Origin of the sequence: Nonomuraea sp. NPDC023979 (genome assembly GCF_040639085.1) — a bacterium.
Lineage (GTDB): Bacteria > Actinomycetota > Actinomycetes > Streptosporangiales > Streptosporangiaceae > Nonomuraea > Nonomuraea ceibae.
Genome location: NZ_JBEZZG010000037.1, coordinates 1 through 90,237, shown reverse-complemented (window position 1 = coordinate 90,237; position 90,237 = coordinate 1). Strand labels below are relative to the sequence as shown.

The window sequence follows — 90,237 nt, the reverse complement described above, 5'->3', positions numbered from 1 at the left end:
GCGGCCCCGGCGGGGGCGCCCCCCCGCGCCGCGCGCCGGGCGCCCCCCCCGCCCCCCCCCGCCCGCCCGGTCCCGGCCCGCGAGCCCTCGGGCCGGGACCGCACCAGGGCGGTGGCGTGATGCCGATCCGCCCCGAAAACAAGATCCGCTACCCGTCCGACTGGCCGCAGATCAGCGGGCGCATCAGGTTCGAGCGCGCCGCCGGCCGGTGCGAGTGCGTCGGCGAGTGCGGCCACGAGCACGGCGTCCGGTGCGAGGCCCGCCACGGCGAGCCGCACCCGGTCACCGGATCGAAGGTCGTGCTCACCACCGCGCACCGCAACCACGCCCCGGAGGACTGCCGCGAGGAGAACCTCTTCGCGGCCTGCCAGCGCTGCCACCTGGCGTACGACGCCGACGAGCACCGCCAGGCCGCCGCGCGCACCCGCGAGGCGCGGAGACGGGCTGCGGCGAAATGACGATCTTGCTCGCGAGAAGGAGGAGGCACTACGCACATGGACTCGCCAGACCCGTTCGCAGGGTCACGAGACACAGGCCGCGCCTGGTGACGTGGTTCAAGGTAGACGACTCGTTTCATTCCCATCCCAAGCAGACAGCGGCGTCGCTCGCTGCGATCGGGCTGTGGGCCGTGGCTGGCTCGTGGTCGGCGAAGCATCTCACCGATGGCTACGTGCCAGACCACCAGATCCCGTCACTGTCCCGAGGCCAGATCGAGCTGGCGAAAGAGCTTGTGGGCGCCGGGCTGTGGAGGCGAACGAAGGGCGGCTACCAGTTCCACCAGTGGGACTCCGACGCCGACGGCACGGTCCGGAACCTGAAGAAGACCGAGGTGGTGACGGAGCGACGGAAGAAGTCATCGGGCGGGAAGATCGGCAACCATCGCCGATGGCATGAGGCGCGAGGAATCAGTGACCCTGACTGCCCGTACTGCCAGGGCGAACATCGGTCATCCGATCGGTACTCCGATCGGTCTGCTGACTCGACTCCGAATCCCCCCGTCCCGTCCCGTCCCGATCCGAAGGATCGGACCCCTACGGGGTCCGATCCAAGGGAGGTAACTCTTTCGTCGTCTGTCTCCGTAGGTGACGCGCACGCGACCCTGACCGACGACGACTTGAAGATCGATCAGACGGTCATCGGGCTGCTCGCCGAGCTCACCGGCCGCACCGTCTCGCCGAACCACGCCGCCAGCGTGCGACGGCAGATCCTCGGCGGCCGGGCCGTCGACAAGCCGCTGCCCTACGTCGCCCGCGCCATCCGGGAGCGGCCGAAGGACTTCCTGCCCGCAGCTCCCGCCGCCGAGAAATGCGTGATCCATCTCCTTGACCAGCCATGCCGCGGCTGCGCGGCCGACCGCCTGGCAGGTGGCACATGACGACCGACCCCTACGCGAGCGACGCCGGCCGCCTGAAGGCGGCGCTGGCCCGCTGGCTCACCGACCACGGTTTCGCTGACCCGGCCACGGGCGCCACCGAGCTGCTGCACATGGTGCGCGGCCACGGCTGGCGGGTGGTGGAGGCGCTGCAGCCGCCGCCCGAGCCCCGCCCGACGCAGGACCTGCCAGCCGAGTACCTGGCCGTGAAGGCGGCCCTGACGAACCGAGAGAGGACCCCCGAATGACCAAGCTGGTGTTCCTGGACACGGAGACGACCAGCCTCGACGACGAGCGCGGCGAGGTGTGGGAGATCGGTGCCATCGTCCGCCGCCCGGACCACGACAACGTGGTGGGCGACGTGGAGTACCTCTGGCAGACGTGGCCCGGCCTGTCCATCGCCGACCCGAACTCGCTGCGGATCGGCCGCTTCTACGAGCGGAACTGGCTCGCCCGGGGGTCTGCAGACAGCGACGCCGCCATCGAGATCCCCATCAGCGAGGGTGAAATCCAGCAGCCCGACCTGCCCATGGACTACCGCACCAAGCAGCAGGTGGCCCGAGACCTGGCGGTGCTGCTGGACGGCGCGCACGTCGTCGGGGCGGTGCCCGACTTCGACTACCGCTTCCTGCGCCGGTTCCTGGCCACGCATGGTCACCGCTGGACGGCGCACTATCACCTGATCGACATCGAGGCCATGGCGGTCGGCTGGCTGCACGGCAAGGCCGCCCAGCTCGCCGTGCGGGAGCCGGACATCGACTGGCGTGGGATGGCCGCCGAGACGGCCGGGCTGCCCTGGAAGAGCACCGACCTGTACCGCGCCCTCAAGGTTGATCCCGACCGGTTCGAGGCGCACACCGCGCTCGGCGACGCCCGGCTCGTCAAGGCCGTCTACGACGCGATCACCGGCGGTGCGTGATGGCTCCCCGTGTCTCCGTCCTGGTCAAGCCCGTCGAGGGCGGCCACCAGGCCGTGTGTCAGACCCACGGCTGCGCCGAAGGCCCCGCCAGCGGCGTGTGGAAGTCCGACGTGCACACGGTCAAGGCCGGCGCCGAGGACGACGCCCGCACGCACCGGCAGTGGCACCGCCGCCAGCAGGCCGTCCCCGTCGAGAAGATCACGCTCTTGTGGGTTGGCGACCACGGCCTGGCCACGACGGAGCGGAGCGTCACCCCCGAGCAGGCCGACCGGATCGCCGGCGAGCTGCTCGACGCTCGCACCAGCGATGGTGTGGAGCTGCTGGTGGTGCGCGCCCGGCGCGGAAAGCTCTCGCTGGTCGACGTGGTCGTTCCCCTCCAGGTTGCGGCGCGGACCATGGCCGACCTTGCGGAGGTGCAGTGATGGCACCTTCAGACGGTCGGAGCCACCGCATGACCGCCGACATGCCGCTGATGGCGAGCCTCGCCGAGCACCGCCTTCACCTCGGCGTGCACATGTACGAGGTGGCCGAGGCACTCGGCATCACAGTGCCCACGCTCAGCGCGTGGGAGCACGGCCGCCGCTCACCGCGCTGGCCGCACGTGATCGCCTACGGCCGCCGCGTCGACCGCCGCATCGTCGTCCGCGACGGAGACACCGTGCTCGCCGAAGGGCTCTACCTGCCCGCCCAGCTGCCCATCCTGCGCGGCGAGCTCGGGCTGTCCCAGAGCGACGTCGCCCGCCGCCTGGGCGGAAGCCGCGGCCAGGTCGGCAACCACGAGCGGCGGGCCGGCCACCAGCTGGTGACGGTCGAGCGGTACGTGACCGTCGGCCTGCGCCTCCAGCTCACCCACCTGGCGGCGGCATGACGCGGCCGCTCTTCCAGTTCCCCGTCTTCGGCACACCGGCCGGGCAGGGCAACCTCAAGGGCTCGAAGCACGGCAAGCTCCGGCACGCCAACGGCGACGAGCTGAAGGAGTGGCGCGGCAAGGTCCGCCAGGCCGCCATCGACCACACCGGGGCGCACGATCGGCAGCCGTTCGGCGCGCGGCCATGCGTCCTGTGTGACCGCCCAGCCAAGGCGCACGGAGAGCTGCTCGGCCCCGTCCGGTTGGAAGCGGTCGTCACCGTGGCCAGACCGAAGTCGGTGAGGGCCGACTGGCCAACCACGCGCAGCACCAGCGACTGGGACCACTACGCCCGCGCGATCGGCGACGCCCTTACCGGCGTGGCCTACGCCGACGACAGCCAGGTCGTCGACGGCCGGGCCGTCGTCACCTACCCGCTCATCCACCCCGACGCCCTGCACCAGCCGGGCGCCGTCATCAAGATCTGGAACCTGGAGACCGCGTGACCAAGTTCAAGTTCGACTCGCAGATGCATATGGCCGCCGCCGACGCGCTCGCCCCGCACATCCGCGGCATCTACGACCGGCCCGGCTCCAGCATCCTGTTCATCGGCGAGGCCAAGCACGTCGAGCGCACCCAGCCTGCGCCCGACAGCGACGCCGAGGCCTCCGTCAAGGTGCGCATCATCCAGCTGGAGATCCCCAACCGCGACCAGGAGGACGCCATCCGGGAGGCGGCCCGCGCCCTCCACCTTCAGCGCACCGCGCAGGGCACCCTCGACGAAGAGGGCCAGCTCATCCTGTCGCAGGGCACGCTGAAGCGGATCGCCGGCCGCCTGCACGAGGTCGAGGTGTCCCGCCTGCGGGCGGGCCTGGGCCACTGGGTGGCGTACGCCCAGCGGGTGAAGTCGAACGGCAAGCTGACCGCGACGGAGCTGCGCCAGGAGATGGACCAGCTCGCCGACGGCCTGGCCGCGCTGCTCGCCAACACCGGCGAGGAGGCGTGATGCACATCGGGGAGCTGTTCGACCTCGCCCACCTCGACGAGCGGATCGCGTCCGGGTACGTCCGCGTCCAGGCGCACCCCACCGACCCGCTGCGGATCTACAACTACACGGAGAAGACCCAGTACGAGCGGGCCTGGGACTTCGTCACCATGACCTGCCGAGGCCTGATCGTGGACGAGCGTGATCGGGTCGTGGCGCGCGGGTTCCCGAAGTTCTTCAACCACTCCGAGCCGTCCGCCGGCGAGCTCGACTTGTCGGCGCCGGTGCAGGTGACGGACAAGCTCGACGGCAGCTTGGGCCTGATCTATCCGGCGGCCGACGGCTGGGCTGTGGCCACGCGAGGCTCGTTCGCCAGCGTGCAGGCGGTGCACGCCACCGAGGTGCTGCGCCGCCGCTACCCGGCATTCGTGCCGCCCGCCGGGGTGACGGTGCTGGTCGAGATTGTCTACCCGGAGAACCGGATCGTGTGCGACTACGGCGGCGCTGACGACTTGTTCCTGCTGGGTGGCGTCGTCACCGCGACGGGCTGGGTTCTGGGACCGCGTGACGTCCAGTCGTGGCCCGGCCCGTCCGCGGCGGTGTTCTCGCTCGGGACGCTCGCGGACGCGCTGGCGATGCCGCCCCGCGAGGGCGCTGAGGGGCTGGTGGTGCGGTACCTGGACACCGGCCGCATGGTGAAGATCAAACAGGATGACTATGTCGCGTTGCACAAGGTGATCACCGGGTTGAACGCGCGCGGCGTGTGGGAGCTGCTCGGCGAAGGCAAGACCGTCGCCGAGATTTGCGAGCCGCTGCCGGATGAATTTCATGCCTTTGTCCGGACGGTTGCGGATGAACTCGCGTCGGAGCAGGTGCGCGTTCTCACGGAAGCGCAGAAGGAGTTCCGGCTCCTGCTCGCCCAGTCGATGGCTGGTTACCCCATCGAGTCAGGTTTGTGCCACTGCGGATGCGGTGGGGAAACACCGCTCGCCACCAGCACGGCCAAGGGCTATCGGCTCGGGGAGCCGACGCGGTTCATCCCCCGCCACACGCTTCGGCCGATCCCCATGGAGATCGACTTCGGATCCGGCTGCTGGATATGGACGGGCGCGAAGAGCAACAACGGCTACGGAAAGACCCGAACCACCACGGCGCACCGTCACCTCTACACCCACCTCAAGGGTGTCGTGAGAGATGGGTACGACCTCGACCACCTGTGCCGAGTGCGTGTCTGCGTCAACCCCCACCACCTCCAAGAGACCACGCGCAGCGAGAACGCGCTTCGAGGAGCAAAGACCAGGTTGACCCGCGAGCAGGTGGCAATGATCAGGTCTTCCACGGTTGGGAACACGTCCGAGTTGGCGCGCAGCATGGGCCTTCCCGTCAGCACGGTCGATGCGGTTCGGCGCGGCGATACGTGGGCGAACGACGACACAGAGGTCATCGAGAAGCCGATCAGCCGCGAGTTCCGAGCGGCATTCGCGCGCCTTGCCTCTACCTCGACGCTGCGTCCGTGGCTGTTCAACCTGCTCGACGGCCGCGACCCGCGCCCCGCCATCTGGAAGACGCTCCGCCCCTCCGGCGACCTGCGCCCGATCACGTTCTCGGAGGACGCCGCGTGAGCACGCTCATCATCGCCCGCGGCCTGCCCGGCAGCGGCAAGACCACCAAGGCCGTCGCCTGGGTGGCCGAGAAGCCCGACACCCGCGCCCGCGTCAACCGCGACGACCTGCGCAGCATGGCCCACGACGGCGCCCACATCAAGGGCGTCACCGAGGCGCGCATCATCGCCGTCCGCGACTCGGCCATCTCCGCGCTGCTGCGCAAGGGCGTCGACGTGGTGAGCGACGACACCAACCTGCCGTCGCGGACCGTGCGAGACCTGACCCAGCTGGCGAAGCGGGCGGGCGCCGACGTCGAGGTGTGGGACCTGACCGACGTGCCGGTGGAGGCGTGCATCGCCCGCGACGCGGAACGACCGCGGCCCGTGGGGGAGCCGGTCATCCGCGACATGCACACGAAGTACCTGCGAGGCCGCCCCCACCCGCTGCCCATCCCGGAGGAGGCCGGCGACATCGTCGGCGACCTCCGGCCGTACGTGCCCGTGCCGGGCGCGCCTCGGGCGGTGCTCGTGGACATCGACGGGACGACCGCGCTGATGAACGGCCGGTCGCCGTTCGACGAGACGCGCGTCGGCGACGACCTGCCGAACCTGCCCGTCATCAAGGTCGTCCGCGCCCTCGCGGCCGCGGGGAACCGGGTCGTGTTCATGTCGGGCCGCTCGACCGCCTGCCGGTCTGCCACCGAGGCGTGGCTGGCCGAGCACGTGGCCATCCCGTACGACGCCCTCCACATGCGGTCGGCCGGCGACATTCGCCGCGACTCGATCGTGAAGCGCGAGCTGTTCGACGCGCACGTCCGCGACGCCTACGACGTGGCGTGCGTCCTGGACGACCGCCGCCAGGTGGTCGTCATGTGGCGGTCGATCGGCCTCACTGTCCTCCAAGTCGCCGACGGCGACTTCTGACCTGAAGGAGGTGTCACCGTGCTCCTCATCATCAAGGCCTTCGCGAAGAAGCTGCTGATCGGGTTCGGCGTCGTCTGCCTGGTCGTGTTCGCGGTCAAGCGGCCGGACATGCTCGGCACCCTCATCGACAAGATCGCAGACGGTGTCATCGTCGCGATCAACGCGGGCGTCACGCTGCTGGAGAAGATCGCCAGTGAGTGAGCCGATCGTCATCCACGTCGCAGCAGAGCCCACCTTCGGCGGCCTCTACCAGGAGTGCTCCCGCTGCGGCTACGTGCTGCAGGACTACACCGGCAGCCACCCGATGGTGCCGGAGGACGACGCCGGGATGGGCATCCCGTTCTGGTCGGTCGGCCGGCCGGTCGCCGTCCAAGGCACCGCCACCTGGGTCATGCCCGACGGCGCCGAGCTGGCGCCGGGCGAGATCGAGTGCAGGGCCACCTCATGACCGAGCAGCCCACCTACATCGACTGCGACGGCGACGAGCTGTACGTGCGGCCGGCGGACTACGGCGGCGTGCCGCACGCGACGATCGGCGTCCTCGCCGCCGACGGGCGCCTGGCCGCCGTCCACATCCCGCCCGACCGGGCCTGGGACATCTGCGAAGCGATCCTCGTGGCCGCCGGAGCCAACACCGGCCCCACCACCCCAACCCCCGAGGAGTCCTGATGCGACTCGAACTCGACCTGAGCCCAGACGACTGGGCCGACTACAAGGGCGCGCCGCTCGCCGAGATGAAGCGCGTCGGCGTGCTCACGCCCGCAGAGCCGGTCGGCGTCCGGCACTTCGTCCGCCAGGGCGTGCTCGTCGACGGCCAGCTCGTCACAGTGGTGACGCCGTGGGTGATGTGGCAGGCCGCCCACCGCGCCCTGGCGGAACGGCTCGGCGAGGACCCGGTGCCCACCGCCGTGCCGGAGCCTGCCGAGCCGGCGGAGCTGCCGCCAGTGCTCGCCGCCGTGCAGGAGGCGATGGCCGCGCACGACAAGCAGTGGGGCCTCGGGCCCGAGCACCTCGACGGCACCGATCCCGACGAGTGGCGGGACAGCGCGAACTGGAGCCGTCTGGCCGCCACCGAGGCCGCCATGACCGGCGAGCTCACGTGGGCGCACACCCTGCTGGAGGCCGTGCACGCCGCTCTGGTCATGGAGGACCCTGTCGAGCTGCGCCAGGCGCTCGCTGCCGTAGCCGGCACCGCGTCGGCGTGGATCAAGGCGATCGACGGGAGGACGTCATGAGCTGGAGGAAGGCCCGCGCTTCGCAGGGCTGCTCGAACTGCGTTGAGGTGTCGCCGCTCGCCGATGGCGGGGTGGCGGTGCGTGACAGCAAGGCCCCGGACGGGCTGACGCTGGCATTCACCGCTCCCGAGTGGGCCGCGTTCCTGGCCGGGGTGCGCGACGGCGAGTTCGACCAGGAGGCGCTCCGTGGCTGAGATCACGTACCACGAGGCGCACGAGCCGTACATGGAGGCCGTCGCCGACGCGTTCGACGCTGCGGGCCTCGCCGTCGAGGACTGGCACGCCGACGCCAATGACCCGCGCGACGGCTGCATCAGTCTCGCCGAGCGGGATGCCGACGGAGACCAGCGTCATGTTGCGTGGCACGAGGAGCAGGGCTGGTTCTACGGCACCAGCGCCGAGGACGGCCACGGCGAGATCCGGAACATCTGGTGGATCTGTGACGACGTGCTGCCCGAGCCGGCCGACGTCGTGGCCGCCGCCCGTAGGTGCATCGCGGGCGACCACTCGCAGGCGACCATCTTCCACGGCTACTACAGGCACTTCGACGACGAGTCCGACGACGGGTTCGAGGAGCGGCTGCTCGCCTACGCGGGAGGCGACGATGGCTGAGCGTTGCGAGCGCACGGAGCTGTTCGTCGACCAGCGCGCTCACTGCCGGGGCATGACCGAGCCCGCGCCCGAGCGCCCCAGGTCCCGCCCGTGGTTCCCTGCGGCGTTCCCCGGCTGCTGCGCGGAGTGTCTGGACACCTTCGACGAAGGTGACCTGATCCGCTCGGACGGTGCGGGCGGCTGGATCGCCGACTGCTGTGAGGGTGACGATGACTGACCGCACCGCCGATGAGCTGCGCGAGCTGATTCGCGAGGGTCACGGTCTGCTCAAGGACATGCGCGCCGAACGCCGGGCGATCGAGCAGCTGCTCGACGACATCCCGGCGAAGGTGGACGCCCGCATCGAGGAGCGGGTGAAGGCCGGGCTGGAGGTGCTCGGAGAGCAGACCAAGGAGGCGATGGACCGCGCCGTCGCCAAGGTCGGCCGCGAATTCGACCGGCTGGAGGCCATCCTGACCGGCACCGATCCGGCGTCCCGCCGCCAGGGCAAACGCCCGCTGGAGGAGCTGTTCCGCGAGCACCGCGAGGGACGGCCATCATGACGATCAGCCAGGTCGTCTTCAACTGCGACACACCGAGGTGCCTCACACACGTCAAAGTCGCCGCGCCGGACGTAGAGAGCGCCGTCCGCCTGGCTGGTGAGCAGTTCGGCTGGTCGCAACGCGACGGCAAGGACCTCTGCGATCTGTGCACCCGCGTGCCCGCCTGCTGCCGCTGCAGCCCCGTCATCTGCCGGAGCGACGACACCGGCGACCACTGCGCTACGGCCGGCTGCGCCTACTGCATGAACGGCTGCCCTGCCGCCGACGACGTGCCCTGCTGCAAGGAGGCTCCGGCCGTGGGCAACCCCGCCGAGCAGAACGGCGCTGACCTGCTACTCGACCACATCCAGCAATGCCACCCCCAAGTCGAAGCTCTGGTCGCCTCACAGAGCGGACCCGTGGACGTGGCCGAGCTGGAGCGGGCGGGGTGGACGGTTGAGCGCACCGAGTACGTCGCCGGGAAGCGCGTCCGGATCATGCGAGCGCCCGACACCCGGGCCACCCGAGAGGAGAACCCCGATGATTGACCTTCCGCAGGCGGCCGTTCATGCCGCCGCCGAGTACCTGCGTGCCGATGAGGTGGACAGGGGTGGCGCCGACGACGTCGAGCCCGTGCAGGAGTTCTACGCGGACGCCCGCGAGATGCTCAAGCCTGTCGCGCCGGTCCTGATGGCGGAGGGCATGCGTGCGTTCGCCGCCTACCTGGAGGCGCACACCATGCTGGCGCCGGTGCCGTCGAGCGTGTACGCCCAGCTCGCCCGCGAGCACGCCGAGCGGATGGAGGCGGGCGAGGGCGAGGAGGGCGATGACTGCTTCACCGCCGCCGAGCTGGCCGCGCTCGACCTTGTGGCCCGGCTCTCGGAGAAGCTCGGGCAGGTGATAGGCAACGGCCCGGACCACGACGCCAATGAGCTCCTGGCCCACCTGCATGCGGTCCAGCACGCGCTTATGGCCCAGGCCACCGCCCGCCTCTATCCCGAGCGGTTTCGCCTCCTGGGAGGGGTCGTCGATGCCTGAGATCCGCCTGCGTTGCATCAACGCCGAGTCCGCAGCCGCCGCCAGCGAGGCTGATCCCCGCCTGGCCGGCGACACCGTGCATACCGCGCGGGCGGACGGCTCTGACGTGGTGATCGGCTACCACGACATCCGGTGGCCGATGGACGTCGCCGAGTGGGCTTTCCAGAACGGTCACGCCCACGACCATGATGCCGCCCTGGTCATCGCCGGAGTGCAGGGCGGCCGCCATGTCTGAGCAGGTGCACGAGACGATCGAGCCGATCCGGCCTGAGGACGTGCCCGCCGGCCTGATCGACGCCGTCTACCCGACCGTCCTCGCCCACAGCATGCCCTGGCACCCGGACGCGGTGCGCATCCTCGCCGCCGCGCTGCTCACCGAGGCGTGCGAGCAGATCGCCCAGGCGGTCGAGACGGCGTGCACCGACGAGCACACGGGCGTCGTCGAGCCGTACGGCGACCTGGCGGCCGCCGTCGTCCGATCATGGCCGGAGGAGCTCGATGCCTGAGCTGATCCCCCTGGCTGTCGGAGTGCTGCTGCTGGCCGCCGTCCAGGCGGTCGGCGTCACGCTCATGCTCCTCCTCAACCGGCGGGAGGGGGAGCAGGCGCTCGTCTGGTGGTACGGCCTCACCGGCTGGATCATCTGGCTGCCCCTGTACGGCGTGGCCGCTCTGCACGAGCGCCTCGCCCAGCGCCGCCGACCCATCCGCCGCCGGACCGAGAACAAGCCACACCAGGAGGGAAAGCACCATGGCTGATAAGCCTCGGGTCCGCATTGACCCGGTCAGTCACGCCGCCTGGATCGACGGCCAGCCCGTTCACCTCCCGCCCCTGCAGTTCCGGCTGCTCGCCTTCCTCGCGGCCCGCCCAGGACAACTCGTCACCCGCGACGAGATCATGCGCCAGGTGTGGCGGACCGAGTGGTTCCCGAGCACGAAGACGGTCGACATGCACGTGTCGATGCTGCGCAGGCAGGTCGGCGACGACGGTAAGGACCCCACCATCATCCTCACGGTGCGCGGAGTCGGCCTGCGCCTCACCCCCGGCACCGTCGAAGTCGCCGGCCGCGCCAGGCATCTGACCGCCGAGGCGCGCCACCTGTGCGAGCAGGCGCTCGCCGGCGTCGCGTCCGGCTGGGTGCCCGCTGAGGTGGGCGCGTTCGCCACCACGGTGCTCGCCGCGCTGGAGGCCGCCGATGATTAGCCCGTCCGGCGTCGACACCGAGTACCTGCGCACGCTGCTGCCCGTCGTTGAGATGCACTTCCGCACGCTGATGCAGGCCGACCTCGACCGGCTCAGGAAGGTGGCCGCGATGTCCGGCGACGACGGCACCGCGCTCTGGCTCGACGGGCTGCTCGCAGCGTGGGAGCGGTACATGCAGCACGAGCGGCACCAGGCCCTTCAGGAGCGGGCGGCCGCGCTCGCGAGGCCGTCGACGGCCGTGATCGGCCCAGCCGCGCCGGGAGACGCCGATGTCTGAGCCGCCCGCCGCCGTCGACCACGACCGGCGCACCCAAGCGATCATCTTCAACACCCTCACCACGCAGTCCCGGGCGCTCCGCCTTGACCTGTCGCTGACCGACCGGGACACGATCGCCGACGCGGTCATCGCCGCCCTCGCCGCGCGCGGCTACACCATCACCTACACCGGGAGCGACTCATGAGCACCGACCTGACACCCGAGCAGCGCCGCCAGGTCGAACGGCTCATCACCCGCGCCGCCCGGGCAGCGCGCGCCGCCGGCGTGCTCGTGTTCGCGCTGCTGCTGGCGGCGATCTGGCTCGGCGACTGGCGGTACGCCGCGACCGCCGTGCTCGTGCTCCCGGTCGGAGTGGCCGCCGCCGCGCTCGCTGGTCGGCTCCGGCGGAGCGTCGCCGGGACGGAGGCACAGCCGTGAAGCCTGCGCCCGCCAACAGCGTGACCCCCGACGACCCGGACTTGTACGAGGCGTGGGTGATCGACCATGCCAGCCCCGACTATCACGGATAGGAGCACCGTGACCGACTACCGCGAGATCACGACCAGGCTCACCGCCCGCTCCACGCAGGCCCTCGGCGAGCTCACCGCCCGCACCGGCCTGAACGAGACGGACATTGTTAATCGGGCGCTCCAGATGTACGCCAGCATCGCCGCCAAGCAGGCCAGCGGCGCGCAGATCCTGGAGGTCAAGGGAGGCGCGGCGCATGCCCTCACCTGGGAGTGACTACCGGCGGCGGATCGCCGAAGCGATTCGCGCTGCCGCCGACTGCCCGATCGTCGCCGAATGGATTTGCTGCGACCCGGTCAACCCCGACCACGACCTGTGCGTGAAGGGCGACATCGCGCGGCAGATGCTGCGGGCCGTCCTCGCGGACGATGAGGAGAAGCTCTACCTCCCGTCCGGCATCGTCGACGCGGTGCTCGCGGTCCGCGACGAGGAGCTGGAGCGGGCGGTCGCTCACGACCGTCAGCCCTATCCGACCCAGTGGGCCTACAACCAGGCGTGCGCCGCACTTGAGAAGCACCGCGCCCGCGCCGACCAGGCCGAGGCCGAGCGAGACACCTGGCGGGACCTGGTCCGGGAGCTCGTCGACGACGGCCCGTGCGAGTACGACCACCACGACCAGTGCCAGGGCCACAGCCTGGACTCCCGGCCATGCCCGCACGGCAGAGCCAAGGAACTGCTTGCCAAGGAGGAATCGTGACCCTGTTCATCGTGCTCGCCGCCGTCGCCGGTTACCTCGCAATCGGGCTCGGCTACATCGCGCCGCGCTGGGCGGCCCGTGAGGTCGAGAACGACATCCGCCAGTTCGGGATCCTGGCCAAGGACCCCGGCAGGATCGCGGAGTGGCGGCGCGATGCTGCTGGGTTCTCCGTCGGCATCGCACTCGTGTGGCCCGGCTACCTCGTGTGCCGCTGGCTCGTCGATCAGATCGTGCACGCCACCCCGCCGTCCAGCCACGAGCTGAAGGCCCTCAACGAGCAGCAGGCCCGGCGCATCGCCGAACTGGAGCGCGAGCTCGGCATCGGAGAGCGGCCGTGATGTGCGCTCATGAGGGGGCGGTGCCGGTCGAGTCGGCCGTTGACGGCGAGGTGCTCGCCGCTCTCTGCCCCGGCTGTGACCGCCAGCTGCCCGCCGAGTTCCTGACCTGCCCGCACGACAACGTCATCGATACGCCGAGCCTCAGCCAGCCGCCCGGTCTGGGCATCTGCAACGACTGCGGCACATCGGCCTGGTTCGGCCGCCGAACCAGCGATGCGGGCATGGTCGCAACCCTCGTGGCCGCCGGATGGGAGCCTGCCTCCGCCCGGCGGGCCGTCGAAAGCAAGGACTTCACCCTCCTGGCCCACACCGCGTTCGAGCGCCCGCAGGCGGTGATCTCGTGCGGCCAGGACGTGAGCATCGAGAACGCAGAGGCGCTGAGAGCCCGGTTCCTGGCCGCTCAGAAGGAACCGTACCGACTTCACTTCGCGCCCACCATCGCCAACGTGAGCACGCCCACGCCGGGCGAGATCGAAGGAGGACCATGACGCCCGCCGAGGAGATCCCCACGCTCGTCGACGAGATCAAGGCGCTGCTGCCCCGCCTCACCGAGCTGCTGCCCGACCCCGTCGCCGACGCCACCCGCGGCTCCACCCAGCACCACAAGGTGACCGGGTCGCCGGCGCCCTGGCACCCGGAGGCCGGCCCGATGCTGCTCACCATCCACGCCGGCGTGCGGGAGCTGGAGGACGACCTGCGCTACCACGTGACCGGCCACACGGGAGCAGGCCGGGGCGGCTCGGACGGCAACACCGCGGCGGCGCTCGACTCGATCGTGCGCCTGGCCCACGGCGTCGACGACGACATGGCCCGCGAGGCTGGCCGCCGGATGAACCGGTGGATCGAGCAGGCCCGGCAGATCCGCGACATCGGCGAGTCCGAGAAGTGGATCCCCATCCACGTGCCGCGCGGGCAGCTGCCGCCCGTCTGCCTGTACTGCAAGACGTTCTCGCTGCGGGTGGCGCAGGAGTCCGGCCGGGTCGCCTGCGTCAACCCGCGCTGCAAGGACGAGAACGGCGACCGGCCGCGCGGCCGGATCGAGAGAAATCGCGTGGACGGAACCCCGATGCTGGTGTGGGCGGACGGCCGGACCAGCTACTACTACGAGAACCAGGAGGCATCGTGAGGAAGATCCCGACCATCTTCGTGCGGGACTGGGACGGCAACCCCAGGTACGTCACCCGTCAGCCGGACCCCGAGTGCGCCTGGGTCTTCGCCGGCGAGGGCGAGGCGACCGCCAAGTGGGACGGCGTCTGCATCGAGCATGACGACCGGGGGAAGTGGTGGGCTCGCCGCGAGGTCAAGCACGAGAGGAACATCCCGGCGGGGTACCGGATCGTCCAGCACGACCCGGAGACGGGGAAGCTCATGGGCTGGGAGCCGATCGAGCAGTCCGGGTTCGCGCGCTGGCACGCCGAAGTGTTGGAGCGGGGTGAGCGGTTCGTGCCAGGCACGTACGAGCTGCTCGGGCCGAAGGTCAACGGCAACCCGGACGGCTTCGAGGCGCACGTGCTTATGCGGCACGGGTGGGCGCCGCTGTTCCTGCGGGAGGAGGCCAAGCGGGCCCCGCGCGACTACGACGGTCTGGCGGCGTGGCTTGCCCAGTGGCCGAACGAGGGCGTCGTGTGGCACCACCCTGACGGCCGGATGGCGAAGATCAAGCGGCGGGACTTCCCGCAACCGGAGGCATCGTGATCGTCCTCACCAAGGTCGTGCAGACCTGCTACGCCTGCCCGTCCCAGTGGGACGCCTGGGACGCGGACGGCCGGTACTACTACCTGCGGTACCGCTTCGGCGTCGGCACTGTCGAGATGCAGCCCGGCCCGGACGCGGACACCTGGACCGACCGGCCGCCGCTCGCCAGTTTCAAGCACGGCGGCGACCTCGCCGGAACGATCAGCTTGGCCGACTTCATGGCGCTGGCCGGACTGACGCTGGCGCCGGGGGCGAGGGCGTCGTGAGGCCGGTCGATGGGATGAGGGCAGCTCTGCGGGCACGCCTTGACGCGGCGGGCGTGCGCGAGCTGGTCGAGGTGGACGAACGCAGCGAGCACGAGCGCCTCGTCGAGTACGGCCGGTGCCCGCGCTGCCGGGTCGTGCCCACGCCGCGCTTCACCATTCGCCTCGACGATAACGACCACCTCCACGCGAGCCACGACGACATCCGGCAGCGCCTGGCCGCCGTCGAGCACATCGACTGGACCAAGGTTCTGCGGGAGGGTGAGCGCGAGTACTACGGCGACTTCATCTCTGTGGGGCCGGTCCTGATGCTCGGGGCGGATGAGAATGACTCGCCCGCCGAGCGCGTCCGAGAGAAGGCGGTCGTCGCGTTCCTGCGGCACGCCACCGCCGACCTGCGCCGCCTGCTCATCGACCTCGACCACGCCACCACCTCGAAGGAGAGCGTCATGCCCACGACCAACCCCGTCTACGGCCCGCCGCCCGACCCCGAGCGTGGCGAGCCCGCCCGCTACCTCGCCGACGTGATCGAAGTTCAGCGGCCGAACGGCGACGTCGTCCGCATGGATCTCGTGGCCCTGGCCGATGCCGCCATCAACGCCCAGCGCGCCGTGGCTGGCCTGCGAGAGGAGAACGAGCAGCTGCGCCGGAAGGTGGCCGGGCTGGAGGAGAAGGCGGCCCGGAGCGAACGAGCTGGCAGGATGCTCGCTGGCAGCTCGTGGGAGGACAGCGATGGGTAATCAGATCATCCGGCAGCCGTCCGGCAAGTACGCCATCTTCAGTACCTACACGGACACGATCATCGTCTGGCATGCCACCGAAGATGAGATCGTCGAGTACTACGCAGAGGAGGCTGCCGAACGCGCCCGCGAGACAGCCCGCCGCCTGATCGGCCACGTCGCCGCCGGGGAGCCACGCAAGGCGTACCACCAGTTCGCCATGACCTGGGAGGAGGCGCTGGCCGAGGACCGCAAACACCACGGCGACGCCTGGAAGGAGTTCCGCGATGGATGAACTGATCGCGTTCGTGCGCGCCCGGCTCGATGAAGATGAACAAGCAGCACGGGACGCCGGCAACCGGCACTGGCTCGTGCAGGACAACACCATCGAGCTCTACCCCGAGCGTGAAGACGACGGGTATATGAAATGGCCCACCCGCGCGGATGCCCGCCACGCTGCGAACTGGGAGCCCGCCCGGGTGCTGCGCGAGGTCGAGGCCAAGCGGCGCATGCTGGGGCTGGCGATCATGCAGGTTGGTAAGGAGCTCGGAGTGTCGGGGGTAGCTCACGGCTATCTCGCGCTGCTACTTCTCGCCCAGCCGTACGCCGAACATCCCGACTTCCAGTGGTGGTGGAACCCGTGGAGCAGTTGATCGCTTTCCTGTCGGCCCGGCTCGATGAGGATGAGCGGGTCGCCCGCGAGGCTGACGGCATCACGAAAGAGGCTGCTCTCGACCTGTACGAGGACCTGATCACGTCCCGGCCGTTCGACGACCAGCGCCGGGTGTACGGGCATCCACATCAGCCGCTTCACGCCCGGCCGGATGCTGTGGGACATCACGGCGAAGCAGCGCATCGTCGACGAGCACCGCCCTGGGCTCAACGGCCCAGGCGGCCACCCCGGCTGCAACGTGTGCGATGCAGGCGTGCGCTCATGCGGCTGTGTCGGCTCGGGCCACTGGCCGTGCCTCACCATGCGGCTCCTGGCGCTGCCCTACGCCAGCCACCACGACTACCGGAAGGAGTGGCGGCCATGAGCGATCTGCACTACGGGCTCACCGCGCCCGAACCGCTACGCGAAGCCGTCGGCCCGCTCGCGGCATGCAGCCTGAGCGGCGAGACGGTCCGAACCACCGGCGTTCTCGCCGAGGTCACGTGCGAGGGCTGCCGCAACGCCGTCAAGTCCGGGGCTGTGGCCATGTGGGACATTGACGCCGAGGAGATTGAGAAGAGCTATCTCAGGCAGGTTCGAGTGCTGCGGCGAAAGCTGGCGTTCAACATCTCCAAGGTGCTGCTCGTGGGTGTTGTTGCGATGGCGGCTCTCGCATGGCTGCTGGTGATCATCTGGCAGGAGGCGTCCACTTGATCGGGCCCGGCGAAACGTCCGCTGACATCCTCGCCCGCATACAGGACCTGCGGCACCTGCCCGAGCCGCCCCCGGTGACACGTATCGAGGTCGGCTCGCTCATGCACGAGTGGCTCAAGGCCACCGCCCGCCCGCCCTGGGGCCTGCCGCGCGACAACCCGTGGCGGCCGGACGGCTGGACACCGCCGCCGCCCATCCGCGCGCTGTTCGGCGTGCCGGTCGTGCTCCGCGAGGATCTGGACCCGGGAGCGTGGCGAGCGATAGACCGCGACGGCAACGTCATGAAGGAGGGAGCGCTGTGAGCTGGGAGTGAGCCCGGCGGTTCCTGTCCGTTATGCGCCTATGGTGCGCCAGGGTTGGCTACGCTCCGTCTCACCCCCTACAGAGGAGGCGCCATGGCTCCGGACGCCCCGACAACACTTCAGATCGTGACTCTCGTGCTCAGCGTGCTTGGTGCCGCGACGGGTGTCGCCGCTCTTGCCTGGAACATCATCCAGTTCAAGCTAGCTGGCCCGGCGATAAAGGTGGAGGCGACGGGTGGCGTTCTGATCGATCGGCAGGCGCTTGAGGAACGTGGCGCGCTCGAAACCACGCCTCAAATTGTGGTGCGCGTGCAAAACACCGGCCGGGCGGCGATCAAGGTTCGTGATATCGAAATCATGCCTGTGGCAACTCCCAAGGTCGGAATCGCTTGGAACGACTGGGTGGGAGTTCCACTGCCTCACCGGCTCGAAGGCTACGACGAGGCGACCTGGTCCATCCGTGACGTCCCCACACTGAGATCGATGATGCAGCAGGAGGACCGCAACCTTTCCTTTCGAGCAGTCGTGATCCTGGCCAACGGCCGCAAGGTGAAATCGAACTACCTCGTGGCAGACGAAGCGATCCTTCTCAAGGGCCTGAGCATGCAGGTGGTTTCCATTCCAGGGGACGTGCCGGGGGAAGAGCGTGAGGTCAAGATACTGAAGCGGGATGCCAAGGGATCATGATTTAGCGGAGGCGGCAGGCGCGGAGGGAGATTTCCGGACGCGCACGGTAACGACGACCTCGTTCATTTTTGGCGATGGCGTTCACTGGCCCTCCAGGGTGTCGAGGGCGTCGGTGAGCCGCATATAGTCCACGATCACGCGGAACGGCACGCCAGCCTCCTCGGCGGCTCGGGCCGCGCGCGCGACCGGCTTGAGCGACGCCAGATGCTTGGCGATCTGCTGTTCCAGGATGTTCAGGTCCGCGCCGGCGTGCGGCCGGTTCGCCGCCATGAATTTCACGACCTCGCTCGCTGGCGTCGGGGCGTCGAGAGGGAACGGGTAGTACTCGCCGACAGCCCACCGCCAGGCGGCGTCCTCCGTCGGGATGGTCACCTCGGGGGTGAGGTCGACGCCCTGGTCCGTGCCGGCGCTCTCGGGTAGCAGCAGGCGGTTCGGGGAGACGTCGAGCGCGAGCGCGAGAGCCACCAGGTCGTCGACGTCGACGCGGCGAGTGCCGTCCTCGATCTTCATGATGCCGGAGGGGAGCGTCGGCCGGCCGAGCTCTCCCATCTTGGCGGACATCTCGCGCAGCGTGAGGCCGCGCGCGGCGCGCAGCTCGGCGACGTTGCGGGCGACGCGGCGTCCGATCGGTCCCTGCTGCGGCGTTGGCATGCTGCAAACGGTATGCATCGGAACGCGAACGCGCAAGTCACTTCGACTTTCCTGGCGCGTCTGCCCTCACAATGCCAACGCCTGTTAGGATGCTGCAAACATCGAATCATGATCGATAGGGCCTGCGGAAGGACGTCGGTGACTCAGAAGCGTGCGGTTCGCCGGTGAGCATCACACGCCCCTACCGCAACTCATGGGGGGCCTGATGGGCGCACAGCTCGTCGCCGCCGTCCTGGCGAACTGGACCCACGTGTCCGACGTCGAGTTCCGCATCCTGGTCCGGATGGCCCTCACTGCGCTCGACCACCCCAAGGGGGATCGCCCCGCAGCGCTGTACTTCGGCGGTCACGAAGCGCTCGCGCTGGCGCTGCGCCGCCCCTTCCCGACCGGCGACGACGAAGCGTCCGAGAAGGCGCGCCAGAACATCCTCCGCGACGTCCGCCGCGCCGTCACCTCCCTGATCAAACAGGGCGCGATCGAGTCCGTCGGAGGTGGCCGTGCAGGACGCCGAGCGGAGTACCGCCTTCTGCTGATGCCTGGGAAGTCAGGAGGGGTTCATGACCCCTCCTGAGCAGGGGTTCACAACCCCTCCTGACCAGGGGTCCACAGCCCCTCCAAGCAGGGGCTCACAACCCCTCCCAAGGAACAACAGAGGACCCACGCAGGAGCTACAGGAGGAGACGAAATGGCTTGTGTGAACACGTCAGTACAGGTCCGCGCGCACGCGCGAGAGAAGCGATAGGAGCCACCATGGCCGGGAAGCCGCTCTACCGATACGTGCTCACCTGTGACGGCGACGGATGCGACGCCACGCTCGGCGCCAACGGCGAACTGGAGAACGCCATCGTCGCCCGCACCATCGCCGCAACCCAGGGATGGGCACTCGTGCCCAAGCTCCGCGCCAACGGCAAGCCCGGCAAGGCCGTGAGGTCCGACGGCAACACCGCCAACGCGCACGACGTCTGCCCCGACTGCCAGCCGACATTCCAGCCCGAGCGGATGGCCTCGCGCGCCAACACCTACGTGCGCGACCTCCAAGAGGAGAACCAGCGTCTCCGCGCACAGCTCAGCAGCCGGGGCCACCAGCCGTGACGGCATCCACGCTGACGCGGCATCATGGAGACGTGGCCCGTCACCTGCCCGCCGAACTCTGGACCATCGAAGACGCCGCCCGCGAACTCCACCCCGTCATGACGGCCGAGCAGGTGCGGGCCCTCATCGCCCTCGCCGGCCTCCAGCCCGTCGGGAAACGTCCGCCCGGCCCGCACGGCGGCCGCCCCGCCAAGCTGTACGACGGAGAGCAGCTACGCCGCGCCCACGCCGTCGTCGCGGCGTTGTTGATCGTCGCGTGAGGTTTGTGACAAACTACCCACCAGGAGACGTGTCTCCGAAGCCCGGCCACCGCGCCGGGTTTCGTCGTTTCAGAGCCAACCACGCCGCCCCGCTCGAATGGACGTTCGACTGCCGGGTATCGTCGCAGCGTGCAACTCCCGCCCGCCGTCCGCCTACCCGGCCACCCGTCCCAGGCAGGCAACCTGCTCGCCTGGCGGCGCAGCCGCAAGGGCGAATGGACCGCGCTCGTCGAAATCGTCGAGGTCCTGCCCGGCTGGACCGGCGGCATGCAGGCCCCGCGCGAGGCGGTGTTCCTCGCCCACGACGTTGAGGCCATCCCGGGTGAGGACTACAGCAGGGTGCCCCGCATCTACGAATGACGGGCCAGCTCCCAGCCAGTTCCCAGGATCGCCCAGCTCTGGGAGGTGGCCATGCCGCGCCGCTTCACCCTCGGCCAGCCAGCCCAGCCCGTCACCCCTACGCAGACGCCGCGTCAGCGCAGCCGCCTGTGCTTCAAGACGTGGGAGACCGGCTGCGGTGACCACGGCGGCAATGCCCACCGCTGCACGAAGGCGTGGCGGCACGGCGGCCCGTGCGAGTGCGAATGCGGCTCAGAGAAGTGAGGGATCACGTGCAACCGTCCGTCGGAGGCATCGTCCACTACGTCAGCCACGGCACACCCGGCGGCGAGTACGCCAGCGAATGCCGCGCCGCGATCATCACTGAGACGAACACCTCGGACACGGTCGGGCTATGCGTCCTCAACCCCACCGGGATGTTCTTCAACCGGACGGTCCCGTATCACGACGGCGCCGAAACGCCTGGCTCGCCTGACTGCGAGGGGCGCGAGTTCCACGGCAACCCGTACCGCTACTGCCAGTGCGGGTGGATGGAAGCCTCTCTCAAGGGTGGCACGTGGCACTGGCCCGAGCGCACCCCCGCACGCGAGCACCCCATCGTGGTCAACGCCCAGGTCTCCTCCGACGCGAATCACGCGGACATCGGCCGCCAGGTCGTCGAGGCCATCAAGGAGTACGAGCGCCGCGGCGACGCGCCCGCTTGATCAGCCGATATCGAGCGCGAGCGGCTCGGCCAGCTGCCCGGCCGTGTACTGCACCCGGCCGCGGTGAGACACCTCCACCCCATAGAACTTCTCGCCCGCCGGCACGTCCTCCACATTGAACAGGAAGATGCACCCGACGTTCCGCTTCCAGCTCCCGGCGCTCAACTCGCCCAGCGCGATCGTCTTCCCGGCCGCGTCCGTCACCACCACCTGGGCGCCCTGCCGGATGTCGTCGAAGCCGCCGCCCGTCGTGCACGACAGCTCGTTGTTCGTGAGCACCGCCGGCGGTTCGCCCCGCACCGTCACCGAGCCGTCCACCGTCAGCGCAGGTGCCATCACGGGCGCACGCAGCCAGACCGTCGCCACCACGGCCAGGCCCGCCAGCGCGACCAGCAGGACCGCCGAGATCGTCAACACCTTCACGCGGGCATCGTCCTATCCGCGTCCCGCCGGCGCCAGCAACCCCTGACAACGATTAGGGAGCGGCATGCCACGCAGCCACGGACGGAGCGGCTACCGCTGGCGTAAGGCTCGCACCACCCTGATGCTCGAAGCGCCCGACGTGTGCTGGATCTGCGGGCACTCCGGCGGTGCGAACGAGGCAGACCACGAGCCGCCGCTCAAGACCCTCGAAGCGCTCGGCCTGGACCCGTGCGACCTGAGGTTCCTGCGCCGGGCACACGGCACCTGGTATCGCTGCCCCGTCTGTGGCCGGGCCTGCAACCAATCCAAGGGGGACAGGGAGCTACCCCCGCCCCCTCACCAGTCGAGAGCCTGGTGACACGGGCCGCATCCTCGGAGACGCTCATGACCGACGAGATCACTACCCCGACCGTGGCCTACTCGCGGGAACTCCTCTCAAGCAGCCTGGCGTTCAAGCGTGGCGACCAGGTCCGCATTGACGGCATCACCGCCAAGGTCGTGGACGTACGGCCGCTCTCGGACGACGGGCGGAACGTAGAGGTGGTCCTGGCAACCCCCGACTATCTCGCGGGCAGGGCTCGCGCAGGTCACGAGGCGTCAGGTTGCTCTACGTGATCTGCGGTCCTCCCGCAGGGGGGAAGTCGACATGGGTCCGGGGGCGTGCCCGACCAGGGGACGTGGTAGTGGACTATGACCTCCTGGCGGTGGCCTTGTCGGGGGCACATCAGGGCGACACCCACGGGCACCCCGAGGTGGTACGCCAGGTCGCCCACCGCGCCCGCACCGCAGCCATCCGCGAGGCCCTCAGGCACGTGGCCAAGATCGATGTGTACGTGATCCACTCCATGCCGTCGGCTGAGTGGCTGGCCACGTACGCCGAGCACGGTGCAGAGATCGTCGTCGTGGACCCAGGACGAGACGTGGTCATGGAACGCATCGCACGCGAGCGACCCACCTCGGCCAAGGCCGTAGCCACACGCTGGTACAACAGCCGGGACAGAGGGACAGGCCAGGGAGGCAGGGGCCCCGCCCCCCAGGGTGGAGGCGCCCGCCCCCGTCACCCCCAGTGCACCCCACCACCCAGGTCCTCACGGTCATGGTGACAATGAGCAACGCGAACGTAGTCACGATGCGTGATGACGATCGGTCGCATCACGAAGCGTGACAAACGACAGCTCAGGCCCATCGTGCATAACCCCAGGTCAGGGGCAGGGGGGCACCCCGACCGCGCAAGATCACTGATCATGAGGTGATCCGCGCCCGATCGCCGTTTTTTTGTGTGGCCCTTGCGGGGGAGCGCTCCGTGACATCTCACGCTGAGTGACCGGATGGGCGTAGCGGAGTGTAACCATTGCGGTGTGACGCATCGTGACGATTCACGAGGTGAGTGATGGCAGAGCCCGAGGTCGGCCCGGTCGAGACGGCAGTGCGCGGCGACGTGGACGCCATGGACGTGTCCGGGTCGGTAGCGCGATCCCTGGCGGCCGCGGCGTTCAACCTGGCCCGGAAGCTGGACCAGGACGCGGGGATGGCTACGGCCGCAGTGGCGCGGGAGCTGCGCGAAACGTTGAAGGCTCTGGCGGAGGCGGCAGGTGACGATGACGGATCCGATCTTGTCGCTGAGCTGTCCGCCTCGGTGGGGGACGCGTCGGCATCCTGAGCGGGAGACGCTCGGGCCGGCGCTGGGCATTATCGCCGCCCGGCTGGGCACGCCGCTCATGCCGTGGCAGCAGTACGTCGCGGACGTCGTTCTGGAGATCGACCCCGCGACCGGCCGGCTGGCCTACCGCGAGTACAACATCACGGTGCCGCGCCAGTCGGGGAAGACGACGCTGCTGCTGGCGAAGATGGTGCACCGGGCGCTGGGCTTCAAGGATGGCCGCCAGCGCATCCTGTACGCGGCGCAGACGCGCGGTGCGGCCCGGCTGAAGTGGGAAGACGAGCACGTCGCCACCCTGGAGGCGAGCCGCTACCGCAAGCTGTTCACGGTGCGGCGGCAGCTGGGCCAGGAGGCGATCCGGTGGCGGAACGGCTCCCGGCACGGCATCACGTCGAACACGGAGAAGGCCGCGCACGGCGAGACTCTCGACGAGGGCGTCATCGACGAGGCGTTCGCCCAGGAGGACAACCGGGTCGAGCAGGCGTTCAAGCCCGCGATGATCACCCGTCCGCAGCCGCAGCAGGGCGTCGTCTCGACGGCGGGGACGCACAAGAGCGTCTACCTGCGGGAGAAGGTCGACGCGGGCCGGGAGCGGTGCGAGGCCGGCGCGATGGACACGGTGGCCTACTTCGAGTGGTCGGCGCCGGACGACGCGGACCCGGCCGACCCGGCGACGTGGGCGGCCTGCATGCCGGCCCTGGGCCACACGATCGGCGTCCACGCGATCCGGGCGGACTTCGAGTCGATGAAGCTCGCCGAGTACCGCCGCGCCTACCTCAACCAGTGGCCGGACACGACGCCCGACCAGTGGCTGGTCATCCCGGAGGACAAGTGGCGACTGCTCGCCGACGAGCAGTCGGAGCTGGTCGGCCGCGTGGCCATGGCCATTCACGTGGCGATGGACCGCAGCTGGGCGGCGATCGCCGTGGCGGGCCGCCGGCCGGACGGCCTGCTGCACATCGAGATCATCGACTACCGGCTCGGTACGAAGTGGGTGCCGGAGCGCGCCAGGCAGCTGCGAGAGCGCTGGAACCCGTGCGCGTGGGTGGTCGACGCTGGCGGCCCGGCGGGGTCGCTGATCGCCGACCTGGAGGCCAAGGGTCTGGACATCACGAAGCCGTCGGCGCGGGATGTCGCGGCCGCGTACGGCCAGTTCATCGACGCGGTGGCCCCGACGGAGGGCGACCCGACGCTGAGATACATCCCGCACCCGGCGCTGGACGTGGCGGTGGCGGGCGCGGCAACCAGATCTTTGACCACCGCGAAGGCGTGGGACGCCCTCGCGGCCACGACGGAAATCAGCCCACTGATCGCGGTGACCAACGCTGCTTGGGGCTTCGCGACCAAGGGCCACATCACCGAACCGCCGCCGGTCATGCCGTTCGCGGTCTATGCGTAGGGGGAGCGATGGCGTTGACGGTTCCGCTGGAGCGGATCGAGGGCAAGGCCCGGCAGCTCGACGTCCGCAAGGGCCTGCTCGCGGTGGCGCGGCTGCTGGCAACGGTCCTGGTGGGCATCCCGTACGTTGCCGCCTGGTCGCTGAGCAAGCTGTGGCTGGGCGTGACGATGCTGTGGGCCGCGGCGGTGACGGGCTGGCGTGATGCTCGCCGCCCGCGCGCTGAGGGCGGTTCCGGCACCTGATGGGCCTGCTGGAGAAGGTCGCGAAGACGCATCGCGGCCAGCGCAAGCCTGCCCAGGGCAGCGGAAAAAAGTCGTGGTCCGAGCCGAGCTTTTGGGACCTCGACAGGCTGAGGTGGCCGTTCCTTAGCTCGACGTCACTCGGCTCCGAGCGAGAGCAGATCGAGAACGACTTCGAGGGCTACGTCCAGCACATTTACAAGGGCGACGGGCCAATCTTCGCGCTCATGATGGTCCGGCAGTTGGTGTTCTCGGAGGCCAGGTTCCAGTTCCGGCGGATCAGCCGAGGGCGGCCGGGTGATCTCTTCGGGGACAAGGCTCTGTCGATCCTGGAGAAGCCGTGGACGAACGGCACCACAGGCGACCTGCTGTCGCGGATGATCCAGGACGTTGACCTCGCGGGCAACGCGTTCGTAGCTCGCGTGCCAGGTACGGACCGGCTGCGCCGGCTGCGCCCGGACTGGGTGACGATCGTCAGCGCGTCGAAGTCCGAGCCGGCGCTGTACGGCGCCGCACTCGACGCGGAGCTGCTCGGCTACTACTACTCGCCGCGGGCCCCGGGCGCCGCGAAGGACACGCTGCTGCTGCCCCATGAGGTGGCGCACTTCGCGCCGATCCCTGACCCGATCGCGCAGTGGCGCGGCATGTCGTGGCTGACGCCGGTGCTGCGCGAGATCAGCTCGGACCTGGCGGCCACGCGACACAAGTTGTCGTTCTTCGAGCACGGGGCTACTCCATCGCTCGCAGTCAAGCTCGACGCGTCGGTCACCCCGGAGATGTTCCAGCGCTTCAAGGCGCTGATGGATGAGCAGCACCAGGGCGCCGACAACGCGTACCGGACGCTCTATCTCGGTGGCGGCGCGGACGTCACCCCGCTGACCATGGACCTGCGCCAGCTCGATTTCAAGAACACGCAGGGCGCGGGGGAGTCGCGCCTGGCGGCCGCGGCCGGGGTGCCCTCGACCATCGTCGGCTTCTCCGAAGGGCTCCAAGGCAGCTCGCTGAACGCGGGCAACTACGGCTCCGCTCGGCGCAGATTCGCTGACGCGACGATGCGGCCGCTGTGGCGGAACGTGGCCGGTTCGCTGTCATCCCTTATCGAAGTGCCGCCTGGAGCCGAGCTGTGGTTCGACGACAGGGACATTGCCTTCCTCCGCGATGACCGCAAGGACAGCGCCGAGATCCAGCAGGCCAAGGCAGCGGCGATCCGCCAGCTGGTCGACGCGGGCTACGAGCCGAAGTCGGTGATAGCCGCGATCGAGGCCGAGGACATGACCCTGCTCAAGCACACCGGCCTCTACAGCGTGCAACTTCAGCCGCCTGGGACTACGGCCGCACCGGCCGAGCCCGCACCGAGCGGGCCTACGCCGCCCGATGACCCATCCGGACCCGATCCGGCAGAGGAGCAGTGATGGATACCAAGGGACTCCGCGTCGAGATCAAGGATGAGGCCAAGGGTTTGGTCAAGGCCGTGTTCGCGACCTTCAACAAGATCGACAGCCACGGAGATGTGACTCTGCCTGGCGCGTTCACCGACGGCGCAGAGATGCCGATCAGCTCCTACGGCCACACGTCGTGGGACGGGGCGCTGCCGGTGGGCAAGGGCACGATCCGCCAGACGAAGACCGAGGCCATCTTCGAGGGCGAGTTCTTCATGGACACCCGCCACGGCGAGGACACCTTCAAGACCGTGCAGCGCCTGGGGAAGCTGGGTCAGTGGTCCTACGGCTACGACGCTGAGGAGTACTCCTTCGGCGAGCACGACGGCCAGCACGTCCGGTTCCTGGCGAAGCAGAAGGTGCACGAGGTCTCGCCGGTCCTGCTCGGTGCCGGCGTGGGTACGCGCACCCTCGCCACGAAGTCGGGCGGCCCGGGCGCTCCGGTCAAGGTTGGCCGGCCGATCGCCCCGCACGAGTGCGAGGTCACGTTGCGAAGCTGGGACGGCGCCAAGACGCTGGCCGGTCTTGGCGAGGATCTGCGCCCGTCGGAGCTGCGCACGGTGTTCGCCTGGGCGGACCCGAACGGTGATCCCGAGGCCAAGTCGAGCTACCGATTCGCACACCACCACGGCGTGGGCGGACCCGCGAACGTCCGGGCGTGCCTGATGGGTATCGCCCGGCTGAACGACGGCAAGAGCGGCATCCCGGATGCCGACCGCAAGGCCGTCTACGACCACCTCGCCGCGCATCTGCGCGACGCGGACATCGACGCGCCCGAGCTGAAGAGCCAGCCGGGCGGGTCGCTGAAGTTCCACGAGGAAGGACACGCGGTCCTAGCTGCGGTCTCCTCCTACATTGATCGCGCTTCGGAAGTCCTAGCTCTCCGTGCGCGCAAGGGCAGGCCGGGTCTCGCTCCCGCTGCCGTCGATCTCCTTAGCTGGGTCGACGACGACGTGAAGAGGCTTCAGGCCCTGCTCTCAGCACCTGTCGGCGAAGAGGACGTCAGCGAGGAGCTCGCGTCGAGCTACCTGCGGTCCATCGCCGGTGTCCACGGATTCTAAGGAGAAGAGCATGTCGGTCGAAGCACCGGAGAGGATCGTCGAGTTCCCCGCGCTGAAGGAGGCGCAGGGCAAGCTGGACGCGAAGCGTAAGGAGCTGGCGGACCTCCTGAGGGAGGCCGGCCCCGAGTACGACATGAGCAAGGTGAAGTCCATCCAGGGCGACACTCACGCGAAGGTCGCGCACATCGGCTCCCTGAACGCCGCTCTGGAGGACCTGAAGAAGGACGTCGACGAGAAGCTCGTCATCGCCCGCGCGGCCGGCGCCGCGAAGGACGCGGAGCAGGTCGAGCAGGGCGGCAAGGACCTGCCGAGCGAGCCGCGGACGAAGAGTGGCCAGCACAAGAGCCTGGGCGAGCTGTTCGTGGCCAGTCAGGCGTGCAAGGGCTACCGGCCGGGCTCCGGCCAGGGCCCGTCGGCGTCGCTGGACATCGAGCTGAAGACCCTGTTCAGCACCGGTGCCGGTTGGGCGCCTGAGTCGATCCGGACCGGCCGGGTGGAGATGTTCCCGACGCGGCCGGCGCCGCACGTGGTGGAGTTCCTGCCGCAGACGACCACGTCGCAGGCCAGCGTCGTCTACATGGAGGAGACGACCTTCACCAACGCCGCGCAGGAGACGGCGGAGGGCGGCACCTACCAGGAGGCGACGCTCGCGCTGACCGAGCGGGCCTCTCAGGTGCGCAAGGTCGCCGTGTTCCTTCCGGTCACCGACGAGCAGTTCGAGGACGAGCCGCGCGCCCAGATGTACGTCGAGAACAGGCTGCCGTTCATGCTGCGCCAGCGGCTGGACTCGCAGGCGCTGGTGGGTGACGGCACGGGCGTGAACCTGCTCGGCACGTCCAGCGTGGTCGGCATCCAGGTGCAGGCGAAGGGCGCGGACCCGATCCCGGACGCGATCTACAAGCTGTTCACGAAGATCCGCGACGACGGCTTCGCGGAGCCGAGCGTGCTGTTCATCCGTCCGGCGAAGTGGCAGGAGGTCCGGCTGCTCAAGACCACGGATGGCGTCTACATCTGGGGCCACCCGAGCATCCCCGGCCCGTCGACGATCTGGGGTGTCCCGGTCGTGGAGACCACGGCCGCGCCGGCGACGTCGGCGATCGCGGGCGACTACACCAACTTCTCGGAGCTGGCGGTCCGCCGGGGCATCGACGTGCAGGTGTCCAACAGCCACAGCACGTTCTTCGCCGAGGGCAAGCTGGCGCTCCGCGCTGACGTGCGCTGCGCCCTGATCCACTACCGCCCCAAGGCGTTCGGCCACGTCACGGGCCTCTGACGTCGTCGTCCTCGCGGCGGGGAAATGTGTCCTCGCCGCGGGGTCTTCCGAGATCTGAAGGAGAGTCATGCCAGTGATGGAAGGCACCCGCGGCCTGAAGGTGGCCGTTGGGGAGTACGACTTCGCTGTGGACGGCGGCACCGTCGGGACGAAGGTTCTGCGGTCGGCGCCGGGCGACAGCAACGGCAACGAGATCCCCGCAGGCTCGGTGATCCTCGGCGGCTACATCGAGGTCGACACCGCGGTGCTGTCGGCGACGGGCACGGTGGCTGTCCAGGCGCAGGCGGCTGCCGACGTTCTCGCGGCGACGGGCCAGGCCGGGCTGACGGTGGGCCGCAAGGACGTGATCCCGGTGTGGACGGGCTCGACGTCGCTCAAGACGACGGCGGTGCGGAACATCACGATCGTGGTGGCCACGGCCGCGCTCACCGCCGGCAAGTTCCGTGTCGTCCTGTTCTACCGGTAGGAGAGGCAATGGGACTGGAGTATGTGAAGCCGTCGTCGCCGGACGACGGGCATGTGATCGCGGCGGCGCGGCTGTGTCTGACGGAGGACGGCCGCTTGGTGCCGGAGTCCGACCCGGCGGCGCGGTGGCTGTTCTGCGTGCCGGGCATGCCGATCAAGCGGGCGGACGCCGAGCGTTACGGTCTGCTCGACGAGCCCGAGCCCGAGCCCGAGCCGGAGCCCGAGCCCGAGCCCGAGTCAGAGGCAGAGCCGCAGCCGGAGCCCGAGGCCGAGCGGGAGCCGGTCGAGGAGAAGGCGGCTCCCGCGCCAGCGAACAAGGCGCGCCGGGGCGCCTCGAACAAGTAGGGGAGGGGCCGTGGCGATCCCGCTGCTGGAGCGCCGGTGGCACTGCACGCGCTGCCCGAGTTCGGCGGTGACCCGGGACGGTAAGACGCCGATGCACCCGTGCACGGGCTTCGCAGGCCTGATGGTGCCGCTGACGCGGGAGGGTGTGGCGGCGGACCTGCGCGTGGTGGAGCGGGAGGACTACGTCGGCCGCGAGCTCGTGCAGACCGACGGCAATGGCCGGCCGGTGATGGCGGTGGTCACCGTGCGGGATGACGGCCAGGACTGCACCGTCTACGCGCCGGCGGCGACGGCGTCACGGGAGGAGTTCGACGGTGGATGAGAAGCAGGAGCGCAAGCTCCGCTCGGCGGCTGTGCAGGAGCGGCGTATGGCCGCGCTGGCGGCTCTCGCGGTGAAGAAGGCTGAGGCGAAGCTTCAGCGTTTCCGCGAGACGTGGGAGGCGGAGCGTGAGGTCCTGGAGCAGGGCCTGGCGGAGGCCGTGAGGGATGCGCAGGCGCAGGCTATCGACGCCGAGCTGCGGGCCGAGGAGGCGGTGCGGGCGGTAGTCGAGGCTGGGCTTGAGCCGGGCGTGGCGCCCAGCGCAGAGGTCTTCGCACACCTCGATTCAGCGATGGGCGAGGGTGGTGTGTGATGGCGTGGAGCAATAGCAAGATTTTCCGGCCGCTGCTGGCGGACTTCTTCACCCGGCCGACTGGGTTCGCCGTCGACCTGGATGGCGACTCGTTCAAGACGGCGCTGTTCAACGACACGATCACGCCGAACAACGACGTCACCGCCGCCTTGTCCGCCTACAACGCGGCGACCAGCCAGTGGCTGACCGCGGCGGAGGTCCACGAGGCTGGTCAGTGGGCGCAGGGCGGCGTAGCCCTGACCGGCGTGACGCTCAACTCGGGTACTGCTGACGTGGTGTTCTGGGACGCCAACGACCCGGCGTCGGGTACGGCGGCCGACCTGGCGAACGTGTATGGCACGCTCACATACGACGACACGGTCACCACGCCGGTCGCCGACCAGGGCGTCAGCTACAACTACCTGGGCGGCGCCAACAGCGTGGTGAACGGGCAGTTCACCGTGGTGTGGTCTGCCCTGGGCATCTGGCGCATCACCCTGTAGATGCCCGTCGCGCTGAAGTACGTCCGCCGGTTCAACCGGCAGACACTCGGGCCCGGGTTGCGGGCAGCGCCGGGCACGGTCGGCTACCTCGGCGACGAATCGGCGCTCACCGTCTACAACGTCGGCGATCCGCTTCCGGCGGGCTGCTCGTGGGACGGGCAGGCGTTCCGGATCGACGCCGACGGGTTCGTCCTGGAGCGGTTCCTGATCCGGGCCGAGGTCGTCTCGTACGGGCGAAATCCGACGCTCCGGCAGGGGATCGTGGAGACGTCGTCCGGGGCGACCTTCGGCGTCACCGTCAACGGGCAGGACCGGGGCACGCTCACGATCGAGGACGTGACCGTGCGGCGCGCCACCCCGGCCACGGCCGGGGACGTGCAGACCAACGGCGTCTCCTCCGACAGCGCGCTGATCGCGCGCCGGTGCGATGTGTCCGGGTCGGGCGACGGCATCCACGTGGTGGCCGGCGGCGGCTCGCTGATCTCCCAGTGCGTCCTCCATGACCTGGCGTTCGTCGACGAAGCGCAGCACCTGGACGGCATCCAGGTGTTCTCCGGCGCTGGGGGCGCGATCACGGTCGAGCACTGCTGGGTGGGGCCGATCCTCTCGGCGCAGGGCACTCCGCCGAACTCGTCGCTGACGTGCGGGTTCGCTACCAACAGCGGGCCGATCATCACGCCGACGATCGTCGACAACTTCTTCGCCAGCGGCCTGTACCACCTGCGGATCGGCTACCGGGTGGCGGGCGCGGTGGTGACGGGCAACGACCTCGGCCAGCTGCTGCCGGGCGAGTTCGGGCTGTCCAGCGTGACCGAGCCGAGTTCGATCGCGACCTGGTCGAACAACCGTGACGGCTCCGGCGAACTGATCCCGCAGCCGTAGGAGGTGGCCGTGACCACGATTCGATCCGTCACGGTCCAGCCCAACGACGGCAGCTCGCCCACCATCACTGCCGTCACGCCGGACGACGCCACGGCCGCCCAGGTCGGCGACACGCTGCTGATCATCCACTGCAACGACTTCTACGCGTTCGCCAACATGGCGACGCCCACGGTGTTGCCCGGCTCGCCGGCCGTTCTACCGGTCCCGGATGGCGCAGCCGACGCCGGCGACGCTGGCGCGCACATCCGGAGCTACACCGCCACGGTGGCGACGGCCGGCGCGCAGACCGTCTCCGTGACCGAGACTGGCGACGCCAACGAGGAGAAGGCGCTTACGGTCTACGTCCTGGCGGGCGCGGACGCGGCCAACCCGGTCGACGATGCCGCCGGCGTCTTCGGGACGTCGGCGACGCCGCAGCCCGCCCCGGCGGTCGTCCCGTCGACGGCGGACGCGCTGCTGATCTGCCACGTCAACTCCGGCGGCGGCGCCAGCACGGCCAGCTACACCACGCCCGCCCCGATGGTCGAGCAGTACGAGATCCACGTCGGCGGCCTGTCCGGAGTCGGCGCCAGCGAGCAGCTGGCCGCGGCGGGCGACACGGGCACACGGACTTTCACGGCGGCGTCCAGCGTCGCCTGGGCGGCGGTGTCGATCGCGATCCGGTCGGCGGCCGGGGGCGGCGGCACTGTCGCCAACGCCGTCGAGGGCGCCGCTACCGCTGCCGGGCAGACCGCTTCCACGCGGCTGGCTGCGACCGCTCAGACGGCGACAGCGACGGCAGCGGCGCAGAACGGCACGGCGTCCACCTCGCAGAACACGACAGCGAACGCGCAGGCCTCGACCGCGGCCGCCGCAGCCGGTAGCCCGGCGGCAGTGGTTGCCCCGGGCGCGCCAACGGCGGCCGCGGTCGCGGAGGCGCTGTTCGACCCCGGCACGTCGGTGTCGCTGGACCTGATCGCTGACGAGCCCATCGAGCTCACTGCCACCGCGCTTGACGGATCCCCTGCGGTGGCTCCGGCGCCCGCTGCCGCGCTGGCCGCCGCTGCCGCCAACACCGCCACGACGGCAGTGTCGGCGGCCGCCGAACCGGCGGCCGCGGCGGCGGCCGGTCAGGACGCGACGGCCACGACGCTCGGCGGCACGACCGCTCTGGCCCAGGCCGCCATCGCGGCCGGTGCTGGCGTCGATGCCGGCGTGGCGGTGCTCGCGGCGGCCGGGCCGGGCTCGGCGGCCGCCGCTGGCCTGGACGCGGCCGTGGCGGCGGGTGTGTCGGCGGCCGCCGGCGTCGCCGCCGCGGCGGGGGCGGCGCCGGATCCGTCGGCGGCGGTGGCGGTGCTGGCCGGTGCGGCTGGCGCGGCCGGGTCGGCTGTGGACGGGAGCGTGCCGGGCGGCGAACCGCAGGTCACGCCCGGGGTGATGGGCGGTCGGGTACGGCGGGGCGCACAGGCGGCACGCCGGGAGCGTCAGGGAGCTCGGATGGGGGCGGCGGCGTGAGCTGGGATCTGGGCGATGTGGTGCCGCTGAGCATCACGATCAAGGACGCGGACGGCCAGCTTGCCAACGCCGGCGCTGTGCACGTGACGATCACGACGCCGGACGGCGTCGCCGCGACGGCGGGGCCTGTCGGGCCGACGTCGACGGGCGTCTACGACCACGACTACGAGACCGTGCAGGCGGGGCGGCACCTGGTGCGCTGGGTCGCCACCGGCGCCAACGCCAGCGCCTTCACCGACGCCTTCGACGTCGAGCCAGCCGACGACGGCGACTTCGTCTCCCTCGCCGACGTGAAGGAGCACCTGAAGAAGACCGGGACGACCGAGGACGATGAGGCTCTGCGCTGGTTCATCTCGGCGGCCTGCCGGACGATCACCGATCGGATGGGCGCCGTGTCGCCGGTGACGATGGTGTCCGACTGCTCGGCCCGGCGCGGCGTCGTCGTCTTGCCGACGCGACCGGTCGTCGCGGTGACCTCCGTCGTGAAGCTGCCCGGAGGCGACCCGCTCCCGGCGGCCGACGCGCTGGCCGGGACGTCCGGATGGGCCTTGGAGAACACCGAGGGCGTGCTGAGCATGCCGCCACACGGCCAGGTGCGGGTCACCTATCGCGCCGGCCGGAGCCCGTTGCCGCCGAACTTCCGCCTCGCGGCGCTCGACCTCATCAAGCACCTGTGGCAGGGGTCGCAGCACAACAACGCCGGCGGCCGGCCGATGCTGGGCGACTCGGACGCGATCGCGGCCGGCCTCGGGCGCTCGTACGCGATGCCGTACCGGGTGATGGAGCTGCTGGGCCTGAAGAAGACGCAGGAGCGCGATGAGCCGCTCGTCGGCTGACGGGGACCAGCTCATCCGGCTCGCTATTCCAGGGTCAGGTTCAACCTGACCTCCAGACGGCCAGGAGGCCATAGCCCTATGTCCACCATCCCTGGCGCCCTCGACGCGCTCGTGGCGCTCGCTGAGCGCGCGCACCCTGACGTGCAGGTGCTCGACGGCGGGCCGACGGTTGAGGTGCGCGACGACGTGATCGCGATCGGCTACTCGGGCAGCCCGAGCGAGCCCGACATCCGGTCGACGCTGGCGCGCGAGCAGCTGGACATGGAGCCGGACCGCGAGGCGTACGACGTGATGTGCATGGCCAGCGCCTGGCGCGGCGACGCCCACCGCGACGGCCGGCCGGACTCGCGCACGGTCCGGGTGCGGGCGTTCGAGCTGCTGGCCGGGATTCGTGACGAGCTGGGCCGGGATCCGCGGCTGGGCGAGACGGTGATGATGGCGCGCATGTCCACCCTGGATGTGGTGGCCGACCAGACGAAGGCCGGGCCGGTCTGCACGGTCAGGTTCGTGATCCACATCGACGCTTACGCGGTGGCGTGATGGCCGAGCCGACAGACCCGGCGCAGGCGATCCGCCAGCTGTCGAAGGAGCTCGACGGCATCCCGAAGGATCTGCGGCAGAAGCTGCGGCCCGCGCTGCGGGCGGCGGCGGGCCCGGTCGTCCAGGACGCCCGGGGGCGGGCGTCGTGGTCGACGCGCATCCCGAGGGCGATCTCGATGTCGGTGCGGTTCAGCCGGGATCCGGGCGTGCTGATCCGGGTGCGCCGGAAGGTGGCGCCGCACGGCCGCGCCTACGAGGGGATCACGGGCGCTTCGGACTTCGTGCACCCGGTGCACGGCCACCGGGACCGTGAGGTGGCCGAATCGACGCGGCCGTACCTCGAACCTGCCGTGCGTGCGGCGGCGGACACCGTGCTGGCAAAGGCCGCCGCGGTCGTCGATGAAGTGGCTCGGGAGCACGGCTTCCGATGATCAAGGGGGACTAATGGCCTTCAGGCTGCAATCGTTCTTCGAGCTGGAGGCCGAGCTGACCTCTCCGCTCGACCTCACCACGCCCACCGCGGCGCTGCGGGTGGCCCGCCAGCTGGCGCTGGCTACGGGTACGGGCGCAGGCCAGGCAGACATGATCTGGTCGGACTCGTTCTCGATCGCGGCCAGCGCGACGCAGGCGATCGACCTGGCGGGGTCGCTGCCCGGGCCGCTCGGCGGGACGCTCACGTTCGCGAAGATCAAGATGGTGGTCGTCGCTGCGGCGGCGGCCAACGTGAACAACGTCAACGTGGTCAGAGACGCCACCTCGGGTGCGCCCCTGTTCCTGGCCCTCGGCGACGGGATCGCCGTGCACCCGGGCGGCCTGTTCGTCTGGTACGCGCCCAGTGCTGCCGGGGCGCCCGTCACGGCCGGTACCGCCGACCTGATCAATCTCGTCAACTCCGCCGCCGGCTCGCCCGTCACGGGCGACGTCGTGATCGTCGGCGCGAGCGCGTAGGGGGACGCATGAACACGGTGTGGATCTCGCATCCGAAGCTCGGCGATCGCAAGGTCGAGGTGCCGGCGAGCGCTCTGCAGGAGCACCAGCGGGCGGGCTGGGCGCTGGTGGACGCGCCCGACCGGCGGCCGGAGACGATCGCCGCGCTGATCGCCGGCGGCTGGGAGCCGGAGGAAGCTCGCGCCGCTGTGATGGCGGCGATGCCTGACCCGCCGCCAGACGGGTCCGCCCAGACCGACCAAGCCCCGGAGAACACCTCCGGGGCTTCTTCTTTGCCCGAAACCAGCAGCTCGCGGGTTCGGCGCACGACCAGGGGGGAGCAGTAATGCCCGCTACGCCGATCACTCCGGCTTCGAGGTTCTTCCGGCCGGGGGTCACCAAGGCCGTCTGGTGCCCGTCCGTCGCCAACATCGCGGCCATCACGCGCGCGGAGATCAACGCGGGCAGCGACCTGTCCAAGGACGTCGCGGACATCTCCGGCTGGATGGTGTCCGGCCAGAAGATCGACACGCCGGACCTCAACAGCCGGTTCGTGTCGAACATCCCGGGCCTGACCAGCGCCGACGAGTCGTCGATCACCTTCTACCAGGGCGTCACCGGCACGGACGTGCGCACGCTGATGCCGCGCGACGCCGACGGGTTCATCGTCTGGTTCGACGGCGGCGACGTGGCCGGCCGCAAGTGCGACGTGTTCCCCGTCCGCGTGCTGTCGGTGGGCAAGCAGCGCTCGATGGGCGCCGAGGCGGCGCGTCTGGTGATCCAGTACGCCGTCACGTCCGAGCCCGCAGAGAACGTGACCATCCCGGCATGAGCAAGAGCGACCGCCTGCTCGCCCGGCCGCGCCTGTCGGCGGAGCATCCGATCCGGATCGACGACGACACCGAGGCGCGCGCCGAGGTTGAGCAGGCGCAGTTCGTGCTGGCCCTGCTGCGGACGCAGGGTGACGCGGACGAAGCCGCCGTCCGCAAGGCCAAGGCCGCGCTCGCCCGCGCGCGGAAGAAGGTGCGGGACTGCTATGAGTGGATCCCGCTGCGGGCCATGGAGGCCGGCGACTTCGAGGAGCTGGTCGGCGAGCACAAGCCGCGGCCGGGCAGCGACGACAAGGTCTGGAATAACGAGACGTTCCCGAAGGCGTGCCTGCTGGCGTGTGACGAGTCCGGCCGGTCGGAGGCGGACTGGGAGCACATCTTCGCGCACGTCCTGTCGGGGCCGGAGCAGGTGGCGTTGTGCAACACGGCGATCCGGATCAACGCGCGAACGCCGGATGAGTCGCTCCCAAAAGGCTGGGCGCAGATCGAACCCTAGCCCTGGAGCTGGACGTCTGCGCCGCCTACGGCATCCCGCACAGCGCGTTCCTGGCCTGGTCGGTCGAGGACCGGGACAAGGCGCTCTGGCATTGGATCTGGCGGCGCCAGGAGTGCAAGTCGTGCGGCACGCGGCCGGACGAATGGGACGAGACCGTGGGCGGCCACCGTCACGCCTACGTCGCCGAACCGCGCCGGTGTCGCGGCTGCGAAGTGAAGGCGGGCGCTCAGCGGTCGGTGACGCCCGAGGACGGAGAAGGCGTCCACATCGTGATGCTCCGCAACGAGGAGGTGCTGCGCCGTGACGACTCGTGACCTGGTCATCGCCCTCAAGTCGAAGTGGGACGGCGCGGGCACCAGCGACGCCGCGAAGGGGCTGAAGGCTGCCGAGGAGTCCTCCAAGAAGGTCTCGCGTGAGCTGGAGCGGCTGGAGAAGCAGGCCCGCCAGCAGGGCGCGGCCATGACGCAGTCCGGCGCCCAGGCCGGCCGGTTCGCCGGCCAGCTGGAGGACGTCGGCCGGACCGCGATCAAGACGCGCCGCCTGCTGGAGGACGCGACCCGGCGTCTGCCGGAAGTCGAGATCACGGCGGACAGCTCGGACGCGCAGCGGGCCGTAGCCGACCTCCGGAAGCGGCTCGGCGACCTGTCCGGCAAGAGGATCGGGATCGACCTCGACGCCCGGGCCGCTGCGGATGAGGCGGGCAAGCTGCGCCGCGAGCTCGTCGAGCTGGCCGCGATGCATCCCGAGGTGGTCGTCGGCGCCAACGTCGAGCGGGCGGTCCGCGACCTGGACCGGGTCGAGCGGGAGGCGCGCGACCTCGACCGGCGCGTGAGCGTCAAGGTCGACGTCGACGGTGTGTCGGCGGCGACGGCGGCGCTCGGGCTGGTGCAGAGTGCCCTCACCCTGATCAGGTCGTCGGGGCCGGCGACCGGCGCCGCGGTGGCGGCCGGCCTGGCGGCGGTCCCGGCGGCGGCCGCCCTGGCGGCGAACGCGGTCGTGGTCGGGCTGGGCGGCGCGCTGGCCGGCATCGGCCTGGCCGCCGCTCACGGCTCGGACGCGGCGCAGGACGCGATCGGCCAGCTGCGGGAATCGGTCAAGCGCGAGGCCGCCCAGATGGGTCAGCCGTTCGAGACCGTCTGGACTGCGATCGTCCTGGCCGCCGAGCGCGAGCTCGCCGAGCTGTCGCCGGTGATCCGGCGCAACCTCAGCGCTCTCGCGCCGGAGTTCGAGGACTTCGCCGAGGCCGGCATCGACTCCCTGTCGGAGCTGACGCCCGCGATCGACGGCGTGGAGCGGGCCTTCGAGGCGGTGCTGCAGCAGCTGGGGCCCCGCATGCCGGAGATCATGCGAAACCTGGCCGCCGCGATCCTGGCGATCACCCAGGCCGTCGAGGACGACCCCCAGCTGCTGGAGGACTTCGCCGTCAACATCTCCCGGATCGCCAAATGGGCCGGGGAAGCGGTCGCGAGCCTGGCCAAGCTCGTGCGGACGGTGCAGGAGAACGCCGCGGCCTTCAAGGCGGTCGCGACCTTCATCAACCCCGCCGCCGGTGCCCTGTCCCACTTCGGGATCGAGGCGACTAAGAGCGAGAGGGACAGCCTCAACCTGGGCAAGGCCGCCGCCAGTGCGGCTGGCGACGTGGCGCTTATCGGCGCGTCCGCTGATGAGGCGTCGGCGAAGATGCGTGAGGGCTGGGCGGCTGCCTTCGACGAGTTCTCGAAGCTGGGGGCGGTGCTGCAGTCGGCGCAGCAGCGGGCCTCCGGCCAGGCGAGCTTGGCGGCCGCGCAGGAGCGGGCGGCCGAGGTGCAGCGGCGCGGCGCTGAGCAGATCGCGCGGGCCGAGCGGGATCTGGCCGACGTGCAAGAGCAGTCGGCGGAGCGGGTGAAGGCGGCCAAGGCGCGAGTTGCGGACGCGCACCGGCAGGCGGCCGAGGCGATCGAGGCCGCCCAGGACCGGGTGCGCGACGCCCAGGACGCCGTCACCGCGGCGGTCGAGGAGGGCGCCCAGCGGGAGGCCGACGCTCAGCGGCGGGTGCAGGACGCCCGGGCGCGGGTGACGGAGGCCGCCGTCGAAGGCGGCCGCCGGATCGAGGACGCCGCCCGCCGGCTGGCCGACGCGCAGGCGGATGCCGCGTCCCGGCAGGTGGACGCGGACCGGCGCGTGCAGGACGCCCACCGGCGTACGCAGGAGGCGGTCGAGGACCTGACCGCCGCCCGGGAACGCGCGCAGGAGCGGCTTGAGGATCTGATCGCCGCCGAGTCCGGCAGCGCGCTCGATGAAGAGGGCGCCGCGCTGGCGATCGAGCGGGCCCGCCAGCGGATGGAGGAGGTCAACGCCGACCCGGAGTCGACCGACCTGGACCGGCGCGAGGCGGACCTGGCCTACCGGCAGGCGCTGCAACGCCTGGAGGAGGTGCGGCGCCGCAACGCCGAGCTGCGCGAGGACCTGGCCGAGGCGCAGCGGGCCGGGATCGACGGCTCGGCCGAGGTCGTCGACGCGATCGGCCGGATCGAGGACGCCCGCCAGGCGGAGGTCGAGGCGGAGACGGCGGCGGCCCGGCAGCGGGAGGAGAACAACCGGGCGATCGCCGACGCCGAGCAGGCGCTGGCGGACGCGCAGACGGACGCGGCCCGGCAGCGGGAGGACGCTGCCCGCCAGCTGGCCGAGGCCGAGGCGGAGCTGGGCCGCACCCGGGTCGAGAACGCGAAGGCGGTCAAGGAGGCGCAGGAGGACCTGGCCCGCGCCGAGGAGGAAGCAGGCCGCGTCACCAAGGACGCCGCCCGGTCGATCGCCGAGGCGAAGGCCGAGGCCGCCAAGGCCACGCGGGACGCAGCCCGCGACATCACCGATGCCGAGCAGCGGGTCCGCGAAGCCCGGCAGGAGGCGGCGCGCGACACGCGCAACGCCAACGACTCCGTCATGGAGTCCTGGGCCAAGATGCGCGGCGACGCCAAGCTCACCAGCGAGCAGCTGCTCGCCGAGCTGGAGAAGCAGGTCCGCGACCAGGAGGCGTGGGCCGCCAACCTGATCAGCCTGGCCGGACGGGTGCCGGACTCCATGCTGCAGGAGCTGGCGGCGCTCGGGCCAGGTGCGGCCGGGGTGGTGGCCGCGGCCGCTTCGATGACGGATGCGGAGCTCGCCAAGTTCATCTCGCTGCACGGGCGCAGCGGCAAGGAGGCCGGCGACGTGTTCGCCCGGAACCTTCAGGACGCCGGGCCGGTGCTGCGCGACATCGCGCGCCTGCACGGCGAGCAGATCGCCAACAAGGTGCGCGAGGGCATGGATGGCGGCAGGCGCAGCGTGTTCGACGCGGCGCGCGCGATCGGCATCGACATCAACAACGGCATCGGCGGCGAGCGAACCGTCACGATCTTCATCAAGAGCGAGTTCCAGGACGAGCTGTCGCGGGCGGCGCTCCGCCAGGCGGCGGCCATGGCCGACGGCGGGATCCTGACCTACGCCGACGGCGGCATCCGGCACTTCGCGGCCGGCGGCGAGCACCACGTCGCGCAGATCGCCTCGCCGTCCACGATCCGCGTGTGGGCAGAGCCGGAGACGGGCGGCGAAGCGTACATTCCGCTGGCCGCCTCCAAGCGGGGCCGGAGCGAGGACATCCTCAGCGAAGTGGCCGACCGGTTCGGCGGCCGCTACCTGCGGCCGATGCCGATCTCGTGGCCGGTGAGTAATCCGGCGTCGGGCGGCGCGCTACGGCCGATGCCCGTCTACAACATCACGGTCAACGGCGGCCTGGACGGCGGCGCGCAGATCGGCGCCCGTGTGGTGCACGCCATCCAGGAGTACGAGCGCCGCTCGGGCTCGTCGTGGCGGCGGACGCCATGAGCCTGCCGGTCATCACCATCGAGGTCATGTTCGCGCCGCCGACATGGACGGACGTGACCTCGTGGGGCAAGCGCGGGATCTCCACACGGCGCGGCTCCTCGCGCGTGGAGAGTCCGGTCATCAGGTACGAGGCGGGCACCGGTACCGCCTATCTGAACAACTCCGACCGGCGCTTCGACCCGACGAACCTGTCCGGCCCGTATGTGGCCGGCGGCAAGAGCCAGGTGCAGCCGATGCGGCCGATTCGGTTCCGGTGCACTTGGGCCGGCGTCACCTACCACCTGTTCCGCGGGTTCGTCGACGTGTGGGACGTGGACTGGGTCGCCGACGTCTACAGCGAGGTGACCGTCACGGCGACGGACGGTTTCAAGGTGCTCGCCAACAAGAAGCGCGCCGCGACCATGATCACCGTCGATGGCAAGCAGGTCCCCCAGACGTACGGAGAGGGCGAGAACGCCGGGGCGCGGGTGACCCGCATCCTGGACTCGGCCGGCTGGCCGCTGGCCGACCGTCTCATCGCGGTCGGCGACAGCCCCATGCAGGCCACCACGCTCGAAGGTGACGCCCTGTCGGAGCTGCAGAGCGTCGCCGACTCCGAGATCGGCGAGCTGTACATCGACGGTCAGGGCAGGGTGGTGTTCCGCAACCGCCGGGCCATCCACACCGAGACCCGCTCGACCACCGTCCAGGCGACGTTCGGCAGCTCGCCGACGGCCCGCACGCCCGCCCAGACCAAGCTCAGCTCGGACGACGCGACGCTGTACAACGAGGTCCTCGCGACGCGCGAGGGCGGCGAGACGCAGACGGTGGGGGACGCGGCGAGCCAGGACGAGTTCCTGACGCGGACCTTCAACGCGCCGGGCCTGCAACTGCGGACCGACGGCGAAGCGCTGGCCTGGGGGCAGTGGATCATCTTCCTGTCGTCGGAGCCGGAAACCCGGTTCGACTCGATCGAGATCCACTGCCACGCCGACCCCAGCGTGCTGTTCCCCGCGGTGCTCGCGCGGGAGATCGGCGACCGCATCCGGATCGTGCGCCGGCCGTCCGGCGGCGGCGATCCGATCACGCGGGACGCGCTCATCCGCGGCATCGCCCACGACGTCAGCACCGAGAAATGGATCACGACATTCCAGCTCCAGTCGGCGCGGAACTTCGGCTCGTTCTTCACCCTCGACGATCCGGTGCTGGGCGTGCTCGGCAACGGCGTCCCCTTGGTGTACTAGGAGGCACACTGCATGGCGATCGTGCCGAACCCGCGCACCTGGGGCAGCACCGAACTGGTGACGGCAGCCAAGCTCAACGCCGACGTCCGTGACAGCTTCAACTTCCTGCTCGCCCCGCCGCGCGCCGCCCTCAAGAAGTCCTCCCTGCAGGACATCCCCTCGAACGCCGAGACCGCGGTCACCTGGGATGTCGAGCTCTACGACTCCGACAACGGCCACTCCAACGTCACCAACCCGTCCCGGTACACGGCGCAGACGGCCGGCTGGTTCTGCATCACAGCGAACGTGCATTGGTACCAGGTGACGGAGGTCGGGATGCTGGAGTGCGTGCTGGTCAAGAACGGCAACACCGCCACGAGGCAGAGCCGGGCCGACCTGTTCCCCACCGGGACGGACGGCTTCGTGCACTTCCTGTGCGGGCACGTGCAGATGGTCGTCGGCGACTACGTGGAACTGCGCGTCTACCAGGAGCAGGGCGCCACCAAGCAGGTCGACTCCGTCGACACCCGCTTCGACATCAGGTGGGTGCACTCGTGATCGTCCCGCCGCTCACGAACTGGAACGTCGGCGAGGAGCCGACCTCGGCCATGTTCAACGCGCGCATCCGCGATGCCATCAACTTTCTGAAGTCGACGCCGATGGCCGTGTTCCGCCGCAGCACCACCCAGCCGACGTCGTCCGGCATCTGGACCCCGGTCCAGTGGAACGTCGAGGACCTCGACACCGACAACGGCCACTCCAACGTCACCAACCCCAGCAGGTACACGGCGCAGACGGAGGGCTACTACCTGTGCGCCTCGACCGTGGAATTCCAGGGGAACTCGACCGGCTTCCGCGACGCCCGCTTCCGCAAGAACGCCGACAACACGCGCTTCTGGGGCTGGAACACGATCGAGCCCGACGTCGGCCATGGCGCCGACGTGGCCATCTTCGCCTACATCCCGCTGCAGGTCGGCGACTACGTCGAGGTGATGGCCAAGCAGACCAGCGGCGGAACCTTGAACATCGGCAACGACGGGCTCGACTCCCGTCTCGAAGTCAGGTGGGTGTCGAAGCTGTGACCGCGCTCCCGGTTCCCCGCACCTGGTCGCCCGGCCTGCTGTCCACGGGCGACCTGAACATCGAAATGCGCGACTCCCTCGCCTACCTGCTGGCGCCGCCGATGGCGACCGTGCGCAAGGAGCGGGCGCCGCAGACGTTGACCCCGTCAGTCCCGAACATGGGCATCATCGAGTGGGACATGGTTGTGGCCGACACCGAGGGCGGCTGGCAGGCCACGGCCGACAACGCCTACACGGTGCAGGTGCCGGGCCTCTACCACGTGATCGCCCAGTTCCAGGCAGCGGCAGAGACAGACGTGGGCTTGTTCGTCAGCAGGGTCTTCTACGTGTCGAAGAACTTCGCCCCCATCTGGGGGAACGGGACGTGGCAGGCCATGCTGCTGCAGAACCCGCCCGGGTCGTCGTCGTACTCGCGCAGCTACCTGCTGACCACGGTCATCGGCGCGGTCGCCGGCGACACGCTGTCGATCCACGGTTTCCCCCGCTCGACGCAGAACACGCCGAACTTCGACATCGTCGGCTACGACGGCGTCAACAACTTCGGCTGCCAGTGGGACCTCCGCTGGGTCTCCAAGCTGTGAGCTCCTACCAGCCGATCTGCGGCGGGTAGGGCGGGTGCTGGTAGTGCATCGGCGTCACCGGAACCTTCCGGGTCACCTTCCACCCGATGAGCGTCAGCAGGATCGCAGGGATCAGCCACAGCCCGAACGAGATGACCGACACCCACCAGTGGAAGAACAGCCACAGGAAGAGGTGCACGATCGCCGTGATCGGGTTGAAGCCGCGCTCCTCCACCGTCACGAACTGCACCGGGCCGACGTACGGCCCCGACATCGGTACCGGCATGTACGGCTGGCTGTAGGGCTGCGGCTGGTACGGCTGCGGGTACTGCGGCCCTGACTGCCCGTACTGCTGCCCGTACGGGTCCTGTGGCGGCTGGGGCGGATAACCCATAGAGCGGCTCCGGGGGTTGGGATAAGGGCGCTGTGGGACGTTCCAAGCATCCTCCCGGTTGACGTAGATCACCTGTCCAGATCCGGACACCCACCCATGAGACGGGAGCGCCATGCCATCCACCGGTCAGCCCGAGGGGGCGGCGTGACGATGTCTTCAGACGAGCCGACGCTGGGCGAGGTGGCACGGACGTTGAACCGCTTCGTCGAGGACACTCAGAGGCGCTTCTCGGACCTGAACACGACCATCGGCATCTTCGTCACGCGCGACCTCTACGAGGCGCACCGGGCGGCCATGCAGGAAGACATCAAAGAGCTGCAGGCCGAGATGAAAGCGGAGCAGGACCGCCGCGCCGACGAGAAGAAGACCGAGCAGGACCGGCGGTCCGCAGACCGCCGCATGGCCCACAGCGCGCTCATCGGCGCCGCCCTCTCTCTGATCGTCACCGTCGTGGCCGCCGCGCTCGTACTCGCGCTGGGCCTCAAGTAGGAGGCAGCATGCCCATAGATCTGATCACCCGCGCCGAATGGAAGGCCCTCGCACCACGCGGCACCGCCGACCACCTCGCCCGCACCCGAGGCGTGAAGGTCCACTACACCGGCGGCCGGGTCGACCCCCGCCTCGCCGAGGACCACACGCTGTGCGCGGCTGCCGTGCGCGGCATCCAGCGCGGCCACCAGAACGGCAACGGCTGGATCGACATCGGCTACTCGTTCGCCGTGTGCCCGCACCGGAAGGTGTTCGAGGGGCGCGGCCTGCACCGGCTCCCCGCCGCCAACGGACCCGGACTCAACGCGGGCCACTACGCGATCCTCGGCCTGGTCGGCAACAGCGGCCTGGTCGTCCCGCCGCCCGCGATGCTGCACGGCATCCGCGACGCCATCGAGCACGTCCGCCGGCACGGCGGCGCCGGCCCCGAGATCAAGGGGCACCGCGACGGCTACTCCACCGACTGCCCTGGACCCGAGCTCTACCGATGGGTGCGCGCCGGCGCGCCCCGACCTGAGGAGGACGACGTGGACATCGACGCGATCTGGCACGACGCCAGGATCAAGCTCAACAAGGGGGAGAAGGGCGAGGAATCCATCAGCCCGGCCGCCTACCTGCAGGAGATCGAGACGGGACAGGACCGTACCGACGCGCGGCTGGACCGCGTGGAGGCCAAGCTCGACCAGCTGCTCGCCAAGCTCAACGCCTGACCCTCACCCTTCACGCCCCGGACCCGGATGGGCCGGGGCTTTCGCATGCAAGGATCCACGTGAAGAAGCTCGCCGCCCTGGCCGCCGCCGGGCTGCTCGGCGCCGCCCTCGTCATTCCCGCCAGCTCGGCGGTCGCCGACGGGCCGGAGTGCGATTTCTACAACCACTGCTACGGCATCGTGGAACACCACGAGCCGGCGTTCGACGCTGTGGGCCAGGAGCTGTGGACTGACTGCCTGGTGCTCGACCCGCCCACCCCGGGGGACTTCGCCACTCATGAGATGTGGATCGTCTTCCCGGACGGCGACTTCATCGAGGCCGGGTACGTCAAGGGCGCGGTCGCCGGAGGGATGACCGAGTCGCATTTCCGCTGGTTCTGGGCCGACTGGAACGGCTCCACTTTCACGTCGCACTACGTCGACAGCGCCCCGATCCTCAACCACATCAACTTCTCCATGTACCGCAACAGCGGCGGCACGTGGCAGGTCTACGTGAACGGCGTGCTGCGCGGCACCACGACCAGCACCTACGGCAACGCCAACGTGATCATGACCGGTGGCGAGACCACCGAGCCGAAGGTGTACAGCCACGGCAAGGCCCGCTACCTGCAGTCGCGCAATGCCGCCACCAAGGCCTGGACGTGGGCGACGTGGGACTTTATCGGCGAGACGCCGGGCGTCTACGACGTCACCCACCCCGCCTACGAGCGGATGGAGCAGATCTCGCTGCAGAACATCTGCGACCCGCTGCCCGGGGGCCCGCCGGGGACGCTCGCGGCCAAGGCGCCCAGCATGAGCGACGTCAAGCAGCTGGCCCTCGACGTGGCCAAGCAGAACGGCGACGAGAGCCCGGAGGCTGTCGAGCTGGTGGCGACGAAGCGCAGCGCGGCGCAGGCCCACCTGAAGGCGGGGCGGGTCGACTCCGATCAGGACGTCTACCTGGTGCAGGTCAAGGGCGCGTTCGTCGGCCACGCCGTGCCACGCCCGAAGGGGCACGCCGCGCCGAAGGGCGACACCCTCACCGTGACCGTGGACGCGAAGACGGGCCAGGTCACCGACTGGAGCCTCGGCGCCAGCCGCAACGACCTGGCCAAGCTCGGCGCCGTCAAGAAGCTGTGACGCCGCCCCGCCCCATCACTGATCGTGGCCGCGGCATGGCGTCGCGGTCCTTTCCTCCCACGGAGGTTGCAATGAAGGACACCACCAAGCGCACCATCCGCACCGTGCTGCAGACGGCCATCGGCGTCGCCGTGGCGCTGCCCGCCATCGTGGCAGCCGCGGGCATCCCCGAGGCACTGCCCTGGGTCGGAGTCGCCCTCGCGGTGGCCGGCGGTTTCGCCAGGGTGATGGCGCTGCCCAGCGTCCAGACGCTGCTCGCCAAGGTCGGCCTGAACACCGACCAGCCGCAGTAGCGCCTGCGTGTAGCCTGGGCTCGCGCGCGAGCGCGCTCGTGGTCCAGCGGCCGAGGGCGACGCTAGGAGTAGGGATCGAGGCCCGCCGCAGGGCAGTGGCACCCCTGGCGTAGGCGCCGGTTCAAATCCGGCCGAGAGCGCAACGCACGACCCCCGCCCCTCTTCGGAGGGCGGGGGTCGTTCTTTTGCGTTGTGGAGGCTGTGAGGTCGGCGTATCGTCGGAGGGCGCGCCCGGGGGATGGGTCGCTGGCCTGAACCGGGAGCCTCCGCTGATGCGGGGGCTTCCGCGTTTCACCGGTCGCGGTAGACCTGGCGCGCCTGCTCGGCGACACCGTCGGGCAGGGGATCGTCCTCGTGGACGAGGTAGGCAAGGCGCTCGGTCGGACTCATGTCGGCCCACACATCGCGCGGTTCTTCGGGGATGTCGCTCGCCGGTACAGGATGACCGTGGGACGTGATCGTCCGCAGGGGATTCGGTGTGACGGGAGGGGCCCCCGACAGAGGTTGACGCCTGGTAACGCGCGGAGCGTTCCAGCCCCTGCCGGGGGCGATCTTGTGTCCCGTTAGGGACTGTAGGCCAGCCCTGCTAGCCCCGGCTAGCCTCTGGGGTGGTCTGCGCTAGCTATGGCCCCAGGAGCCTAGGACCCTAGGCTCTGTGTCATGATCGACAGGGAGGGGCCGGTCCCGCCGTACCGGCAGGTCGCCAACGCGCTGCGAGCGCGCATCGAGTCGGGTGAGATCCCGCCCGGCCGGCGCATACCTTCCCTGGTCGAGCTGGAGGCCGAGTTCCCCGTCGCCCGCGACACGCTCCGTAAGGCCGTCAAGGTGCTGCGGGATGAGGGCCTGGTGGAGACGGTCAGCGGCATGGGCGTCTACGTCGTCCAGCGCTAGGGCAGCCACACGTCCTGTCCTCGCCGCCGCACGATGATCCGGTAGTCGCCGGGGCCAGGACGTCCCGCCCGGAGCCACTCGAAGAAGATCGTCTCCAGCGTGCTCCACAGCGGCCGGTCGAGGCTCTGGGACACCTGGACGTCGCCATCGCCGTCGACCGTGACCGTCGCCCAGCCAGCGCCGGCCAGGTCACGCAGCCGCATCACCCAGCCGTCCCAGCCGTCGCCGCCCTCCCATCCCGCGCTCATGATGCTGAGGTGCGGCGCAGCGGCCGCCAGCGCCAGCCCGAACCCCTTGTCGAGCGCGTCCCAGGAGGTACGAGGGTCGAGCCGCCCCGGGCGAGCGATCCCATCGTCGGGGCCGGGCGGCGGCCAGCTGTGGCGCTGGGAGCGGAGCATCATGAACCCGCAGCTGCCGTGCACGCGGCCGACGGCACTGCCGTCGTCGAGGACGTCCAGGCGGAGCTGGTATCCCCACTGGCCGGGCATCGGCATCCACGGCAGGACGATCACCCCGCCGGGCCGGGTCTGTTCCACCCAGGCGTACGGGATGTCACGCACCCCGCAGGTGACGTGCACGCGATCCCAGGGTGCGCCGTCCGGAGCGCCGCGAGCGCCGTCTCCCATCATGACGACGGGCGTGGCGCCGGCGGCGTCGAGGTGCACCGCGGCAGCCGCGGCCACGTCCCGGTCGATCTCGATACTGGTGACCTGCTCACACCGCCAGGCGAGCAGGCCGGCGGTCCAGCCGCTGCCGGTGCCGATCTCGAGCACGCGGTGGTGCTTGTCGGCGTCGAGCAGACACAGCATCTCGGCCACGACGTGCGGCGAGGAGAGCGAGGAGGTCGGGTAGGCGTTGACGTCGGAGATGTCGGCCGCGCCGTCGTCCCGCTGGGTGATGATCGCCGTGTTGGAGTAGACCGCCGACCACCAGGCCTTGGGGTCGCGGTCGCGGTCGATCAGGTGTTCAGCGCCGGAGTTGTCCTGAGGCTGGGCCCACGCCACGGTGGGGACGAACTCGTGTCGCGGCACCCGCTCCATGGCGTAGATCCAGGCGCGCTGGGCCAGGATGCTCGGGTCGAGCACACCGCTCGATACCAGGTAGGAGGTCAGATCAGTGCAGGAGGCCAGATCAGTCACGTCCTGAGCCCTCTCAATCGTCGTCCGACGGCGGAGGGGGCGGGTCCCCACCGGGCGGCCGGCAGCCGAGCGCGGGGTCGCAGCCGGGCCGGCACTTCGGCTCGCACTGGCCGTCGCCGTCCGGTGCACATACTGGCATCCGCTTGACGGTCAGCCCGTGCTCTCGCGCGAGCTGGTGTGCGCCGGCGTACAGGTCGGCGACGGGCTTCTCGCGCACGTCCCCGGCGCGCAGCCATCTCCCGAGCGGGCAGACCGTCATGCTGCCGTCCGGCAGGATCGAGGCGATGCCGCTGCCGCACCGGCCGCACAACTCTCCGGCGTCGCAGCCGCCGCCGGCGGGGCGGCCGAGGATCCGCATCCGGTCGACGCCCACGTCGGTGATACCGAGCTCGGCGAGGTCAGCCTTGGCCTGGTCGATCCGCTGGCCGTTGCCGAGGTCGACGATCCCGACCCGGAGCGGGATGCCCATCGCCACCGCCTGGCCGATGTTGGCGCGGGTGCGAGGCAGCGCGTTGCGGCGGGTGATCTCCAGATGCTGGGCGGGATCGTCGGTGTAGTACGAGGTGGCCAGGCGCACGCCGGGCTGGGCGAACAGCTCCCACAGGGCCGGGGTGACCCGCACGAGGTTCGAGTACACCTCGACCTCCATACCCCGCCCGAGCGCGTGCGTGACGAGCCCCGGCAGCCCCGCGTACAGCGTCGGCTCGCCGCCGATCATCTGCACCGTGGACACGCCGAGCGCGGCCGCCTGGTCGATGACCGCGATCCAGTCGTCGTAGGTCATCGACCCCTCCGAGCCGGCAGGCCCGGAGTGGTTGTAGCAGTGGACGCACTCCAGCTGGCACTTTCCGGTGAGCTCCAGCCACAGGAAGGTGAGCGGCGGGGCGGGTGGTGCGCTACTGGGGGGTGCGATGGGCGCGATGGTCATCGTCGGCCTTTCGTCCTTGTGGGTGAGGTGCGTGAGATGGGGCCGGGGTCCGTCGGCGGGCGGACCCCGGCCCGGCCCGGCGAGCCACCACGCCGGGCTAGGACCCGCGCCGGAAGGGTGTGGAAGGGGGCGCGGGGCGGAGGCTGCCGGCCCGCCGCCGTTCGCAGGCGGCGGGCCGGGCCGTCTAGGTGCCGGGGTCCGGGCGGCGCGCCAGCAGGATGGCGACGGCCTGGTCGGCTAGGGCCGCCGCCTGCTCGGGGTAGCTCTCCCTGGTGATCACCTGCTGCACCTCGGCCGTCGCCATCCGCGCGCCGACGGCGCGCTTGTAGGTGGATGTCCATCCGGCCGGGGTGCGCTCGTGGTCCCAACGGGGGAACGCCTTCGCCAGGAGCTCCAGCCGTTCCTCATCCGTGCGCTGCTGCGCTCGGACGAACGGGATGCTCAGCATCCGGGATCACCAGCCGCGGGCGCCGACGGGCGGGCGCCGACGCAGGCCAGCACCTTGCCATGCACGTAGGAGGGGTGACGGGCACCGACGCTCCGGTCGAGCCGCACCTCCTGGATCATGCCGGCCGCCCCGGGCGGGAGCTCGGCAAGCTCCTCCTGGAGCCGGTGGACGGCGCGCGCGGGCTGGCTGGTGACGCCACAGGCGCCACGGCTCGACTTTGCGTCGCGTACGGCCCATGAGTAGAGGATGGGCTCGGCGTCCTCGGTGGCGCTATGGTCGGTCATGGGTCAGGAACCACCTTCCTGATCAAGTCCCCGGGCCGGCGGTGCAGTCGTTCGGTCCGGGGGCGACATGTATCGGGAGATGTGCGCGCGGCACGCGACGACCGGCCAGCGGCGACCGTAAAGTTCGACGTCACCGGCGGGAGAGAGCCGTCCGTGGACGGCACCGCAGTCGATGCAGGCCATGCCGTGCAGCCGCGCGATGCTGACCGAGTCGCGCACCTTGATCGGTGCGGGTGGTGCGGCTGACTCCGTCATGACTCAGATGGTGACAGCGCGGGAAGGCCGTAAGTAACCCAGCGAGGGTTACCTGTATCAGGTGGCGTGGCACCACTCAGCGAAGCCGGTGAGACTCTCGGCGTGGCCGCGCTTTAGCCGGCGCAGCGTGGCGGCGTCCTCGCGCACCCAGCGGTGATCGCGCGTGTGCTGGGGGGCGATCCGTCGGGCGACCTTCAGCGACTCGAAGGCGTCGTCGGGCAGGCCCGACCAGAGCTGGGCGCGGGCGAGCTCGATGTAGAAGCCGGACCGGCGTTCGGCGGGCAGGTCGGGCGGAGGCGCCCACTCCCGGGCAACGTCCAGGGCGCGGTGCACGTGGTCGCTGCCCAGGCTGACGGCGACCGACACCTCGTGGATGCGCACGCTGCTCGGGCCGAAGGCGGTGCCCCCGTAGATGGCCTCGGGCACCTGGTCGCCCAACCGCCGCGCCTCGGCGAGATGGGTGTCGGCCGCCGAGGCGTTGCCCGCCCGACCGGCGATGACGGCGGCGCGCATGTGCAGGGCGCCCCGGGCGGCGATAGCTGGCGCGGCGCGCGGGGCCGGCCCGGCGTCGAGGGCGAGTTCCAGGGCGCGGAGGCCTTGCTGGTGAGCGTCCGCGGCGAAAAACGTCTCGGTACGGACGTAGGCGGTGGTGGCGGCCAGGTTCGGGTCGTTCGCCAGGGCGGAGGACCACCGCATCAGTTCGATGAGTCGCGCGGACAGGTCGTAGGCGCCGACCTTGTAGGCGACGGCGTCGGCGCTGCGCAGTGCGGACGCGGTGAGCGCGGCCACCGCAGGGTCGCGCTCGGGCCCGGCCCGGAAGAGCTCGGTGAGCAGGTCAGGCAGGCGACGGGTGATCTGCACGTACTGGGAGGCGAGCCGCCACGTCACCGTGTCTGCCACTGCGGCACTCAGTTCCGATAGCGGGCGGACGGGCCCGTCGTCGGGCAAGTCGTAGGCGGCGATGGCCGCCGACAGCGTAGGCAGCGCTGCCACGATGCGCGAGCTCGCCTGGGCGCGATCCGCCAGGAGCAGGGACGGGTCGATGCCGATCGCGGCGGCGAGCGCCTCGACGACGCTGTCGCTCGCTCCTCTCACCCCGCGTTCGATCTTCAACAGCGTGCCGAGGTGGATGTCTGCCGCTTCGGCCAGTTGCCGCTGCGTGAGGTGGGCGACGCTGCGGTAGTAGGCGATGCGCCGGCCGATCCCGCCGTGGGGGGCTGTGGACATGGGGGCTCCAGGTGGGCTCTGCTCGGACTGTAGCGAGCCGGTGACTGGTCTGCCCGGCGTTTGCGCTATCCAGCCACGTCGACAAGCTCGGAGAGGCTGCCAACGCGCCAGTCGGCTGCTGCTGCGGCCGGGTCGTCGGCCCACAGATGTCCCCACGGCCCGCGCCGGATGTGCGCGGTCCGAAGTCCTGCGGCTTGGGCCGGCGCGACGTCGTTGGCGGGGTGGTCGCCGACGTACACGATCCGGTCGGGCGGCACCTCGGCGAAGCGGACCAGGCGGGCGAAGAAGGCTGCGTCGGGCTTGGCGACGCCCCACTCGCCCGACGTGGCGATCCCGTCGGCAGGAAGGTCAAGCGCACGTAGCAGCTGGCCCACGCGGCGCGTCTGGTTCCCGGCGATGAGCACACGGTGGCCGGCCTGGCGTAGCGCGGCCAGCGCCGGGCGGACGTCGGGGTAGAGGTCGGCCTCCTCGATGCATTCGCCGCGGCCGGCGGCCTCACGGGCGTCGTACTCGGCGGCCAGGTCGACGCCGGGGCGGAGGAGGCGGACGGCGTCGGCGTTGTCTCGGCCCTGGGCGACGACGGCGCCGACGAGTGCGGACAGGGTGTGGCGGGGGACGTCGAGCCAGTCGGCCCACGAGGCCCAGTAGCGGTCGTCGCGGACGATGGTCTCTCCGACATCGAATGCGAAGGTGAGCACATGGCGAGCCTATGTGTCGGCGTTTGGGGGGTTTATGCCGGGGACCGCACGGCCAGAGCGGTGACGCCTGGGAGCGACCGCCTGACCGTGCGGCGATTTCAGCCCTCGCCTGCCGTGACCGTAACCCGGGATCCGGCGGTCTACGGGGTGGTTCAGGTGGGCGATCTTCTACCTGGGTGGGGTATTCCTGTACCTGAGGGCGATCTTTACTACCCATGTGCGGCGAGGGCGTCTATCTTCGAGGGGACGCCTGGGCCGGTGAGACGCTCCGCCCGGCGCGGAGTCAGGCGGGGCGTCTCCTGGGCGGTCAGCTCACCCGCCGCTCGCCCGCCCGCCGGTCGGCTACTCCGGCGTCGACCAGGCGCTGACGGCGCCGCTCACGCAGCGACACCACGCCGAGCCGGATCCGCTGCGCCTCCAGGAGCGCGCGGCCCTTCTGGATCAGCTCGTGCACGGACTGCTTCCGGATGCCGAGGATGGCGACGATCTCGCCCAGCGTGTAGTCGCCGCCCTCCTTCGCCGAGCGGGCCGCGCGGGCGATCGCGCGCAGCTTGGTCCGGCGCAGGTCCTCCATCAGCTCATCGATGAGCACGAGGTTGGCCGGGTCGCCGGCGGCGTGGTCCTCCATGCGGCGGAAGAAGCGGCTGAGGTTGGCGGCGAGCTCGGCAGGCTCGGTCACGTGGTCGCGGCGCGCCATCACGCACCAGCCTTCGCGCGTCGGTGGGCGCGGAGCCTGGCCCCGCCTTCGACCCGGGCCAGCGCCCGGCGGGCCTCCGCGATCGGCTTGTCTAACTGGGCGAGGATCGCGCGGCACTCGGCGATCAGCTCGGTCACGTTGCCGCGCTCGATGTACGGGGTCCACTCGGTGCCCGCCATGCGGTGATGGTGGATGTCCTGAATCTCGGCCATCACCGGGTAGAAGGACTCCAGCACCGTCTCCCAGTCCCACTCACCGAAGTCGGCGCGCGTGATCTCGGTCATGACCCCGCCTCCTCGATGCTCGGTGTTCCAGGGTCAGGCTGAACCTGACTCCGGATCGCGGCGGAGAGCTTGCGGGCTACGCCGTGCAGGGAGGCCCGCGGGAACTCAGCACGGGGCCACTCAGCCATCCGGGCCTCAAGCCACCCGCGCGGGTCGGCGAGGTCGAAGCTGGCGGTGAAGTTGGCGACGCGCACGCCCGGCTCGGGGGAGCGTTCGAGCACGGTGGCGAGGGCGCGGCGCTGGCCGTCTGTGATGTGGATGCGGACTCGCACGGCAGGCTCCAGGAGAGGCGGTGCGCTCATCCTGGTCGCGGCCGTGGGGTCATGTCGAGGGGGAGTGGGGGGCCGCGAGCTGCGGCGAATGATGTCGGGAAGCATGGGCTTCGTCCTCGCTAGGGAGTTGTGTGTAGCGAAGATTGAGTACCACGAACGTGCAGACCAGGATGAAGATCGTGAAGAAGATCCACGCCGTGGGGTGACGGGTCATCACCTCCCGGGCGATGTTGCCCCAGTCGTCGCCCGTCATCGTCTGGAAGAGCGTGAACAGCGACGTGGGCAGCGTGCCGAACCGTTCCGGCGCGGTGTTCCCGTACAGCTTGGTGGCCAGGACGGCGGCCACGTACAGGACGAGGGAGAGCAGCAGCACGATCGAGCTCATCCCGGGCATGGCGCGCAGCAGGGCCGAGACGACCCGCCGCAGGCTGGGCACCACCGACAGCAGGCGCAGCGCGCGCAGGATGCGCAGCGAGCGCAGCACCGACAGGCCGCCCGTGGCGGGCGCGAGGGCGATGGCGACGATCACGGTGTCGAAGATGTTCCACGGGTCGCGCGGGAAGTCCGCGCGCTCGACGTACACCTTGGCCGCGAGCTCCGCCACGAAGATGTAGAGCGCCACGTGGTCGACGGCGGTGAGCAGGCCGCCGTACCCCGCCACGACGGACGGCACCGTCTCCAGACCGAGCGTGGCCGCGTTGATCAGGATGACGGCGACGATGAAGCGCTGGAAACGCCGGTGCGCCAGGACGGCGCGGGTGCGTTCACGCACGGGGTGCTGCTCCTCGGGGGACGGCGGCGGTCCCGCCCATCTTCCCGCAAAACGATCAATCCGTAGGAATCAACCGGAACACCCGCAACTCCCGCCCCGACCGCTCGGTGTAGCGCGCGTACACGGCCTGGTGGGCGACCAGCCGCGGCCACGCCTCCGCCCGCTCCGCGCCGGTCAGCAGCGACGCGGTGACCGGGAACTCGCGCCCGCCGAAGCGGACCGTGGCCTGCGGCCGGGCCAGCAGGTTGGCCGTCCACGCCGGGTGGCGGGGGCCGCCGAAGTTGCTGCCGACGACCAGCAGCGCGCCGCCGGGCTCCGGCAGGCAGGCCAGCGGGACGGCGCGCGGCAGCCCCGACTTGGCCCCGGTCGTGGTCAGCAGCAGGGCGGGGATGCGCCCGCGCTCGGTCATGCGGCTGCCCGCGAGCCTGCGCGCCACCGGGTCGAACGCGCGCATCAGCCGCGGCCCGGCCTGGGAGAACCAGGCGGAGCCGGCGAGCTTCTGGGAGAGGGCCTTGATCATGCGCGGAGTCTAGCTTGATCACCTGCGGCGCCGTCTCGCTCTGTGGTATAAATCCTGCCTATTCGCCAGCCGACGGGGGAGCGCCGATGTCCTATCCCAACTACGGCCCTTCCTATTACGGCCCGCCGCCGCAGACCCATCCCAACGGCACCACGATCCTGGTGCTGGGCATCCTGAGCCTGGTGGTCTGCGCGATCCTCGGCCCGTTCGCCTGGAACATGGGCACCAAGGCGCTGCGTGAGATCGACTCCAGCGGCTACGTCTACGAGAACCGCGGCATGATCCAGGCGGGCCGCATCTGCGGGATCGTCAGCACCTGCCTCATGCTGGCGGTCGTCGGCCTCTACGCCATCATGTTCGTCTTCTTCGGCGGCATGGCGCTGCTCGGCGGCGTCTCCAGCTCCCTCTAACCGCCCAGGCCCCGTTCCAGCAGGTCGAACGCCCGCTCGGTCTGCTCCTTCAGCGCGGGCTCGATCACGCTCCACGGCTCACCGGCGGCCATCCGGCGCACCGCGTAGCCGGACAGCGCGCGGGTCGCGCCGAGGATCTGCGCGGCGACCACCCGCGGCGTGACGTCGTCCCCGTCGCGATCGAGCGCCGCCGCCAGCGCCTCCTCGCGCTCGTCCTGGATCTCGCGGATGCGGGCCAGCAGCGACGGGCTGGCGCGCACCAGCGCGTCGAACACCTCGGCCCCCTCGTTGAAGCCGTAGCGCCAGCTCCGCGTGGCGATCGCGTCGAGCACGTCGCGCCGGAACGCCCGCACCACGCTCTCGCCCGGCTCGCGCCGCCGCGCGACCTCCTCCGGCCTGCCCTCGGTCCAGTCGCGCCGGTCGAGGAACAGGTCCTCCTTGGCCGGGAAGTAGTTGAACACCGTGTTGACCGACACGTCGGCGGCCCGCGCCACCTCGGCCACGGTCACGCTGTCGAACCCGCGCGCCGCGAACAGCCCCATCGCCACGTCCGCGATGCGCTGCCGGGTCTCGCGCTTCTTCCGCTCCCGCAACCCCATGCCCGCCATCGTACCCAAATTGCAGTGACTCCAAATTTGTGGTTACTCTAATTTTGGAGGCGATGAAGTGATCAACACGATCGGTCTGACGAAGACCTTCGACGGCGGCGCGACAGCCGTCGCCGACCTGACCATGTCCGTGGAACCCGGCGAGATCGTCGGCTTCCTCGGCCCCAACGGCGCCGGCAAGACCACGGCCATGCGCATGCTCACCACCCTGCTCGGGCCCACCTCGGGCACCGCCGTCGTGGCCGGCCACGACCTGCTGGCCGACCCGCGCGAGGTGCGCCGCCGCGTCGGCTACGTCTCGCAGACCGGCGGCGTCGACCCCGCCGCCCCCCTGCGCGAGGAACTGCTGCTCCAGGCCATGCTGTACGGGCTCAGCCGGGCCGAGGCGGCGGCCGGGACCGCCGAGTCGCTGGCGCTGCTCGGCCTGACCGGGCTGGAGGACAGGCCGGGCGGCGCGCTGTCCGGCGGGCAGCGGCGCCGCTTCGACATCGCGTTCGCGCTGGCGCACCGGCCCGTGCTGCTGTTCCTGGACGAGCCGACGACCGGGCTCGACCCGCGGAGCCGGGCCGCGCTGTGGGACCACGTCCGCACGCTGCGCGCCGAGCGCGGCGTCACGGTCTTCCTCACCACCCACTACCTCGACGAGGCCGACGCCCTCTGCGACCGGCTGCTGATCATGGACCACGGCCGCGTCGTCGCCGAGGGCGCCCCGGCCGCGCTCAAGACCGGCGGGCGCACGCTGGACGAGGTGTTCCTGGACGTCACCGGCAGGCCGCCGGCCGAGGAGGCGGGCGTCTGATGCGCGACACCTGGATCCTGTTCCGCCACAGCGTGCGGGCGAGCCTGCGGCAGAAGGCCGGGGTGCTGTTCGGCGCCGTCCAGCCGCTGCTGTTCCTCCTGCTGTTCGGGCCGATCTTCGTCACGATCGGCACCTGGGAGACGCTCGTCCCCGGGCTGATCGTGCAGCTCGGGCTGACGAGCACCGGCCTGGCCGGCTTCGGCGTGGTCTTCGACCGGCGCTCGGGCGTGCTGGAGCGGCTGCGCGTCACCCCGGCGAGCCGCCTGTCGCTGCTGCTCGGCCGGGTGCTCGGCAACGCGGTCACGCTCGTCGCGCAGACGCTGCTGCTGGTCGCCGCCGGCTACGCCTTCGGCATGCGCGCCCCGCTCGCCGGGCTGGCGGCGGGCCTCGCGCTCGTCGTCGTGCTCGGGACCGGGCTGGCCGCGCTGTCGTACGCGATCGCGCTCACGATGGACGAGCACCTGTTCGCGCCCGTGATGAGCACGGCCGTGGTGCCGCTCGTGCTGCTGTCGGGCTCGTTCCTGCCCATGTCGATGGCGCCGGGCTGGCTGGACGCCCTGTCGCACGCCAGCCCGTTCCGTTACGTGCTGGAGGCCCTGCGCGAGCTGTTCGCCGGCCGCTACGCCTCCGCCACGGTGGTCACCGGCGTGGCCGTGGCGGTCGCGTTCGCCGCGATCGGCCTGCTGGTGGGCACGCGGGTCTTCGGCGAGCGGGCCGCCTGACGGGGGATCAGGCCGCGCTCCTGGCCCGGCGGCGCAGCGAGGCGAGCACGCCCGCCGGGTCGACGATCCCGTAGCCGTAGCCGTAGTCGAACCCCACCTCGCTGCGGTCCTCGGCGGTGCGCCGCAGCAGCGCGCGCAGCTGCGACGGCGACAGCCGGGTGGCGGGCCACAGGGTGCGCACCGCCGCGACCAGGCCCGCAGCCACCGGCGCCGCCGCCGACGTGCCCGAGTCGGGGGTGCCGTCGCCGAACGCGGCGGACCCGTCGAAGTGCGTGTAGGCGCACACGTCGGGCTTGCGCGCGGTCAGCCGCCCCGGCCCCTGGGAGGAGTAGCCGACCCGGACGCCGTTGACGTCGACGCCGCCGACCGACAGCGCCTTCGGGTGGGAGTTGCCGCCCGAGATCGGCCGCTCGGTGTAGGCGCACCGGCTGTCGGGGCACTCGCGCCCGCAGTTGCCCGCCGCGAACACCACGTCGGCGCCCGCCGCGTCGAGGCTCGCGATCATCAGGTTGAACGGGTGCGCCCCGTTGTCGGAGTAGTTGCCCGGATGCCCCACGGGGAAGTCCCACTCGGGGGAGAACGACCCCCACGAGTTGTTCACCACCAGCGCCTTGGACCCGGCGGGCTGCGCGTCGATCACCGTGCGCAGGTGCGCGAACGCCGCCACCGCGTCGGACAGCAGCCCGTCGAGCGCCGAGCCGCCCGGCCGGGTGGAGCGCAGCAGCGGGAGGTCGAGCAGCCGCGCCTGCGGCGCCCCGAGGAGCGCGTCGAACGCGCACATGGTGCCGTGGTCGACCTCCGACTCGCCCGGCCTGTCGGGCACCCCCGCCGGGCGCCAGCTCCGCTCGGCGTCGAGCGCGACCGGGCGGCCGAGCCGCCGGGTGAGGTGGGCGAGGTTGATGCCCGTGTCGAGCACGGCCAGGGGCACGTTCGAGCCGTCGAGGCCCTCGGCGTGCAGGCTCGGCACGTTGAGCAGCCGCTCCACGTCGTGCCAGGTGCCGGAGGGGCGGTCGCCGCCGCACAGCGGCGAGGACTCGATGACCGGGTCGGCGAACACCCCGACGACGTCGGGCCGCAGCGTGGGCAGCAGCGCCATCCGGGTGGCGCGCTCGTCGTCGGAGATCGTGCCGCGCACCAGCACCGAGGCGTCCTCGGCGGCCAGCGAGAAGCGCAGCGGCTGGTTGAGCGAGAGCGGGTCGCCGCCCGTGGCGGGCACGGGCCGAGGCAGCGCCACGGGGGTGAACTCGGTGTCGAGCTCGACACCGGGCAGGCCGTCGGCGACGTCGGCGGTCGTGGCGCGCCGACCGGGATCGGCGACGGCCGCGACCAGATCGGGTGAGGGGCGAAGCTGGATGAGCACACGCATGAGAGTCACCACCGGGGGGTCTGACGAAGCGAACCTTTCCACATTCCTGCATCCGCCGCGCCACGTCCACCGTGACTTGACCTGCTAAAACGCCGTAAAAGCCGCTTAGTACACGAAGATTGTTCTCGGCCTTTCAGGCTTCCGTCCGGGACGATCGTTCACTACCGTGAGTCAGCATGACGCTCCAGGCGCAGAAGGCGGTCGACGGCGGCGGCACCAGCGACCACTGGCTGGCGGTGCGCCCGAGGCTCGTCCTCGCCAGCGCCTTCATGCTCTTCCTGGAGCTGGCCCTGATCCGGTGGACCGGCTCCAACATCGTCCACCTGAGCTACTTCACCAACTTCGTGCTGCTCGGCTCGTTCCTCGGCATCGGCCTGGGCTTCCTGCGCGTCGGCCGCTCCCGCCGCCAGCCCTACTACTCGCCGCTCGTGCTGTTCGGCCTGGTGCTCGTCGTCCTCACCTTCCCGGTCACCGTCGACCGGCAGACCGAGGGCGTCCTCTACTGGACCAGCCTCGGCACCACCGGCCCGCCCGCCTGGGCCATCCTCCCGGTCATCTTCTGCGCCGCCGCCGTCATCCTCATGGGCCCCGCCGAGCTGGTCGGCCGCTGCTTCCCCGAGCTGCCCCGGCTGGAGGCCTACCGCTACGACCTGATCGGCAGCCTCACCGGCATCGCCGCCTTCACCGCGTTGTCGTTCCTCAGCGCGCCGCCGGTGTTCTGGGGCCTGATCGCCGCCGTCTGCTACGCGATCCTGCTCGTGCCCCGCCCCCGCCTGCCCTACGCGGCCCTCGTCGTCGTCCCCTCGTTGGCCGTCGTCGGCCTGCTGCTCGCCGAGACGCTCACCGCCGGCGCCGTCTGGTCGCCCTACTACAAGGTCACCACCCGGGCGATGCAGGTGCTCGGCGTCCCCGCCACCGACATCGCCGTCAACGGCATCCCGCACCAGCTCGCCTCGCCCGCCGTCGCCCGCCTGCAGTGGGAGGGCCAGTACGGGCTGCCCTACCAGCGGGCCGCCGCCGCGCCCGACGACGTGCTCATCGTGGGCGCGGGCAGCGGCACCGACGTCGCCATCGCGCTGCTCAAGGGCGCCAAGCACGTCGACGCCGTCGAGATCGACCCCAAGCTGCGCGAGCTCGGCGGCTCCGTGCACCCCGACCGCCCCTACTCCGACCCGCGCGTCACCACCCACGTCACCGACGGGCGCGCCTTCCTGGAGCACACGAGCAAGAAGTACGACCTCATCCTGTTCGCGCTGCCCGACTCCCTCACGCTCGTGTCGGGGGCCAGCTCGCTGCGGCTGGAGAGCTACCTGTTCACCGTGGAGGCCATGCGGGCCGCCCGCGAGCACCTCAAGCCCGGCGGCGCCTTCTCCATGTACAACTTCTACCGCGAGACCTGGCTCGTCGACCGGCTCGCCAGCACCGTGCAGAGCGCCTTCGGCCACAAGCCCTGCGTCGACGTGGTCAGCATCCGCGGCCAGCAGGCCGTCATCACCGCCGGCGACACCCCCGCCGCCCAGCGCTGCGGCGTCGAATGGCCCGGCGCCGCCGCCACCAGCCCGCCGCCCGCCGACGACGACCGGCCCTTCCTCTACCTGAAGGACCGCACGATCCCGCCGATCTACATCATCACCCTCTGCCTCATCCTCATCGTCAGCCTGCTCGCCGTCCGCCTCGTCGCCGGCCCCTACCGCCGGATGCGCCCGTACGCCGACCTGTTCCTGCTCGGCGTGGCGTTCCTGCTGCTGGAGACCAAGAGCGTGACCGGGTTCGCGCTGCTGTTCGGCACCACCTGGGTGGTCAACGCCATCGTCTTCGCCGGCGTGCTCGTCGCCGTGCTCGCCGCCGTCGAGGTGACCCGCCGCTTCCGCACCCCACCCCTGCCGGTCATGTACGCGGTGCTGCTCGGCGGGCTCGTGCTCGCCTGGCTCGTGCCCAACCAGTGGCTGCTGTCGCTCCCGCTGCCGCTGCGCGCCCTCGTCGCCGTGACCGTCGCGTTCCTGCCGATCTTCGCGGCCAACGTGGTGTTCGCCAAGCGGTTCGCCGACTCCGCCGACGCCACCACCTCCTTCGGCGCCAACCTCCTGGGCGCCATGGTGGGCGGCTGCCTGGAATACCTCGCGCTCGTCATCGGTTATCAGGGGCTGCTCATCGTGGCCGCCGTCCTTTACCTCGGCGCGTTCGCCCTGTTGCCCCGCCGGGCACTGGCCTGAAACCCCCACGGGGCCGGGTTTGCCGGGGCACTTATGGCTTGACCTGGGCTTTTGGGAATGTTTGGGGTAGCCTCGTGGTTGTAACCACCTGAGCGCCCATGAGTCCGGCTCCGCGCGGCGATGTCCCCGGTGACCGAGCGACCCCGGCGGCTCGATCATCCAGCACCTCTTCTTCCGCAGTGGCCCACGCGCCCCGTCGAGGTGTCCCGCAGTAGCTCCGCGTGTCCACGCGGACGCATGCTGTCCACATCCAGGAGGAAATACCGCATGACCATCACCAGCAACCTGCGCAAGTTCCGCAAGAGCGCGCTGCTGGCCATGGCCACCGCCGTGACGGCCGTGGGCATCGCCGGCCCCGCCATGGCCGTCCCCGCCGACCTCCCCTACGGGCAGGACGTCTCCAACTACCAGCCCGCGCACGACTGGGCCGCCAGCGGCGCCGACTTCGGCATCGTGAAGGCCACCGAGGGCGTCGACTTCAAGGACCCGACCTTCGCCCGCCACTGGAAGGAAATGGACAAGAACAAGCTTGTCCGCGGCGCCTACCACTTCGGGCACCCCGCCAACGACCCCATCGCCGAGGCGGACTTCTTCCTCGCGGCGGTCGACAGCCAGCCCGCCAAGGCCGGCGACCTGCTCGCCCTCGACCTCGAGGTCACCGACGACATGCCGTCCGCGCACGTCAACGCCTGGGCCAAGAAGTGGCTGGCGCACGTGAAGGCCAAGACCGGCGTCACGCCGCTGTTCTACAGCAGCCAGTCCTTCGCCGAGGAGCACGGCGCCGGGCTGGGCGCGTACCCGCTCTGGGTCGCCAACTACGGCAAGGCCAAGGGCACCGTCACGCCGCCCGCCGACTGGAAGTCCTGGGCCATCCACCAGTACTCCGACGACCCGGTGGACCAGAACGTCTCGGCGCTGACCGTCGACCAGCTCCGCGCCCTGGGCCGCCCGGCGAAGTGACCCCCGGGCCGGGACCCGAACCACCCGCCCCCTGAGAGAGCGGCCGCGCGACGCGCGGCCGCTCTTCGGCGTCCGCGGCCTTCCGGTCGCGGTCCAGGCAAAGATCATCCCAGAGGTGGATCACTCACCTGATCCACCTCCCGAACCGTCCCTAGTTACCGGCCCGGCGGCGTCGCCATGTGCCGGGTGCCATGCCCTCGTGCCGGCGGAACGCCCGGCTGAAAGCGGCGTCGGTGTCATATCCGATCGCATGGGCGATCTGCTGCAGACTCGCCTCGGTGTCACGCAACAGCGTTTTGGCCCGGTGCATGCGCCAGTAGGTGAGGTAGCTGATGGGTGATTCGCCTGTCTTTCGTTTGAACGCTACGGCGAACGCCGCCCGCGACATCCCGGCTCTGCACGCGAGTGCCCCCACCGTCCACGGATGCGCAAGATCGGAGTGCAGGTCCCGCAGTGCCGGCTCGAGCTGCGGGTCGCTGAGAGCGGACAGCCATCCGGATGAGCTCTTGGCGGGCGACGAGACATAGGTGCGAAGGGCGTACACGAAGAGGGCATCCGCCAGGCGGCTCATGAGAAACTCGGCACCGAAACCGGAGAGAATCCGCTCCTGTTCCAGCAGCTTGAAGGTGGAGCGCAATGCGTCACCGGCCGAGTTGTCGGGATCGAGCCGCAGCACAGGAGGCAGCACTTCCAGTAGCGGTTCGGCGACACTCGTGTTGAAGGACAACCGGGCCGAGACGATCTCCGTCGCCGGTCCCGTTGTGCCGTGACGCACGGAAGGTCCCCGTCCGGCCGCCAGAAGGCTCTCGCAGCTGACCAGAGATCGCCCCGGCTCGTCCGCGAGGATGAACTCGGAGCCGGCCCGGACCAGAAAGCAGATGCCAGGGGCGAGCAGCTCCGGGGCGGCGCCCGTGTCCGGCTGCCACCAGCAGCGCCCGCTTTTGATCATCATCACGTACGAGGCGCCGGGCGACTTGAAGGAGATCCCCCAGGCTCCACGGGCCTCCACGCTCACGAACCGCGAGTCCTCGACAGCTCCCGCCGTCAGGACATCATCGAGGGCATCCATCTCGCAATCCTAGACGTTCAGTCATAAAAGCAAGACGATTAACGTTCCTCCGTCCTGACCAGCCGCCGTAGCGTGAACAGCACACGGGCAGCACGTGGGCAGAGGACGGGGCCCGAAGCGATCGGCCACGGTCCCTCCGCAGGCCGGGAACATCACCCGTCATCTGTCCACCACAGCATCCGGCCCACATCCACACCACTGGAGTTGACTTGCCTGAGTTCATTGCCCCGGCTCCCTCGGTTGCCGTCGCCTTCCACTCCGGATACGGGCACACCGCCGTCCTCGCCGAGGCCGTCCGGCGGGGCGCGGCAGACGCCGGCGCCGACGTCAGCCTCATCCCGGTGGACACCATTCGAGACGAACAGTGGCAGCAATTGGACGATGCCGACGCGATCGTCTTCGGCTCACCCACCTACATGGGCAGCGCGTCTGCCAAGTTCCACGCGTTCGCCGAAGCCACCAGCCGCCGCTTCTCGGAAGGCCGCTGGGCTGACAAGCTCGCCGCCGGCTTCACCAACTCCGCCTCCATCTACGGCGACAAGGCCGGCACGCTCGCCTTCTTTGCCACTTTCGCCGCCCAGCACCGCATGCTGTGGATCAGTCTCGGCCTTGCCCCCGGCTGGAACTCCACCACCGCCTCCGAGAACGACCTCAACCGCCTTGGCTTCTGGGGCGGTGCCGGAGCTCAGACCCCGCTGGACGGCGGTGTCGACACCGTTCACCCCGCTGATGTCGCCACCGCCGAGCATCTCGGCGCCCGTGTCGCCCGCCAGGCGTCTCTTGTAACGGCCGGACTCCGCGTCGCGTCCGCCGCCTGACGCGACGACCGGCCCTGAGCCCCGGTGCCGGCCCGGGCCTCGCCGTCAGGCCGCGAGCCTGAGTCTGGGCCCCGGTGGCAGGCCGCGCGGCCCCCGGTGTCAGGCCGGGGGCCGGTTCGGTGCTAGAAGCCGCACAGCTCCTCCAGGGATTGCGCCTCCGCCTTCTGGTTGTTGCGCGTGGGCGTCTGCGACGGCTTGGCCGTGACCGACTGCGACGGGGTCGGAGTGACCGCCGGGGCGCCGGGGGAGGCGGCCACGTCCGCGGCCTGGGCGCGGCGGGCCGGCCGCGTCGACGCCTTGATCGCCCGGTCCGTCGCCTTGCGGATCTTCGCCCAGTCCGGGCTGCCCGGCCAGTACCCCGGCGGCACGAACTGCAGGCTGCTGATCCGCGCGTCCTTGACCTTGAGCCCCAGGTTCAGCAGCGGCGGCAGCAGCTCCTGCGGGATGTTCGTCTCCGCCATCCGCCGGGCCGCACCGGCGATCTTGGTGAAGTTGGCCAGGATCTTGTCCGGCGTCGCCTGCTGGGCGAACGCGCCGATGACGCAGCGCTGGCGGCCCATGCGGGAGAAGTCGTCGCTGCCCACCCGGGACCGGCCGTACCACAGCGCCTGCTCGCCCGTCAGCGTCCGGTAGCCCGCCTTGATCGTGCCCGCCGTGCCGAACGTGCCGCCCCACGGCACGTCGTGCTCGACGCGGATCTTCAGGCCGCCGATGGCGTCCACCAGGTCGGCGAAGCCGTACATGTTCATCAGCGCGTAGTAGTCGATCTTCAGGCCGAGCGTGTAGCCGATGGCGTCCATCAGCGCGCGCGGACCCTTGTTCTTGCCCCCGGCCTGCTCCGGGTGGTCGTTGGCGTACTGCCAGACCTCGTTGAGCAGGCCGCCGCCGCGCAGCTCGGCCATGTAGCCGTTGGGGAACACCTTGCGCAGCGGCGACGTCGGGGGGAAACGCACGTGCTGCAGGTTGCGCGGCAGGCTGAACAGCACCGTGTTGCCCGTCGGGATGTGCACGCTGGCGACGTTCATGCTGTCGGTACGCATGCCGGTCCGGTTGCCGGCCGCGTCACCGCCGATGAGCAGGAAGTTGACCCGGTCCTTGCCGTTCCACGGGTCCTCCTCCTTGACCGGCTGCCCGTCCGGGTCGCTGGAGGCGGGGCGGAAGATGTGCGTGATCGTGTTCTTCGTCTCCTGGACCCCGTTGGCCCCGTACCCGAACGGCACCATGACCGCCACGCACAGCACGCCGACCAGGATGCCGGAGATGATCTGACCCTGCCGGTCCAGCCTGGCGGGGCGCAGGGCGGCGTACGAGAAGGCGACGAGGGCGAACCACGCGAGCGCGCACGCGCCGGAGACGATCGTCAGCGTGAGGAGCCAGCCGGGGGAGGCGAACCTGGTGGCCGCGGTGGGGTCGTTCCACACCACCAGGCCGAAGGCCAGCAGGGCCAGCAGCAGCACCGCGTACGAGGAGACCAGGATCAGGCCGGTGCGGCGGCGCCCGGTGCGCAGGTGGGCGGCGCCGGGCAGGACGGCCGACAGCAGCGTCCAGCCGAGCACGCCGCCCAGCGAGAGCGGCTTGGCGAACTGCGGCGCGCTCCCGCCGCCGCCCGTCCGCGAGCCTCCCCGTGAGCCACCGCGTGAGCCACCGCGCAGGCCGCCGCCGATCCGCGAGAACGCGCCCGCCGCGCCCTGCCGCGCACCCGCGCCGCCCCGGCCCGCGGCCTCGTCCTGGCCGTGCCGGCCGGTCCCGTCCGGGCCGGCCGGGTCCGCGTTCGGGTCGCCGGCGCCGCCTCTGCCGCGGCCTGCCTGGCCCCTGCCGCGTCCGGGACGGGTCCCGGCCCTGCCGGAGGCCGCTCCGCCTCTTCCGGAGGCAGATCCGGTCCTCCCGGAAGGCGTCCTGCCCCGCCTGGCGGGCGTCTCACCCTGCTCGGGCGGCGCCTCACTCCGGCTGGGGGCCGCGTCGTTCCGGCTGCGGGCGGCGTCGTCCCGGCCTTGGGGCGTGTCGCCCCGGCCGCGTGGGGTGTCGCCGCGTGGGGTGTCGTCCCGTCCCGCAGCCGGACCGCCCGGGCCGGGGCCGGGGTGCGGGTTGCCGGGCCCAGCGGGAGGCGTCCCGGGCCCTGTGGGAGGGTTCCCGGGGCCGGTGGGGCTTTGGGGGGCTCGCCGGGCCGGGGGCGGCGTGTCGCCGCCGCGGGGGGCTCTGGCGCGGCCCGTGCGGCCCTCGGCGGCGGCGTTCGCGTCTCCGGCGGGGTTCAGGGGAGGGCGGGCCGGGTCTTGGGGGGCGTCGGGCGACTGGCCGGCGGCGGGACGGGAGCGGCGAGGGGTACGCCGTTTCCTGCCACCCCCGGGCGCGGCGCCTGACCCATCCCGATTGCTCACACCGGCTCCTTCACACGCCTACCAGGCAGAACCCGTGGGTTTGCCCCCCATTGGCACAAGATTGCCAGGATTCTAGCTGCCATATATGGACATCAAAGACATGTGCCCAAGCTGAGATGAACGCCATGTGACCTCATGACGTCGCCGAGGAAGGCATCACCCAGGTGTTGCACTGGTACGCCTGGCTCTTCTCCCAGCCCTGCCGGAACCACCGCTGGTTGTTGGCCCGGGAGCCGTGGTCACGCGGGTAGCCGGGATAGTCGCCCACTTGGCCGTAGAACCAGAACAGCTCCCCCCGGCGGGCCGTGTTGATCGGGTAGCTGGCCGCCACCGAACGCATCCACATCCCGCCGAAACACGTTGCCTGGAGCTCCAGGCGCCGGCTGAGCGCGAGCTTGCCGCTGTTGCTCGACGAGTCCAGCGTCTGCGCCCACCACGAGTCCATCAGGCCGGTGATGTTCTGCACGTGATGTCCGTACTCGTGGGCCATCATGCTGATGATCCCGCCATGCCAGGAGATGATCTGGCCGTAGCCGCGCGCGTTGCCGTTCCCCTTGGCCATGGCCGAGGTCGAGGCGTAGATGGTGCTGTTGCGCGGGCAGTAGTACGGCACCATGCTCCCCGGCTGCGGATAGTCCCCGCACGCGCCCCTGCCGCGCCCTGACGCGATCGCGTAGTTCGGCGGCCGGAACGGGATGCCCTGCTTGCTGAGGATCTGGCCCCACGCCCGGTCCATGCACTTGCTGGTCCTGAGGATCAGCGACTTGAGCTGGCTGTGGCTGAAGATGCTCACGTTGCCCGCCCGGCACGTCATCCTCGGCAGCGCGCCCGCCCGGTACATGGTGTTGTTCTTCAGGCTCCGGTTCAGCGTGACCTGGCGGGGCGGCTCGACCGTGGTGTCCGGCTCGTCGCCCCGCGTCGGCGTCTCCGTCGGCCTGCGGGTGGGCTGCTCGGTGGGCTGCTCGGTGGGCTCCCGGGACGGCTCCCGTGTCCGGTTCTCGCGGGGCTCGTACGGGGACGCCGTCGGGATCGCGACCGGCGTCGTCGACTCCGAACGCGAGCCCGACCCGCCGAACAGCGCCGCCCCGATGACGATCAGCAGGAACAGCCCCGCCACCGCGCCGAACACGCCCCCGACGACCCCGGCCACGCCGATGCCGGACTTGCGGCGCGGCGGCTGCCAGTTCCCGTACGGCCCGTGCCCCGGCGGGGGCGGCGGTGGCGGTGGCGGCTGCTGCCAGGGCGCCCCCTGCGGAGGCGGCGGCGGAAACCCGTGCCCCGGCGGCTGCCCCTGCGGCATCCCGTGCGGCGGGCCCTGGGGCATCCCGTGCGGCGGGCCCTGGGGAGGGGCCTGCTGCGGGTACGGGCTGCCCTGCTGTCCCGGGTACGGGCTCCCGGGCGGCGGCCCGGGATGCGGCGGCTGCCCCGGATGGGGCGGCTGGGGATACGGGGTGCCGGGCCCCGGCGCGCCCGGGTACGGGTGCGCGGGCGGCTGCCCCTGGGGCGGGTACGGCGGCTCCTGCGGGGGCCGCTGCGGCGGCTGCCCGTAGCCCGGCGGGGGCCACGGGCGCGAGGGTGGCCGCTGGGGCTGTCCTGGCCCCTGGGGCGGGGGAGGGTACTGCCCGTTGCCTGTCACCGTGTTGCCCCTTGAGTCGCTTGTCCGGAATGCGTGACTTGCTGGGTCACGTCCCGGGGCTTTGCCAAATTTGGGGCAGAAGCATACTGATTTATCACCCGTCACGGATGTAGCAGCACTCGGTTACAGTCCGAAATCATTCGAGGTGATCTCCGCTATGTCCCGCACCCCGCGGCGGCCGTTGTCCTAGCTTCTTTGCCATGAACCTCCAGCAGCTCCGCTATGTGGTCGCGACTGCGGAGCACCGCACCATGACCGATGCGGCCAAGTCGCTTTACATCGCACAACCTGCGCTTTCCCGTGCGATCCGGGATCTTGAGCGGGAGCTCGGCCTGACGCTCTTCGCCCGCTCCGGGCGCGGCGTGGTGGTCACGGCGCAGGGCCGCCGGGTGGTGAAACTGGCGCGGGAGGCGCTCGACGCCGTCCGCGAGATCGAGGGCCTCGCCGGCCACGGCGGCGGCGGGGAGGCGGAGCTGCGCATCGCCTCCACCCCGAGCCTGGAGCCGGGCCTCGCGGGGCGGCTGCTGCCCGCCTACGCCGCCGAGCATCCCGGCGTCCGCGTGCACATCGTCCGCTGCGACGGCCGCGACGCCGTGGTGAGCGCCATCAGGGACCAGCGGGCCGACCTCGGCCTGACGGACCTGCCGGTGCCCGGCGACCTCGTCACCCACCCCCTCGAACGCCAGGAGATCGTGCTGATCTCCCCGCCCGGCCTCGAACTGCCCAACCCCGTGCCCATGCGCCGGCTCGACGGCATGCGCCTGGCCCTGCCCGCCCGCGGCAGCGTCCGCCGCCGCGAGCTCGACGCCATGTTCGGCAAGTACGCGGTCAGCCCCCGCGTCGTCCTGGAGACCGACGAGCGCAACGGCTGGCTCAACGCCGTACGCGCCGGTCAGGCGTCCCTGCTGTGGTATCGCGGGATGGCCGAGCAGGCCAGCAGAGCCGGCCTCGTGGTCCGCTCCCTGGAGCCCGCCGTGCGCCGCGTCATCGCCGTCGTGCACGCCCGGCGCCGCCTGCCGCTGATCGCCCAGGACTTCCTGATGACGGCGGAGAAGGGCACCGCCGCCTGACGGCGCCCCGGCCCCGGGCTGTTGGCGATCGGCAAGAAAAGTGCAAACCCCGGCTGAGAGCATCTCAGCGGAGGGATACATGCGCTTCAGGATTCTCGGCCCGCTCGTCATCGAACGCGATGGGGGCGAGCTGCACCTCGGGGGAGGCCTGCAACGCGTCGTCATGGCGCTGCTCCTGCTGGAGGCCAACCGGATCGTGCCGCTCGACCGGCTGATCGAGGCGGCCTGGGGGCACGCGCCGCCCGGCACCGCGCGCAACCAGATCCAGATCCGGGTGTTCCAGCTCCGCAGGGCTCTGGACGACACCGTCCAGCCCTTCCAGGTGCTGCTGACCCGGCCGCCCGGCTACCTGCTGAAGGTCGGGCCGGGCAGCCTCGACCTGGCCGACTTCGACGCGCTCGTGGCGCGGGCGCAGGAGGAGGACGCCGAGCGGGCCGCCGCGACGCTGCGCGAGGCGCTCGCCCTGTGGCGCGGGCCCGCGCTCGCCGACGTCGAGAGCGACCTGCTCCTGCCGGTCGCGCACGACCTGGAGGAGCGGCGGCTGCTGGCCCGCGAGCGGCTGGCCGACCTCGACCTGGAGCTGGGCCGCCACCAGCAGCTCGTGGGGGAGCTGCGGCGGATGGTCCAGGACCACCCGCTGCGCGAGCGGCCGCACGGCCAGCTCATGCTCGCCCTCTACCGGTCCGGACGCCAGGCCGAGGCGCTCGACGCCTTCCGCGACTACCGCGGCATGCTCCTCGACACGCTCGGCCTCGAACCCGGCGACGAGCTGCGCCGACTGGAGCTGGCGATCCTCAACCAGGACGCCTCTCTCGCGCTCGGCTACGACACCGCGCCGGGCCGCCCCGCCGTCCGCCTCCCCGGCGCCCCCCGCCCCGGCGACGCGCCCGTACCCCCGGACGACGGCGCGCCCGAGCAGCCCGATGAGGAGTCCCGCGAGGAGTACGAGCCCGGCGACGAGGCGGCGGGCGGGCGCGGGCTGCCGCCGGTGCCGAGGCAGCTGCCGCCCGTGTTCTCGCCGCTGTCCGGCAGGGACGCCGAGCTGGAGCGCGTCGCCGCGATGCTGCGCCCCGGCGGGAGCGCGCTGCCGCTGGCCGCGATCGTCGGCCGGGCCGGCGTCGGCAAGAGCGAGCTGGCGCTGCACGCCGCGCACCGGGCCGCCGCCGACTTCCCCGACGGCCAGCTCTACATCGACCTGCGCGCCGGGGAACTGCAGCCGGCCGACGTGCTGGGCCGGTTCCTGCGGGCGCTCGGGCTGACGTCGCTGCCCCGGGGACTGGAGGAGCGCAGCGCGCTGTTCCGCTCGACGGTGGCGGGCAGCAGGCTGCTGGTCGTGCTCGACAACGCCGGCCCCAGCCCGGGGGTGTGGCCGCTGCTGCCGGGCGCGGCCCCGTGCGCCGCCCTGGTGACGACGCGGGAGCGGCCGGTCGGCCTGCCCGGCAGACAGGTGCTGCGGCTGGACGTGCTGGGCGAGCGGCACGCGGCCGACCTGATCGTCCAGGACATCGGCCCCGCCCGCGCCGCCCGCGAGCCGGACGCGGTCCGCACGCTGGCGCAGCAGTGCGGCGGCCTGCCGCTGGCGCTGCGCATCGCGGGCGCCCGGCTCGCCGCCCGCCCCCGCTGGCGGGTGGAGACGCTGGTCGCGCAGCTCGCCGACTCGCGCACCGCGCTCGACGCGCTCACGCACGGCGACGTGGAGGTCCGCGCCAGCCTCGACGTCAGCTACGCCGCCCTGTCGCCGCGCGCCCGCCTGCTGTTCCGCCGGATCGGCCTGCTGGGCTGCCCCCAGGTCGCGCCGTGGCTGGCCGCCGCGCTGTGCGACGCCGACCCGGCCGACGGGGTGTCGGGCCCGCTGGCGGAGCTGACCGACGCCTCGCTGCTGCGCCGGACCGCCGGGGGCCGCTACGGCATGCACGATCTCGTACGCGCCTTCGCCGAGGAACGCGCCCACGCGGAGGAGACCCGCGAGCAGCGGGCCATGACGGTCGAGCGGGCCTGCACCGCCCTGCTGGCCCTCGCCGAGCGGGTGCACGAGCGCCACTACGGCGGCTTCTTCACGATGCTGCGCGGCAAGGGCACCGCCACCTCCGCCGTCACCGCCGAGCTGGCCGACGAGCTGATCGGCGAGCAGCCGCTGCCTTGGCTGGACGAGGAGCGCGCCGTCCTGCTGGCGGCGGTGCGCCAGGCGGGCGCCCACGGCCTGGACGAGCTGTGCTGGAACCTGGCCATGACCGCCGTCACCCTGTTCGAGGCGTACGGGCACTTCGACGACTGGCGGTCGGTCACCGAGCACGCCAGGCGGGCGTGCGTGGCGGCGGGCAACGCCAGGGGCGAGGCCGCCATGGTCTACTCGCTGAGCTCGCTGCTGCTGTTCGAGCAGCGCTACACCGAGGCCGGGCCGCTGCTGCGTGACGCCATCCGGCTGTTCGGCGACATCGGGGAGATCCAGGGCCGCGCGCTGGCGCTGCGCAACCTGGCGCTGGTCGAGCGGGTGGGCGGCCGGGGGGAGGTGGCGCTGGCCCGCTACGCCGAGGCGCTGCCGCTGCTGCGGGCCGTCGGCGACCGGGCCGCCGAGGCGCACGTGCTGGTGAACGTGGCCGCCGTGCACCTGGAGGGCGACCGCCCGGGCGAGGCGGAGCCGCTGCTGGAGCGGGCCCTGGCGACGTTCCGGGCGGAGGGCGTGCCGCGCGGCGAGGCGCAGACGCTGACCAGGATCGCCGAGCTGGCGCTGCGCCGGGGCGACGCGGCGGCGGCGAAGGAGTCGTTCGCCCGGGCGGCGGCGATCGTGGGCGCCGTGCACGACCGGATCGGCGAGGTGTACGTGCTGCACGGGCTGGGGGAGGCGCAGGCGGCGCTGGGCGAGTCCGAGCAGGCGGAGGCGACGCTGCGCCAGGCGCTGGCCCTGGCGGTCCGGCTGGGCGAGCGGCACATCCAGGGCCGGGCCGGTCTCTCGCTGGGGCTGCTGCTGGGCGGGCGGGGCGACCCGGAGGCGGCCGAGCACCTGCGTACGGCGCACGAGCTGTTCGCCGGCATGGGCGCCGAGCGCTGGCGGGCGAGAGCCGCCCAGGCCCTCGCCCGCTGATCACCCCCGGTCAGACGCCCGGCTTGGCCGGGTCGCCGGTCCACGTCATGTCGCACGAGCTGGGGATCTCGGGCTGGCACGGCCCGTCGGAGCGGACGGCCTGGGCCGGCGTGGCGAGGCCCGCGGCGACGGCGGCCGCCAGGGCGGCGACGATGACGATTCTGCGCATGTGAAGCACCTCCGTGATGAGTCGCGAGGACTCTAGGGAGCGCCGCTTTCGACGCGCTTTACGGGGTTTCAGCCGCGCGGCAGCCACACCACGGCCCGCAGCCCCGGCCCGGCGTCCTCCAGGTGCACGGTGCCGCCGTGCGCGCGCACGGTCTCGCGCACGATCGCCAGCCCGAGCCCCGCGCCGCCCTCGTCGCGGCTGCGCCCGGAGTCGAGCCGGGTGAACCGGTTGAACACCCGCTCCCGGTCCTCCTCCGGGATGCCGGGCCCGTCGTCGGTGACGGTGAGCGTGCCGTCGGACGTCAGCGCCACCTCGACCTTGGACGCGGTGTGCCGCACGGCGTTGTCGATGAGGTTCGTCAGCACCCGGCTCAGGTCGAGGGCGTCGCCCCGCACCACGACCGGGTCGCACGCGGTCAGCCGTACCTCGCCGTAGCGCTCGGCGCACTGCCGCACCACCTCGTCGAGGTCGACCGGCTCGCGGCGGCCGGGCACGCCGCCGCGCTCGTCCAGCCGGGCCAGCGCCAGCAGGTCCTCGGCCAGCCGGTGCAGCCGCAGCGTGTCCTCCAGCACCCCCTCGGCCGTCTCCCGCCAGTCCTGGCCCTCGGGATGGCCGAGCGCCACCTCCAGCTGCAGCCGGATGCTGGCCAGCGGGCTGCGCAGCTCGTGCGCGGCGTCGGACACCAGCGCCCGCTGCCGCTGCTCGGCCTCCTCCAGCCGCCCCAGCATGTCGTTGAGCGTGGTGGCCAGCGAGTGCACCTCGTCGCGCGACTCGGGCACCGGCAGCCGCCGCGACCGGGCGGTGTGGGTGATGTCGGCGGCGCCGCGCCGCAGCGCGCTGATGGGCCGCAGCGTCCTGCCGATGATCATCCAGCTCGCCACGGCCAGCAGCACCACGAGCAGCGGCGTGCCGACGAGCAGCACCCGGCCGGCCGTGCCGATGCTGGTCTGGATCTCCGCGACCGGCCTGGCCGCGATCACGGTCTGGCCCCGGTCGGCGCGCAGCACCACCACGCGCAGCGGCCCCGGGATCGCGTACGGCCGGCCGTCGACGAACACCGCCTGCCCGCCCGCCAGAGCCTCCCGCCGGGCGGCGGCGCCCAGCAGCGGCACCAGCCGGTCGGCGCCGTAGGTGACGTGCGTGATGCGCTCGTCCGCGTCGAGCACCTGCACGATGGTGCCGTCGTGGGTGGTGATCGGGCTGGTCAGGGTGCCGGCGTCGGCGTGCACCCGGACGGTCTGCGCCTGCTGCCTGGTCGAGTCGTCCACCGTGGAGACGAGCGCCCGGTCGAGCACGCTGAGCAGCACCGACGCCGACACGGCCAGCGCCAGCGCGAGCACCGCGGCGGCCACGGCGGTGAGGCGGAAGCGCAGCCCCTGCCGCCGCCACCACGTCATCGGGCTCTCAGCCACCGTCGCCGGCCAGCCGGTAGCCCGCGCCGCGCACGGTCTGCAGCGCGTTCCTGCCGAACGGGACGTCGATCTTGCGCCGCAGGTAGCCGACGTACACCTCGACCACGTTCGGGTCGGTGTCGAAGGTGTCCCACACGTGCTCCAGGATCTCCGCCTTCGACACGACCTCCTCCCGCCTGCGCAGCAGGAACTCCAGCAGCGCGAACTCGCGCGGCGTCAGCTCCACCTGCGTCTCGCCGCGCAGCACCCGGCGGCGGGCCGGGTCGAGCGTCAGGTCGCCGGCCGACAGCACGGCGGGCCGCCGCCCGGCGTCGCGCCGCAGCAGCGCCCGCAGCCTGGCCACGAGCACCACGTACGAGAACGGCTTGGTCAGGTAGTCGTCGGCGCCCAGGTCGAGGCCGTCGGCCATGTCGTACTCGCCGTCCTTGGCCGACAGCATGAGGATCGGCACCCAGTTCTCCTCCGCGCGCAACTGCTTGCACACGTTGTAGCCGGACAGCCGGGGCAGCATGATGTCGAGCACGACCACGTCGTAGTCGCCGTTCCTGGCCTGGTGCAGGCCCTGCTCGCCGTCGTGGGCGAGGTCCACGGCGAATCCCTCGGCCTGCAGCCCCCGCTGGAGGGCGGCGGCCATCCGCCTCTCGTCCTCGACGACCAGAACTCTCATGCGGCGATTCTCCCGTCCTCCCCCTGAGACCCGGCTGAGAAGGCTGAGAGGGATCTCAGCTCGTCTCAGGCTCGCCTAAGGATGCATCACACAGGCTGGCGGCATCGACATACCGTTAAGGAGTGAGATGCGAAGAGGCACGTTCGTGAGGTGGGGAGTGCCGATCGCGGCTGCTGCCGTGATCGGGGCCGCGATCGGCGCCGGTCCGGTCGTCGCCGCGGTGAGCGGCGACCCGGTGCTGCCCGAGCGCTCGGCCCAGCAGCTGCTGGCCGACGCCGCGGCGGCCGCCCAGAAGACCGAGGGCATGCTGCCGATGTCCGGCACCGTGCAGCAGACGGCCTCGCTCGGCCTGCCGGCGCTGCCGGCGACCAGCTCCGCCGGGCCGCTCAGCCTGCTGTCGGGCTCGCACGAGATCAAGGTCTGGTACGGGGCGGGCGACAAGCTGAGGGTCGCGATGCCGACCCAGATGAACGAGACCAACCTGATCGTCAACGGCGACCAGGCGTGGTATTTCGACAGCGCCACCAACACCGCCACCAAGATCATTTATGACGGGAAGCGGCCGCACGACGCGGCCGAGACCGCCCCGGCGGAGCTGACCCCGCAGGCGGCGGCGGAGAAGGTGCTGGCCCAGGCCGACGAGCACACCGCCGTCAGCGTGACCAACACGGCCGAGGTGGCCGGCCGCCCGGCCTACCAGCTCGTGCTCAAGCCGAAGGACGCCGGCTCCCTGGTGGAGGAGGTGCGCCTGGCCCTCGACGGGGAGAACTTCGTCCCGCTCCAGGTGCAGGTGTTCGCCAAGGGCTCGGCCGAGCCGGCCTTCCAGGTCGGCTTCACCCAGGTGACGTTCACCCCGCCCGCGCCGGAGAACTTCACCTTCACCCCGCCCGCCGGGGCCAAGGTCGAGGAGAAGAAGCTCACCGCGCCCCAGGAGGGCGAGGGCGGCGAGCGGGCCGAGGAGCACCGTGAGGAGGCGAGGAAGGCCGCCGAAGAGGTCAAGATCGTCGGTGACGGCTGGACCTCGGTGGCCGTGCTGCCCGCCTCGGTGGCCGACCTGAAGGCCCAGGACGGCCGCCAGGCCGGCGAGCAGGGCGAGCAGGGTGAGGACGGGTCGCCGTTCGGCGGCGACGGCGGCGCCGACCCGGCCGCACTCCTCGAGACCGTCCTGAAGTCCGCCACCCCGGTGAGCGGCCCGTGGGGCTCCGGCAAGCTGATCACCACCAAGCTCGCCACGGTCCTGCTGACCGACGACGGCCGTCTGCTGGTCGGCGCGGTCACCCCGGAGGAGATCACCAAGGCGGCGGGCGTCAGGTGACGACCGCCACGCAGGAAGCGGGGGCGCCTCTCGGGGCGGCCCCGCCCTCCGACGCCGCCATCGTGACCAGCGGCCTGACCAAGCGCTTCCGCGGCGGCCAGGTCGCCGTCGACGCGCTGGACCTGGCCGTGCCGCGCGGGTCCGTCTACGGCTTCCTCGGGCCGAACGGCTCGGGCAAGACCACCACGATCCGCATGCTGCTGGGCCTGGTCGCGCCCACCGAGGGCGAGCACGCGCTGCTCGGGCTGCCGCTCGGCCAGGCGCTGCCCCGGGTCGGTGCGCTCGTCGAAGGACCGGCCTTCTACCCGTACCTGTCGGGTGAGGCCAACCTGCGCCGCTTCGACGCCGCCGACCCGACAGCGACGCCCGCCACCGCCAAGGAGCGGATCGGCGAGGCGCTGGAGCGGGTGGGGCTGAGCGCCGCGGCGGGCAAGCGGTTCCGCAACTACTCGCTGGGCATGCGCCAGCGCCTGGCCATCGCCGCCGCCCTGCTCGGCCCGCGCGAGCTGCTCATCCTGGACGAGCCGACCAACGGGCTCGACCCGCAGGGCACCCGCGAGGTGCGCGCGCTGGTCAAGGAGATCGCCTCCGGCGGCACCACCGTCTTCGTCTCCTCCCACCTGCTGGCCGAGGTGGAGCAGATGTGCACGCACGCGGCGATCATGCGGGCCGGCCGGCTCGTCGCGCAGGGCACGATCGCCTCGCTCAGCGGCGGGCGCGCCACCCGGATCCGGGTCGAGACGCCCGACCCCGCCGACGCCGCCCGGGTGCTGGGCGCGCTCGGCCTGGCCGACGTGCGCTCCGACGAGCACGTGAGCGCCGAGCTGGGCGGGCACGCGCCCGAGGAGGTCAACGCCGTGCTCGTCCGCGAGGGCGTGGCCGTGCGCGGGCTCGCCGTGGTGCGGCCGAGCCTGGAGGACGTGTTCGTGGGACTGACGGGAGAGGGTTTCGATGTCGACGGCTGAGACCACCACCGGTACGGAGGCGGCGACGCGGACCGACCGGCCCCGCCGCACCCCCGGGCTGGTGCCGGTGGCCGAGACGATCGGCAGCGCCGAACGCCACGCCCCCGAGCCGCCGCCGCCGGGACTGCCGTCGCCGCCGCGCCGGCCGGGCGCGTTCTGGCGGCTGCTCGGCTCGGAGCTGGGCCTGACGTTCCGGCGCCCGCGCAACCTCGCCATGCTCGCGGTGGTCGCCACGGTGCCGGTCGTCGTCGGCGTCGCGCTGCGGATGGTCGGCGGCGGCGGGGACGACGAGATGAGCGGGCTGATCGCCAGCGTGGCGGGCAACAGCCTCATGCTGACGTTCGTCTCGTTCTCGTTCCTGACGCTGCTGCTCATGCCGGTCGCCGTCGCCGTCGTCGGCGGCGACTCGATCGCCGGCGAGGCCGGCGCGGGCACGCTGCGCTACCTGCTGGCCGCGCCCGCGGGCCGGGGCCGGCTGCTGGCCGTCAAGTTCCTGAACGTCGTCGTGTACGCCTACGCGGTCACCGCCGTGGTGGCGCTGTCGGCGCTGCTCACCGGGCTGGTGCTGTTCCCCGTCGGGGACGTGACGCTGCTGTCGGGCACCACCGTCTCCGTGACCGACGGGCTGCTGCGGATCGCCGTCAGCGTCGGCTACATCGGCGCCGGCATGGCCGCCCTGGGCGCGGTCGCGCTCGCCCTGTCGACGTTCACCGAGGTGCCCATCGGCGCGATCGCCGGCGCGGTCGTGGCCGTCATCGTCTGCCAGGTGCTGCGCGCCATCCCGGAGCTCGCGCCGCTGGAGCCCTACCTGCTGCCGGCCCGCTTCACCGGCTTCGACGCCGTGCTGCGCGCCCCCGTCGACACCGGGGCGCTGCTCGACGGGCTGGCGGTGTTCGGCGCGTACACCGTGCTGTCGCTGTCGGTCGCGTGGGCGCGCTTCACCGGCAAGGACATCACTTCCTGACGGGCGCGCCCCGTACGGGCCGAGAACGGGCCGCGTACGGGACGCGCCCGCGGGTCAGGACGTGCGGCGGCGCAGCGCCAGGAAGGCGACCACGAGGCCGATGACGCCCACGGCCAGGCCCGCGCCGCCGAGCAGGCGGGCGGTGCCGTCGGAGGAGCCGGAGGCGGCGGCGACCGGCGTCACCGAGGGCGCGGGGGACCCGGCGGCGGGGGACGCCGGGGCGGTGGCCGCGCCGTGCGCGTCGCCGCCGGTCGCCGGGGTCAGCTTGAGCACCGGCGCGGGGTGCTCCGGCTCGGAGCCGTCGGCCGCGGGCGCGTCGGCCCAGTCGACGACCTCGCCGCCGGAGTAGGTCTGCTTCGTCGGGAACACGATCTGGCCGACGCCCTCGGGCAGGCGGCCCATCGACACCTCGAACTCCTGGAACTCGCCCTTGCCGATCTTCCCGCCGGACCAGACGACGGTGGTGACGGCCTCGGTGAGCTCGCCGAACTCGGTGGTGACGGGCTTGGGCAGCTTGCCCTCGGTGACCTTGACGCTCCAGCCGGGCACGGGCTTGACCGACACGAACGCCAGCGGGTGGTCGGTGGGGAAGGACACCTCGACCTTGACCGTCGAGGCGTCGTCGCGCTCGTTCGGCACGCGGAAGGCGACCTTGGTGAACCCGCCCTGCTCGGCGGTGCCCGGGTTGATCGTGACGTGGGCGAGCGCGGGCAGGGCGAGCCCGGCGGTCAGGGCGGTGGTGGCCGCGAGCACGGTCGCGGCACGGCGGACGAAGGACATGGCGGATCTCCACTTGTCGTGATGGGGGTTACGGGGGTGTCAGCAGTCAGGCGGGCAGTGGAGGACCACGCCTGGCCACGGAGTGACGCAGCCCGGGATCGGGCGGCACGGCCCGCGCGCGCACGATCGGCGCGGCGGGGCGGAGGACGGGGGAGCGGACCGGGCGCAGCGGCGTCAGGCGGCGCAGCAGCCGGCGCAGTGTCGCCCACAGCGCGGCCTCGCCGCGGGCCAGCCACCAGCCGGTGAGCAGCGTGGCCGTCAGGTGCGCGACCAGCATGCCGAGCGCGTCGCCGAGCCCCTGCCCGTGCAGGTGGAGGGCGACGTAGGCGGTGCCGTCGCCGCCGCCGAACAGCTCGTGCAGCCCGGCCTGCGCGACGATCAGCGCGGTGTTGACGGTGGCGGCCGGGCGCTCCCGGCCGGACAGGGCGAGCGCGAGCGCGAACACCGAGGCCGCGCCGAGCCCGGCGGCCCACGCCGCGGGGCCGGTGCCGCCGCCCAGCGTGTGCGCGATCGCGGCCAGCGTCACGCAGACGGCCGTGAAGACGGCCGCCCTGACGAGCCGGAGGGGCGGGTGCGCGCGCATGGGTGTGCCACATGGTCTCACGGGGAGGGGGCGGCGACGAGTTCTTCTTCAAGCTCGGCAATGCCTGGTTGATTCGCGATGTTTGTCGCTAGGGTCGGGCTCACCACGTTGACATAGGGGTGAGTACGTTGCGGCACTTAGGTGGTTTGCTCCTGGGGCTGGTGGTGACCGCGGCGGTCCTGGCCGGCGGCGGATGGGCCGTGCAGCAGGCGATGCTCGCCGCGCAGGCCGCCCCTACCGGCGGGCAGCAGTTGTGGATCGCGCTCGGCTCGATGGCCGCCGTCGGCCTCGTCGTCGGGCTCGTCGTGGCGGGGCGGGTCTCGCCGCTGGCCACCTTCACGCCGTCGCTGGTCCTGCTCGCCTGGACCGTCGTCTACGCCCTCGACATGAACCGCGCGCTCAGCCTCCTCCCGGACGAGCCGTCGGTGCACCAGCTCGTCCGGGAGGCCGCCGCCGGCGACCGGCTGCTGCTGACCTCCGGCGCCTTCGCCCTGCTCGGCGTGGCGCTGTTCATCCCCGTCCTGATGCCCTCGCGCTGGGCGCGCGACGACGACGAGGACGACGACGAGTACGAGAGCACGCAGGAGGGCGGCTACTACTGACCCCGCTGCGATCTACATTGTAAAGGCGGCGGCCCGGAAGCCTCCTGGTTACCGGTGAGTAGTGCGGGTATGTACAGGTCACGGAGGACTCGTCATGAGCCTGGACCGCGACGTCACGCCTGACTACCCGCTGAGCTGGCAGGCCCGCGCGCTCACCGGCCTGATGCGGGGCACCCTCAAGCCCGCCTCGCACCTGCTGCTGCGCCACCCGCTCGCGCTCGACTGCGCCTCGCGGCTCGGCGGCCTCGCGGGGGCCGTGCCGGTGCCGGAGCACGTCACCGTGACCCCGGCGGCCTTCGCCGCGTGCGGCGGCGAGTGGGTGCGCGCCGGACAGGAGCTGGACGAGGGCAAGGTGCTGCTCTACCTGCACGGCGGCGGCTACTTCTGGTGCTCGCCGCGCACCCACCGGCCGATCACCTGGCGGCTGTCGGCGGCGGCCCGCCGCCCGGTGCTGGCCCTGGACTACCGGCAGGGGCCCGTGCACAAGCTCGCCGACTCGCTGAGCGACGCCCTGGAGGCGTACGGGTGCCTGCTCGAACGCGGGTACGACGCGGCCGACGTGATCGTGGCAGGCGACTCGGCGGGCGGCCATCTGACGCTGGCGACGCTGCTGGCGCTGCGTGACCGGGGGCTGCCGCTGCCGTCGGCGGGCATCTGCCTGTCGCCGTGGGCCGACCTGACCGACTCCCCGCGCCGGGCCAACCGCTGGCAGGACCCGATCCTGCCGGCCGGGCGGGTGCGCTGGCTGGCCCGCCGCTGGACCGACGGGCTCGACCCTCGCGACCCGCTGGTGTCGCCGGTGCTGGGCGACTTCACCGGGCTGCCGCCCCTGATGATCGTCACCGGGTCCACCGAGGTGCTCAGGGACGAGGCGCGCCGCGTCGCCCTGCGCGCCCGGCGGGCCGGGGTGCCGGTGACGTACGAGGAGTGGCCGCGGATGCCGCACGTGTTCCCGCTGCTCGCGGACGTGCTGCCGGAGGCGCGGCTGGCCTTCCGGCACATGGCGGGGTTCCTGGCCGCGGCGGGGGAGCGGCCGCCGATGGAGGACGCGGCCTGACGGTCTTCCCCCGGGCAGGGTGTAGGTTAGGTATGCCTAACTTCTGGAGGGGGTCGTTGGAATGACCGATCACCGCGGTGTCGTCCTGCGCACCGAACGCATCTCGCCGCACATGATCCGTGTCGTCGTCGGCGGTGACGGCCTGCGTGACTTCGCCCTCTCCGGAGCCACCGACAGCTACGTCAAGGTCGTCTTCCCGCACGAGGGCGTGGACTACCCGCAGCCGTTCGACGTGCGGCAGGTGCGCGAGACCATGCCGCGGGAGTTCTGGCCCCGCCTGCGCACCTACACCGTGCGCGCCTGGGACCCCGACACCCGGGAGCTGACGCTCGACTTCGTCCACCACGGCGACGAGGGGCTGGCCGGGCCGTGGGCCGCGCGGGCCAGGCCCGGCGACGAGGTGCTCATGCTCGGCCCCGGCGGCAGCTACTCGCCGGCCCTGGAGGCCGACTGGCACCTGTTCGCCGGGGACGAGAGCGCGCTGCCCGCCATCGCCGCCTCCCTGGAGGCGCTGCCGGAGGACGCGCTCGCGTACGTGTTCGTCGAGGTCGAGTCGCCCGAGGACGAGCTCAAGCTGAGCACGCTCGCCGACGCCCGCGTGACTTGGCTCTACCGCGACGGCGGGCCCGTCGGCGAGGCGCTGGTCGAGGCGGTGCTCGCGTTCGGCTTCCCGCCCGGCGACGTGTGCGCGTTCGTCCACGGCGAGGCCGGCTTCGTCAAGCGGCTGCGCCGCTACCTGCGGGTGGAGAAGAGCGTGCCGCTGGAGCGGCTGTCGATCTCCGGCTACTGGCGGGCAGGCGTGGACGACGAGGGGTGGCGCGCGGTCAAGAAGGACTGGAACCGCCAGGTCGAGACCGAGGAGGCCGCCGAACTCGGCTGAGCCCGCCCCGGCCGCGACCCGGGTCAGATCTTGGTCACGTCGATCACGTACAGCGTGTCCCCGACGTCGTAGTACAGGAGCCTGCCCTCGGCGTCGTGGCCGGGCGGCTGGGCGGAGAAGCCGTTCTCCCGCTGCTCCGCCTTGATGCCCAGGTCGGCCGAGCGGCCGCCGGCGAGGTCGTACAGGGCGAACGCGACGAACCCGGTGCGGTCCTTCAGCATGGCCACGTGAAAGCGGTCCTGGGGCAGCCGGTCCGTCCGCCCCATGGAGCCCGGCAGCGGCTGCTCGCCCGAGCCGTCGCGCAGGCGCAGGAACATGCCGTCCTGACGCTGCCCGATGCAGTGGGTGACCGAGCATCCGAGCAGCTCGTCGCCCGGCCGGGTGGTGGCGGTGCGCGTCTCGCCCGTCTCCGCGTTGCGGATCCGGCCGAACCTCGGTCCCACATGCTCGCCGTACGGGCCGGGCTCGCCGATCCACGGCCAGTTCAGCACGTGCATCGACGCGCCGCCCTCGACCGGGGTGGCCGGGCCGCCCGCCAGGGGGGCGGTGTGGACGCCGCCGGAGCGGGCGGAGAAGACGACGCGGTCGCCGGCGATCTGCACGCCGTCCAGGCCGCTCTCGTCGGTCCGCACGGTGGTGACGAGCGCGGCCTCGCCGCCGGACAGCGGGGCCGACCAGATCTGGGTGGTGCCGTCCTTGAGCCGGTTCCACCAGACGACCCGGTCGCCGCCGGCGCGGAAGTCGGCGGCGAACGCCACCGTGCCCTTGGGCGTCGGTACCTTCGTGATCTCGCGTCGTTCCCGGGTGCCGAGGTCGTAGGCGTACAGGGCGTTGGCCTTCTCGAAGCTCGACCAGGTCTCGACGAGCAGCGTCCGGTCGTCGAGGAACTGGATCGGGCGCAGCCGATCGCGCCGGGTGCCGGGGAGCTTGTGGACGGCCTGCGGCCACACCTCCTCGATCGGCGGCGGCGCCTGGAGGTCAGTGAGCTCACCCGTGGGCTCGCCGGTGGGCCCGCCAGTGGATCCGCTGGTGGACACGCCGGCCGAGGCGGTGGCCGAGACGGTGGCCGCCGGGCCGGCGGGGCGGGGCTCGGCCGGGCCCCCGAGGCCGGCCGTCACTGCCACGCTCACCCCGGCGGCCACCACGACGACCGCCGCGGCGGCGAGCAGCGCCTGCGCGCGGGGCGCGCGCCGGGGAGAAGGCCCGGCCAGGCGGGCGGCGACCGCGGCGGGCAGCGCGGGCGCCCGATCGGCGGCGCGCTCCAGCGTCCTGCGCAGGGTCTCCTCCAGGACGGTGGCGCCGGCCTCGTCCCGATTGTGCTCGTTCGGTCCGGTCGTCGGTCCGGTCATCGTGCGCCTCCGGGGATCAGGTGGGCGGGGACGGTGGCGCGCAGCTTGGTGAGCGCGCGGTGCGCCTGGCTGCGCACGGTGACCCGGGACACGCCGAGCGTCTCGGCGATCTCCGCGTCGCTGAGCTGCTCGTAGTAGCGCAGCACGAGCACGGCCCGCTGCTTGCGGGGGAGCCCGGCCAGCGCCTGCCACATCGCCTGCTCGTCGCCGCCGGGCAGCGTGTCGTGGTGCTCGCGGTCGGGCGGCTGCCGCATCACCTGCTCGCGCCGGCGCAGCCGCCAGGCGGCGATGTGCAGCCGGGCCATCGTGGTGCGCGCGTAGCTCTCCGGGTTGTCCTTCGACCGCAGCCCCGGCCAGGCCGCCCGCATCTTGAGCAGCGCCTCCTGCACCAGGTCCGCCGCGTCGTGCGGATTGCCGGTCAGCACGTATCCGTACCGCATCAGCGCGTCACCCCGCCGGGCGACGAACTCCGCGAACTTGGACTCCTCATCCACGCTGCCTCTGCCTCTCGTCGTTATCTGTCACCTCCGAGAGAGGGATCGCGGGGAATCTGTTGCACGAAAAAGTGGCCGCGCCAGGCCGGGGGGTGTCTGGCGCGGCCGTTTCGCCGGGGGAACCGTCCCATGCCCTGGAGGTGGCCGGCGAGTTCGGGACATCAGTGGGTGAACTGCTCCTCTTCGGTGGAGCCCTTGAGCGCGGTCGTCGAGGAGTCGGGCGCGACGGCCGTGCTGACCAGGTCGAAGTAGCCGGTGCCGACCTCGCGCTGGTGGCGGGTGGCGGTGTAGCCGCGCGCCTCGGCGGCGAACTCGGCCTCCTGGAGGTCCACGTACGCGGTCATGCCGTCGGTCGCGTACCCCTGGGCGAGGGCGAACATGGAGTGGTTCAGCGAGTGGAACCCGGCGAGCGTGATGAACTGGAACTTGTACCCCATGTGCCCGAGTTCCCGCTGGAACTTGGCGATGGTGGAGTCGTCGAGGTGCTTCTTCCAGTTGAAGGACGGCGAGCAGTTGTAGGCGAGCATCTGGTCGGGATACTCGGCCTTGATCGCCTCGGCGAACTCGCGGGCCACGTCCAGGTCGGGCGTGCCGGTCTCCATCCAGAGCAGGTCGGAGTGCGGCGCGTAGGCCAGGCCGCGCGCGATGCACGCCTCGATGCCGTTGCGGACCCGGTAGAAGCCTTCGGCGGTGCGCTCGCCGGTGGTGAAGCGCTGGTCGCGGGGGTCCACGTCGCTGGTCAGGAGCGTCGCGGCCTGGGCGTCGGTCCGCGCGATGATCAGGCTGGGGACTCCGCAGACGTCCGCGGCGAGGCGGGCGGCGTTGAGCGTCTTGATGTGCTGGCCGGTGGGGATGAGCACCTTGCCGCCGAGGTGGCCGCACTTCTTCTCGGAGGCGAGCTGGTCCTCCCAGTGCACTCCGGCGGCGCCCGCGGCGATCATGCCCTTCATGAGCTCGAAGGCGTTGAGCACGCCGCCGAACCCGGCCTCGGCGTCGGCCACGATGGGCGCGAGCCAGTACGGCGCGTTCTCGGCGCCTTCCGACCAGGTGATCTGGTCGGCGCGCAGCAGCGCGTTGTTGATGCGGCGCACGACGGCCGGCACCGAGTTGGCCGGGTAGAGGCTCTGGTCGGGGTACGTGTGCCCGCCGAGGTTCGCGTCGGCGGCCACCTGCCAGCCGGACAGGTAGATGGCCTTCAGCCCGGCCCGCACCTGCTGCACGGCCTGGTTGCCGGTCAGCGCCCCGAGGGAGTGGACGTAGTCCTCGGTGTGCAGCAGGTCCCACAGCCGCTGGGCGCCGAGGCGGGCCAGCGTGTGCTCCTCCTGGACGCTTCCACGCAACCGGACCACGTCCTCGGCGCTGTAGGTGCGCTCGATGCCGGCCCAGCGAGGGTCGTTGTCCCACTCTTCACGCAGCTGCTCGGCAGCTCCCTTGAGGCGATCGTTCATCGTTGTCTCCTTAGTCGTCCCCTGGGGCTCATGCCGAGTCTGTGCCCTGACCACCCCACCGCCATAGGGGCCGATTCAGAGAAGAACGACGAAATTTAGCATAAATCGCAACTCTTGCCGCCTGTTCGCTGCAGAAGAAATCGCAACTTTTCCTGTTGGCCTAGACCAATCACCCTCAACCTGCTGTGACTAGAAGATGGGCGGATTTTCCGTCTAAGATGCCTGCATGGCGTCCTTGCTAGGCGAAGAACCGCTGTCTTTGACGCAAGAGCTCGATCTCATCGCGTTCGGGCAGCGCCTGCGCCACCTGCGCAAACAGCGTGGCCTCACCCTGTCCGACCTGGGCTCGCGCGTCAGCCGCGCCCCCAGTCAGCTCTCCCTGCTGGAGAACGGCAAACGCGAGCCGAAGCTGTCGCTGCTCAAGTCGCTCGCCGCCGCGCTCGGCGTCCCGGTGGAGGAGCTGCTGCGCCGCCAGCCGCCCAACCGGCGCGCCCAGCTGGAGATCGCCCTGGAGGAGGCGCAGCGCGACCCCCTGTACGCGGGGCTCGGCCTGCCCAGGCTCAAGGTCTCCGCGCGGGTGCCCAACGACGTGCTGGAGCACCTGCTCGGCCTCTACGGCGAGTTGCGCGCGCGGCAGGCCAGGGGCACCGCCACCCCGGAGGAGGCCAGGGCCGCCAACGCAGAGCTCCGGCGCAGGCAGCGCGAGCTCGGCAACTACTTCCCCGACATCGAGAAGGCCGCCGCCGAGGCGCTGGCCGCGGTCGGCTACCGCACCGGGGCCCTGTCCCAGAGCATGATCCAGAGTCTGGTGACGCACTTCGGCTACACCGTGCACACCGCCCAGGACCTGCCCCGCTCGGTGCGTTCCATCACCGACCTGCGCAACCGCCGCATCTACGTCAAGCACGAGCAGCTCGGCATGCACACCCCGCGCACGATCCTGCTCCAGACGCTCGGCCACCTGGCGCTCGGCCACGACAAGCCGCGCGACTTCGCCGACTTCCTGCGCCAGCGCACCGAGGCCAACTACTTCGCCGCCGCGGTGCTCGTGCCGGAGAAGGCCGCGGCCGTCTACCTGCGCGAGGCCAAGGCCGACCGGGCGCTGTCGGTGGAGGACCTGCGCGACGTGTTCGCCGTCTCCTACGAGATGGCCGCCCACCGCTTCACCAACCTCGCCACCCACCACCTGGGCCTCGTCTGCCACTTCGTGCGCAACGACGCCGGGGGCATCATCTACAAGGCGTACGAGAACGACGGCATCGTCTTCCCGGCCGACGAGCAGGGCGCGATCGAGGGCCAGCGGATGTGCCTGCAGTGGTCGGGCCGCCAGGTCTTCACCTCGCCCGACCGCTTCTCCGTCTTCTACCAGTACTCCGACTCGCCGACCGGCACCTACTTCTGCGTCGCGCACGTCGACCCGTCACGCGAGCGCGACTTCGCCATCACGCTCGGCGTGCCGTTCCGGGAGTCGCGCTGGTTCCGGGGCCGGGAGACCACCAACCGGACCCGGTCGCTCTGCCCCAACGGCGACTGCTGCCGCCGCCCGCCGACCGATCTGGCCGAGCGCTGGGAGGGCTACGCCTGGCCGTCGGCCCGCGCCAACTCCCACGTGCTGGCCGCGCTGCCGCCGGGGTCGTTCCCGGGGGTCGACGAGGCCGATGTCTACACGTTCCTGGAGCGCCACGCGGAGGCCGGCTGACCTTCGCCTATCCTGGGGGCGGGGATGAACGGGGGTGGTTCGCATGCTGCCTGAAGTTCAGAGCTGGATGCGGCGCCGCAGCTCGCGGGCCGCGGACTGGCCGGTCGCGGCGCTGGCCGAGGCCAAGGGCGGCGCGACGGTCAGCGTGGTGCTCCCGGCGCGTGACGAGCGGGAGACCGTGGGGGAGATCGTCGCCGTCATCATGGGGGAGCTCGGCGCGGTCGTCGACGAGGTCGTGGTCATCGATTCGCGCTCCACCGACGACACGGCGGAGGTGGCGGCGCGGGCGGGCGCCGTCGTGCACGCCCAGGACACCATCCTGCCGGGCCTCGCGCCGCTCGACGGCAAGGGCGAGGCGCTGTGGAAGTCCCTGGCGGTCACCAGCGGCGACATCGTCGCCTTCGTCGACGCCGATATCCGGAAATTTCGCTCCACCTTGGTGAGCGGATTGCTCGGCCCGCTCCTCAGCGACTCCTCCGTCGCGTACGTCAAGGGCTGCTACGACCGCCCGCTCGACGGCGCGCCCACCGGCGGCGGCCGGGTCACCGAGCTCGTCGCCCGCCCGCTCATCAACCTGCACTGGCCCGAGCTGGCCGGTTTCGTCCAGCCGCTCGCCGGCGAGTACGCCGGCCGCCGCGCCGCGCTGGAACGGGTGCCGTTCCTGACCCGCTACGGGGTCGAGATCGGGCTGCTCATCGACCTGCTGGAGCTGGCCGGGCTCGACGCGTTCGCCCAGGTGGACCTCGGCACGCGCGAGCACGCCCCGCAGTCGACCGAGGCCCTGGGCGGCATGGCGGGGCAGATCATGCTCGCCGCCTGGTCCCGCCTGTGCCGCCAGGGCAAGATCCAGACCTGCCACGACCCGTCGTGCCGCCTCGACCAGTTCCGCCGCGTCAGCGCCGGGCACGAGGTCCTGACCAGCGACATCTCGGTCGCCGAACGCCCGCCGATGGTCACCGTGCCCGCGTCAGCCGCCTGACGGGCCCTCCCCGGGCAGGCCGTCGCGCAGCGCCGCGGCGGCGAAGGCCGCGGCGTGCTCGCGCATCGCCTCCTGGTCGCCCGCCGCCTCGCCCAGGAGGATGCGCGCGAGCTGCGGCATCATCGCCGGGAACAGCGCCAGCCCGGTCAGCAGGAACACCGTGCGCGCCGTCGCCTCCGTGGGCCGCTCGCTCATCGACGCGGTCTTGCGCGCGCACCGCTCGACCCGCGCCTCCTGGCCGGGCAGCAGCTCCTGGCCCCGGTAGTTGAGCGCCTCCCACATCAGCAGCCGCACCAGCTCCGGATGGGCCTGGTAGTAGGCCGACAGCTTGGCCACGTAGTCGACCGGGTCGCTGCCGGGCAGCGCGATCTGCGCGGTCAGGTCGTCGATCGCCTCGGTGATGACCGCGTCGAACAGCTTCTCCTTGCTGCCGAAATGGCCGTAGATGCGCTCCTTGTTGACTCCGGCGCGCTCGGCGATCCGGTCCACGCGCGCTCCCGCGACGCCGTACGCGGCGAACTCCTCGCGGGCGGCGGCGAGCAGGGCGGCCCTGGTGGCGGTGGTCGAGACCTTGGCTGGCATGCGGCCATCCTACCTCGACCAACTAGTTGGTTGACATCCAACTAGTTGGTTGGTGTAGCGTCCCGGCACATGACGACCACTTCCCTCCGCCCCGCGCCGCCCGCCACGGCGCCGTTCGGGTCCACGCTGCTGTCCTTCGTGCTCACCGCCGTGCTGGTCAGCGGCCAGCTCTACATCGTGATCCCGCTGCTGCCCGACATGGCCGCGACCTGGGGGACCGTCCCGGGCGAGCTGACCTGGCTGGTGACCGCGTTCGGCGCCGGATACGGGGTGGGATTCCTGATCTTCGGCCCGCTTTCCGACCGGTTCGGGCGCAGGCGGCTGGTGCTCGCCGGACTGCCCCTGGCCGCCCTCGCCACCGCACTGGTCGCCGCCGCGCCCTCGCCGGAGGCCGCCCTCGTGCTGCGTGCCGTCCAGGGGCTGGCCGTGGCCACGTTCCCGCCCGCCGGGCTGGCGTACCTGGCCGAGCGGATCGAGCCGCGCCGGCGCGCGGTCGCGATCTCCGCGGTGACCGGCGCGTTCCTCGCCTCCGCCGTGCTCCTTCAGGTGCTCGCCCAGCTCCTGGTGGACACCGCCGGGTGGCGCGGGCTGTTCCTGATCTCCGGCGCCGCCCTGGCCCTGTCCGGCCTCGGCCTGCGCGCCACCATGCTGCCCGGCACCCCGCAAGCGCCGACCGGCGGCGGGCTGCTCGCGGCCTACCGGCCGCTGCCGGAGCTGCTGCGCGACCGGCCGCTGCTGGCCCGGTACGCGGCCTCGGTCGTGGTGCTGACCGGGTTCGTGGCCGTCTACACCGGCCTGCAGCTCTACGGCGTCACCCCGTCGTCCGGCGAACTCCTCGCGCTGCGCGCCGCCGGGCTGCCCGCCATGATCGCGGTGCCGCTGCTCATGCCCTGGTTCGGCCGCGTCGCGCCCGTCACCCGGGCCGCCGTGATGCTGGCCGGCGGCGCGCTGGTGCTCGCCGCCGCCGCCCTGACCGGCGCCGCCGGGCCCGGCCTGGTGCTCCTGCTCGCCGCGTACGCCGTCGCCATCACCGCCGGCCTGCCCAGCCTGAACGAGTCCATCTCCGCCCGCGCCGGCCGCTCGCGCGGCACGGCGCTGGCGCTGTTCTCCTTCTCGCTCGCCGTCGGCGGCAGCGCCGGCCCGCAGGTCGCCGCCCTCTTCAGCGGCTTCACCCCGCTCCTGTACGCCCTCGCGGCGGCGATGGGCCTGTCCGCCCTGGCCGTCGCGCTGGTGAGCGGCCGGGGCGGTGTCCCGGTTTGATCTTTTCGCGGCGAATTCCGGGTATGGCTGCGTACGATCGCCCGCGTGGACCTGATCGCGTTCTTCGCCGTCGTGCTCGCCATCCCCCTGGGACTGGCGGGCGGCGCGGCGGTGCTGGCCGCCCGGTCGACACCGCGCGAACGCCACCGCCCGGTGAGCCGGCTCGCCCTCGCCCACGGGGCGGTCCTGGCGACGCTCGGCCTCGCCTTCCTCGCGGGAATCGCCTGGGCCACGCGCGAGGACGTCCACTACGACGACTTCGGCTCCGCCGTGCAGCTCTACGCGAGCATGCTCGGCGCCGCCCTGCTGTTCCTCGGCCTGGGGCCGTTCGTCGCGTGGGCGCTGAAACTTCCGGCCCGGCACGCCGCCCGCCTGCCCGTCACGGTCCGGCTGGCGGCGCGCGAGGCGGCCGGCGCCTCCCGTGGCACGGCGGCCTTAACGGCGGCGGTGATGCTCGCCACCGGCCTGGCGGTCACCCTGATGATCTCGGCCGCCGCCGTCACCACCCAGAACCGCGCCCACTACCTCCCGCAGGCCCGGCCCGGCGCCCTCCAGGTGGACACGTTCTACACCGACGACCCCGACGCCGTGGGCGCCGCCGTCCGGGAGGAGCTCCCGCCCGGCGTCCCCGTGCTGCGGAGCGAGGAAACGGCCGGGAGCGGCCACGTGACCTACGCCGGCGACGGCTGGTCGGGGTTCGACGCCTTCGTCGGTGACGAGACGCTGCTCCGCTACCTGACCGGGGACCCGGCCACGCCCTACGACGAGGACACGGCCGTCCTCGTCACCGCGGAACCGGGCGCCGACCCCACGATCGACCTCCACTACAGCATGACCACGCCTCCCGGCGAGTACCTGACCAAGACCATTCCCGCGATCACGGTCAGACCGGCCGACCCGCGCCTGAGCGCGCTCTTCGTCCCCGCGAAGGTCGTCCGCGGGCTGGGCTTCGACCTGGAGGCGGGCAGGTTCCTCGTCGACCCCGCCGCCCATCGCACCACCCGCGCCGAGCAGGAGCGGCTCACCGACCGGCTCAGCGACCTCGCCGAGGTCCACGTCGAGCGGGGGTACGAACCGGCGACCGGCTGGATCCCGGTCGCCGGGGCGCTCATCCTGCTCGCCCTCGGCGGCGGGCTGGCCGCCACCGCCCTGGCGGCGCGCGGTTCCCGGCGGGCGCGCGTGCTGCGGCGCGCCGGCGGGTCCCCGCGACGGTACGCGGCCTGC

The 90,237-nt window shown here is 71.5% G+C and carries 125 protein-coding genes and 1 tRNA gene; 97 read left to right on the top strand and 29 right to left on the bottom strand.

Annotation, left to right across the window (positions count from 1 at the left end; genetic code table 11):
• Nucleotides 1–119 precede the first annotated feature (119 nt).
• The 41 genes from AB0G11_RS41205 to AB0G11_RS41005 all read left to right on the top strand — a co-directional run bounded on the left by AB0G11_RS41205 (nucleotide 120) and on the right by AB0G11_RS41005 (nucleotide 18,108).
• Complete coding sequence (locus AB0G11_RS41205) at nucleotides 120–458, top strand: hypothetical protein (RefSeq protein WP_357592214.1); 339 nt, start codon at nucleotides 120–122, stop codon at nucleotides 456–458.
• Nucleotides 459–544: 86 nt separating this feature from the next.
• Nucleotides 545–1,375: a hypothetical protein gene (locus tag AB0G11_RS41200; protein ID WP_357592212.1), complete on the top strand. Its 831-nt coding sequence runs from the start codon at nucleotides 545–547 to the stop codon at nucleotides 1,373–1,375.
• Nucleotides 1,372–1,620 carry a hypothetical protein gene (locus AB0G11_RS41195; RefSeq protein ID WP_357592210.1) on the top strand — a complete coding sequence of 83 codons (249 nt, stop codon included), beginning with the start codon at nucleotides 1,372–1,374 and terminating at the stop codon, nucleotides 1,618–1,620. The genes AB0G11_RS41200 and AB0G11_RS41195 overlap by 4 nt, the downstream gene beginning before the upstream one ends.
• The gene (locus AB0G11_RS41190; RefSeq protein WP_357592208.1) at nucleotides 1,617–2,291 is read left to right on the top strand and encodes a hypothetical protein; all 675 of its coding nucleotides are present in this window, start codon (nucleotides 1,617–1,619) and stop codon (nucleotides 2,289–2,291) included. Before AB0G11_RS41195 ends, AB0G11_RS41190 begins: the two co-directional genes overlap by 4 nt.
• Nucleotides 2,291–2,713, top strand: a complete 423-nt coding sequence (locus tag AB0G11_RS41185) for a hypothetical protein (protein WP_357592206.1) — start codon at nucleotides 2,291–2,293, stop codon at nucleotides 2,711–2,713. The genes AB0G11_RS41190 and AB0G11_RS41185 overlap by 1 nt, the downstream gene beginning before the upstream one ends.
• A 29-nt stretch (nucleotides 2,714–2,742) precedes the next feature.
• The gene (locus tag AB0G11_RS41180) at nucleotides 2,743–3,159 is read left to right on the top strand and encodes a helix-turn-helix transcriptional regulator (protein ID WP_357592204.1); all 417 of its coding nucleotides are present in this window, start codon (nucleotides 2,743–2,745) and stop codon (nucleotides 3,157–3,159) included.
• Nucleotides 3,156–3,644, top strand: a complete 489-nt coding sequence (locus tag AB0G11_RS41175; protein WP_357592202.1) for a RusA family crossover junction endodeoxyribonuclease — start codon at nucleotides 3,156–3,158, stop codon at nucleotides 3,642–3,644. Before AB0G11_RS41180 ends, AB0G11_RS41175 begins: the two co-directional genes overlap by 4 nt.
• Entirely contained in the window at nucleotides 3,641–4,144 is a 504-nt protein-coding gene (locus AB0G11_RS41170) for a hypothetical protein (protein WP_357592200.1), read from the top strand. Before AB0G11_RS41175 ends, AB0G11_RS41170 begins: the two co-directional genes overlap by 4 nt.
• Complete coding sequence (locus AB0G11_RS41165) at nucleotides 4,144–5,745, top strand: RNA ligase (protein WP_357592198.1); 1,602 nt, start codon at nucleotides 4,144–4,146, stop codon at nucleotides 5,743–5,745. Before AB0G11_RS41170 ends, AB0G11_RS41165 begins: the two co-directional genes overlap by 1 nt.
• Entirely contained in the window at nucleotides 5,742–6,650 is a 909-nt protein-coding gene (locus AB0G11_RS41160) for an AAA family ATPase (RefSeq protein ID WP_357592196.1), read from the top strand. Before AB0G11_RS41165 ends, AB0G11_RS41160 begins: the two co-directional genes overlap by 4 nt.
• Before the next feature lie 18 nt (nucleotides 6,651–6,668).
• On the top strand, nucleotides 6,669–6,851 hold the full coding sequence (locus AB0G11_RS41155) for a hypothetical protein (protein WP_357592195.1): 183 nt from the start codon (nucleotides 6,669–6,671) through the stop codon (nucleotides 6,849–6,851).
• Nucleotides 6,844–7,098: a hypothetical protein gene (locus tag AB0G11_RS41150; protein WP_357592193.1), complete on the top strand. Its 255-nt coding sequence runs from the start codon at nucleotides 6,844–6,846 to the stop codon at nucleotides 7,096–7,098. The genes AB0G11_RS41155 and AB0G11_RS41150 overlap by 8 nt, the downstream gene beginning before the upstream one ends.
• Nucleotides 7,095–7,319 (top strand): hypothetical protein, encoded by a 225-nt coding sequence (locus tag AB0G11_RS41145; RefSeq protein ID WP_357592191.1) that lies wholly within the window; start codon nucleotides 7,095–7,097, stop codon nucleotides 7,317–7,319. The genes AB0G11_RS41150 and AB0G11_RS41145 overlap by 4 nt, the downstream gene beginning before the upstream one ends.
• A complete protein-coding gene (locus AB0G11_RS41140) occupies nucleotides 7,319–7,885 on the top strand; it encodes a hypothetical protein (RefSeq protein WP_357592189.1) in 567 nt (188 codons plus the stop codon). Before AB0G11_RS41145 ends, AB0G11_RS41140 begins: the two co-directional genes overlap by 1 nt.
• Complete coding sequence (locus AB0G11_RS41135) at nucleotides 7,882–8,079, top strand: DUF397 domain-containing protein (RefSeq protein ID WP_357592187.1); 198 nt, start codon at nucleotides 7,882–7,884, stop codon at nucleotides 8,077–8,079. The genes AB0G11_RS41140 and AB0G11_RS41135 overlap by 4 nt, the downstream gene beginning before the upstream one ends.
• Nucleotides 8,072–8,497: a DUF6292 family protein gene (locus tag AB0G11_RS41130; RefSeq protein WP_357592185.1), complete on the top strand. Its 426-nt coding sequence runs from the start codon at nucleotides 8,072–8,074 to the stop codon at nucleotides 8,495–8,497. The genes AB0G11_RS41135 and AB0G11_RS41130 overlap by 8 nt, the downstream gene beginning before the upstream one ends.
• Nucleotides 8,490–8,714, top strand: a complete 225-nt coding sequence (locus AB0G11_RS41125; RefSeq protein ID WP_357592183.1) for a hypothetical protein — start codon at nucleotides 8,490–8,492, stop codon at nucleotides 8,712–8,714. The genes AB0G11_RS41130 and AB0G11_RS41125 overlap by 8 nt, the downstream gene beginning before the upstream one ends.
• The gene (locus AB0G11_RS41120; RefSeq protein ID WP_357592181.1) at nucleotides 8,707–9,039 is read left to right on the top strand and encodes a hypothetical protein; all 333 of its coding nucleotides are present in this window, start codon (nucleotides 8,707–8,709) and stop codon (nucleotides 9,037–9,039) included. Before AB0G11_RS41125 ends, AB0G11_RS41120 begins: the two co-directional genes overlap by 8 nt.
• Entirely contained in the window at nucleotides 9,036–9,566 is a 531-nt protein-coding gene (locus AB0G11_RS41115; protein ID WP_357592180.1) for a hypothetical protein, read from the top strand. Before AB0G11_RS41120 ends, AB0G11_RS41115 begins: the two co-directional genes overlap by 4 nt.
• Nucleotides 9,559–10,056: a hypothetical protein gene (locus AB0G11_RS41110; protein WP_357592178.1), complete on the top strand. Its 498-nt coding sequence runs from the start codon at nucleotides 9,559–9,561 to the stop codon at nucleotides 10,054–10,056. Before AB0G11_RS41115 ends, AB0G11_RS41110 begins: the two co-directional genes overlap by 8 nt.
• The gene (locus AB0G11_RS41105; protein ID WP_357592176.1) at nucleotides 10,049–10,291 is read left to right on the top strand and encodes a hypothetical protein; all 243 of its coding nucleotides are present in this window, start codon (nucleotides 10,049–10,051) and stop codon (nucleotides 10,289–10,291) included. Before AB0G11_RS41110 ends, AB0G11_RS41105 begins: the two co-directional genes overlap by 8 nt.
• Nucleotides 10,284–10,562, top strand: coding sequence for a hypothetical protein (locus AB0G11_RS41100; protein WP_357592174.1), 279 nt, complete (start codon nucleotides 10,284–10,286; stop codon nucleotides 10,560–10,562). Before AB0G11_RS41105 ends, AB0G11_RS41100 begins: the two co-directional genes overlap by 8 nt.
• Entirely contained in the window at nucleotides 10,555–10,812 is a 258-nt protein-coding gene (locus AB0G11_RS41095) for a hypothetical protein (protein WP_357592172.1), read from the top strand. Before AB0G11_RS41100 ends, AB0G11_RS41095 begins: the two co-directional genes overlap by 8 nt.
• Nucleotides 10,805–11,257, top strand: a complete 453-nt coding sequence (locus AB0G11_RS41090) for a winged helix-turn-helix domain-containing protein (protein WP_357592170.1) — start codon at nucleotides 10,805–10,807, stop codon at nucleotides 11,255–11,257. The genes AB0G11_RS41095 and AB0G11_RS41090 overlap by 8 nt, the downstream gene beginning before the upstream one ends.
• The gene (locus AB0G11_RS41085; protein ID WP_357592168.1) at nucleotides 11,250–11,534 is read left to right on the top strand and encodes a hypothetical protein; all 285 of its coding nucleotides are present in this window, start codon (nucleotides 11,250–11,252) and stop codon (nucleotides 11,532–11,534) included. Before AB0G11_RS41090 ends, AB0G11_RS41085 begins: the two co-directional genes overlap by 8 nt.
• Nucleotides 11,527–11,718 (top strand): hypothetical protein, encoded by a 192-nt coding sequence (locus AB0G11_RS41080; protein WP_357592167.1) that lies wholly within the window; start codon nucleotides 11,527–11,529, stop codon nucleotides 11,716–11,718. Before AB0G11_RS41085 ends, AB0G11_RS41080 begins: the two co-directional genes overlap by 8 nt.
• Complete coding sequence (locus AB0G11_RS41075; RefSeq protein WP_357592165.1) at nucleotides 11,715–11,951, top strand: hypothetical protein; 237 nt, start codon at nucleotides 11,715–11,717, stop codon at nucleotides 11,949–11,951. The genes AB0G11_RS41080 and AB0G11_RS41075 overlap by 4 nt, the downstream gene beginning before the upstream one ends.
• Before the next feature lie 99 nt (nucleotides 11,952–12,050).
• Nucleotides 12,051–12,257 (top strand): hypothetical protein, encoded by a 207-nt coding sequence (locus AB0G11_RS41070; RefSeq protein WP_357592163.1) that lies wholly within the window; start codon nucleotides 12,051–12,053, stop codon nucleotides 12,255–12,257.
• Entirely contained in the window at nucleotides 12,238–12,738 is a 501-nt protein-coding gene (locus AB0G11_RS41065) for a hypothetical protein (RefSeq protein ID WP_357592161.1), read from the top strand. The genes AB0G11_RS41070 and AB0G11_RS41065 overlap by 20 nt, the downstream gene beginning before the upstream one ends.
• On the top strand, nucleotides 12,735–13,076 hold the full coding sequence (locus AB0G11_RS41060) for a hypothetical protein (RefSeq protein WP_357592159.1): 342 nt from the start codon (nucleotides 12,735–12,737) through the stop codon (nucleotides 13,074–13,076). Before AB0G11_RS41065 ends, AB0G11_RS41060 begins: the two co-directional genes overlap by 4 nt.
• A gap of 20 nt (nucleotides 13,077–13,096) precedes the next feature.
• Nucleotides 13,097–13,564, top strand: a complete 468-nt coding sequence (locus AB0G11_RS41055; protein WP_357592158.1) for a hypothetical protein — start codon at nucleotides 13,097–13,099, stop codon at nucleotides 13,562–13,564.
• Complete coding sequence (locus tag AB0G11_RS41050; protein ID WP_357592156.1) at nucleotides 13,561–14,202, top strand: hypothetical protein; 642 nt, start codon at nucleotides 13,561–13,563, stop codon at nucleotides 14,200–14,202. Before AB0G11_RS41055 ends, AB0G11_RS41050 begins: the two co-directional genes overlap by 4 nt.
• Nucleotides 14,199–14,771 (top strand): hypothetical protein, encoded by a 573-nt coding sequence (locus AB0G11_RS41045; RefSeq protein WP_357592154.1) that lies wholly within the window; start codon nucleotides 14,199–14,201, stop codon nucleotides 14,769–14,771. Before AB0G11_RS41050 ends, AB0G11_RS41045 begins: the two co-directional genes overlap by 4 nt.
• Nucleotides 14,768–15,037, top strand: a complete 270-nt coding sequence (locus AB0G11_RS41040; protein ID WP_357592152.1) for a hypothetical protein — start codon at nucleotides 14,768–14,770, stop codon at nucleotides 15,035–15,037. Before AB0G11_RS41045 ends, AB0G11_RS41040 begins: the two co-directional genes overlap by 4 nt.
• Nucleotides 15,038–15,051: 14 nt before the next feature.
• On the top strand, nucleotides 15,052–15,774 hold the full coding sequence (locus AB0G11_RS41035) for a hypothetical protein (RefSeq protein ID WP_357592150.1): 723 nt from the start codon (nucleotides 15,052–15,054) through the stop codon (nucleotides 15,772–15,774).
• A complete protein-coding gene (locus tag AB0G11_RS41030; RefSeq protein WP_357592149.1) occupies nucleotides 15,767–16,048 on the top strand; it encodes a hypothetical protein in 282 nt (93 codons plus the stop codon). Before AB0G11_RS41035 ends, AB0G11_RS41030 begins: the two co-directional genes overlap by 8 nt.
• Nucleotides 16,041–16,406 carry a DUF6221 family protein gene (locus tag AB0G11_RS41025; protein ID WP_357592147.1) on the top strand — a complete coding sequence of 122 codons (366 nt, stop codon included), beginning with the start codon at nucleotides 16,041–16,043 and terminating at the stop codon, nucleotides 16,404–16,406. Before AB0G11_RS41030 ends, AB0G11_RS41025 begins: the two co-directional genes overlap by 8 nt.
• 171 nt (nucleotides 16,407–16,577) lie before the next feature.
• Complete coding sequence (locus AB0G11_RS41020; RefSeq protein WP_357592145.1) at nucleotides 16,578–16,790, top strand: DUF6221 family protein; 213 nt, start codon at nucleotides 16,578–16,580, stop codon at nucleotides 16,788–16,790.
• Complete coding sequence (locus AB0G11_RS41015) at nucleotides 16,787–17,119, top strand: hypothetical protein (RefSeq protein WP_357592143.1); 333 nt, start codon at nucleotides 16,787–16,789, stop codon at nucleotides 17,117–17,119. Before AB0G11_RS41020 ends, AB0G11_RS41015 begins: the two co-directional genes overlap by 4 nt.
• Nucleotides 17,116–17,421, top strand: coding sequence for a hypothetical protein (locus AB0G11_RS41010; RefSeq protein WP_357592141.1), 306 nt, complete (start codon nucleotides 17,116–17,118; stop codon nucleotides 17,419–17,421). Before AB0G11_RS41015 ends, AB0G11_RS41010 begins: the two co-directional genes overlap by 4 nt.
• A 93-nt stretch (nucleotides 17,422–17,514) precedes the next feature.
• Complete coding sequence (locus tag AB0G11_RS41005) at nucleotides 17,515–18,108, top strand: hypothetical protein (protein WP_357592139.1); 594 nt, start codon at nucleotides 17,515–17,517, stop codon at nucleotides 18,106–18,108.
• Nucleotides 18,109–18,189: 81 nt separating this feature from the next.
• Here AB0G11_RS41005 and AB0G11_RS41000 read toward each other — a convergent pair whose 3' ends face one another.
• Nucleotides 18,190–18,759 carry a helix-turn-helix transcriptional regulator gene (locus tag AB0G11_RS41000; RefSeq protein WP_357592137.1) on the bottom strand — a complete coding sequence of 190 codons (570 nt, stop codon included), beginning with the start codon at nucleotides 18,757–18,759 and terminating at the stop codon, nucleotides 18,190–18,192.
• Between the two features lie 205 nt (nucleotides 18,760–18,964).
• Between AB0G11_RS41000 and AB0G11_RS40995 the strand changes: the two genes are divergently transcribed.
• The 5 genes from AB0G11_RS40995 (at nucleotide 18,965) to AB0G11_RS40975 (ending at nucleotide 21,154) form a co-directional block, all read left to right on the top strand.
• Nucleotides 18,965–19,330, top strand: coding sequence for a hypothetical protein (locus tag AB0G11_RS40995; RefSeq protein ID WP_357592135.1), 366 nt, complete (start codon nucleotides 18,965–18,967; stop codon nucleotides 19,328–19,330).
• 179 nt (nucleotides 19,331–19,509) lie between these two features.
• Nucleotides 19,510–19,851, top strand: a complete 342-nt coding sequence (locus AB0G11_RS40990; RefSeq protein WP_357592133.1) for a hypothetical protein — start codon at nucleotides 19,510–19,512, stop codon at nucleotides 19,849–19,851.
• A 32-nt stretch (nucleotides 19,852–19,883) separates the two neighbouring features.
• Nucleotides 19,884–20,111, top strand: a complete 228-nt coding sequence (locus AB0G11_RS40985) for a hypothetical protein (protein WP_357592131.1) — start codon at nucleotides 19,884–19,886, stop codon at nucleotides 20,109–20,111.
• Between the two features lie 129 nt (nucleotides 20,112–20,240).
• Nucleotides 20,241–20,471 (top strand): hypothetical protein, encoded by a 231-nt coding sequence (locus AB0G11_RS40980; RefSeq protein ID WP_357592129.1) that lies wholly within the window; start codon nucleotides 20,241–20,243, stop codon nucleotides 20,469–20,471.
• A 251-nt stretch (nucleotides 20,472–20,722) separates the two neighbouring features.
• Entirely contained in the window at nucleotides 20,723–21,154 is a 432-nt protein-coding gene (locus tag AB0G11_RS40975; RefSeq protein WP_357592127.1) for a hypothetical protein, read from the top strand.
• Here the strand turns inward: AB0G11_RS40975 and AB0G11_RS40970 are convergent, their stop codons facing one another.
• Nucleotides 21,155–21,577 (bottom strand): hypothetical protein, encoded by a 423-nt coding sequence (locus AB0G11_RS40970; protein WP_357592126.1) that lies wholly within the window; start codon nucleotides 21,575–21,577, stop codon nucleotides 21,155–21,157.
• Between the two features lie 384 nt (nucleotides 21,578–21,961).
• On the opposite strand from AB0G11_RS40970, the gene AB0G11_RS40965 reads away from it, so the two are divergent.
• The 27 genes from AB0G11_RS40965 to AB0G11_RS40835 all read left to right on the top strand — a co-directional run bounded on the left by AB0G11_RS40965 (nucleotide 21,962) and on the right by AB0G11_RS40835 (nucleotide 43,282).
• Nucleotides 21,962–22,192, top strand: a complete 231-nt coding sequence (locus tag AB0G11_RS40965) for a hypothetical protein (protein WP_357592124.1) — start codon at nucleotides 21,962–21,964, stop codon at nucleotides 22,190–22,192.
• Nucleotides 22,189–22,680, top strand: coding sequence for an AAA family ATPase (locus AB0G11_RS40960; protein ID WP_357592215.1), 492 nt, complete (start codon nucleotides 22,189–22,191; stop codon nucleotides 22,678–22,680). Before AB0G11_RS40965 ends, AB0G11_RS40960 begins: the two co-directional genes overlap by 4 nt.
• 287 nt (nucleotides 22,681–22,967) lie before the next feature.
• Nucleotides 22,968–23,237: a hypothetical protein gene (locus AB0G11_RS40955; RefSeq protein WP_357592122.1), complete on the top strand. Its 270-nt coding sequence runs from the start codon at nucleotides 22,968–22,970 to the stop codon at nucleotides 23,235–23,237.
• A gap of 58 nt (nucleotides 23,238–23,295) precedes the next feature.
• Nucleotides 23,296–24,636, top strand: coding sequence for a terminase family protein (locus AB0G11_RS40950; protein ID WP_357592120.1), 1,341 nt, complete (start codon nucleotides 23,296–23,298; stop codon nucleotides 24,634–24,636).
• Nucleotides 24,637–24,644: 8 nt separating this feature from the next.
• The gene (locus AB0G11_RS40945; protein WP_357592118.1) at nucleotides 24,645–24,878 is read left to right on the top strand and encodes a hypothetical protein; all 234 of its coding nucleotides are present in this window, start codon (nucleotides 24,645–24,647) and stop codon (nucleotides 24,876–24,878) included.
• Nucleotides 24,878–26,287, top strand: a complete 1,410-nt coding sequence (locus AB0G11_RS40940) for a phage portal protein (protein ID WP_357592116.1) — start codon at nucleotides 24,878–24,880, stop codon at nucleotides 26,285–26,287. The genes AB0G11_RS40945 and AB0G11_RS40940 overlap by 1 nt, the downstream gene beginning before the upstream one ends.
• A complete protein-coding gene (locus AB0G11_RS40935; RefSeq protein ID WP_357592114.1) occupies nucleotides 26,287–27,375 on the top strand; it encodes an HK97 family phage prohead protease in 1,089 nt (362 codons plus the stop codon). The genes AB0G11_RS40940 and AB0G11_RS40935 overlap by 1 nt, the downstream gene beginning before the upstream one ends.
• A gap of 10 nt (nucleotides 27,376–27,385) precedes the next feature.
• Complete coding sequence (locus AB0G11_RS40930) at nucleotides 27,386–28,648, top strand: phage major capsid protein (RefSeq protein ID WP_357592112.1); 1,263 nt, start codon at nucleotides 27,386–27,388, stop codon at nucleotides 28,646–28,648.
• A 67-nt stretch (nucleotides 28,649–28,715) separates the two neighbouring features.
• Nucleotides 28,716–29,114 (top strand): hypothetical protein, encoded by a 399-nt coding sequence (locus AB0G11_RS40925; protein ID WP_357592110.1) that lies wholly within the window; start codon nucleotides 28,716–28,718, stop codon nucleotides 29,112–29,114.
• 8 nt (nucleotides 29,115–29,122) lie between these two features.
• Entirely contained in the window at nucleotides 29,123–29,458 is a 336-nt protein-coding gene (locus AB0G11_RS40920) for a hypothetical protein (RefSeq protein WP_357592108.1), read from the top strand.
• A 10-nt stretch (nucleotides 29,459–29,468) separates the two neighbouring features.
• Nucleotides 29,469–29,780, top strand: a complete 312-nt coding sequence (locus AB0G11_RS40915; RefSeq protein ID WP_357592106.1) for a hypothetical protein — start codon at nucleotides 29,469–29,471, stop codon at nucleotides 29,778–29,780.
• Nucleotides 29,773–30,090, top strand: coding sequence for a hypothetical protein (locus AB0G11_RS40910; protein WP_357592104.1), 318 nt, complete (start codon nucleotides 29,773–29,775; stop codon nucleotides 30,088–30,090). The genes AB0G11_RS40915 and AB0G11_RS40910 overlap by 8 nt, the downstream gene beginning before the upstream one ends.
• Nucleotides 30,090–30,572: a hypothetical protein gene (locus AB0G11_RS40905; protein ID WP_357592102.1), complete on the top strand. Its 483-nt coding sequence runs from the start codon at nucleotides 30,090–30,092 to the stop codon at nucleotides 30,570–30,572. Before AB0G11_RS40910 ends, AB0G11_RS40905 begins: the two co-directional genes overlap by 1 nt.
• A complete protein-coding gene (locus AB0G11_RS40900) occupies nucleotides 30,573–31,454 on the top strand; it encodes a hypothetical protein (protein WP_357592100.1) in 882 nt (293 codons plus the stop codon).
• A gap of 9 nt (nucleotides 31,455–31,463) precedes the next feature.
• On the top strand, nucleotides 31,464–32,948 hold the full coding sequence (locus AB0G11_RS40895; protein WP_357592098.1) for a hypothetical protein: 1,485 nt from the start codon (nucleotides 31,464–31,466) through the stop codon (nucleotides 32,946–32,948).
• Nucleotides 32,945–33,784: a hypothetical protein gene (locus AB0G11_RS40890; RefSeq protein WP_357592097.1), complete on the top strand. Its 840-nt coding sequence runs from the start codon at nucleotides 32,945–32,947 to the stop codon at nucleotides 33,782–33,784. Before AB0G11_RS40895 ends, AB0G11_RS40890 begins: the two co-directional genes overlap by 4 nt.
• Before the next feature lie 78 nt (nucleotides 33,785–33,862).
• Nucleotides 33,863–34,324, top strand: coding sequence for a hypothetical protein (locus AB0G11_RS40885; RefSeq protein WP_357592095.1), 462 nt, complete (start codon nucleotides 33,863–33,865; stop codon nucleotides 34,322–34,324).
• Complete coding sequence (locus AB0G11_RS40880) at nucleotides 34,324–34,755, top strand: HK97 gp10 family phage protein (protein WP_357592093.1); 432 nt, start codon at nucleotides 34,324–34,326, stop codon at nucleotides 34,753–34,755. Before AB0G11_RS40885 ends, AB0G11_RS40880 begins: the two co-directional genes overlap by 1 nt.
• A 13-nt stretch (nucleotides 34,756–34,768) precedes the next feature.
• Nucleotides 34,769–35,272: a hypothetical protein gene (locus AB0G11_RS40875; RefSeq protein ID WP_357592091.1), complete on the top strand. Its 504-nt coding sequence runs from the start codon at nucleotides 34,769–34,771 to the stop codon at nucleotides 35,270–35,272.
• An 8-nt stretch (nucleotides 35,273–35,280) separates the two neighbouring features.
• Nucleotides 35,281–35,598, top strand: coding sequence for a hypothetical protein (locus AB0G11_RS40870; RefSeq protein ID WP_357592089.1), 318 nt, complete (start codon nucleotides 35,281–35,283; stop codon nucleotides 35,596–35,598).
• Nucleotides 35,598–36,083, top strand: coding sequence for a hypothetical protein (locus AB0G11_RS40865; RefSeq protein ID WP_357592087.1), 486 nt, complete (start codon nucleotides 35,598–35,600; stop codon nucleotides 36,081–36,083). Before AB0G11_RS40870 ends, AB0G11_RS40865 begins: the two co-directional genes overlap by 1 nt.
• Entirely contained in the window at nucleotides 36,080–36,577 is a 498-nt protein-coding gene (locus tag AB0G11_RS40860) for a hypothetical protein (protein ID WP_357592085.1), read from the top strand. Before AB0G11_RS40865 ends, AB0G11_RS40860 begins: the two co-directional genes overlap by 4 nt.
• Before the next feature lie 300 nt (nucleotides 36,578–36,877).
• Complete coding sequence (locus tag AB0G11_RS40855) at nucleotides 36,878–40,417, top strand: hypothetical protein (RefSeq protein ID WP_357592083.1); 3,540 nt, start codon at nucleotides 36,878–36,880, stop codon at nucleotides 40,415–40,417.
• Nucleotides 40,414–41,640 carry a hypothetical protein gene (locus AB0G11_RS40850; protein WP_357592081.1) on the top strand — a complete coding sequence of 409 codons (1,227 nt, stop codon included), beginning with the start codon at nucleotides 40,414–40,416 and terminating at the stop codon, nucleotides 41,638–41,640. The genes AB0G11_RS40855 and AB0G11_RS40850 overlap by 4 nt, the downstream gene beginning before the upstream one ends.
• A gap of 12 nt (nucleotides 41,641–41,652) precedes the next feature.
• Entirely contained in the window at nucleotides 41,653–42,177 is a 525-nt protein-coding gene (locus tag AB0G11_RS40845; protein WP_357592079.1) for a hypothetical protein, read from the top strand.
• Entirely contained in the window at nucleotides 42,174–42,701 is a 528-nt protein-coding gene (locus tag AB0G11_RS40840; protein WP_357592077.1) for a hypothetical protein, read from the top strand. The genes AB0G11_RS40845 and AB0G11_RS40840 overlap by 4 nt, the downstream gene beginning before the upstream one ends.
• Nucleotides 42,698–43,282, top strand: coding sequence for a hypothetical protein (locus AB0G11_RS40835; protein ID WP_357592075.1), 585 nt, complete (start codon nucleotides 42,698–42,700; stop codon nucleotides 43,280–43,282). The genes AB0G11_RS40840 and AB0G11_RS40835 overlap by 4 nt, the downstream gene beginning before the upstream one ends.
• 4 nt (nucleotides 43,283–43,286) lie before the next feature.
• Here the strand turns inward: AB0G11_RS40835 and AB0G11_RS40830 are convergent, their stop codons facing one another.
• The gene (locus AB0G11_RS40830; protein ID WP_357592073.1) at nucleotides 43,287–43,655 is read right to left on the bottom strand and encodes a phage holin family protein; all 369 of its coding nucleotides are present in this window, start codon (nucleotides 43,653–43,655) and stop codon (nucleotides 43,287–43,289) included.
• A gap of 150 nt (nucleotides 43,656–43,805) precedes the next feature.
• Between AB0G11_RS40830 and AB0G11_RS40825 the strand changes: the two genes are divergently transcribed.
• From AB0G11_RS40825 to AB0G11_RS40800, 6 genes are all read left to right on the top strand, one after another.
• A complete protein-coding gene (locus tag AB0G11_RS40825; RefSeq protein ID WP_357592071.1) occupies nucleotides 43,806–44,144 on the top strand; it encodes a hypothetical protein in 339 nt (112 codons plus the stop codon).
• An 8-nt stretch (nucleotides 44,145–44,152) separates the two neighbouring features.
• Nucleotides 44,153–44,854 (top strand): hypothetical protein, encoded by a 702-nt coding sequence (locus tag AB0G11_RS40820; RefSeq protein ID WP_357592069.1) that lies wholly within the window; start codon nucleotides 44,153–44,155, stop codon nucleotides 44,852–44,854.
• A gap of 59 nt (nucleotides 44,855–44,913) precedes the next feature.
• A complete protein-coding gene (locus AB0G11_RS40815) occupies nucleotides 44,914–45,972 on the top strand; it encodes a hypothetical protein (protein ID WP_357592067.1) in 1,059 nt (352 codons plus the stop codon).
• Nucleotides 45,973–46,043: 71 nt separating this feature from the next.
• Nucleotides 46,044–46,265 carry a hypothetical protein gene (locus tag AB0G11_RS40810; RefSeq protein ID WP_357592065.1) on the top strand — a complete coding sequence of 74 codons (222 nt, stop codon included), beginning with the start codon at nucleotides 46,044–46,046 and terminating at the stop codon, nucleotides 46,263–46,265.
• 32 nt (nucleotides 46,266–46,297) lie between these two features.
• Nucleotides 46,298–46,407 (top strand) — tRNA-OTHER (locus AB0G11_RS40805).
• A 518-nt stretch (nucleotides 46,408–46,925) separates the two neighbouring features.
• Entirely contained in the window at nucleotides 46,926–47,156 is a 231-nt protein-coding gene (locus AB0G11_RS40800; RefSeq protein WP_357592063.1) for a GntR family transcriptional regulator, read from the top strand.
• Here AB0G11_RS40800 and AB0G11_RS40795 read toward each other — a convergent pair.
• The 12 genes from AB0G11_RS40795 to AB0G11_RS40740 all read right to left on the bottom strand — a co-directional run bounded on the left by AB0G11_RS40795 (nucleotide 47,153) and on the right by AB0G11_RS40740 (nucleotide 54,680).
• A complete protein-coding gene (locus AB0G11_RS40795; RefSeq protein WP_357592061.1) occupies nucleotides 47,153–48,295 on the bottom strand; it encodes an rRNA adenine N-6-methyltransferase family protein in 1,143 nt (380 codons plus the stop codon). The two genes, AB0G11_RS40800 and AB0G11_RS40795, sit on opposite strands and share 4 nt — an antisense overlap.
• 13 nt (nucleotides 48,296–48,308) lie before the next feature.
• A complete protein-coding gene (locus tag AB0G11_RS40790; RefSeq protein ID WP_357592059.1) occupies nucleotides 48,309–49,223 on the bottom strand; it encodes a radical SAM protein in 915 nt (304 codons plus the stop codon).
• A 184-nt stretch (nucleotides 49,224–49,407) separates the two neighbouring features.
• Nucleotides 49,408–49,671: a hypothetical protein gene (locus tag AB0G11_RS40785; RefSeq protein WP_357592057.1), complete on the bottom strand. Its 264-nt coding sequence runs from the start codon at nucleotides 49,669–49,671 to the stop codon at nucleotides 49,408–49,410.
• Nucleotides 49,665–49,955, bottom strand: coding sequence for a hypothetical protein (locus AB0G11_RS40780; RefSeq protein WP_357592055.1), 291 nt, complete (start codon nucleotides 49,953–49,955; stop codon nucleotides 49,665–49,667). Before AB0G11_RS40780 ends, AB0G11_RS40785 begins: the two co-directional genes overlap by 7 nt.
• 3 nt (nucleotides 49,956–49,958) lie before the next feature.
• Nucleotides 49,959–50,210, bottom strand: coding sequence for a hypothetical protein (locus AB0G11_RS40775; protein WP_357592053.1), 252 nt, complete (start codon nucleotides 50,208–50,210; stop codon nucleotides 49,959–49,961).
• 57 nt (nucleotides 50,211–50,267) lie between these two features.
• Nucleotides 50,268–51,437, bottom strand: coding sequence for a helix-turn-helix transcriptional regulator (locus tag AB0G11_RS40770; protein WP_357592051.1), 1,170 nt, complete (start codon nucleotides 51,435–51,437; stop codon nucleotides 50,268–50,270).
• 65 nt (nucleotides 51,438–51,502) lie between these two features.
• The gene (locus AB0G11_RS40765) at nucleotides 51,503–52,135 is read right to left on the bottom strand and encodes an HAD family hydrolase (RefSeq protein ID WP_357592049.1); all 633 of its coding nucleotides are present in this window, start codon (nucleotides 52,133–52,135) and stop codon (nucleotides 51,503–51,505) included.
• Nucleotides 52,136–52,442: 307 nt separating this feature from the next.
• Nucleotides 52,443–52,832, bottom strand: a complete 390-nt coding sequence (locus AB0G11_RS40760) for a hypothetical protein (protein ID WP_357592047.1) — start codon at nucleotides 52,830–52,832, stop codon at nucleotides 52,443–52,445.
• Nucleotides 52,832–53,116 (bottom strand): hypothetical protein, encoded by a 285-nt coding sequence (locus tag AB0G11_RS40755; RefSeq protein ID WP_357592045.1) that lies wholly within the window; start codon nucleotides 53,114–53,116, stop codon nucleotides 52,832–52,834. Before AB0G11_RS40755 ends, AB0G11_RS40760 begins: the two co-directional genes overlap by 1 nt.
• Complete coding sequence (locus tag AB0G11_RS40750) at nucleotides 53,113–53,388, bottom strand: hypothetical protein (protein ID WP_357592042.1); 276 nt, start codon at nucleotides 53,386–53,388, stop codon at nucleotides 53,113–53,115. The genes AB0G11_RS40755 and AB0G11_RS40750 overlap by 4 nt, the downstream gene beginning before the upstream one ends.
• A gap of 49 nt (nucleotides 53,389–53,437) precedes the next feature.
• A complete protein-coding gene (locus tag AB0G11_RS40745) occupies nucleotides 53,438–54,160 on the bottom strand; it encodes an ion transporter (RefSeq protein ID WP_357592040.1) in 723 nt (240 codons plus the stop codon).
• A 55-nt stretch (nucleotides 54,161–54,215) separates the two neighbouring features.
• On the bottom strand, nucleotides 54,216–54,680 hold the full coding sequence (locus AB0G11_RS40740) for a nitroreductase family deazaflavin-dependent oxidoreductase (RefSeq protein WP_219517302.1): 465 nt from the start codon (nucleotides 54,678–54,680) through the stop codon (nucleotides 54,216–54,218).
• Nucleotides 54,681–54,766: 86 nt separating this feature from the next.
• Here AB0G11_RS40740 and AB0G11_RS40735 point away from each other — a divergent pair, with 86 nt between their 5' ends.
• On the top strand, nucleotides 54,767–55,090 hold the full coding sequence (locus AB0G11_RS40735; protein ID WP_219517301.1) for a DUF4190 domain-containing protein: 324 nt from the start codon (nucleotides 54,767–54,769) through the stop codon (nucleotides 55,088–55,090).
• On the opposite strand, the gene AB0G11_RS40730 is transcribed toward AB0G11_RS40735, so the two are convergent.
• Nucleotides 55,087–55,689, bottom strand: coding sequence for a TetR family transcriptional regulator (locus AB0G11_RS40730; RefSeq protein WP_219517300.1), 603 nt, complete (start codon nucleotides 55,687–55,689; stop codon nucleotides 55,087–55,089). The two genes, AB0G11_RS40735 and AB0G11_RS40730, sit on opposite strands and share 4 nt — an antisense overlap.
• Nucleotides 55,690–55,756: 67 nt before the next feature.
• Between AB0G11_RS40730 and AB0G11_RS40725 the strand changes: the two genes are divergently transcribed.
• Both AB0G11_RS40725 and AB0G11_RS40720 read left to right on the top strand, forming a co-directional pair.
• Nucleotides 55,757–56,497 carry an ATP-binding cassette domain-containing protein gene (locus AB0G11_RS40725; RefSeq protein ID WP_219517299.1) on the top strand — a complete coding sequence of 247 codons (741 nt, stop codon included), beginning with the start codon at nucleotides 55,757–55,759 and terminating at the stop codon, nucleotides 56,495–56,497.
• Complete coding sequence (locus tag AB0G11_RS40720; protein ID WP_219517298.1) at nucleotides 56,497–57,219, top strand: ABC transporter permease; 723 nt, start codon at nucleotides 56,497–56,499, stop codon at nucleotides 57,217–57,219. Before AB0G11_RS40725 ends, AB0G11_RS40720 begins: the two co-directional genes overlap by 1 nt.
• Nucleotides 57,220–57,226: 7 nt before the next feature.
• Here AB0G11_RS40720 and AB0G11_RS40715 read toward each other — a convergent pair whose 3' ends face one another.
• Nucleotides 57,227–58,585, bottom strand: coding sequence for a S8 family serine peptidase (locus AB0G11_RS40715; protein WP_357592038.1), 1,359 nt, complete (start codon nucleotides 58,583–58,585; stop codon nucleotides 57,227–57,229).
• A 176-nt stretch (nucleotides 58,586–58,761) separates the two neighbouring features.
• On the opposite strand from AB0G11_RS40715, the gene AB0G11_RS40710 reads away from it, so the two are divergent.
• Together AB0G11_RS40710 and AB0G11_RS40705 are read left to right on the top strand one after the other, a co-directional pair.
• Nucleotides 58,762–60,798: a spermidine synthase gene (locus tag AB0G11_RS40710; protein WP_357592036.1), complete on the top strand. Its 2,037-nt coding sequence runs from the start codon at nucleotides 58,762–58,764 to the stop codon at nucleotides 60,796–60,798.
• Nucleotides 60,799–61,065: 267 nt separating this feature from the next.
• Nucleotides 61,066–61,758 (top strand): GH25 family lysozyme, encoded by a 693-nt coding sequence (locus AB0G11_RS40705; protein WP_219517295.1) that lies wholly within the window; start codon nucleotides 61,066–61,068, stop codon nucleotides 61,756–61,758.
• Between the two features lie 151 nt (nucleotides 61,759–61,909).
• On the opposite strand, the gene AB0G11_RS40700 is transcribed toward AB0G11_RS40705, so the two are convergent.
• Entirely contained in the window at nucleotides 61,910–62,827 is a 918-nt protein-coding gene (locus AB0G11_RS40700; RefSeq protein ID WP_357592034.1) for an AraC family transcriptional regulator, read from the bottom strand.
• 209 nt (nucleotides 62,828–63,036) lie between these two features.
• Between AB0G11_RS40700 and AB0G11_RS40695 the strand changes: the two genes are divergently transcribed.
• On the top strand, nucleotides 63,037–63,645 hold the full coding sequence (locus AB0G11_RS40695) for a flavodoxin family protein (RefSeq protein ID WP_357592032.1): 609 nt from the start codon (nucleotides 63,037–63,039) through the stop codon (nucleotides 63,643–63,645).
• A 122-nt stretch (nucleotides 63,646–63,767) separates the two neighbouring features.
• Here AB0G11_RS40695 and AB0G11_RS40690 read toward each other — a convergent pair whose 3' ends face one another.
• Both AB0G11_RS40690 and AB0G11_RS40685 read right to left on the bottom strand, forming a co-directional pair.
• Entirely contained in the window at nucleotides 63,768–65,201 is a 1,434-nt protein-coding gene (locus AB0G11_RS40690; RefSeq protein WP_308126164.1) for an LCP family protein, read from the bottom strand.
• Between the two features lie 952 nt (nucleotides 65,202–66,153).
• Entirely contained in the window at nucleotides 66,154–67,656 is a 1,503-nt protein-coding gene (locus AB0G11_RS40685; protein WP_357592030.1) for a neutral zinc metallopeptidase, read from the bottom strand.
• A 200-nt stretch (nucleotides 67,657–67,856) separates the two neighbouring features.
• On the opposite strand from AB0G11_RS40685, the gene AB0G11_RS40680 reads away from it, so the two are divergent.
• Together AB0G11_RS40680 and AB0G11_RS40675 are read left to right on the top strand one after the other, a co-directional pair.
• Nucleotides 67,857–68,726, top strand: a complete 870-nt coding sequence (locus AB0G11_RS40680; RefSeq protein WP_219517291.1) for a LysR family transcriptional regulator — start codon at nucleotides 67,857–67,859, stop codon at nucleotides 68,724–68,726.
• Nucleotides 68,727–68,805: 79 nt separating this feature from the next.
• The gene (locus AB0G11_RS40675) at nucleotides 68,806–71,808 is read left to right on the top strand and encodes an AfsR/SARP family transcriptional regulator (protein WP_219517289.1); all 3,003 of its coding nucleotides are present in this window, start codon (nucleotides 68,806–68,808) and stop codon (nucleotides 71,806–71,808) included.
• 10 nt (nucleotides 71,809–71,818) lie between these two features.
• Here the strand turns inward: AB0G11_RS40675 and AB0G11_RS40670 are convergent, their stop codons facing one another.
• The 3 genes from AB0G11_RS40670 to AB0G11_RS40660 all read right to left on the bottom strand — a co-directional run bounded on the left by AB0G11_RS40670 (nucleotide 71,819) and on the right by AB0G11_RS40660 (nucleotide 74,056).
• Nucleotides 71,819–71,977 (bottom strand): hypothetical protein, encoded by a 159-nt coding sequence (locus tag AB0G11_RS40670; RefSeq protein WP_357592028.1) that lies wholly within the window; start codon nucleotides 71,975–71,977, stop codon nucleotides 71,819–71,821.
• 68 nt (nucleotides 71,978–72,045) lie between these two features.
• A complete protein-coding gene (locus AB0G11_RS40665; protein ID WP_219517286.1) occupies nucleotides 72,046–73,374 on the bottom strand; it encodes an ATP-binding protein in 1,329 nt (442 codons plus the stop codon).
• A gap of 7 nt (nucleotides 73,375–73,381) precedes the next feature.
• Complete coding sequence (locus AB0G11_RS40660; protein WP_219517285.1) at nucleotides 73,382–74,056, bottom strand: response regulator transcription factor; 675 nt, start codon at nucleotides 74,054–74,056, stop codon at nucleotides 73,382–73,384.
• A 127-nt stretch (nucleotides 74,057–74,183) separates the two neighbouring features.
• Between AB0G11_RS40660 and AB0G11_RS40655 the strand changes: the two genes are divergently transcribed.
• The 3 genes from AB0G11_RS40655 to AB0G11_RS40645 are packed head-to-tail and all read left to right on the top strand — an operon-like array spanning nucleotide 74,184 to nucleotide 77,300.
• On the top strand, nucleotides 74,184–75,371 hold the full coding sequence (locus AB0G11_RS40655) for a DUF2092 domain-containing protein (protein WP_357592026.1): 1,188 nt from the start codon (nucleotides 74,184–74,186) through the stop codon (nucleotides 75,369–75,371).
• Nucleotides 75,368–76,336: an ABC transporter ATP-binding protein gene (locus tag AB0G11_RS40650; RefSeq protein WP_219519556.1), complete on the top strand. Its 969-nt coding sequence runs from the start codon at nucleotides 75,368–75,370 to the stop codon at nucleotides 76,334–76,336. Before AB0G11_RS40655 ends, AB0G11_RS40650 begins: the two co-directional genes overlap by 4 nt.
• Nucleotides 76,323–77,300, top strand: a complete 978-nt coding sequence (locus AB0G11_RS40645) for an ABC transporter permease (RefSeq protein WP_357592024.1) — start codon at nucleotides 76,323–76,325, stop codon at nucleotides 77,298–77,300. The genes AB0G11_RS40650 and AB0G11_RS40645 overlap by 14 nt, the downstream gene beginning before the upstream one ends.
• Nucleotides 77,301–77,354: 54 nt before the next feature.
• Here the strand turns inward: AB0G11_RS40645 and AB0G11_RS40640 are convergent, their stop codons facing one another.
• Entirely contained in the window at nucleotides 77,355–78,080 is a 726-nt protein-coding gene (locus AB0G11_RS40640) for a YcnI family protein (protein WP_357592022.1), read from the bottom strand.
• Nucleotides 78,081–78,126: 46 nt separating this feature from the next.
• Nucleotides 78,127–78,663, bottom strand: coding sequence for an MFS transporter (locus tag AB0G11_RS40635; protein WP_219519549.1), 537 nt, complete (start codon nucleotides 78,661–78,663; stop codon nucleotides 78,127–78,129).
• A gap of 146 nt (nucleotides 78,664–78,809) precedes the next feature.
• Here AB0G11_RS40635 and AB0G11_RS40630 point away from each other — a divergent pair, with 146 nt between their 5' ends.
• From AB0G11_RS40630 to AB0G11_RS40620, 3 genes are all read left to right on the top strand, one after another.
• Nucleotides 78,810–79,265: a hypothetical protein gene (locus tag AB0G11_RS40630; RefSeq protein ID WP_246647100.1), complete on the top strand. Its 456-nt coding sequence runs from the start codon at nucleotides 78,810–78,812 to the stop codon at nucleotides 79,263–79,265.
• A gap of 94 nt (nucleotides 79,266–79,359) precedes the next feature.
• The gene (locus tag AB0G11_RS40625) at nucleotides 79,360–80,322 is read left to right on the top strand and encodes an alpha/beta hydrolase (RefSeq protein WP_357592020.1); all 963 of its coding nucleotides are present in this window, start codon (nucleotides 79,360–79,362) and stop codon (nucleotides 80,320–80,322) included.
• Between the two features lie 61 nt (nucleotides 80,323–80,383).
• Nucleotides 80,384–81,202 (top strand): siderophore-interacting protein, encoded by an 819-nt coding sequence (locus tag AB0G11_RS40620; protein ID WP_219519544.1) that lies wholly within the window; start codon nucleotides 80,384–80,386, stop codon nucleotides 81,200–81,202.
• A gap of 23 nt (nucleotides 81,203–81,225) precedes the next feature.
• Here AB0G11_RS40620 and AB0G11_RS40615 read toward each other — a convergent pair whose 3' ends face one another.
• The 3 genes from AB0G11_RS40615 to aceA all read right to left on the bottom strand — a co-directional run bounded on the left by AB0G11_RS40615 (nucleotide 81,226) and on the right by aceA (nucleotide 84,493).
• Nucleotides 81,226–82,551, bottom strand: coding sequence for a hypothetical protein (locus tag AB0G11_RS40615; RefSeq protein WP_357592018.1), 1,326 nt, complete (start codon nucleotides 82,549–82,551; stop codon nucleotides 81,226–81,228).
• Complete coding sequence (locus AB0G11_RS40610; protein WP_357592017.1) at nucleotides 82,548–83,045, bottom strand: SigE family RNA polymerase sigma factor; 498 nt, start codon at nucleotides 83,043–83,045, stop codon at nucleotides 82,548–82,550. The genes AB0G11_RS40615 and AB0G11_RS40610 overlap by 4 nt, the downstream gene beginning before the upstream one ends.
• A 161-nt stretch (nucleotides 83,046–83,206) precedes the next feature.
• A complete protein-coding gene (gene aceA, locus AB0G11_RS40605; protein ID WP_219518162.1) occupies nucleotides 83,207–84,493 on the bottom strand; it encodes an isocitrate lyase in 1,287 nt (428 codons plus the stop codon).
• A 259-nt stretch (nucleotides 84,494–84,752) separates the two neighbouring features.
• Here aceA and AB0G11_RS40600 point away from each other — a divergent pair, with 259 nt between their 5' ends.
• Entirely contained in the window at nucleotides 84,753–86,192 is a 1,440-nt protein-coding gene (locus AB0G11_RS40600) for a helix-turn-helix domain-containing protein (RefSeq protein WP_357592015.1), read from the top strand.
• Nucleotides 86,193–86,235: 43 nt separating this feature from the next.
• A complete protein-coding gene (locus AB0G11_RS40595) occupies nucleotides 86,236–87,171 on the top strand; it encodes a glucosyl-3-phosphoglycerate synthase (protein ID WP_357592013.1) in 936 nt (311 codons plus the stop codon).
• Here AB0G11_RS40595 and AB0G11_RS40590 read toward each other — a convergent pair.
• Nucleotides 87,160–87,753 carry a TetR/AcrR family transcriptional regulator gene (locus tag AB0G11_RS40590; protein ID WP_219518168.1) on the bottom strand — a complete coding sequence of 198 codons (594 nt, stop codon included), beginning with the start codon at nucleotides 87,751–87,753 and terminating at the stop codon, nucleotides 87,160–87,162. The genes AB0G11_RS40595 and AB0G11_RS40590 overlap by 12 nt on opposite strands.
• 69 nt (nucleotides 87,754–87,822) lie before the next feature.
• On the opposite strand from AB0G11_RS40590, the gene AB0G11_RS40585 reads away from it, so the two are divergent.
• Nucleotides 87,823–89,013 carry an MFS transporter gene (locus tag AB0G11_RS40585; protein ID WP_219518170.1) on the top strand — a complete coding sequence of 397 codons (1,191 nt, stop codon included), beginning with the start codon at nucleotides 87,823–87,825 and terminating at the stop codon, nucleotides 89,011–89,013.
• 45 nt (nucleotides 89,014–89,058) lie between these two features.
• Nucleotides 89,059–90,237: hypothetical protein (locus AB0G11_RS40580; protein ID WP_357592011.1), on the top strand; the 1,179-nt coding region annotated here is incomplete at its 3' end.

Coding starts and splice junctions, on each gene's coding strand:
- AB0G11_RS40670 (WP_357592028.1), bottom strand. CDS start 71,977: ATGCGCAGAATCGTCATCGTCGCCGCCCTGGCGGCCGCCGTCGCCGCG.
- AB0G11_RS40850 (WP_357592081.1), top strand. CDS start 40,414: ATGAGCCTGCCGGTCATCACCATCGAGGTCATGTTCGCGCCGCCGACA.
- AB0G11_RS41035 (WP_357592150.1), top strand. CDS start 15,052: ATGAGGGCAGCTCTGCGGGCACGCCTTGACGCGGCGGGCGTGCGCGAG.
- AB0G11_RS41140 (WP_357592189.1), top strand. CDS start 7,319: ATGCGACTCGAACTCGACCTGAGCCCAGACGACTGGGCCGACTACAAG.
- AB0G11_RS40800 (WP_357592063.1), top strand. CDS start 46,926: ATGATCGACAGGGAGGGGCCGGTCCCGCCGTACCGGCAGGTCGCCAAC.
- AB0G11_RS40810 (WP_357592065.1), top strand. CDS start 46,044: ATGAAGGACACCACCAAGCGCACCATCCGCACCGTGCTGCAGACGGCC.
- AB0G11_RS41120 (WP_357592181.1), top strand. CDS start 8,707: ATGACTGACCGCACCGCCGATGAGCTGCGCGAGCTGATTCGCGAGGGT.
- AB0G11_RS40900 (WP_357592100.1), top strand. CDS start 30,573: ATGCCCGTCGCGCTGAAGTACGTCCGCCGGTTCAACCGGCAGACACTC.
- AB0G11_RS40870 (WP_357592089.1), top strand. CDS start 35,281: ATGAACACGGTGTGGATCTCGCATCCGAAGCTCGGCGATCGCAAGGTC.
- AB0G11_RS41110 (WP_357592178.1), top strand. CDS start 9,559: ATGATTGACCTTCCGCAGGCGGCCGTTCATGCCGCCGCCGAGTACCTG.
- AB0G11_RS40825 (WP_357592071.1), top strand. CDS start 43,806: ATGTCTTCAGACGAGCCGACGCTGGGCGAGGTGGCACGGACGTTGAAC.
- aceA (WP_219518162.1), bottom strand. CDS start 84,493: ATGAACGATCGCCTCAAGGGAGCTGCCGAGCAGCTGCGTGAAGAGTGG.
- AB0G11_RS41085 (WP_357592168.1), top strand. CDS start 11,250: ATGATTAGCCCGTCCGGCGTCGACACCGAGTACCTGCGCACGCTGCTG.
- AB0G11_RS41195 (WP_357592210.1), top strand. CDS start 1,372: ATGACGACCGACCCCTACGCGAGCGACGCCGGCCGCCTGAAGGCGGCG.
- AB0G11_RS40755 (WP_357592045.1), bottom strand. CDS start 53,116: ATGACCGAGATCACGCGCGCCGACTTCGGTGAGTGGGACTGGGAGACG.
- AB0G11_RS41115 (WP_357592180.1), top strand. CDS start 9,036: ATGACGATCAGCCAGGTCGTCTTCAACTGCGACACACCGAGGTGCCTC.
- AB0G11_RS40830 (WP_357592073.1), bottom strand. CDS start 43,655: ATGGGTTATCCGCCCCAGCCGCCACAGGACCCGTACGGGCAGCAGTAC.
- AB0G11_RS40820 (WP_357592069.1), top strand. CDS start 44,153: ATGCCCATAGATCTGATCACCCGCGCCGAATGGAAGGCCCTCGCACCA.
- AB0G11_RS41095 (WP_357592172.1), top strand. CDS start 10,555: ATGCCTGAGCTGATCCCCCTGGCTGTCGGAGTGCTGCTGCTGGCCGCC.
- AB0G11_RS40885 (WP_357592095.1), top strand. CDS start 33,863: ATGTCCACCATCCCTGGCGCCCTCGACGCGCTCGTGGCGCTCGCTGAG.
- AB0G11_RS40700 (WP_357592034.1), bottom strand. CDS start 62,827: ATGGATGCCCTCGATGATGTCCTGACGGCGGGAGCTGTCGAGGACTCG.
- AB0G11_RS40710 (WP_357592036.1), top strand. CDS start 58,762: ATGACGCTCCAGGCGCAGAAGGCGGTCGACGGCGGCGGCACCAGCGAC.
- AB0G11_RS40590 (WP_219518168.1), bottom strand. CDS start 87,753: ATGCCAGCCAAGGTCTCGACCACCGCCACCAGGGCCGCCCTGCTCGCC.
- AB0G11_RS41000 (WP_357592137.1), bottom strand. CDS start 18,759: ATGCCAACGCCGCAGCAGGGACCGATCGGACGCCGCGTCGCCCGCAAC.
- AB0G11_RS40990 (WP_357592133.1), top strand. CDS start 19,510: ATGGCCGGGAAGCCGCTCTACCGATACGTGCTCACCTGTGACGGCGAC.
- AB0G11_RS40780 (WP_357592055.1), bottom strand. CDS start 49,955: ATGACCGACCATAGCGCCACCGAGGACGCCGAGCCCATCCTCTACTCA.
- AB0G11_RS41125 (WP_357592183.1), top strand. CDS start 8,490: ATGGCTGAGCGTTGCGAGCGCACGGAGCTGTTCGTCGACCAGCGCGCT.
- AB0G11_RS40785 (WP_357592057.1), bottom strand. CDS start 49,671: ATGCTGAGCATCCCGTTCGTCCGAGCGCAGCAGCGCACGGATGAGGAA.
- AB0G11_RS40860 (WP_357592085.1), top strand. CDS start 36,080: ATGAGCAAGAGCGACCGCCTGCTCGCCCGGCCGCGCCTGTCGGCGGAG.
- AB0G11_RS40945 (WP_357592118.1), top strand. CDS start 24,645: ATGGCGTTGACGGTTCCGCTGGAGCGGATCGAGGGCAAGGCCCGGCAG.
- AB0G11_RS40645 (WP_357592024.1), top strand. CDS start 76,323: ATGTCGACGGCTGAGACCACCACCGGTACGGAGGCGGCGACGCGGACC.
- AB0G11_RS41090 (WP_357592170.1), top strand. CDS start 10,805: ATGGCTGATAAGCCTCGGGTCCGCATTGACCCGGTCAGTCACGCCGCC.
- AB0G11_RS41205 (WP_357592214.1), top strand. CDS start 120: ATGCCGATCCGCCCCGAAAACAAGATCCGCTACCCGTCCGACTGGCCG.
- AB0G11_RS40740 (WP_219517302.1), bottom strand. CDS start 54,680: ATGATCAAGGCCCTCTCCCAGAAGCTCGCCGGCTCCGCCTGGTTCTCC.
- AB0G11_RS40935 (WP_357592114.1), top strand. CDS start 26,287: ATGGATACCAAGGGACTCCGCGTCGAGATCAAGGATGAGGCCAAGGGT.
- AB0G11_RS41075 (WP_357592165.1), top strand. CDS start 11,715: ATGAGCACCGACCTGACACCCGAGCAGCGCCGCCAGGTCGAACGGCTC.
- AB0G11_RS41185 (WP_357592206.1), top strand. CDS start 2,291: ATGGCTCCCCGTGTCTCCGTCCTGGTCAAGCCCGTCGAGGGCGGCCAC.
- AB0G11_RS41180 (WP_357592204.1), top strand. CDS start 2,743: ATGACCGCCGACATGCCGCTGATGGCGAGCCTCGCCGAGCACCGCCTT.
- AB0G11_RS40995 (WP_357592135.1), top strand. CDS start 18,965: ATGGGCGCACAGCTCGTCGCCGCCGTCCTGGCGAACTGGACCCACGTG.
- AB0G11_RS40950 (WP_357592120.1), top strand. CDS start 23,296: ATGCCGTGGCAGCAGTACGTCGCGGACGTCGTTCTGGAGATCGACCCC.
- AB0G11_RS40655 (WP_357592026.1), top strand. CDS start 74,184: ATGCGAAGAGGCACGTTCGTGAGGTGGGGAGTGCCGATCGCGGCTGCT.
- AB0G11_RS40620 (WP_219519544.1), top strand. CDS start 80,384: ATGACCGATCACCGCGGTGTCGTCCTGCGCACCGAACGCATCTCGCCG.
- AB0G11_RS40955 (WP_357592122.1), top strand. CDS start 22,968: ATGGCAGAGCCCGAGGTCGGCCCGGTCGAGACGGCAGTGCGCGGCGAC.
- AB0G11_RS40965 (WP_357592124.1), top strand. CDS start 21,962: ATGACCGACGAGATCACTACCCCGACCGTGGCCTACTCGCGGGAACTC.
- AB0G11_RS40680 (WP_219517291.1), top strand. CDS start 67,857: ATGAACCTCCAGCAGCTCCGCTATGTGGTCGCGACTGCGGAGCACCGC.
- AB0G11_RS40905 (WP_357592102.1), top strand. CDS start 30,090: ATGGCGTGGAGCAATAGCAAGATTTTCCGGCCGCTGCTGGCGGACTTC.
- AB0G11_RS41065 (WP_357592161.1), top strand. CDS start 12,238: ATGCCCTCACCTGGGAGTGACTACCGGCGGCGGATCGCCGAAGCGATT.
- AB0G11_RS41030 (WP_357592149.1), top strand. CDS start 15,767: ATGGGTAATCAGATCATCCGGCAGCCGTCCGGCAAGTACGCCATCTTC.
- AB0G11_RS40920 (WP_357592108.1), top strand. CDS start 29,123: ATGGGACTGGAGTATGTGAAGCCGTCGTCGCCGGACGACGGGCATGTG.
- AB0G11_RS40675 (WP_219517289.1), top strand. CDS start 68,806: ATGCGCTTCAGGATTCTCGGCCCGCTCGTCATCGAACGCGATGGGGGC.
- AB0G11_RS40640 (WP_357592022.1), bottom strand. CDS start 78,080: ATGTCCTTCGTCCGCCGTGCCGCGACCGTGCTCGCGGCCACCACCGCC.
- AB0G11_RS40875 (WP_357592091.1), top strand. CDS start 34,769: ATGGCCTTCAGGCTGCAATCGTTCTTCGAGCTGGAGGCCGAGCTGACC.
- AB0G11_RS40635 (WP_219519549.1), bottom strand. CDS start 78,663: ATGCGCGCGCACCCGCCCCTCCGGCTCGTCAGGGCGGCCGTCTTCACG.
- AB0G11_RS41105 (WP_357592176.1), top strand. CDS start 10,049: ATGCCTGAGATCCGCCTGCGTTGCATCAACGCCGAGTCCGCAGCCGCC.
- AB0G11_RS40660 (WP_219517285.1), bottom strand. CDS start 74,056: ATGAGAGTTCTGGTCGTCGAGGACGAGAGGCGGATGGCCGCCGCCCTC.
- AB0G11_RS40665 (WP_219517286.1), bottom strand. CDS start 73,374: ATGACGTGGTGGCGGCGGCAGGGGCTGCGCTTCCGCCTCACCGCCGTG.
- AB0G11_RS40790 (WP_357592059.1), bottom strand. CDS start 49,223: ATGACCATCGCGCCCATCGCACCCCCCAGTAGCGCACCACCCGCCCCG.
- AB0G11_RS40730 (WP_219517300.1), bottom strand. CDS start 55,689: ATGGGGTTGCGGGAGCGGAAGAAGCGCGAGACCCGGCAGCGCATCGCG.
- AB0G11_RS40865 (WP_357592087.1), top strand. CDS start 35,598: ATGCCCGCTACGCCGATCACTCCGGCTTCGAGGTTCTTCCGGCCGGGG.
- AB0G11_RS41190 (WP_357592208.1), top strand. CDS start 1,617: ATGACCAAGCTGGTGTTCCTGGACACGGAGACGACCAGCCTCGACGAC.
- AB0G11_RS41015 (WP_357592143.1), top strand. CDS start 16,787: ATGAGCGATCTGCACTACGGGCTCACCGCGCCCGAACCGCTACGCGAA.
- AB0G11_RS40880 (WP_357592093.1), top strand. CDS start 34,324: ATGGCCGAGCCGACAGACCCGGCGCAGGCGATCCGCCAGCTGTCGAAG.
- AB0G11_RS41025 (WP_357592147.1), top strand. CDS start 16,041: ATGGATGAACTGATCGCGTTCGTGCGCGCCCGGCTCGATGAAGATGAA.
- AB0G11_RS41175 (WP_357592202.1), top strand. CDS start 3,156: ATGACGCGGCCGCTCTTCCAGTTCCCCGTCTTCGGCACACCGGCCGGG.
- AB0G11_RS40845 (WP_357592079.1), top strand. CDS start 41,653: ATGGCGATCGTGCCGAACCCGCGCACCTGGGGCAGCACCGAACTGGTG.
- AB0G11_RS41080 (WP_357592167.1), top strand. CDS start 11,527: ATGTCTGAGCCGCCCGCCGCCGTCGACCACGACCGGCGCACCCAAGCG.
- AB0G11_RS40735 (WP_219517301.1), top strand. CDS start 54,767: ATGTCCTATCCCAACTACGGCCCTTCCTATTACGGCCCGCCGCCGCAG.
- AB0G11_RS40595 (WP_357592013.1), top strand. CDS start 86,236: ATGCTGCCTGAAGTTCAGAGCTGGATGCGGCGCCGCAGCTCGCGGGCC.
- AB0G11_RS41165 (WP_357592198.1), top strand. CDS start 4,144: ATGCACATCGGGGAGCTGTTCGACCTCGCCCACCTCGACGAGCGGATC.
- AB0G11_RS40940 (WP_357592116.1), top strand. CDS start 24,878: ATGGGCCTGCTGGAGAAGGTCGCGAAGACGCATCGCGGCCAGCGCAAG.
- AB0G11_RS40925 (WP_357592110.1), top strand. CDS start 28,716: ATGCCAGTGATGGAAGGCACCCGCGGCCTGAAGGTGGCCGTTGGGGAG.
- AB0G11_RS41145 (WP_357592191.1), top strand. CDS start 7,095: ATGACCGAGCAGCCCACCTACATCGACTGCGACGGCGACGAGCTGTAC.
- AB0G11_RS41020 (WP_357592145.1), top strand. CDS start 16,578: ATGCTGTGGGACATCACGGCGAAGCAGCGCATCGTCGACGAGCACCGC.
- AB0G11_RS40585 (WP_219518170.1), top strand. CDS start 87,823: ATGACGACCACTTCCCTCCGCCCCGCGCCGCCCGCCACGGCGCCGTTC.
- AB0G11_RS40760 (WP_357592047.1), bottom strand. CDS start 52,832: ATGGCGCGCCGCGACCACGTGACCGAGCCTGCCGAGCTCGCCGCCAAC.
- AB0G11_RS40715 (WP_357592038.1), bottom strand. CDS start 58,585: ATGCGTGTGCTCATCCAGCTTCGCCCCTCACCCGATCTGGTCGCGGCC.
- AB0G11_RS40720 (WP_219517298.1), top strand. CDS start 56,497: ATGCGCGACACCTGGATCCTGTTCCGCCACAGCGTGCGGGCGAGCCTG.
- AB0G11_RS40770 (WP_357592051.1), bottom strand. CDS start 51,437: ATGTCCACAGCCCCCCACGGCGGGATCGGCCGGCGCATCGCCTACTAC.
- AB0G11_RS41005 (WP_357592139.1), top strand. CDS start 17,515: ATGGCTCCGGACGCCCCGACAACACTTCAGATCGTGACTCTCGTGCTC.
- AB0G11_RS41050 (WP_357592156.1), top strand. CDS start 13,561: ATGACGCCCGCCGAGGAGATCCCCACGCTCGTCGACGAGATCAAGGCG.
- AB0G11_RS40625 (WP_357592020.1), top strand. CDS start 79,360: ATGAGCCTGGACCGCGACGTCACGCCTGACTACCCGCTGAGCTGGCAG.
- AB0G11_RS41100 (WP_357592174.1), top strand. CDS start 10,284: ATGTCTGAGCAGGTGCACGAGACGATCGAGCCGATCCGGCCTGAGGAC.
- AB0G11_RS41135 (WP_357592187.1), top strand. CDS start 7,882: ATGAGCTGGAGGAAGGCCCGCGCTTCGCAGGGCTGCTCGAACTGCGTT.
- AB0G11_RS40615 (WP_357592018.1), bottom strand. CDS start 82,551: ATGACCGGACCGACGACCGGACCGAACGAGCACAATCGGGACGAGGCC.
- AB0G11_RS40705 (WP_219517295.1), top strand. CDS start 61,066: ATGACCATCACCAGCAACCTGCGCAAGTTCCGCAAGAGCGCGCTGCTG.
- AB0G11_RS40930 (WP_357592112.1), top strand. CDS start 27,386: ATGTCGGTCGAAGCACCGGAGAGGATCGTCGAGTTCCCCGCGCTGAAG.
- AB0G11_RS40775 (WP_357592053.1), bottom strand. CDS start 50,210: ATGACGGAGTCAGCCGCACCACCCGCACCGATCAAGGTGCGCGACTCG.